Genomic DNA, 112,253 nt, shown 5'->3' on the forward strand with positions numbered 1-112,253 from the left:
CTTCTTCGCCGGGCGCGAGTTCACCGATGTGGCCGACCTGAACGCCCAGGCGCGCCGGTGGTGCGAGGGCAAGGCGTTCGATCGGCCCTGGCCCCAGGATGACTCGTTAACCGTGCGCCAGGCCTTCGCTGTCGAGCAGCCACGCCTGCTCGGGCTGCCCGCCACCGGCTACGCCCTGGGCCAGCGCCTGGATGTCGAGGTGGCCAAGACGCCTTACGTGCGCTTCGATCTGAACGACTACACGGTGCCGCATACCCACGTGCGGCGCACCCTGTCGGTGCTGGCCGATGAACAGCGCGTGCGCATCTTCGACGGCGTCACCGAACTGGCCAACCATCCCCGCAGCTTCGAGCGTCATCAGACGATCGAGGACCCAACCCATTTGCAGGCCCTGGTGCAGCACAAACGCAATGCGCGCTCGCACCGCGGCTGCGACGTGCTGGCCCAGGTCGCCCCCGCCAGCACCGAGCTGCTGCAAATGGCCGCCGAGCGCGGTCACAACTTGGGGTCAATCACCGCCGCGCTACTGCGACTGCTGGACCAGTACGGCGCGCCGTCGCTGCAGGCGGCCATCCTGGAGGCCATCGAGCGCAAGGTGCCCCATCCCAACGCCGTGCGCCTGGCGCTGGAGCGCGCGCGCGAGCGCACCGGGCGGCCTCCAACGCTGGCTCTCGCGCTGCCCGAGCACGTGGCGCGACGCGACGCGCCGATGGCCACGCATTCGCTCGCTTCCTACGACCGCCGCTACGACCCACCCAAGGACGCCAACGATGAATGAGCCAATCCCTCCTGTCCACCCAGGGGCCTCTCACGCCGAGTTGCGGGCGCAGGCCGCCGAGCTGCGCCTGCACGGCCTGCTGGCCCACTGGGACGAGTTGATGGGTCAGCCCGAGAGCGAACACCGCGTGCGCCAGTGGCTGGGCTGGGAGAGCGCCGAGCGAGCTCACCGCAGCCTCGAGCGGCGTCTGCGCGAGGCGCACATCGGCCGCTTCAAGCCTCTGGCCGACTTCGACTGGAGTTGGCCCAAGGAGTGCGACCGCACCGCCATCGAAGAGTTGATGAGCCTGCAGTTCCTCGCCGACGCCAGCAGCGTCGTGCTGTTCGGCCCCAACGGGGTGGGCAAGACGATGGTGGCGGCCAACATCGCGCACCAGGCGGTGCTCCAGGGGCATACGGCGCTGTTCACCACCGCCGGTCAGATGCTCAGCGAGCTCGCCTCGCTGGACAGCGATTCGGCCCTGCGCCGGCGGCTGCAACACTACGCCGCACCGGACCTGCTCCTGGTCGATGAGGTCGGCTACCTCTCGTACTCCAATCGTCATGCCGACATGCTCTTCGAGCTGGTCAGCCGACGCTACCTGCACAAGAGCACGATCGTGACAACGAACAGACGATTCGCTGACTGGGGCGAGGTCTTCCCCAACGCCGCCTGCGTGGTCTCCCTGGTCGACCGGCTGATGCACCGCGCCGAGGTCGTTCGCATCGAGGGCGAGTCGTACCGCCAGAAAGAAGCCGAGGAACGCGCCACGCAACGCATGGCCGCCCGCACCGCCGCGACGCGCTCGAAGCCAGCGTCCACGCGCAAGCCGCGTGCGTGACGCCCGCCAGGCCATGGCCGCCTCGATGAGAACGCCGCGGCGCAAGCGCCCCTCCCGAGCGACTGCCGCCTTCGCGCTGCCGTCGCACTGGTCGCCCAGGCAGGCCCTGGCCGTCTTCGAGTGCCTCGAGCTGATGCGCGAGCAGCTCTGGCTCGCCTACGGCCCCGAGATCCAACGCGCCTGGCGCGATCAACTCGTGCCCGATCGCACCCCACCCGACTTCGATCCCGACTCGCCGTTCTGACTGCACAGCGGCATCGCCCAACGAGCAGATGGCCCCTTGCGGGGCCATCTGCTCTTCGTCACGTCAATCCCAACCGGGGCAAACCAAACCCGCGTCCTCACCAGCGTATAGCAGCGGATCTATACCGTCGCCAACACACGCCCTGCGGGCGCGTCGTGCGCCTGGCCCGGTGACAGCGAGAACGTTACGGCCGTTCGAGCATCCGCGGCAACCATATGAATCTTGGTGGTCCACCCACCTCTGGACTTGCCGATGGACTGGGGGCCGTTTTTTTTAACGCTCCAGTGCCATCGGGATGTACCTTCACGATCGTGCTGTCCAGCGAAACCGCCTCGATCCTTATGCGCACAACCTGGGCTCGCTGAAGCTCTGCGAAGACGCGGTCCAGCACGCCGCTCTTGGACCAGCGGTTCATGCGCGTATAGATGGTGTGCCAGTTGCCAAATCGCTTGGGCAGGCCGCGCCATTTGCAACCGTGCTCGGCGACATACAGGATGGCGTTCAACACACTCAGATTCGACAGGCTGACATTGCCCCGCTGAAGGGGTAGGCAGTGCTCGATCTGAGCGAACTGGGCTTGAGTGATCTCCATGCATGAAGTGTCTCGCATTACCCAGGGTCAACTCAATTAGTGTTAACACGCCCTAGTCGATCTTGATGTTGGCTTCCTTCACCGCCTGGCCGATCTTTGACAGGTCTTCGCGGATCAGCTTCCTGAACTGTTCGGGATTTGCCTTCGCTGGGACGAAGGACAGCTCTGCGAACTTGGCCTTGAGCGCAGGCGTGTCGACAGCCTTGGCAATCTCGGCATTGAGCCGGTTCGTCACCGCCACGGGCATCTCCGCTGGTCCCCAGATGCCATACCAGGAGAGAAGCTCGAAACCAGGAATGCCGCTTTCGGCCACGGTGGGCACGTCCAGCATGTTGGCTACGCGGGTCTTGCTCGTGACAGCAAGCGCGCGCAACCGCCCTGCCTGGACGAACGAGCGAACGCCGGGCATGGGTGAGACAGCAGCTGACACGTGGCCGCCGACGACATCCGTCAGCTGCGGTACCGCACCCTTGTACGCGATGATCTCCATATTGAGCTTCAGTGCCCGATTGATCATCTCCTCGCTCAGGTGGCTGGTCGTTCCCAGACCGGATGTCGCCCAGGTGTACTTGCCGGGATTCGCCTTGACCAGCGTGGCGAATTCGCTCAGGCTTTTCGCCGGGACATCATTGTTCACCGCGACGACCAGCGGCACGTAGCCAATCTGTCCGACAGGCGTGAAGTCCTGCTCTGCGTCGTAGGTCTTCTTCGCAACGACAAGCGGCATATAGACCTGGCTCGAGGCATTGAACAGCAGGGTGTAGCCGTCGGCCTTCGCCTTCTTGACGTTGAGCGATCCCAGCACGCCCGAGGCACCGGGCAGGTTCTCGATGACGATAGGTTGGCCCAACTGTCTCTGCAACTGGTCTGCGACCATGCGCCCGACCGTGTCGATCGATCCGCCCGGGGTGTACGGGATGACCATCTTGATCGGCTTGTTCGGATAGTCGCTCGCCATGCACGGCTGGGCGCTTGCGAAGGTGATGCCCAGCAGGGCGAATCTCGCCAGCGAAATGGTTCTCTTCAACACGGGATGTCTCCTTGGATAGGTGGATAAGGCAGATGCCGGAAAGCCCCCCTCCGGAGGCCAACTGCCACCTGTCCCCAGCCGGATAGTGGGAAGCGAGAAGCGCTACTTGGAATACACCGCGCGCGCAAAGTCGGCGATTGCATCGCTCATGGCCTGCGGTTGCTCGGGAGCCATCGCGTGCCCTGCGTCACGGACGACCTGGACCGTGACCCGATCACCCAGGTACGGCTTCATGACATCGGGGATGACAACGGCGTCGTGTTCAGCCTGCAGATCGAGAATGGGCACGCTGTCGCCGCCGGAGAAGTAGTCATCGACGGGCGTCATCTCGCGCGCCCGACCTTGCGCCTCATGTGCCGCCGGAAACCAACCGTCGAGCCAGATGCTCGGGTCATGACCTGGGGCGAAGAAGGCCTTGCGCAGGCATTCCAGTCGTCGGCTTGTCGGAAGGGTCAGGTCGCCAGCGCCGTCAATCGCATCGCGCAGCCGGCTGTAAGGCTTCTCGGCCGACCCTGGAGGCAGCTTGCCTGCAGAAGCCGCGGCCATGACGATGCCGCGCACCAGGTCGGGACGATCCGCAGCCAGCGTACGCGCAGGCTGACTGCCCCATGCATGCCCGACGACCACGATCGGACCCGTCGCCTCATGGTCGAGGACTGCAGCCACATCGCGAGCAAAGTCGTGAAGATCCAGATTCTCCATGGGGCCGCGGCTCAAGCCCACGCCCCGTGGCTCCGGGCGCAGCACCAGAAACCCTGCGGCCACCAGCTTGGCGGCGACTTCGTCGTAGTCACGCCCGGACCGCGCCAGCGACGGCAGGACGCAGATGATCGGACCTGCTCCTTGAGCATCGAACTCGATCTGGACCGCTTCGCCCGAGTGCTTCGGGCGGTATGAAATGAGCTTGCTCGATGCGTGCAGCTGCCGGGTGGGATTCGTTTGGGCTTCGATGGGCATGGCTGCAAGTCTCTTCGGCGCTGCCGCCATCGGTAATGACACCAAGCCTATATCAGCTATGTCCGTCCGCTATGGTCCTGGCGCGCAGCATTGGCATCTCCCCTCACAGGCGATGGACCCGCCTGGCGACCCCCGTCGCCCTGTGTCCCCCCTCATCAGCTAGCGCTGGCGAAAGTCCAGCTCTTGCAGCAACTGCGCTGTCCCTCGGGTGAGACGGGTTCCCGGACGCGCCTTCGGGGTTGCGAGGACCAACGCGTTCCAGATGCTTGGTGGCCCAATCGGTGCGCGAGGCAGCAATTCGTCGCCGCTGGCACCCAAGGCGCTCTCCGGAAGCACCGTGCAGCCCACCCCAGTCTGTACGAGCGCAACCGCCGTTCGGACCGCGCCGACCTCAGCGAGCACCTTGAGCTGGATGCCGCGCGACCCAAGCACGGAATCGAGCAGATGCCGAATTGCGTTTGGCGCACTCGGCAGCACCATCGGATAGTTGGCAAGCGCCGCTAAGCTGACCCGCGGCGGCAGCTTGCTTTTTGGGGGCGCGACCAACAGGAGCTTCTCGCGCATCAGTGGCTGAAACGCAAGTTGCGGTGAGGCCGCGGGGTCGAAGAGAAGCGCCAGGTCGAGTTGGCCCGCGATCATCGACTCCCGCAGCGCGACGCTCAGTCCCTCCAGCACCGTGATTACCGCGCGCGGAAATCGCTCACGAAACCTCCGCACGAGCGGGGTGCTCAAATCCAGCGCCACCCGCGGCGGCATTCCCACCACGATCCTGCCCCCAGGGCTTTCATCCATTTCCTGCAGTTCGTCCCGGGCGCGTCGCGAGATGTCCAGCATTGCACGCGCATGGACAAGCAGAGCAGCACCCGCCTCAGTAGGCGTCACACCGCGCCCCGTTCTCACAAGCAAGCGCTGCCCGAGATCCTCCTCCAGCAGGGCGATCTGCCTGCTCAGGCTGGGCTGGGCGAGATGCAGCACCGCCGCTCCGCGGCTGAAACTGCCTGCGTCGACCACCGTCACAAAGTACTGCAATTGACGAAGCTCCATAGCCGCCAAGCATAGCGGGTATAGCAGCAATGTCCTTACGAAGCTTCGCTTCCGTCGCGACACTGGCGCAATGACTTTCCCCCTTCCTCCCGGAGCCTGCAATGCCCACTGCCACGTCTTTGGACCTGGTGCCCGCTTCCCCTACGCGCCCGATGCCAGTTTCCTTCCCAAGGAGGATGCACCGAAAGAGGCGCTGTTCGCGCTGAACGACGGACTCGGGCTCGAGCGCTGTGTGGTCGTGCAGTCGGCCTGCCACGGGTTTGACAACCGTGCAACCGAAGACGCTGTCGCCGCACGCCCTGACAGCTACCGCGGTATCGCATTGCTGCCGACCGATGTCGAGTACGCCGAACTGACAAGGCTCGACACAGCGGGATTTCGCGGCGTGCGATTCAACTTCATGGGACACCTCGGACGCCACGCGCCGATCGACGACGTGCTGTCGCTGGCAGCGCGCTTTGCGCCGCTCGGATGGCACCTTCAGGTTCACGGCGATCCCACCTTGCTCACCGATCTCGCGCCGGCATTTCGACGCTGTCCGACACCCGTGGTGATCGATCACATCGGCCGCATCGATTCGGCGCTCGGGATCAATCAGCCGAACTTCCAGGCCCTGCTGAAACTGATGGCCGATGAGCGCTTCTGGGTCAAGGTCAGCGGCATGGACCGCATCACACGCCTAGGCCCGCCCTACGCCGATGCGCAGCCGTTTGCCAGGATGCTGGTCACGGAGTTCGGCGATCGCGTGGTGTGGGGTAACGACTGGCCGCACCCCAATCACGCGGGTCCGATACCCAATGAGCGGCAGCTGGTCGACCTCATCGCCGATATCGCGCCCACGGCGTCCGCGCGCCATGCGCTGCTGGTGCGCAATCCCGAACGCCTTTATCAATTTGGAGACAACACATGAGCCTTCGCTTCGAAAACAAGGTCGCCATCGTCACCGGCGCCGGGTGCGTCGGTGCCGGCTGGGGGAACGGCCGGGCCATTGCGGTGCGCCTGGCAGAGGAAGGTGCCAAGGTCCTGGCAGTCGACCGCGACCGCGCCCGACTTGACGAGACCCTCGACCTGGCCGGCGACGCGCGCGCGTCGATCACGCCCTGGGTCTGCGACGTGACGAGCAGCGCAAGCGTGGCCGCCATGGCGGGCGCCTGCCTGGAGACCTACGGCACGATCGACATCCTGGTCAACAACGTGGGTGGCTCCGCCGCAGGCGGCCCCGTTGAGCTGGCCGAAGAGGTTTGGGACTCGCAGATCGACATCAACCTCAAGAGCGTCTTCCTGACCTGCAAGCACGTGCTGCCGACGATGCTCGCCAAGGGCGCCGGCTCGATCGTCAACATCGCCTCCACCTCGGGCCTGCGCTGGACGGGCAGTGCGCAGGTCGCCTACGCTGCCACCAAGGCGGGCGTCATCCATCTGTCCCGGGTCGTCGCCGTGCAACATGCCGCCCAAGGCGTGCGCGTCAACTGCGTGGTGCCAGGCCAGCTGCACACACCGATGGTGGAAACGCGCCTGGCCAAGCAGCGCGCGGGCGGTGACGTCGACGCTCTTCTCGCGCAGCGCCAAAAGCGCATTCCGATCGGCTTCATGGGCGACGGCCGGGACACCGCGAGCGCAGTGCTCTACCTCGCCAGCGACGAGGCCCGGTTCGTCACAGGCACCGAACTCGTCGTGGACGGCGGCATGACCGCACGCTGCGACTGAACGCTCACGCCACACAACGAAGAGAGACATTCATGGTCAAGCGCTACTTGCTCGCGGCGGCCCTCGCAGTTACCTTGACGGCCGCCGCTCATGCCCAGCCCAAGACGACTCGGATCGTGGTCTCGTTCACCTCCGGCGGCCCGGTCGACTCCGTCGCGCGCACCCTTTCCGAACAGCTCGGCAAGGAGCTGGGGCGCACCGTCATCGTCGACAACAAGCCGGGCGCCAATGGTGCGATCGGCGCGGTCGACGTCCTGAAGTCGGCGCCCGACGGCGGAACGCTCTGGTTCACCAGCGTCGGCGCGGCAGCGATCAACGCTTCGCTCTACGAGAAGCTTCCCTACGACATGCAGCGCGACTTTGCCCCGGTCTCGCTGGTGGTCAACAACGTCGAGTTGCTGGTGACCCAGCAGAGCAACCCGGTCCGGGACGCGGCCGAGTTCGTCGCGGCGACGAAGAAGAAGCCCGAACCGACGCCGATGGGCTCGTCGGGCACGGGAAGCATTCCCCATCTGGCCATCGAGCAGTTGGCAGACTCGACCGGGGCCAAGCTGCTCCACGTCCCCTACAAGGGCGCCGCGCCTGCGATCACCGATTTGATGGGCGGCCAGATCAGCGGCTTCTTCGGCGACGTACCCGGTCTGCTGGGACATCTTCAAGGCGGGCGGCTCAAGGCGCTCGGCGTTGCCTCGAGCAAGCGCCACCCTTCCCTTCCCGACGTGAAGACACTGGAAGAGCAAGGCATCCGTGGCGTCGACACGAACAACTGGTACGCGCTTTTCGCCCCGGCCAAGACGCCGCCGGAGGTCATCGCGGTGCTCAACAAGGCGGTGCGTAACACCTTGGCCAACCCGGCCGTGCGGGAGAAGTTGCTGAAGACGGGCACCGAGCCTGCCGGATCCACGCCCCTGGAACTGGCGACCATTCAGAAGCGGGACACCGAGAAGTGGGCGAAGCTGATCCGCGCGAAGAACATCAAGGCCGAATGATGACCAACACCCACATTCGCGTCCCCCTCGTCCAGCCGGGCACTCGGCCCGAGCTGGCTGAAGTCGAGGCCCGCATCATGGCGCAGCGCGGCCGCGTGTCGCTGCTCTACCAGGTCCTCCTCAACAGCGGGCCGATCGCATCGGGCTGGGAACGCATGCTCACCGCCGTGCGCAACCAGACCGGCGTACCCGCAGATCTGCGCGAACTGATGATCCTTCGCGTCGCGGTGCTCAATGGCGCCAGCTTCGAGTTCGATGCCCACGTGCCGCATGCACAGAATGCGGGGGTCAGCCTGGAGAAGGTCGACGCCGTGCGAGCCACCGTGATCGCGGACGTGTTCGAACCCCTTGAACGTCTCACCCTCGAACTGACCGATGCCATGACCCGCGACGTCAAGGTGCCGGACGCGCTCATGGCCAGGATTCAGCAGCACTTCGATCCAAAGGGAGTGGTCGAGATCGTGGCGACGATCGCGGCCTACAACATGGTGTCTCGCCTGCTGGTGGCGCTCAATGTCGCGCACTGAGGAACGCTGGACATGAAAGATCTCTGGCTTCTCAAGCATGACGCGTCGGTCGCGGCCGGCGCACTTCCTGAAAGCGTTCGCGAGGCCGCGGGCATGCAATCGTGGCGAGCCATGGAAGGGCCCCTGACCTACATCTACGCACCGACCGACTCCGCCTTTCCGAACAATGCCATGCCCGGCACGTCCTGGCATCGATTGCAGTGCCTTCAGATGCTCGACGGCGCGTCCGCCGGCCTGGTCGCGCCATATCACTACGTCGTCGAAACCGACGTGCTGGCCGAGCACGAAAACGATCTCAACGCCTGGTACACACAGGAGCATCTGCCCGGCCTGGCATCCGTTACCGGCACAGCGCGCGCAGCGCGCTACCTCGATCCAGCAGGCTTTCCGCGCTACTACGCCTGCTACGACCTCGCGAGTCTGGAGACCTTGGGCAGCCCGGCCTGGCTCGCCGTGCGAGGCACGGCCTGGAGCGCACGGGTCCGGCCGGCTTTCCGCAACACACGACGCACCCTGTTCCGACGAGGCTAACGCGACAAACCGCGTTCCATCACCATCATTCTCTTCACCCCAATGCAGGCCGAGCTCGAAACACAGGTCGGCATCGGCATCTCCCGTCTCAAATCGTGCGTAAGAGTGCCCCGCGCCGTCAGCCACTTGCCCGAAGAAATTGTGACTATCTGGTGGGCAAGGTCTTCGCGATTGCAGATGCCCATTGCGACACCATCGCGATGTGGCCAAGCGCTCATCGCATCGACACTGCAGCGTGGCCTCATCTCGAAGTTGGCTGGCAAGCCTGGCCTGCCCTTACCGCGGCCTGAGCCCCACCACCATCACTCCCACCGTTTCTGGGTCGCGATGATGCCCAACGGATACCCGCGCCGGTCCAGCGACTGGCGCAGGACGATCCGGCTGGCGAAGCGCTCGATGCCGATATCGTCATCCAGCATCTTTTCCATCAGCGCCTGAAAATGGCCGACGCCGGGCGCCACGATCTTCAGCAGGTAGTCGTAGCCGCCGCTGACGTTGTACCACTCGACGATCTCCTCGTACTTCGCGACGGCTTCCTCGAACTTGCGGAAATCATCCGGTCGGTGGCTGCTGATGGTGACCTCCGAGAACACGATGACGTGGTCCCCCAGCTTTTCCAGCGCGATGTCGGCGCTGTAGCCGCGGATCAGCCCGGTCTCCTGCAGCCGCTTGGTGCGCAAGAGGCACGGGCTGGCGCTGAGGCCGACCGACTCGGCCAGATCGACGTTCGAGCAGCGCCCCTCGCGCTGGAGATGAACCAGGATCTTGAGGTCGAACCGGTCGAACAAAACTGCTGGTTTCATGGGGCGATCGTACTGTCAGGTCGATCCCGGCGACTAGCGCTGCGCCTGGGTGAGCGATTCGTCGAGCGCCTCGACAACCATGCCGGCCTGCTCCGCCGAGAGCACCAGCGGCGGACGGATCTTGAGCACGTTGTGCCCCTGGGCGCAGGCGCTGAGCAGCACGCCTTTGTCGCGCATCAGGTTGACCACCCGGCTGGTAAGGCCGCGGTCCGGCGCCCGCGTCGACCGGTCCGTCACGAGCTCGACGCCGACGAAGAGCCCTGCCCCCCGTACGTCGCCGATGGCGTCGTGCTTTGCGGCGAGCCCTGCGATGCCGTCGAGCAGCACCTTGCCGATCTTGGCTGCGTGCGGCACCAGCCGATCCCGTTCAATGGTCTCCAGCACCGCCAGGGCCGCTGCGCATGAGACCGTGTTGCCGGCGAAGGTGTTGAAGTAGCGGGAGTTCTTGCCAAATTCCGCCAGGGCGTCGGCTGTCGCGAGGAGGCCCGCAATCGGCTGGCCGTTGCCCATCGGCTTGCCCAACGTAACGATGTCGGGAACGAGACCGTGGCGCTGGAAGCCCCACATGTGCTCGCCGGTGCGACCGAAGCCGGGCTGCACCTCGTCGGCGATGAACAGGCCACCAGCGCGCTTGATCGCCTCGACCGCTCCCTTCAGGAAGCCCGCAGGCTCGGGCAGGATGCCGTCGCTGGTGAAAAGCGAATCGACGATCAAAGCTGCCGGCTTGATGCCGTGGCGCTGCAGGTCGGCGATGGCCGCGTCAACGTCGCGCGTGAAGCGCTCGCCTAGGTCGGCTCCTTCGGCGTGGTACAGGCGCGGCGCCGACACCAGGCGAACGTGCGGACCGAGGTCGACGGTCACGCCCAGCGATGGCGAGAACTGCGACACGGCGTCGGTGATGCCATGGTAGGCCGTGTCGGTGACGATCACACCCGTGCCGCCAGTGCGCACCTTGGCGATGCGATAAGCCAGGTCATTGGCCTCGCTGCCGGTGCAAGTCAGCATCAGGTGGGCCAGGTCAGTGCCGGGCACGCTGGCGAGCAGGCGCTCGGCCAGCTCGAGGATGGTGTCGTGGAGGTATCGCGTGTTGGTCGCGAGCGTCTGCACCTGGCGGCAGATCGCCTCGGTCACCGCGGGATGGCAGTGACCGAGCGACGTGACGTTGTTGTAGACGTCAAGGTAGCGGCGGCCTTCCGGGTCTATCAGCCACACGCCGTCACCGCGCACGATGTGCAGCGGGTGTTCGTACATCAGCCGGTAGGCCGGGCCGAGCAGTGCATTGCGCCGCTCGATCATTGCCTCGGTGGCGGGCCCGACATTGGCGCGGCCGGGGATGTAGGCGTTGACCATGTTGAAGTCAGCGGTGGCTTTCATGAGGAGGCTCCGTTTCGTGTTGGGGTCAGTAAGCGGTCGCGCGCGTCGTGGCGGGAGAGGTCTGCCATCTGCGACAGCGCCTCCCAGGCCGCGGGGTTGTGACGCATGATGTAGGCGCGGTTTTCGGGATAGCGTAGGGCGCGCCACTCCGAGATCAACGCCGTGATGAGGTGGCGCGTCGCCATGAGGTCGGCGACGATGTCCTGCTCCAGCTCGGTCAGCGGCAGGACGGCCTGGTAGGCGCCGACGAACTGCGCCGGTCCCTCGAACGGGTCGGCGCTGCCGGTCATGTGGAAGGCGGCAGCCGTCGCCACCTCGCCGACCAGTGGCGCATGGAGCATGTCGCCGAAGTCGATGATGCCGGTGATGCGCGCCTCGTCGTCCGGCGCGACCAGCACGTTGTAGAGGTGATAGTCGTTGTGGATCACCTGCGCCCTCAACGATGCGAGGCGGGGCAGCACATGGTCGGTGAAGCGCTTCATGAACGACTGGGCCAGCGCGCGTCGTGGTCCTTCAACCAGGCTCTCGAGCTGGACGGTCAGACGGTGCGCGGCCGACACGTTCCACAGCAGGTCGTGCGTGGCCGCGGGGTGAGTGAAGCCTTGCAGGGCGAGGTCCAGTTCGGCCAATCCCTTGCCCATCGCCACGCGCTGAGCGGCGGTGCGCGCTGTCTCCCGGATCTGAATGCCTTCCAGGTAGGTGAGCATACGCACGGTGGTGCGGGCGCCGTCGGCGAGCTCCAGGGTGTCACGCGCGCGACCGTCCAGCGTCCGCACGACGCGGGGGACCGGCTGGCTGGGCGATGTTCGGGCGATGTGCTCAAGGGCGGCGATCTGGAAATCGACCAGCGACATCGGCTCGGAGGGGTTGCTGATCTTGAACACGTAGCGCGTGCCGTCGGCAGATTCCACGGCGCAATTCTGGTCGCGCTCGCCAGCCAGCGACTTCACACTGCCGTCGATGCCATAGAGGCGCGCCACCAGCGCCTGCACCTCGGCTGGCGCCAGGTCGGGCGCTGCGGTGCTCAGCGCAGCGGCCTCGCTCGGGTGGCCCTCAGGCATCGCCCCCTGAGGTTCAAGGTGGGGGTCAAGCATGAGCATCAGAGTCCGAGCAGTGCAGGAAGCTGACGAACATCTGTCAAGCGGCTCACGCCGTATTCGGTCGACGTAGGCTCGTGCCCCCGGTCGATGAAGGCCTTGGCCATGAAGCCAAGGTCGGACGCCGTCATCAGGTCATATCGGAAGCTCGACGAGACATGCATCATCTGATCGGGCCCGCAGCCGAGCTGGTCGAACATGTATTCGAAGGCTTGCATGCGTGGCTTGTACGCGCGCGCTTCCTCGGCGGTGTAGACCGCGTGGAAAGGGGCCTTGAGGTGCGCGACGCTGTGGGGGATGAGGTCGACCATCGAGTTCGACAGGATTACGAGCGGCACGTGCGGCGCGATCGCCTCCAGCACCTCGACCACGTTCGGGTGCGGCTGCCAGGTCGGCACTGCGTCGTACAGAGAGAGTGCATCCGATGCCAGGCATTCGATGCCATGCGCCTTGCAGGCACGCTGGATGGAGTTCTCCACCACGTCGAAGAATGGCTTCCAGTCGCCCAGTACCTCGTCGAGGCGATAGGCCCTGAAACTGTCCAGGAACGCCGGCATTCGGTCGGCCGGCACGCGGTCCTTGAACAGGACTTTTGCCGTCGGGCCCATCTCGAAGTTGATGAGCGTGCCGTAGCAATCGAAGCTGATAAATTTTGGTCGGAATATCATGGGTTCACCCGCTGCGTTGAGATGGAATAAGTCTAGGGTTACCCCCCTTACAGGAGATGCCATATCGCAACGGAACCCAAGCAGTTTCTTTGTCAATCCGGAGGGGGCTTGGCATTTTTGAGTGGTGAACCAAAGCGACCTCTGCCCCGCAGACCGTAGACTCGAGGGATGCACATCCTTGGCGCTGGACGCGCGGCATTTCTCGAATTCCTCAGAAATCTGACGCCGATGGTTCTCCTGACGTCGATCGCGTTTGTCACTTGGGCTCAGCTTGACTTCAGCCGTTGGGACCCGGGCAACTGGAAGACGACCGTGATCTTCGGGATCTGCTTGACCACCGCCGCGCTTTCCTTTGTGGCCAATCTATGGGGGTTCCTTGACAACGCGCTGGCGTTTCCTCTTGGACTTGAGCGTGCCATCCGCCGACTTCGGCTGCGTGGGCAATGCGGTCGCAGCCCCGCAACTTGCTGTCGATTCCCAGATTGAACAGGGCAAGCTCGCGCACTCGGCTTTCCATTTGAAGGCGGACCCGAAGCGCCCAGATGTCCTTGATCCTGAACGGAGCCTTCTGACCGACGATCTTGCCCTTGTTCCACGGCTCGCGATGAGGGGCGTTGAGATTGGATGCCATGATGGACTCCCATCAAGTTGAGGGCCACCTAGGATGCGCGATCAGGAGATTGAAGCGGTCCTCTCGGACGACAGCGGGTTGCCATGATGGGAAGACCGTCCAGTCGAAAGACCGCTTCCTGGATCAGCTGCGGACTCACGGTTCCGGCCATGACCCGTCAGTCGCGCGCCCGCCCGCTACGTCCGGTGAAGGACTGGAAGGTGACATCTCACGCAGCGAACTCTTCCTTTTTTGGTGTCATGTCGTCTCCTTGTTTGTGGCGTGTGCCATCCACGACAGGTCCACCGATGCTGAATATTTCGAATCAGGAAGGAATGGAGCGCGCTGCGCCACTTGGATGCCTCGGTTGGGGCCGTCGGCTTGGCAGGTCCGTCCGACCTGCCGTGTCGTCAAATGGAAAGCACGGGCTCTATCGGCCCGCTGCCCTCGTCACATCAGTCGGCGTATTCGCCAGCGTCCTTGATCACCTTCGACCACCGCGCTTTTTCGGCTTCAAGGTATTTCTTGTGGCCGGCAGGGTCGAGTCGGTCGTCATTGACGACTGTGAGGCCGAGCGCCTCCTCCCGCTTGATCAAATCAGGATCTTTCAATGCGGTGCGCAGTGCGGCGTTGAGCTTGGCGAGCACTGCGGAAGGCGTGCCACGCGGTGCGTACAAGCCGTGCCAGACTTGGACGTTGAAGTCTTTCAGTCCGGCTTCAGACAAGGTCGGCGTGTCCTTCAGCGCCGCGAGCGGTAGCCGCTGCAAGCTGGTGACGCCGTAGACCTTGACCTTCTTGCCCTCGATCTGCGGCACCGCGTTGGTCGCCTGTTCGCACATCACATCGACCTGGCCGCCGATGAGGTCCGTCATCGCCGGCGCGGTCCCTTTGTAGGGCACGGGCGTCATGCTCGTCTTCAGCGCGCTTTGGAACATCAGGCCGCACAGGTGCGATGCGGAACCGAGCCCCGCGTTGGCGAGGTTCACCTTGCCGCCATTCGACGCGATCCACTGGCGCAACTCAGCGAAGTTGCCGGCAGCGAGGCTCGGCTTGCCTATCAGCACCGAGGGCGCTTCGTTGATAAGACCCAGGGTTTCGAAATCCTCCGGCACCTTGTAGCTGAGCTTGCGGTACAGGGCCGGTGCGGTTGCCATGCCGATGTGATGCACCAGCAGCGTGTAGCCGTCCGGCGCGGCACGGGCAACCTTGGCCGAGCCGATCGTGCCGCCCGCGCCGGCGGCGTTGTCGACGATGACGGTCTGGCCGAGAGGCTTGCGAAGCGCCTCGGCCAGGTCCCGGGCGATCTTGTCGCTCGGGCCGCCGGCGGCAAAAGGCACGACCAGCGTGACGGGCTTATCGGGAAACTCTGCGCACGCCAACGAAGCGAATCCGAGCACGGCGAGGCCAGCGCCGCAGCGCCAAAGATTGATCATGATCTTGTCTCCTTGGGTTTGCGGGCGTCAGGCCGACAGCGCCTGCATCTCGCGATACAGATCGGCCTTGCCTTCGAAGCCGATGCCAGGCAGGTCAGGCAGCGTCACATAGCTGTTCTCTACCTTCACGCCATCCGGGAATCCGCCGAACGGTTGGAACAGGTCGGGGTAGGACTCGTTGCCGCCCAGTCCGAGCCCAGCGGCGATGTTCAGCGACATCTGGTGCCCGCCGTGAGGGATGCAGCGACTGGCCGACCAGCCGTGCTCCTTGAGCATCTCGAGCGTGCGCAGGTACTCCACCAGGCCGTAGCTCAGCGCGCAGTCGAACTGCAGCCAGTCGCGGTCGGGGCGCATGCCGCCGTAGCGGATCAGGTTGCGCGCATCCTGCATCGAGAAGAGATCTTCGCCCGTGGCCATCGGGTTTTTGTAGAAGTTGCGCAGCGCCGCCTGGAGTTCGAAGTCCAGCGGGTCGCCCGGCTCCTCGTACCAGAACAGGTCGTATTGCGAAAGCGCCTTGGCGTAGGCGATGGCGGTTTCAAGGCCGAAGCGCCCGTTCGCGTCGACGCAGAGCTTCTGGCCGTCCTGCAGCACTTCCATGATCGAATCGATGCGGCGAAGGTCTTCGTCGAGCGAGGCGCCGCCGATCTTTTTCTTGACGACCGTGTAGCCGCGGTCGATGTAGCTGCGCATCTCGTCCTGGAGCTTCCTGTGGTCCTGCCCAGGGTAGTAGTAGCCGCCCGCCGCGTAGACGAAGATCTTGCGGTTCGGCTTTCCGTCTCCGTAGCGGTCCGCCAGCAACTGGAAGAGGGGCTTGCCTTCGATCTTGGCCACGGCGTCCCACACCGCCATGTCGATCGTGCCGATCGCCACGGAGCGTTCACCATGGCCGCCCGGCTTCTCGTTGGTGAACATCGTGTTCCAGATCTTGTGCGGGTCGAGGTTGTCGCCCGTGTCGTCGACGAGCGAAGTCGGATCCGCTTCGAGGATGCGCGGGATGAACCGCTCGCGCATCAGCTTGCCCTGGCCATAGCGACCGTTCGAATTGAAACCGTAGCCGACGACCGGCTTGCCGTCGCGGATCACGTCAGTGATCACCGCGACAAGACTCAGCGTCATCTTGCTAAAGTCGATGTAGGCGTTGCGGATCGGCGAGCTGATGGGGATGGTTTTCTCGCGGATTTCGACGATCTTCATGGTTGGCTCCAGGGGGTGTTTGATTGAGAGCCTGTATGGTCCGCCGCACGGGCTCTTTGGGCCAATGCTCTTTTTCGCTGCTTCTATGCACCGGACGAACCGCACATGAATCTGATCTGGCTTGAAGACTTTGTGGCCCTGGCTGCCACGGGAAATTTTTCGCGCGCTGCGGAGGACCGCCACAGCTCCCAACCCGCGTTTAGCCGGCGCATTCGTGCCCTGGAGGAGTGGATCGGCGCCGAGCTTTTCGACAGGAGTTCGCAACCCGCCAAGCTGACCGAAATCGGCGAATGGTTCACCGGCGTGGCACAGGAATTGATCGCCAGGGTCGCGCGGGTGCCGGGTGACGCCAAGAAGGTCGCCGAGGCCAGTTCGGTCACCTTGCGCATCGCGTCCACGCATGCGCTCTCTTTTACTTTTCTGCCGCGATGGTTGCGAAGCCTCGAATCGAATACGACGCTCGGGCCGGTGCAACTGATGTCCGACGTGCTTCAGCGTTGCGAAGCACTGATGCTGCAAAGCAAGGTTCAGTTGTGTTGAGCCACGCGCACAGCAAGGCGCAAGGGGCGCTGGATGCAGAGCCGTACAGGTCGGCCCGGATCGGTGAGGATCTGCTGATCGCGGTGTCGGCGCCGGACGAGGAAGGTAACGCGCGTTATCAGCTCGCGCGTCAAGGCGGACCTGCAGTACCTGTGCTCCAGTACACCGAGGAATCAGGGCTGGGACGCATCATGCGCGCCGTGATCGGTCGCAGGCTGGAGTCAGTTCCTGCGCAGACCGTCTTCACGGCTCATCTCGCCTCTGTCCTCAGAACGATGGTGCTAGACGGTAGGGGGATCGCGTGGTTGCCGCAGACGCTGGTGGAGGACGATATTGACCAGGGTCGGCTTGTCGCCGCGGCGAGCAACGATTGGGAAGTTCCCTTGGAAATACGGCTCTATCGCGACAGCGAGCTTTTGGGGAAGGCCGCCAACGCGTTCTGGAACGCCGCGGTTGGAGTGTGATCGCATCTTGGTCGTGGTCGTGGTCGTGGTCGTGGTCGTGGTCGTGGTCGTGGTCGTGGTCGTGGTCACCGCAGGGTATGACCTCAACTGCGGCCAGTAGGACGAATCCACAATCTAAGACCGCACTGCATTGCGGACGTCCATCGCGACAACCCGTAAGGCAGCAGTGGGCCCTGAACTGCCTTCCGGGCGATCATGCCGAAGGTCCGGGTTCAGTCTGAAGTCGACTTTGCAGCGGCAGTGCCCGCCTTCAAGGACGACACGACGCTGGAGCGACTGTTACGCAGTCCACGCCGTTGCGCTTCAATGCCTCTTGCGCGAATCCCGTCAGGCACTCGCACGCAAGCACACGAGCGATACGTCCGCTCATGGCGTAAGCGAGCGGCGCTCACGTTGCTTTTTTCCCGAGCCCTGCTGCCGATGTGGGCGCATGGGAGTGCAGCAGCGTGCAGATCACACGCACCTGCTTCTGGATGATCTTTGCCACTTCAACGCGCCGCGAGGGTCCCAGACGGCTCGATATGGCTGCCACGCTGATAGCGGCGATGGGGTTCTTTGGCGGGAACGCGACGCCCACCGCTGCCGTGCCCGGCGTCGCGGCGCTGTCCAGAAACGAATAGCCCCGGGCCCGGCTTTCGATCACGGCCGCGCGTACGAAGCCAGGATCCAGGGAGCCGAACTTCGCATAGTGCGGGCCACTGGCCTCGACGATACGATCTGCTTCGGCTTCGGGCAGCGCGCTGAGGATCGCCAGCCCGCCTGCGCCCACCCCCATCGGCCGGCGGATGCCGACATCGAGCGTCAGGGCCTTGATGGGGTAGTCACCCAGCGCGCGGCTCGTGCAGATCGATTCGGAGCCGCGCCGCTCACTCAGGTACACCGTGTCCTGCGTCTGGTCGGCGATCACCTGAAGCGCTTCGTCACACAATTCGCTCAGGTGATAGCTCGGCTGTGCCAGCAATCCGAGTTCATAGAGCAGCGGACCGAGATGGTACTTGCGCGTCAGCGGGTTGCGATACACAAGTCCTTCCAGTTCTAGGCGCTGCAGCATGCGAAAACAGGTGGACATCGGCAAACCACTGACGCTGACGACGTCCGCGATGCGCATTCCCCGGCGTCCGCGCGATGCAATCACGCGCAGCATGCCCACCACCCGCTCGATGCTCTGGGTCCCGCTTCTCGCGTTCTGTTCCCGCGCTTCGAGTGGCGTGGAAGTGTCGTCCGCGCCGGTCGCGCGCTTGCTGGGTTGTTTGCTTTTAGTTTCCACGATGTGGCAGTAATTGGGGTTGCACCCGAACGGGATCGAAGGTGTCGCAAATATAGTCGTAGGCATCGAGAACTATCAACTGCCACATGGTGGAAGTCGAACGGAACTGCTCATGCCCCAAACGATGACTGAAAAGATACTGGCGCGCGCCGCCGGCAAGAAGAGCGTGAAGCCGGGGGAAGAGATCACGGCGCGCCCGGACTTCGTGATCACCTACGACTTTCCCGGATACACCGACGTGTTCTTCAAGGAGACGCGCGAGGACTTCGGCATCGAGAAAGTGTCCAGTCCGGAGCGTTTTGTCCTCTTCATCGATCACATGGTTCCGGCCACGGCGCCGAAGGAAGAGGAACTGCACAAGGTTACCCGTGCCTGGGGCAAGGAACAGGGCGTGCCCGTCTACGAGCGCGAAGGCATCGGCCACCAAGTGGCGGCCGAGTTGGGCTATGCCACGCCGGGCGCCTTTGTCGTGCACTTCGATGGCCACGTCAGCCAGTTGGGCGCCTTCGGCACCTTCGCGTTCGGGGCCCGCAAGGGCGTGATCGAGTCCTTCGTGACGGAGAACATCACGATGACCGTCCCCGCCACCGTGAAGGTGGAACTGGTCGGCACACTTCAGCCCGGCGTGATGGCGCGTGATGTGTTCCACCACATGGTGCGCGTGATGGGGCCGGCTTCCTGCTGCTTCAAGGCGGTTGAACTCTGCGGCCCCGTTATCGACCAATTGAGCATCGAAGGCCGGCAGACCATCTGCGGCCAGGCGATGTTCCTGGGCGCGACCACCATGCTCATAGCGCCCGATGCGAAGACCATGGCCTATGTGGCGGGGCGCTCGAAGGTGGATCTGGAGCCGGTGCATCCCGATTCCGACGCCGTCTACGAGCGCGTCGTGACCATCGACGTGTCCTCGCTCGAGCCCATCGTGGTGGTGCCACCCAGCCCGGCGAACACGCGCGACCTCAAGGACTACATCGGCGTGGAGGTTCACACGGGCTACCTCGGTTCGTGCGCCAGCGGCCGGCTGGAAGACCTGCGCGTGGCGGCCGAGGTGCTGCGCGGCCGCCGCATCCAGCCCGGCTTCCAGCTGCATGTAGTGCCGACCTCCAAGGCCATCATGGCGGCAGCGGCACGCGAAGGCCTGATCGAATGCCTGGTGGAAGCCGGCGCCTTCATAAGCTCACCCAGCTGCGACTACTGCTTCGGCCGGATCGCCACGATGAGCGATGGCCAGCGCGCCGTATCCACCGGCACGCTGAACACGCCGGGCCGCATGGGCAGTGTTGATTCGGAGATCTACATCTGCAACGCGGCCGTGGTGGCGGCGTCGGCGCTGGAAGGCCGCATCGCCGATCCGCGCCCCTACCTGGCCGAAGCAGCCACAGCCGCAGGAGCCGCCGTATGAGCCTCGCCAACCTGCGTGGCCGCGCGGCCTGGGTCTTTGAAGAAGACGACTACGACATCGACCTCATCATCGGTGTGCGCAACATCAAGATCACCGACGTGTCGGAACTCGCCGCATTGGCGATGTCCGACTACGCGCCCGACTTTGCCAGCACCGTGCAGAAGGGCGACGTGTTGATCGGCGGCCGCAACTTTGGCTATGGCCATCCGCACTATCCCGCCATGCGCGCCATGCGGCACTTGGGAATCTCTTGCGTGATCGCGGAGTCGTTCTCGCCGGGATTCTTCCGGGGCGAGATGAGCATGGGCTTTCCGCTGGTCACCTGCCCCGGAATCCGCGCCGCGGTCGTACGAGGAGACGAGCTGGAAGTGAACTGGGACACCAACGAAGTGAGCAACGTGCGCACTGGCCAGAAGTTGCCGCTGCAGCCCTTCTCCGCATCCGAGCGCGGCATGCTGGATGCGGGCGGCCTGATCCCCTATCTGAGGGCCCGCATCGCAGGAACGAACAACGCCGAGGCGCACGCGCCCTGACACGAGAGGCGCCTCGTGCGCCTCGCGAACTTCTCTCAATCATTTGTGCCGCAGCCCGCCTCGGGCAAGGGCACGCTTTTCTGGAGAACGAGATGACTTCAAACCGCCAGGCGCTGCGCCAGCGCATCAACAACGGGCCAACCTTCTGGTTTGGCGGCGCACAGGACGCCTTGTCGGCCCTGCTCGTCGACCAATCGGACTTCGATGGCGTCTTCAGCACGGGCTTCGGCATTTCCGCCTCATTGCTCGGCCAGCCGGACATGGAGTTGTACACGCTGAGCGAGAACGCGGCGACCGTCAATCGGATGGTCAATGTGGTGCGAAAGCCCGTCTTTGCCGATGCCGACACCGGCTACGGCAACGTGCTGAACGTCGGGCGTACCGTGCGCGAATTCGAGAAGGCCGGTGTAGCCGCGCTTTCGCTGGAAGACCAAGTCAGCCCCAAACGCTGCCCGGCCGCGGCGACACAGTCGATCGTCGTATCGATGCAGGCGGCGGTCACGCGCATCAAGGCCGCGGTGGACGCGCGTCAGGACGAGGACCTGCTCATCGTCGCGCGCACCGACGCGATGGATGCCGGCGAGGCCCTCGAGCGCGCGGCCCGCTATGCCGAGGCCGGCGCCGATTTGATCCAACCCATTTCGCGTACCTTCAACAGTTACGAGCAACTCGTCCAGCTGCGTGAGGTGTGCGGTCGCCGCCTGTCGCTGCAACTCATGGCGGGCACCTGGATGACGGATCTGAGTCGGGCGCAGATCGAGAATGTCGCGGCTTTCGCCACCTACCCCATCGCCAGCCTTCTAAGCATAGTGCACGCGGTGCGCGGCAACCTGCAGGAGCTGGCGCGCCGCCGCTCGGGCGACTTCGACGATCTGCCTTTCGAACAGACGACGATGGCGGCCTTCAAGGACATCATCGGCTGGCATGCCCTCGAGGAGCGGCAGGCCCACTACGAAGTCGGCGCGGGCCACTGACACCGCTTTTCTCCCTCCTGGCCCGACACATCCCTTTCCTTTCCTCTCTGCAAAAAATCAGGAGCAAATGTGCGTACTTTCAAACTGATGGGCCACCTCGTCGTGGCTGGATCTCTGGCGCTGGGCTTCGGCGCAGCGATGGCACAAGGCAGCGCCTATCCAACGAAGCCGATCCGACTCGTCGTGCCGTACCCGCCCGGCGGCGCCACCGATGTGGCGGCGCGCATGTTGGGCCCTCGCCTTCAGGAAGAGCTCGGCCAGACCATCGTGGTCGAGAACCGCCCTGGCGCCGGCGGCAACATCGCAATGACCTCCGTGGCGCAAAGCAGCCCCGATGGCCACACCCTGGCGATGACGCTGACAGGCATGCTGTCGATCAATCCGGTGATCTACAAGAAGGCCGGATTCGCCGCTTCTGACTTCGTGCCGGTCGCACAGGTTTCGCTCGCGCCGCTGCTGCTGGTCGTGCCGGAAAATTCGCGGTACAAGAACGTGCAGGAACTGCTGGCCGCCGGCAAGAAAGCCGGCAAGGACGGCCTGGCCTATGGTTCGGCCGGTGCGGGCGGTCTGTCGCACCTGGCCTCCGAATCGATCAACGCGCACGCGGACGGCAACTTCGTGCACGTGCCCTACAAGGGCGGCGCACCGCTGGTGCAGGCGCTGATGGCAAACGAAGTGGCGTGGGGCCTGCTGGGTACGGGCGATGCGCGCGGCTTCGTGCAATCGGGCAAGTTGCGCGCCATCGGCGTGTTGCGCAACGGGCGCTCCGAGCTGTGGCCGGGCATCCCCACGCTCACCGAGCAGGGCGTGCCTGGGGGCGTGGACTTCGACGTGTGGTTCGGCGTGGTTGCGCCGGCCAAGACGCCGGCACCCGTGGTGAAGCTCCTGAACGAGAAGATCGCGCAAATCGTCGCCGAACCGGCTTTCCGCAAGAGGCTGAACGAGCTCGGCGGCGTGGCGCCGGTCACCGGCAACACCACCGGAGATTTCGCGGAGGTGCTCAAGCGTGAACTGGCGGTGCTGCCCAAGGCAGCGCAGGCAGCGGGCCTGCAACTCGACTGAGGCCATGCCGGATGAAGGCTTACGTGCAGATCCCATCCGGACCCGTATGGTCCGGTGATTCCCATCCAAATCCGACTCACGGGGGCAACTTAACCTGCTGAGGTGGGTGGCTGGAGGATGGCGAAGAGCCGCGGCGGCCGCTCCCTTGAGAAAGCGGAGAGACCGTTTCGGCCCAGTCCTGCCTATCGCTCCCGACTGTTGGACGGCAGCTGTGCAGCGTTTGCCGTCCTTCCCCGCCGCCCGGCGAACTCACGCTGTAATGCCGGTTGCGGTCATTCAGGTGCGGCGAAGATCTCGGAATCGACGACTGGTCCCAGGGTAGTGCAGACATAGCCCGTCGCCGACGCTCGCGTTGCCGGCGCCATGCGATGTTGAAGGCCAATCGAGTGTCCGCTACCTACGCTGTCCGAGTAGCAGTCTGGGCCCTGAGCGGCTGTATGCGAGCCCGAAGTCGCCGCCAAAAAGCGGTCGATCAATAAGGCACGATTTCAACGCAGCTCAAGCGGGAGGGTGCCGTCGGGATACTCAACCTGCGGCCACGGCGTCCCCGGCTTCATTGCGCCTCCGCTCTCGCACGCGCGGTTAGAGAGCTTCGCCTTGGTGCGGGACTTTTCACATAGGCTCCGCCGAAAGCTGACATCGCCCGTATGGCCCGAAGGGTACTTGCGCACCGTGTTTCGCAATAGGCTCGTCGCGTGTGCGATCTCGCGTACTGATTCGCCTTGGCGGAACCGCGTCCGCCGGAGTTTGCCAATCACGGCCATTGTGATCACTCGTGCCCCCAGCCTGGAGCATCGGCGCCGACCGAAAATAGCCCCACTTTCGAGCGTTATGCCGATCCGGCGCCGCGGTTCAGTACTTGGAAATGAATGCGACGATGGCCTCACTGAACCCACCGGGGTTCTGGCGCGGCATGCCGTGACCCGCGTTGCGAATGAGGACACGCTCAGAGTTCCGGAGGCAAGACTGCATCGCGTCGAGGTACTTCCCGTATTGAGGGGGGCTCTTCTCGCCGCCGAGCAAGAGGACGGGCGAGGCAATGCGGCCCGCGTCGGCGCAGGAGTACGGATCGAATCTGTCGCTGGCCATCCCCTTGAGCGTCCAAGCGTTACCTCGAAGTGCCTGACGGCCCGGCTCGGCCAGTGCCTTCCAGCTGCCGGGACCGGCGATCTCGTCCAAATAGTAGGCGAGGCCGTCGTCGACTTTGCCCCGCTCAAACATGGCGACAGCATTGGCAAGCTGTTGTTGCGCCCTTTGTGCCGTGGCCGCGGCGGTGGGATCGGCAGATTCAAAAGCAGACATGCCGTTGCCTCCCTCCGCGATCGTGAGCGTGCGGAACAAGTCGGGATTCGCCGTTGCCGCATAGAGCGCGAGAGAGCCACCCCTGGAATGGCCAACGAGGTGAACGGGGCCGGCGCCGAGCGCGCGAACGAACGCGGCAACGTCAGACGCGTGCTGACGCATGGAGAAGGCTCCACCTTTGCCATCCCATGGTTCCGGGTAGTAGTGGCGAAGGCTCACGGAGATCACCCGGTACCTGCCGAAAGCGGCTCCATGATCCCGGCGAAGTAGCGATAGTCGAGAGGAGAGCCGTGCACAAGGACAATCGCCTGACCCGCGCCGCGCTCGACATAGGCCATGTCGTAGCCGTTGACCCGCAGGGCCTTCGCGCCTACAGGCAGCTCCCAGGTCCGCGGCGGAGTCTGTGCACACGAAGTAAGCAGCACAGTTGCGACGGTCATCACAGTTGCCAGAGATGCACGCCACATCATCTCGTTCTCCTTGGGTTCAGGTTGGAGTCACACGCGCGCGCTGCGGCTGGGAATCGCTGTCGTCACGCGCAAGTGGCGCCCTCACTGATCGACCAGGCGATTCGCCCTGCTCAGGACGGCCGGCGAAAGCGTCAGCCCGAGTTGTCGCGCCGCATTCGTGTTGATCACCAGTTCCGGCCTCTTGACGATTGCCACGGGTAAGTCGCCCGCCTTCGCCCCGCCAAGGATCTTGGCCACGTAGTCGGCCGCCTGCCGGGTCGATTCGGAGAAGGTCGTCCCGTAATTGAGCAGGCCGCCGCCATCCACATGGTCGATCGGCGAGAGCGTTGGCATCCCGTACTTGGTTGCCAATGCGGCAATCTGCTTGCGGTTTGGCGTGGTGACGGGCGTGGAGATCACAACAACAGCACCTGCGCCGGCTGCCTTGGCAGAGTGCAATTCCTTGTCGAAGTCCGGATTCGGGCCTCTCACCACCTTGAACGTCTGCACCTCCAGGCCAAGCGCGCGTGCGGCGTCTTCGTTCGCCCGGAACAGGTTGGGCGCGGCGCCGTCGTCGCCAAGCAGCGCAACGCGCGTGACGTTCGGCAACACCTCCTTGAGGATCTTCAGTTGTTCGCGGGCTTGCAGTGGATCGAAGGTCGTCAAGCCGGTCACGTTGCCGCCGGGCCGCTCTGCATTGGCCACGAGCCCGAAAGCCACCGGGTCCAGGACGATCTCGAACACGATCGGGATTTCCTTGGTCACGCCGGCCGCCGCGCGAGCTGCGCTGGCCCCGATTGCAACGATCACCTGCGAGTTGGTGTCTACCAGCTGCTTGGCGGATTGCGGCAACAGGTCGAGACGATTGTTCTCAGGCCATCGGCTCTCGATCACGACATTCCTGCCTTGCACGAAGCCGTGGCTCATCAGCGCCGCCGCAAACTCGTCCAGCAGCGAAGGCCCAGAAATTGACGAAGCGCTGGGGCCGAGAAAACCCACCCGGTGAACCGTGGCAAGCTGCTGCGCATCCGCGCGCGAGGGCAGCAGCAAGGCAAGCGCACATGCAATGACAACACCGAACAGCTTGGACATAGGTACCTCCGCCGGTCCCGTCGTGGGATGCGGATTGTACGACTGCGCACGGTGTTCAACCGAGCGTCGGTGGCTATTTCGAGCCCCGGCGTCGCGAGTTCCATGCGATCGCAGGTTAGCCGCCATTAAATACCAGCCCGACCGTAGCGTGAAAGGGAAGTCCGTGTGCAGAAGTCGAGCGCCTCAACCTCCCGATCGAGGCCCTACAACGCTCAGCTTGCACGTTGCTGGAGGGAAGACGAAATCTCGCTCCTCCAGACCAGCCGGTCGGGACGGACTCCTTGTGGCCGGCACCGCCATTCCGAGGTATCCCCAGCAAGCTGCCGTTCGACCGGCAACAGGGCAGCCCTTGGCAAGCCGGGCATACCGACCGATCGCTTCACCGAGTTCTGCGATCGACGGTATGCCCGATTGACCGCCCCCGAATCAAATCTCAGTTTGCTCGGAGATCTCCAAAGCGTCGTCCACCTCGATGCCGAGGTATCTCACCGTTGACTCCAGCTTGGCATGGCCAAGCAGCAACTGCACGGCGCGCAGGTTCTTGGTGCGGCGGTAGATCAACGTCGCCTTGGTTCGCCGCATCGAATGCGTGCCGTACTCAGCGGGATCAAGACCAAGTTCCTCGACCCAGCCCTCGAGAATTCGAGCGTACTGCCGTGTACCCAGTTGTGGTGAGGCGTGGACGCGGCTCGGGAACAAGAAATCCTCGGAGCTCAGCCCCGATTGCTTGATCCACTTCTGCACAGCTTCGCGCGTCACCGGCGTGATCTCGAACTGCACAGAGCGCTGGGTCTTGTGTTGCATCACTACGGCGCGAGTTGCCACCTGGTCGCCGTGGCAGACGTCCCGAACCTTGAGACTGATGAGGTCGCAGCCCCGCAACTTGATGGCGACATTCGCATGGCGAGGCTCAGCACAGACATGGCAGCGGTCAAGCAGATGCTGAAGACTGACTCAGAGGCCGAGCCTGCCACCTTGCGCTGCCGCATCTACGCGCGCGTCTTCGTATGGAATCCGTTGTTCGCCGGCCATGGCGACGCATCTGAGTACGAGCTTTGGTGCCGCAAATTTGGCTGCGCCATTCCAGCTATCGAGTTCCGGCCAAGGCTTGAAGGTTGACGCAACGCTGGTGACGCATTTCCTTGGCTGCCCGAGCGGGCACTACGAATTGATTCAGAGCGCACTCGACGCGGTTTGCCTTGAAGCAACGCGGCAATCGGTCGACCATCACTTCCCAGTAAAGCAAGTACGGAGACAGACGTGGAGACTCAAGTTGTCGACTACATCGTGGTCGGCGCCGGCTCGGCCGGATGTGTGATCGCGCACCGCCTCATCAAGGCGGGTCATTCGGTGCTTCTGCTCGAGGCAGGCCCGACCGATAGGATCAAGTTCGTGAAGATGCCAGCGACGTTCGTTCGTGTCATCGGGACCGAGCGTTCGTGGGTTTACGAAACCGTCGCTCAGCCGCACGCCAACGGCCGCAAGATGTACGTACCGCAGGGACGCATGAACGGTGGCGGCAGTTCGCTCAACGCGATGATCTACATCCGCGGCGCGGCCGCCGACTACGATGGATGGGCTGAGGCAGGCTGCAACGACTGGGCCTGGAAGGATGTTCTGCCCGCGTTCAAGCGCGCCGAGAACAACATGCGCTTCTCCGGCGAGATGCATGGTACCGACGGGCCACTGCATGTCAGCGACACGAAGTACCAGCACCCTCTGAGTCTGGCATTCGTGAAGGCCGCGCAGGAGGCGGGCCTTCCGTACAACGCTGATTTCAACAGCGGCGCCCAGGGGGGCGTGGGCTTCTACCAAACCACGACGATCGACGGCTCGCGCGGCAGCACGGCCGCGACGTACCTCGCCGCGGTTCTCGACGACGCAAAGCTCGCCGTGGTCAACGGCGCCCACGTGCTGCGCGTGACCATAGAGAGCGGCAATGCGACCGGTGTCGAGTACCGCCGCGATGGCGGCGGGACCGTGAAGGCGCTCGCCAACCGCGAGGTCGTGCTGAGCGCTGGTGCGCTCGCGTCGCCGAAGCTGCTGCAGGTGTCCGGTATCGGCCCCGGCGAACTGCTCCGACAGCTTGGCGTCCCGGTGCAAAGCGATCTGCCCGGCGTAGGCGAGAACTTCCAGGACCACTTGGAGATCATTGCGCACGGCCGCTGCAAGGAACCGATCAGCCTGCTCGGCCAGGACAAGGGCCTCACGGCGTTGAAGCACGGCGTGCAGTGGGAGCTGTTCAAGACAGGCCTTCTCACCTCCAACGTGGTGGAGAGCGGCGGCTTCGTCGACACAGCCGGTACCGGGCGCCCAGATGTGCAGTTCCATGTGCTGCCCGTGCTGGTGGGCGACGTGGACCGCCCGATGCCGGAGGTGCACGGCATTTCGATCGACCCCTGTTTCCTGCGCCCGAAGTCGCGCGGACGCGTGCGGGCCGTCAGCGCGAACGCCCTCGATCCGGCGCAGTTCGATGGAGGCTTCCTGTCGGAGCAGGAAGATGTGGATACGCTCGTGCGCGGCCTCAAATTGGCACGACGTATTCTGCGCATGCCCTCGCTGCGCAAGGTCGTCGCCGAAGAGCTCTACCCGGGCCCTCAGGAGCACATGCCCGACAGCGAGCTTGAGCAGTTCGTGCGCCAGTACGCCAAGACCGTCTACCACCCCGTGGGCACCTGCCGGATGGGGAATGATCCGATGGCTGTCGTCGATTCCCAACTCCGCGTGCGCGGCGTCGGCCGCCTGCGTGTGTGCGATGCGTCGGTGATGCCCACCATCTGCAGCGGCAACACCAATGCGCCCACCATCATGATCGCCGAGCGCGGTGCCGAGTTCATGCTCGGCCGCTAAAGCGGTGCGAACTTTCTTCTTCCCCCAACCAACCCGCACCATGAACCCCAAAGACCTTTCCCAACAGGAGCTGGCACGCATCGGCTTCCTCTCGCGGCGCAGCTTCGGCAATTTCATTGACGGCGAGTTCCGCGAATCCCGCAGCGGCAAGCGCATCGATGTCGTCGATCCAGCTTCGGAAATGATCGTGGCCGACACGCCCGACAGCGACCAGGGCGATGTGGATGCCGCTGTCGCCGCGGCGCGCAGGGCACTGGAGGACTCGGCCTGGTCACGCATGCGGCCGGCCGATCGCGAGCGCGCGCTGTTTCGCCTTTCGCAGCTGATCGAAGACCACGCGGACGAACTGAGCGCCATAGAGACCCTGCAAAGCGGCAAGCTGCAGGGCGTCGCGCGAATGATCGACGTGGGCTTTTCCGCCGAGTTCGTGCGCTACATGGCCGGCTGGGCCACCAAGCTCGAAGGCAGCACGTTGCAGCCTTCGATTGCGTTTCCTCCGGACGCTCGCTACCACACCTACACGCAGCGCGAACCGGTGGGCGTGGTCGGCGCGGTGGTGCCATGGAACTTCCCCCTGGCCATCGCCCTGTGGAAGATCGCTCCGGCGCTGGCGGCGGGTTGCACGGTGGTGCTCAAGCCATCGCCTGAAACGCCGTTGACCGCGCTGCGCCTGGCCGCACTCGCGCTGGAGGCAGGCATCCCCGCCGGTGCGCTGAACGTGGTCTGCGGCGGAAGCACGGCCGGCGCGGCCTTGTGCGCGCACCCCGGCGTCGACAAGATCAGCTTTACCGGCAGCACGCCGACCGGGCGCGCCATCGGTCACGCCGCGGTCGACCGCATGGCACGTTTCACGTTGGAGCTGGGCGGCAAGTCCCCCATGATCGTGTTGCCGGATGCCGATCCTGTCGCAGCTGCCGCAGGCGCCGCCATGGGCATCTTTTTCCACCAGGGTCAGGTCTGCGCCGCGAGTTCGCGGCTGTATGTTCACCGCACCCTGTTCGACCAGGTCGTGAACGAGGTGGCACGCCAGGCAGAGGGAATGCGCATCGGCTCCGGGTTCGATGCCACCGCACAGCTGGGGCCGGTCGTGTCGCGCCGGCACTTCGACCGGGTCATGGGTTTCATTGATGGCGCACGCCGCGACGGAGCCACGGCTCTGACCGGCGGTGAACGCGCGCGCGATGCGGGCTGCTTCATCCAGCCCACCGTGCTCGTGGACGTGAATCCCGGCATGCAGGTCGTGCGTGAAGAGATCTTTGGCCCTGTGCTCGTCGCCATGCCCTTCGACGACGTGGAGGACGCCATCCGCCAGGCCAATGACACCCCCTTCGGCTTGGCGGCCAGCGTGTGGTCGAACGACCTGTCGGCCGTGCACCGGATCGTCCCACGCATCAAGGCGGGAACGGTCTGGGTCAACACCCACAACCTGCTCGACGCCAACCTGCCCTTCGGTGGCTACAAGCAAAGCGGCTTCGGCCGCGACCTCGGTCGCGCTGCGGTCGAGTCCTATACCGAACAGAAAAGCGTCTGCATGGCGGTCTGACGCACCGACCCATCTACAACCAAGGGGACAACCATGAGGAAGACAGGAACGCGCCGTTCAAACCGGGGAGATCACATGAAGCAAACTTTTCAGCGAATCCTCGTTGCCGCGGCCTTCGTGGCAGGCAGCAGCGCAATGGCGCAAGGCAAGCCCGTTTGCGGGCTGAACAACGGCAAGGCTGCGACGGGCGAGCCGATCGCGATCGGCGCCGTGGTCGGCAAGACCGGGCCCGACGACTTCAGCGCCTCGGCGCTGGCGGCCCAGGCGTACTTCAAGTGCGTCAATGCCAACGGCGGCATCAACGGTCGTCCGATTGAGTTCACGATCGCCGATGACCAATGGAATCCCGAGGTGTCCGCCCAGGTCGCAGCCAAGCTCGTGAAGGACCGCAAGGTGGTCGCGATGGTGGGCAGCTCCAGCTTCGTCGAGTGCGGCGTCAACGCCAAGATGTACGCCCAGGAGGACGTCATGGTGATCGCCGGGGTCGGCGTGCCTCGCGAGTGCTTCTTTGCGAAGAACTACGTTCCGGTAAATACCGGACCACGCGTGTCCGCCACAGTGGTCGCGATGCACGCCGTGCAGCAATACAAAGCCAAGCGGATGGTTTGCGTCATTCCGAACATACCGAGCCTGGGCAACTGGGCCTGCGACGGCGCGAAGGATTGGGGCAAGGCCAACGGTGTCGAGGTCGACGTGATCACCATCGATCCAGGATCGCCTGACTCCACCTCCACGATGCTGCAGGCTGCCGCCAAGAAGCCGGAGGTCATCATCCTGAACGTGCCCAAGGGCATCATGGTGCCGATGCTCGCAGCGGCCGAGCAGCAGGGTCTCGCCAAGAAGATCCACTTCGTCAGCAGCACGCCCGCCTACAACTTCGACGTGCCGAAGACGATCGGCCCAGCGTGGAGTGGCAACTTCGACATCCACCTGGAGTTCATGCCCGTCGAATCCGCCGGCAAGGACAACATGAACTGGAAGGCGACCATGGAGACCTTCGGTGGCAGGAACGACCCGCGTGACTCCTTCGCGCAGGCGGGCTATCTGGCAGCCCGCATCGCGACCGAGGCCCTGCTCAAGCTCGATCCGAAAAAGATCGATCGCGCCTCTGCCAGTGCCGCGCTGCGCGATGTGAAGGGCTTCCAGAGCGACATCCTGTGTCGCCCGTTCTATGTCGGCGCGGGCGCACGCCACAACGCGAACAGCAGCGGTCCCATCGCCCAGGTGAGCGGCAGCGGCTTCAAGCAGGTGAGCAACGGCTGCCTGATGGCCGCGGACCCTGAACTGGCTGACGTGCGCGCGCAGGAAAAGCAGCTGGGCCTTTAACCCCCCGGGGCCGCTATGTCTGAAATGCTGCCATTCCTGGTCTCTGGCCTCGGCGTCGGCGCGGTGTACGCAATGTCCGGCGTGGGCCTTGTCGTCCTGTACCGCTCTTCGGGTGTGCTGAACTTCGCGTTCGGCGCACTCGGTGCGGTCGCAGCCTATGTGGCGTGGTCGGCATTGGATCGCGGGTGGCCGCTCGCGCTTGCCGCCCTTGCCGCCGTCTTCACCGCCATTGCGATCTCGTTCGCCTACGGACGCCTGCTCGCTCCGCGCCTGGCCACAAGCGACCCCACGGTGCGATCGATCGGCACGCTGGGCCTCGCGCTCGTGCTGCTCGGTTTCACCGAATGGTTTTGGGGAGAGCAGCCACGCAGGTTGGTGCTCCCGACGGACAGCCATGCCATCGAGCTGGCCGAAGTGCGCCTGACCTACACGCGCGTGGTCGGCTTGGCGCTGGCCGTCTCGATGATGACCGCCGTGGGCCTGCTGCTCGCGCGGACCCGCATCGGCCTGGCGATGCGTGCGTTGGCCGACCAGCGCGGACTGAGCGCCATCCTCGGCATTCGGGTGCTCCAAGTCGATACCGCGGCCTGGGTGATTTCAGGCGCTTTCGCAGGCGTGTGCGGCCTGCTGCTGGCCAACATCGTGCGGCTGCAGGCGACGGTGCTGACCTTTCTGGTGATCCCCGCGTTCGCCGCCGCCATCATCGGCCGCCTCTCTTCCCTACCTGCGACAGCCGCCGCTGGCCTGGCCATCGGAATCCTGGAGGCGGTCGCCGTCCTGCTGCCGGGATTCTCGCCATTCAGGGCGGCCACCCCCTTTCTCATCGCGCTCGCCGCCATCGTTCTGTGGCGCGACGCATCCCGCAAAGCATGACTCCTGACTCCGTCCGGCGTGAGCGGCGTGCCGCCCGCCTCAGCCTTGCACGCATGGTGCTTATCGTCCTGGCCTTGGGCGCGCTGCTGCCGTGGGTCGCGAACGCCTACTGGATCAAGACGCTGACCTCCTCCCTGGCACTGGCCATCGCCGCCGCAGGCGTTTCCTTGCTCTACGGCCAACTGGGATTGGTGAGCTTGTGCCAGTACGCCCTGCTGGGTGCGGGAGGCTGGGTGGCGCTGCGTGTCGGCCATGGGCTTCAGTGGCCGTTTGAAGCCTGCGTGCTTGCAGGCGGGCTGTCTGCCGGTGTCCTCGGAATGCTCGCCGGATTGCCGGCCCTGCGCTTGAAAGGCCTTTACCTGGCCTTGGTGACGCTGATGCTCGCAGGAGGGTTCCAGGTGGTGATCAGCGCGACGGGCTTTCCCGATGGCGGCCCAGGCTGGCTTGGACGCATCACTGGCAGCGAAAGGTTGGTAATGCCACGGCCTGCGTTGGCGCAGGACGAGGGCGCCTACCTGGCCTACGTCGCCGCGTGGCTGGCGGCGATGCTCGCCATCATCGAACTGCATCGCCGCACGCGCGCCGGCCGGTCCTGGGCGCTGATCCGCCGAGGCGAGGCGGCGGCCGAGGGTGCGGGAGTCAATGTGCTGCTCTACCAGACCTGGGCCTTCGGTCTCGCGGGCGTCTGCGCCGGCGTGGCCGGCGCCCTGCTGGCGGGCGCAGTGGGCCAGCTTGACGGCCGCGCATTCGCGGCCAGCGAGTCGGTGATGCTCTTCGCGCTCACGCTGATCGGCGGCGCCTATCACTGGGCCGGCGCGCTGGTCGCCGGGCTGCTCCTGCGAGCCGTACCGTCGCTGCTGGTCGACCTGGGAGTAAACGGCTACCTCGCCATGATCTTCTTTGGCGCGGCGCTTCTGCATGCGCTCATCACTGCGCCGCGCGGACTTGTCGGCCAATGGATGGCGGCAATCGCCCGCACGCGCGCACGATGGAGCGGCGCATGATCGACATTCGCGGCCTGACCGTCGCGTTCGGGGCCGTCACAGTCATCGATGGACTGGACGCCGTGTTGGAGGCGCCGGTGTGCGGTCTGATCGGCCCCAACGGCGCCGGAAAAACGACCTTGGTCAATGTTCTCAGCGGCTTTGTCCGTGCCAAGGCTGGTGAGGTGTGTATTGCCGGCACATCGCTTCTGGGTTTGGACACGGCGCGGCGCGTGCGGCTCGGCCTGCGTCGGTCGTTCCAGACCGAGCAGGTGGTGGAAGACCTCAGCACGTGGGACAACGTGCAGGCCATGCTCGATCACGTGCCGCACGCGCTCGGGGACGCCCAGCGGCAGGTCCACCGCGCTCTGGAGCACACAGGCCTGCTGGACTGCGCCGCCACGCTCGGGGGTGAGTTGGACCAGTTCCGGCGCCGCATGGTCGAAGTGGCGAAGGCGCTGGTGGGCAAGCCCCGACTCATTCTCTTCGACGAGCCAGGCGCGGGACTGGACGAGCGCGAATCGCGCGTGCTTCGCGATGCGATAGCCGCCATCCCCGAACAGTTCGGCGCCCAGGTACTTCTGATCGACCATGACGTGGACCTGATCGCCAACCTGTGCACGCAGACGCTGGTGCTCGACTTCGGCAAGAGGCTTGCGCTGGGACCGACGCGCGCCGTGCTTGACGACCCCGTGGTGCGCCAAGCCTATCTCGGAAGCTGACCCATGCTCGAAGTCCGTCAGCTCCACATTTCCCGCGGCGCCAAATCCGTCGTCCATGGTGTCGATCTCGACGTCGCACCCGGCGAGATCGTCGCGCTGCTCGGTCCCAACGGCGCTGGCAAGTCGAGCATCGTGCTCGCGCTGGCCGGCGCCATCGCGCGATCGCAGGGGCAGGTCCGCATGGGCGACGTGGCCCTGGACGGCCTTGCGCCCGACGCGGTGCGCCGGGCCGGGCTCGCCATCGTGCCCGAAGGCCATCACGTGCTCGGCAGCCTGTCCGTCCACGACAACCTGCGTGCGGCGGCCCTGGTGCTCCCCGCCAACGAAGTCGAGACGGCGATCGAGCGCGTGCTGATGACCTTTCCCGAGCTGGCGCCCAGGCTCGAACACCTCGGGCGTTCTCTTTCCGGAGGGCAGAAGCAGATGGTCTGCATGGCGCAGGCGCTCCTGGCGCGGCCTCGCGTCCTGGTGGTCGATGAACTGTCACTCGGTCTCGCCCCTTTGGTTGTGAAGCGACTGGCCGACGTCGTGCAGAGCGTCGCGGCGGACGGTGTTGGCGTACTGCTGATCGAGCAGTTCACCACACTGGCGCTGAGGCTCGCTCAACGCGCCGTCGTCCTGCAAAGGGGCAGAGTCGCTTGGCGCGGCCCGGCGCAAACGCTGCGCGAATCGCCTGAAATTCTGCAAGCGAGCTATCTGGCCTGAACGAGAGATCCGTTCTCGAGCCGCCCGGATCACCAACGACAACACACCAACCACCACGAGACCGAGAGATGCCTACACGCCGGAAATTCACAAGCCAGCTCGCCGGGATCGCAGCATTGACCGCTGCCCCGTTGCGCTACGCGCATTCGCAGAGCATTGAGCTCGCAAAGATACTGGTCGGCTTTCCGCCCGGCGGACCTACGGATACGGTTGCTCGGCGATTGGCCGAAAAGATGCGAGGCGACTACGCGAATACTGTTGTGGTGGACAACAAGCCGGGCGCGGCGATGCAGATCTCCATCTCAGCGCTTAAGGACAGTGCGCCGGATGGAAGAACCTTGCTGTTGTCGCCCACCGCGCCGTTTTCCATCTATCCCTTTACCTACCGCAAGCTCCCCTACGCCATAGAGGACGTGGCGCCGGTCTCATCAGTTTGCTCGTTCGCATTCGGGTTCGCCGTGGGGGCGGCGGTGCCTCCCAGCGTGCGCGGGATCAATGACTACATCGCGTGGTGCAAGGCAAATCCGGGCAACGCCAACTTTGGATCGCCAGCCGCGGGTTCCACGCCCCATCTGCTTGGCATCCTGCTGTCGAAGCTTTCAAACACGGAGTTGACCCACATCGGATATCGCGGAGACGCCCCGGGATTGCAGGATCTGATGGGTGGCCAAGTGTCCGCCTATTCATCGACGGTGGGGAGCTTCCTGCCGCACCTCAAAAGCGGCAGGCTTCGTCTCATTGCTGTCTCAGGGAACGGGCGAAACGCGTTCGTGCGTGACGTGCCGACATACCGTGAGCAGGGATATCCGATCACAGCAACGGAATCGTTTGGCTTGTTCCTTCCGGGAAGGACCCCGCAACATATCGTGCGCCGCGCAGCTGCCTACCTTCAACCAATCCTGGCGCAGGAAGAAGTGGTCGCTGCGCTGGGCGCCGTCGGCATGACTGCGAGATCCAGTACCCCACAGGACTTGGCAAACCTCATCAAGGCCGATACCGAAGAGTGGCGCCGATTGATCAAGATCATCGGCTTTACGGCGGAGTCCTGATGCATCGAGGCGGGATACGCAAAACGGCGGCTCAACGAACGCGCGCGGACGCTCACAGCCAGGCAGCTCAGTTGGCAGGGCGGACCGCATCCCAGCGCCGCGGTCGTTGTTGAAGGATCGTGCAAGGGCATCCTCGCCTACCGAGAGCCATTGCTTCACGCTCTGTTCCTTCGGCGCACGCTCTCAGATTGGTGCATCGCGCACGCTGCCTGCGCTTGATATCAGGCAAGCGTTACGCGCCGACCCTCAGGATCCAACAACCGTCACAACTAGAACAAATATTGTCATCCTGATGTCGAGTTAACTGCCTTGTGCGCGGGAATCTCGGTCACTTCCGACAAAGTGCGCTCACATTGGAGAGAAGAGATCGAATCGCAACTCCGGCACGCAGCGTGCGTATCGGTGTTGCTCCCGGTTCGGACAATTCGTCCTTCAATGCCGGGGCATCGACACAAAAACAACCTCATGAGAAAAATGAAGCAAACAAACCAGAGACTGCACCGTTCGCGCGCTGCGGGTGCTCTGTTGACATCGCTCCTGCTGGTGGCCTGCGGCGGCGGCGAGTCGGGCTCGCCATCGGTGGCCCAGGCGCCTGCACTGGCACCGGCACCGGCACCGGCGCCTCCATCTGCATCTGCGCCTGCACCAGCACCTGCATCTGCGCCAGCGCCAGCGCCAGCGCCAGCGCCCGCACCCGCACCCGCACCCGCACCCGCACCCGCACCCGCACCTGCACCTGCGCCTGCGCCTGCACCTGCACCTGCACCTGCACCTGCACCTGCACCTGCACCTGCACCTGCACCTGCACCTGCGCCGGCACCGGCGCCTGCTCCTGCTCCTGCTCCGGCACCTGCTCCTGCTCCTGCTCCTGCTCCTGCTCCTGCTCCGGCACCTGCTCCTGCTCCGGCACCTGCTCCTGCGCCTGCGCCTGCGCCGGCAGCGGCAGCGGCACCGGCCACGACCAGCGATAGCGGCGGCTTCGCCGGCCAGGTCACAGGCGGCGGCAACGTCGCGGCGGTGACGGTCTCGACCGCGGCGCAGATGCAGGCCGCCATCAACGCCTACACCGGCAACGGCGGGCTCGTGATCCGCTACAACGGAACGTTCGACTTCGCCAGCATCACCGACGCCTGCACGCAGTGGAAGTTGCCCGCTGGCGCCATCGTCGAGATCAAGGACAAGAGCAACGTCACCATCGAGGGCGTCGATGGCTCATCGGCCAACTTCGGGCTGGCCATCAAGGCGGATGCCACGAACATCGTCATCCGCAACATGACGATCGGCCTGCTGCCAGGTTCGATCGATGCGATTGGCATCGAGGGCCAGGGGGGCAAGTTCCCGGGCTACATCTGGATAGACCACAACACGCTGTTCAGCAGCCTGAAGGAGTGCTCGGGCGCGGGCGACCTGGAGTTCGACGGCCTGCTCGACAACAAGGCCGGCGCGCACCACCTCACCTACTCCTACAACTACATCCACGATCACCACAAGGTCGGCCTCATCGGCTCGAGCGACACCGATTCCAGCGATCGCTTCATCACCTTCCACCACAACGTCTACGAGAACCTCGGCTCGCGCCTACCGCTGCAGCGCGGCGGCTACACCCACCTCTACAACAACCTGTACAGCGGCGTGATCACGACGGGCGCCAACATCCGCATGGGCGGCTTCTCGCTGATCGAAAGCAACTACTTCGAGAATTCGCAGAACCCCGTGACCTCGCGCGACAGCTCGGCCATCGGCTACTGGGAACTGCGCAACAACAACATCAAAACCCCGGCCGACTTCAGCGTCTTCGGCATCACCTGGGTGGCCAGCGGGTCCTCTCCGTCGCGCGACGCCACCGACTGGATCACGACTGCCGCCTTCCCGGTTGGCATTCCCTATGCGTACACGGCGCAGGATCCGGCCTGCGTGAAGCAGAAGTTGCCCGCGGTGGCCGGCGCGGGTAAGGCGCTCGCCCGTCTCACCTGCACCTGACGACGGTCGCTGGCGATGGCGCAACCAGAGCCCGATGGCGGGCGGGTCACCATCCAAAACCGGCGTGTCGATGGTTCGATTCGCGGCGCGCTGCGGGAGCGTCGCTTACTGTAGAACCGCAGTGCGACGTGAAGCGAGGGCCAGGCGCTGGCATTCGCCCGGTGTCATGCCGTATTGCTGCTTGAAGAGGCGGCAGAAGTGGGCGCTGCTCTTGAACCCCCACGCGTAGGCGATTTGCGCAGCGGATCGGCCACCGTTGCACTCGTGCATGAGTGCTGCATGGCAGCGCTCGAGCCTCGCATTCCAGATTTGCCGCTCCAGGCCCATCGGATCGTCTTCGAAGACCCGGTGCAGGTAGCGCTTGGAACAACGCAACGCATCGGCGATGCCCTGGATGCTCAGGTCTGGCTCACAAAGGTGGGCGTGAATGTACTGCCGCGCACGCAGCTTCAGAACAGAAGGCAGGGGCACCGGCTCGCCGATCCGTCGGAAGCTCTCGGCCAGAGTTGAGCCGAGAAGCCCCATGACAGACTCGCTGATCGCCTGGCCGACGCCGTCTGGCAGGCCGGGCAATTGCTCACTCAGCGCGCGCAGGTAGGTGCCGAATACGCCATGCAGGCCTGCCACATTGTCGTGGCCAGTCTGGCCCGCCAGGGGGCCGGACAGCTTCAGCCCTGAAAGAAGCACACGCGGCACCTGAGTCACCAGCAGCGTGCAGCGCTCCCTGTTGGTGATCGAGTACGGCGCGCGGGGGTCGTAAAGGATCCACTGCCCCGGCGAAAGCTCCACGCGGCGCTGCTGTTGCTCGACGATGCCGCTGCCGGAGACCTGCAGCACCAGCTTGTAGAACTCGTCCGTCGGGAGCTCACCGCAAGTGTTGTCGCGCGCCACGTGGTGGGCCGGCGCGGTAATGCTGAACATGCGCAGGGCGCCGACTTCGTAACTATCGAGTGATGCATCGAGCGGCTCTTCATCCAGGCTGGACACCTTCAGACGCCCAAAGTACCGCGTGTTGATGCTGCTCCATGCGGCGGCACGCTCGCAGACGAACACGCGGTTTGTTGACCAATGGGTATTGTGCATGGTGACCCCCAGAAATTGAGGACGGGGCAGTCTATGTCGGCTGTTCTTACGTCGAGTCGGTAGAAACGAGTAAGGAGCGCCGTCATTATTCCATCACGCGGCTCAATAGATTGACTGACAGTGCACACGTGGAGCTCCGGTGCGGATACATCGGCTGCTTTTGCTCTGGCCTCGTCGGAACTGGGCGCTTTCGACATGCTGCTCTCCTGCGACGACGCGTTGTGCGAGAAGCCCGATGCGCGCTACTTCGCCTACGCCCGCAGCCGCCTGCGATGCTTGCGATATGCTTTCATGGTCCAACGTGTCGACCGCGAGATGCGCATCGACGAAATGCAGATGCTCCGTCGGTCGCGCTCGGATGCCTTCAGCAATGCGCTCGCACAGCTGGCCTCCATCGAGGAGCTCGCGCGCAAACTGCACGCAGGTGATCGTCAGGATGCCTCCTATGAGGATTTGGCCAACATGATGGTGGCCGTTCGCGAGACCTTGACTGGTGAGCGCTAAAAGAACGCAGATGGATGCCTGGGTTCGAACGCTTTTTTGGACGGCGGTTAACGAGGAGCAATTTCGGTCAGGGCCAGCTTAATGCCGAATCCGGCGAACATGACGCCCGCCAGGCGGTCCAGCCAATGCAGGCCGCGCTGCACGGCGCCGCAGTGGGCCATCCAGCCGGCAGCCAGCGCCCAGCCGCAGTTGAACGGGAGGGAGTTGAGTTTGAACAAGGTGCCCAACAGCACGAAGGTCCATGCCTTGTTGGGCGCATCCGGTGCAATGAATTGCGGCACAAAGGCCAGGAAAAAGATCGCCACCTTAGGGTTTAGCACGTTGGTCCAGAAGCCCCCGAGGAGCACACCCGCCAGGCTAGTGGCCGGCCGCGCCTGCGCCAGGGCGATCATCTCCGCAGTAGCCCGCGGTGCTCTGGCTAGCAGCAGTTTGGCGCCGACCCACAGCAGGTACGCTGCGCCAATCCACTTCAGCGTGGCGAAGGCGGTCGCGGACGTCGACAGCAGCGCACTCACGCCCAGCGCGGCCGCGAAGATGTGCACAAAGCCACCGGCTGTGATGCCAAGCCCCGCCACCAAACCGGCCTGAGTTCCGGACCTTAGCGAATTCGTGACGATGTACAGCACGTCCGGCCCGGGCGTGAGGTTCAACAGCCAGCCGGTGGCGATGAACAGCAACAGGTATTGGGTGTCAGGCATGAAAGTTCTCCCGAAGCGCGGTTTCGATCTCAATTAGCCGGATCAGATACGGACCGTATTGCTTATTGGCCGCGAACGCTGCAGCTGCTTGCTCAAGCGCGCGCATCGCGGCTAACATGGGCCAAGACTTATCCCTATGCGGGAGCGAAGCTTGAGACTGGGCCCTGCGCAGCACTGCTCTTCGCGCTCTGCGCAGGTCATGTCACAGGATGCAATACATCCGATGATCGATGCGGCCAGGGCCGTATTCGCCGTAGCCGACGGTGACCATTCCGGAAAGCCAGGAGTAGCGCTCGTCGGACGTCTCAAACCTAGGCGTTGGACGGATGTATGTTTCATCAAAGGACAGCCGCTCGCCCTTGGCCAGACGCTGACGGCCATCCGCCGGGTACCTGAGGAGGCCTTGCGAGTCATAGTGAATGAGAACGCCATCATGGGTGCGCAAGGTGGCGCGAACATCCATGCGGCTGATCCCGTCAGCACCGAGGTGGACCCAATCGCCGCCGCCCGGCAGCATTTCGCCTCGGAAGCGGGGGCCTTCGAAGCGTCCGCCCTTGACCACGAAGGTCAAGCGGGTGCCGAGATGGGTCTTGATCACCTGGCCGAGCTCCAGGTCGATGCTGAGATCGCATAGATGCTCGACCGGCAGCGCGTTGATCAATGGTCGATCGAACAGCGGTGTCACGGGAGCGGCGGTGGAGGTTTTTGCGTTCGTCATGTTTTTACCCTCATTTCGCTTCGAGTGCTGCTTTGACTTGAGCAAAATCGAAGAAGGTATCTTTCCTTGTGACAAGTCCAGCGCCATCCACTTCCACGACATCGAGCGCATGGAACTTTCTGGGCTCTTTTCCGGGCGGTTGGAACGTTAGATCCCAATCGAGTGTCCAGTGCTTGTCGCCAAGAAGAAGGCGGCGTATCTCGACGCCGAAATTGGGATAGAGCTCAAACACCCCGGCGAACTCTTTGAGCAGCGCAGCCTTGCCCTTGACCTCTCCGCTACGACCATGCGCCTGAAAGGTCGAGTCAGGCGCATGTAGCGCGACAATGGCTTGGGGATCGTGCGAGAGCCATGCCGCAGCGTAGCGGTCGGCGATTGCGGCAAGATTTAGCTTTGTAGCTTCAGACATATTGAAAACCTTTCTGTATCAGTAGCCTCTATTCGCGGTGCATCAGCTGATTCCGCGGCTCGCGACTGGTTGGTAGGCCCTCTCGCGAACACGACAACTATACCTATGATTATCATAGCCACATGAAATGTGAGGAAGAAAATGGCTAGAAGTGCGTCGCCATCGGTGGCACAGGACACCCTCTGCCCGGTCGCGTTGGCTCAGAAGATCGTCGGCGACCGCTGGACAGTTCTGGTGCTGCGCGAGTTGTTCCTCGGGAGCCATCGCTTCGAGGAGATTCAGGCGCAGATACAGGCCACGCCACAGATGCTGGCGGGTCGGCTGAAGAAACTCGAATCAGACGGAATGATCGAACGCCGGCCGTACAACACAAGGCCGCTGCGGAACGAGTACTACCTCACCGAGATGGGCATCGGGTTTTACCCCGTATTTCTGGCATTTCGCGCGTGGGGTGAGACTTGGTGCAAGTCCAGGAAGCAAGAGGTGGCCATTCGCTACACGCACGTTCCGTGCGGAAAGGATCCGGGATTGGGTCCGATGTGCCAGGAATGCGGGAAAGAGATGCGCAGGGAAGAACTTTCCGCGACGCTTAGCAAGTCGTTCGACGCTGAGCGACACGAGCGCAAGGAAGCATTCAAACGCAATCAAGTCTGACTCGCTTCCTCTAGGGACGGTCTGCAGAACACGCGCTGTGCTCACGATTGAATGAATAGGTCGATGCCAATGCATCCGAACATCTCGATGGAGCAGACTTGGCATCGGTTTGCTATGCGGCGTAGCCCTCGCGGAGGCCAGGCGAGCCCGATTCGGGCCTCGCAGACGCACTCACCCCTCGATTCCGATCAAACGCCGTCGGGCCATCCACAGGTTCGACAGCGCGAACAGCGTGACGATCTGCGCCGTGTTCTTGGCCAGCCCTCGGTAGCGCACCTTTGTGAAGCCGAACTGCTGCTTGATGACCCGGAACGGGTGCTCGACCTTGGCTCGAATGCTGGCCTTCATCTTCTCCACACGCTCGGCCACGAACTCTGGCTCGATGAACGGGTTGAGCATCCTGCGCTTGCCCGGACGCATCGCTACATGCCAGGTCGGCCCAGAAGCCTCTGTGCGGTTGTGCACGCCCTGGTAGCCCGCATCTCCGAAGGCAGCATGCTCCTCGCCATGCAGCAACGCGCCGGCGACGTTGATGTCACTCACATTGGCTGCGGTGCCCACCACCGTGTGGACCATGCCCGAGGTGGCATCCACGCCAATATGAGCTTTCATCCCTAATGTGGTGTCGGTTCATATGTGGCGCCCGGCGGCATCCCCCTCGGGAGGCCGGTCGCTGAGCACCACATAAATTCAACGGCGGCGTAGCGTCGGGTCCCCTCAGTTCACAAGGGGATCCGATCATGCTCGAGACTCTGTTTCGGTATTCGCGCGTTCTGGCCCGGCACCTCGATGGACCGGCAGCCGAGGAGCGAGACTGCTTTGTTGCACACTTCGCCGCGTCCGGTGCGACGAGGGACTCGGTTGCCAACCTGGCCAGCGAGCTCCTGGTCGTCGCGCAGCGCCTAGACGTCAGCGGTACGAGGAGCGTGGCGCCCGAGGAGGTCGCCTCGGTTGCCGATCGTTGGGTCCGGCATCACCGACGACGCGGCCGCAGCATCTCACCCGATAGGCGCCAGAGATTCGTGCAAGTGGCCACCGACTGGCTACGATTCATGGGGCGTCTGCAGTTACCGTCTTCGAAGCCGGGGGCGGGCACTGATTTCGTGGACGAGTTTGCGCTGCACATGCAGCGAGAGCGTGGCCTGTCGCCGAAGACTGTCAACAACCGCTGCTGGCATGTTCGGGCATTTCTGACGTGGCTCGATGACCAACACAGTGGCGCCAACATGGCTACCTTGGAGCATGTGGATGCGTTCCTGTCGATGCGGGGTGCACGGGGGTGGTGCCGGGCGTCCATCGCGACAGCAGCCACTGCATTGCGGTCCTTCTACGCGCACATGGCCGCAACGGGTCGTTGCGCAAAGAGCTTTGTCGCCGGGATCGAGGGCCCACGCCTGTTCAGGCAAGAGGCGCTGCCTGCCGGTCCGTGTTGGGACGACGTTCAGCGGCTGATCGCGAGCACCGACACGGATCGACCCAGGGATATCCGCGACCGAGCCGTCCTGATGCTCCTTGGAGTCTATGGCCTGCGGAGCAGTGAGGTCGTCGCGCTAACTTTGGATGACATCGACTGGGAGCGCGACATCCTTCACGTCACACGTCCCAAGCAGCGCTGCAAGCACGATTACCCGCTGGCCACTGAGGTCGGCAATGCGATCCTTCGCTATGTGCGCGAGGTGCGACCGCGGTGCGCATCGCGCAAGCTGTTCTTGACGCTCAGAGCACCGTTAGGGCCGCTAGCGCCACATAGCCTGCGCTACGCGGTGGCGCCACGCATTCAGGCGCTGGAGATCCGCTGTCCCCGACTGGGACCTCACGCTTTGCGCCATGCCTGTGCAGCTCACCTTGTGGCCGAAGGCCTGTCCCTCAAGCAGATTGGCGATCATCTCGGCCACCGCAGTTCCTCCGCCACGCGCACCTACGCCAAGGTGGATCTTGCTGGCCTGCGTCAGGTTGCCGAGTTCAGTCTGGAGGGACTGCTATGAAGACCGAGCAAGCCGTCGCGACCTACGTGGGCTACAAGCAATCTCTGGGGATGCGCTTCGTGACCCAGGCGCGCATGCTGAAGGCATTCAGCAAGAGTATGGGAGGCATCGAAGTCGACCGGATCGGGCCGACGTCGGTGCGCGCCTTCCTTGATGGCAACGGGCCGATGACGCGGTCCTGGCACTGCAAGTTCGGAACCCTTACCGGCTTCTACCGCTTCTGTCTCGCCCGCGGGTACGTCTCCAGCGTGCCGCTGCCCACCTCAGAGCCGAGGTGTCCCCAGACGTTTACTCCCTACATTTATTCGGAGGATGAGATCAGGCGACTCCTGCAGGCAGCCGCTGGCCGTGCTCACCGCAGAATCGATGCGCCCACCAGCCGAACTCTGCTCCTGTTGCTGTACGCAACAGGACTGCGCATCAGCGAAGCGCTGAACCTGAACCTGGCCGACGTCGACTTGGACGATTGTGTCCTTCACGTGCGCGGGTCCAAGTTCTACAAGACACGACTCGTGCCCATAGGCACCGACCTGACGCAGGTCTTGCGCGAGCACGTGAAGCGGCGTTACAAGCGTTCGCCGCTGGATCCCGACGCGCCATTCCTGCTGACATCTCGAGGTGATCGAGTCTCGCGGTCGGGCGCCGAGCAAGCCTTCAGTCAGATGCGATCGCAGGCCAAGGTGTGTCGACATGATGGCGCTCGATACCAACCCCGCTTGCATGACCTACGCCATACGGCGGCCGTGACGCGTCTTGTGCGGTGGTATCGCGAAGGAGTCGACGTGCAGCGCATGCTGCCTCAGTTGGCGACGTACCTGGGCCACGTGCACATCAGCGGCACGCAGTGCTATCTGAGCATGACCCCCGAGTTGCTGCAGCAGGCCAGCGCGCGCTTCGAGCAATTCTTCCTCGGGGAGACCAGCCATGCGTGAGACCAGCACGCTGGGTCCGTGGATTCGCCGATTCCTGCTGGAGCACCTGGTCAGCGAGCGCAATCTGGCTGCGAACACGCAGCTCAGCTACCGAGACACGATGTGCCAGCTGCTGCCCTTCGTGTCGGGGCGCCTGCATAAGGCCGTGGATCGACTGGCGGTGGTCGATGTGTCGCCGCAGTTGGTGCGGGAGTTCCTCAGTGACGTCGAGACTCACCGAGGCTGTGGTATCGCCACGCGCAATCAGCGCCTGGCGGCCATTCACGCCTTGGCCCGATTCGTCGGTGAACACAGCCCCGAACACATCGCCTGGTGTGCACAGGTTCGCTGCGTGCCCTACAAGAAGGGGACCCATGCCGCAGTGTCATACCTCGGCAAGGCGGAAATCGACGCGCTGCTGGCCTGTCCGAACCGGCGCACGGAACAAGGCCGTCGAGACTACGCGCTGCTCCTATTCCTCTACAACACGGGGGCGCGCGCCAGCGAGGCATCGGAGCTGATCGTCGGGGACCTGCATCTTGATCAGGCGAGCGTGGACATTCTCGGCAAGGGGCGTAAACGCCGCCAATGCCCACTGTGGCCAGCGACGGTGCGGGAGTTACGCGCGCTCGTGGGCGAACGCTCCCGGCAGGAGCACGTCTTCCTCAACCGGTGTGGCCAGCCGACGACGCGGTTCGGCGTTCACGCATTGGTCGAGCGCACCGCTGCGAGAGCCAAGGACCTCATGCCCTCTCTCGCGACGAAGAGAATCAGCCCGCACTCCATTCGCCACTCCACGGCCTCGCATCTGCTCAATGCGGGCGTCGACATCAATACCGTGCGAGCCTGGCTCGGACATGCATCACTCGACACGACCAACGTCTACGCCGAAATCGACCTCGAGGGCAAGGCGCGAGCGCTTGCGAAGTGCGAGATCTCTGCGGCGCAGAAGCCAAGCAAGCCGTGGCATTCCCAGCCGCACATCATGGAGTTCCTAAGATCGCTGTGACCGGAATTTATGTGGAGCTCAGCGACCGGCCTCCCGAGGGGGATGCCGCCGGGCGCCACATATGGACCAACGCCACATTAGGCATGAGATGTGGTCGACCACATCTCATCCCGAAGAACCACTGGTTGCCTTTCTTAACCTGATGCATTTCCAGATCGCGCTCACCTTCGGCGTTCTTGGTCGAGCTCGGCGCCGAGATCAACGTGGCGTCCACCACGGTCCCCGTGCGCAGCAGCAGGCCCTTGGCTTGCAGGATGTCGTTGACCACGCGCAGCATGTCGGTAGCCAGGTCGTGAGCCTCCAGCAGATGGCGAAACCGAAGGATGGTGGTCTCGTCGGGCAGGCGGCTCACGCCATCGCCCAGGCCCGCAAACTCCCGGTACAGCGGCACGTCGTGCAGCGCCTCTTCCATGGCTGGGTCGCTCAGACCGAACCACTGTTGAAGATAGTGAATGCGCAGCATCGTCTCGATCGCAAACGGCGGGCGTCCGGTCTTTGCTCGCGGCGCATGCGGCTCGACGACCTGTACCAACGCGCCCCAGGGCACCACCCGATCCATCTCCTCGAGAAACTCGCGCTTGCGCGTCTTCTTGGTGGACAGGTTCAGGCCGAGGCCGAGCTGATTTGGAGGCGTCACACGTTTGGAAATCATGGCTTCAGATCATGCAAGGCTTGGGCCCGTTTTGCAGACCTTCCCTAGGGCTTCTTTCAGGTGATCGCGCCCAGTTGCCAGGGCACGAACTCGTTCTGGCCATAGCCGTGCAGCTCGCTCTTGGTCTTCTCGCCCGACGCGATCCGCAGGATCTGCTGGAAGATCTGCTCGCCCATCGCATCCACCGACACCTCCCCATCGACGATGCCGCCGCAGTTGATGTCCATGTCGGCAGACTGGCGCTGCCAGAGCGCGGTGTTGGTCGCCAGCTTCATGGACGGCGCGGGTGCGCAGCCGTACGCCGAGCCACGGCCGGTGGTGAAGCAGATCAGGTTGGCGCCGCCGGCCACCTGGCCGGTCGCGCTCACCGGGTCGTAGCCGGGCGTATCCATGAAGACCAGGCCGCCCGCGGGCACGGGCTGCGCGTACTCCACCACGTCCACCAGGTTGCTGCTGCCGCCTTTGGCGACGGCGCCCAGCGACTTCTCGAGGATTGTCGTCAGCCCGCCGGCCTTGTTGCCGGCGGAGGGGTTGTTGTTCATGTCTGCGCCCATGCGCTCGCAGTAACGCTCCCACCAGCGGATGCGGTCCAGCAGCTTGCCGGCCACGGCGCGGCTTTGCGCGCGTCGCGTCAGCAGGTGCTCGGCGCCGTAGATCTCCGGCGTTTCCGACAGGATGGCGGTGCCGCCGTGGCGCACCAGCCGGTCCATCGCTGCGCCCAAGGCGGGGTTGGCGGTCATGCCGGAATAGCTGTCGGAGCCGCCGCATTGCAGCCCCACCATCAGGTGGCTGGCGGCCATCGGCTGCCGTTCGGCACGGTTGGCGTCGGGCAGCAGCCCGCGCACCGCGTCCACCCCGCGCTGCACGGCGAGCGCGGTCCCGCCGCTTTCCTGGATGGTGAAGGTCTTCAGGGACGCGCTCGGCTGCAAGCCCTGCGCCTCGATCCATCCGGCGATCTGATTCGTCTCACAGCCGAGGCCGATCACCAGCACCGCCGCGAAGTTGGGATGCAGCGCATAGCCCGCCAGTGTGCGGCGCAGCACGCGCAGGCCTTCGCCGTCGGCATCGACCGCGCAGCCAGCGCCGTGGGTCAGCGCTACCACGCCATCGATATTCGGGTAATCCGCCAGCGCCTGCGGCCGCACGTCGCGGCGAAACTGGTCGGCGATGGCACGCGCCACCGTGGCCGAGCAGTTCACAGAGGTCAGGATGCCGATGTAGTTGCGCGTGGCGACGCGTCCATCGGCGCGGACGATGCCCATGAACTGCGCCGGCTGCTCCGCCGGCACGATCGGCTTCGCGTCGAGGCAGGCCACCGCGGCCGCATCACGGTCGAACGAGCCCATCGCGAGGTTGTGCACGTGCACGTGCTGCCCCGCGCGGATCGCCTGCGAGGCGAAGCCGATGATCTGCCCATAGCGGCGCACCGGCTCGCCGATGGCGATGTCGCGTACGGCGAGCTTGTGCCCGGTCGGGATCATTCCCGAGACCGTCACGCCCTCTTCGGCCAGCCGCGTGCCGGAGATGAGCTGGCGCCGGGCAATGACGACGTTGTCATCGACATGCAAGCGGATGGTTTGCAGCGTCGCGACGGCGCGAGGCATGCCGGCGTTCGAAGCGGTGGCCATTTACAGCCTTCCCGTCGCCAGCAGACCGCGGCCTGAGAGGTTGGCGATGAGAGCGCGCAGGCCGAAGGTCCAGGGCGCAATATCCTCGCAGTGGCGCACCCGGTTGCACAACTCGCCGAGCCGCGCGCTGCGGATGCTGACGCGATCGCCCACCTTGTGCGTGAAGCCGCCGCCCGGATGGTCGCGGTCCTGCGTCGGGGCGAAGAGGGTGCCCAGGAACAACATGAAGCCGTCGGGATACTGGTGCGCGGCGATGGCCTGGTCGACGAGGTCCTGCGGCTCGCGGCTGATGAACTGCATGGAGTTGATGCCGTCCAGCGCGAAGCCTTCCGGGCCGTCGACCCGCAGGTTCACCACTTCCTTGCGGACGTCGGCCAGGCCGAAACTCCGGTCGAAGAGGCGGATGAAAGGGCCGATCGCGCACGATGCGTTGTTGTCCTTGGCCTTGCTCAGCAGCAGGGCACTGCGGCCCTCCAGATCACGCAGGTTCACGTCATTGCCCAGCGTTGCGCCGACGATGCGACCGCGGCTGTCGACCGCCAGCACCACCTCGGGTTCGGGGTTGTTCCAGGATGAGTCTGAGCGGACACCGATGTCGGCGCCCGTGCCCACGGCCGACAGCACCGGCGCCTTGCTGAACACTTCGGCATCGGGGCCGATGCCCACCTCCAGGTACTGCGACCAGAGGCCTTGCTGCTGCAGAACCTGCTTCAGCGCCGTGGCCTGCGGCGAGCCTGGCTTCACCGCTGACAGGTCGGTGCCTATCTGCGCCACCACGCGCGCGCGCACGGATTCGGCGCGTTGGGCGTCGCCGGCGGCCTGCTCCTCGATCACGCGCTCCAGCATGCTGCTGGCAAAGGTGACGCCGGCTGCCTTGACCACCTGCAGGTCGCAGGGGGCGAGCAGAAAGGGCCGGGCCGCATCGCGCGTCGACTCGTCGCCGTTGGCCAGCAGTTCATCGAGACTCGCGATGCGCTCGCCGGTGGCCTCGCGCACGGCGCGGGCCGGCTCGGGCAGATCGAGCAGGCTGCTCATGGTGGGGAACTCGGCGCTCAGGTCATGGATTCCGCCCTCGCGGATCGCCACCACGGAGGGGCCCGCGAGTTCGGGGCGCCAGACACGGCCCACGAGAATGCCGGTGTAGCCGTCGTCGGGGAGGCAGCGCTCGGCGCGCAGTGCGAGCGGGATGCTCATGGGGTACTCACTTTCGCAGGTTGGCACGGGTCACTGGCCCTTCAGGCCGAGCTTCTGGATCAGCGTGCGGTAGTAGGCGTGGTCGCCCCCTTGCAGCATCAAAGCTGCGGCAGGCGGGCTTCGCGCCAGCGCGCCCCCATGGCTTCGTCGTCGTAAGCCACCACGCTCTGGCGCTGCTCGCCCAGCAGGGGGTTGCCCAGCGCGACGCGGTCACCCGCCTTCAGGAACAGCGGCGGCTTGTGGCCCAGGCCCACGCCCGGCGGCGTGCCGGTGGCGATCACGTCGCCGGGGGCCAGGGCCATGAAGCGGCTCAGGTAGGACACGATGTGCGCGACGCCGAAGATCTGCGTGCGCGTGTTGCCGCTCTGGCGCTGAACGCCATTGACCTCCAGCCACAGGTCCATGTCCTGCGGGTCGGGGACTTCGTCGGCGGTTACCAGCCATGGGCCCAGGGGCGCATAGCCGTAGTAGCTCTTGCCCTTGGTCCACTGGCCTTCGTACTCGAGCTGCCAGGCGCGCTCCGAAACGTCGTTGCACAGGCAGTATCCCGCGACGTGTCGCAAGGCATCCTCTTCGCGCACGTGCCACGCCGGCGTGCCGATCACCACCGCCAGCTCCACCTCCCAGTCCAGCTTGACCGAACCCGGCGCGAGGATCAGCGCGTCGTTGGGGCCGGCCGCAGCGCCGGTGTGCTTGTTGAACACGACGGGCTGTGAAGGGATGGGGGTGTTGGTTTCGGCCGCGTGGTCGGAGTAGTTGAGGCCGATGCAAACCAGGTTGGGGATGCTGCCCACACACGCGCCCAGCCGGACGCCCTCGGGTGCGGCCGGCAGTGTGGCGAGGTCGATCTCGCGCAGGCGCGCCAGCGCCGCCGGTGACAGCGTACGGGCATCGATGTCCGGCACCACGCCCGAGAGGTCGCGCACGACACCTTGAGCGTCGATCACCCCGGGTTTCTCGCTGCCGCGAGCACCGAATCGGACGAGTTTCATTTCTTGTGTTCCTTTCAGGTTCAGTGCACCGGCTCGAGCCGCTCGCCCGAGTCCGCACGGAACAGATGCAAATGCGCGCTGTCAGCACCCAGGCGCACTTGGTCGCCGGGGCGCACGCTGACCCGTTCGCGCAGCACGCAGGTGAGCTTGGTTCCACCCGCATCAACGACGAGGTGCGTCTCCGAGCCGGTGGACTCCACCACTACCACGCGCGCCTCCACGCCCGCGCCGTCCAGCCGCAGGTGCTCGGGCCGCACGCCCAGCGTGAGCGCCTGGCCGCTTGTGGCCGGCACGCCAGGCACGGCCCAGTGGTTGCCCGCGTTGTCCACAACGCCCTGGTCGTTGACCTTGACGGGCAGCAGGTTCATCGACGGCGAGCCGATGAAGGCCGCGACGAAGACGTTGCGCGGGCGGTCGAACAGCTCCAGCGGCGTGCCCACCTGTTCCACCACGCCGTCGTGCATGGCGACGATCTTGTCCGCCATCGTCATGGCCTCGATCTGGTCGTGCGTGACGTAGATGGTGGTGGCCTTCAGACGCTGGTGCAGCTCGCGGATCTCGGCGCGCATTGCCACGCGCAGCTTGGCGTCCAGGTTGGACAGCGGCTCGTCGAACAGGAAGACCTGGGGGTCGCGCACGATGGCGCGGCCCATGGCGACGCGTTGGCGCTGGCCGCCGGAGAGCTGCTTGGGCAGCCGCGCCAGCAGCGGCTCCAGCCCCAGGATCTTGGCCGCGCGCGCCACGCGCTGCTCGATCTCTTGCTGCGGCGCATGGCGCAGCTTCAGCGAGAACGCGAGGTTATCGGCCACGGTGAGGTGCGGGTACAGCGCGTAGTTCTGGAACACCATGGCGATGTCGCGCTCCTTGGGCAGCAGGCCGTTCACGCGGCGCCCGCCGATGCGGATCTCGCCGGCGTCGATGCCCTCCAGCCCTGCGATCATGCGTAGCAGGGTGGACTTGCCACAGCCCGAGGGGCCGACCAGCACCACGAATTCACCGTCGCGGATGTCGATGCTCACGCCGCGGATCACCCGCGTGCTGCCGAAGGACTTGGTTGCGTCCTGGATATCAACGGTTGCCATTTGGGTACCTCGTTCAAAAGGGATGTTGTTGCCGCGCGAAGTCGGTCGCGTGCCGCTGCGCCGCCGCAGCCGCGCGCGCCTCCGGGTCCAGGGGCGAGTTGTGATCGCTCATCCCGCTTGCCAGGCGGTCTTTAGCCGCGTGTGTTCATGCAGGTAGCGGCCCACGGCAGCCTCGCGCAGTTCGGTGAACTGTTGCAGCAGCGTGAGGGCCGCCCCAAAGGCGTCGACATCGCAGCCCTCCAGCAACACCACCCAGCGAGCCGGCGCCAACAGGTCCTTGCGATCCTTGCTTTCGGCGGTGGACTGGCCCGACACGCCGGCATCGGAGCGCAGCAGGTGCGCACTGCTGATGCGCGGCAACCGTGCAGCGGCTTCCAGCGCCGAGGTGAGACGCGGCACCATGTCGTGCACAGCGTCGTCCGCGATGTCGAAGCGCATGGCCAGCATCGCGCCACCCGAGCCCACGCCGTGACTGGCCACCACGCGCGTGAGTGAGCGCGTGGTCGTCTGGAAATGTGCGGTGGTCGCACGCGTCCATTCCGTCGGCTCGTTCAAGCGCGAGAGATAGTCGCTGCCCTGGATAACCTGGAAGCTCGAGGTTTCGTACAGGGTGAAGAACTCCGGCTGCGTGGCTTCATCGGCAGCGCGATAGCGCCGCCCCCGCACAAAGCCGGGAATGCCCACGCGCTCGGGCATGTGCTCGTGCAGATGCCAGGCGTAAAACTCCGCGCGCCCGGCCTCGGCGATGTCGTTCCAGATAGCCACTGCACCTTCACCTGCCAGCATGGTTTTGCTCCTTGAATGTTGGGGGTGGCTCGGCCTCGCGCAGGTTGAGCGCGACTTGTCCGACCCCTTCGAAAACACAGCGCAGCCGCTCGCCGGGCCGCGCACGGTGGACGCCGGTATGGGAACCGGCCAGCACAAAAGTCCCCGCCGCGAGGGTCTGGCCGCGCAGCGCCAGGTGGTTGGCGAGCAAGGCGACCGCGAGTAGCGGGTCTCCAAAAGGATTGCCGCCCGGTTTGTCGACCACGGGCACGTCGTCGGCCCACAGCGTCACGCGCAGCTTGTCGAACTCCAGCGGGCGCCAGTCGCTGCACGGCGCACCGAGCACCACCGCGCCATGGCCCATGCCATCCGCCACGATGTGTTCGCGCGGCGAGGCGAACCTGGCCGGCAACCGGCTGCACAGCAGTTCGAGGGCCGGCATGACAACGCCCACGGCCGCCATCACGTCGTCGCGCGTGCATCCGCCCAAGGGCAGGGGGCGGTCGATGCGCAAGGCCAGTTCGCATTCGACACCGTCGCGAAGCAGCGCGGTGTCGGCGAGGACGGCATCGGACGCCATGCACCCGATGTCGAACAGGGGCGCCGAGATCAACTCGGCGGCGGGCGGCGCCGCGAGCTTCCAGCCCACGACCGTGGCGCCGAGTTCGGCGCGCACGCTCTCCTGCAGGCGATAGGCGCCCTCGAAGTCATCCAGGTTCTCCAGAGCGTGAGCCGTCATGAAGCCATTGGTGCGGCGCGCGACAGCGAGCTCGCGCGCCAAGCGTTCGTCGCTCATGGTGCTGTCAGCCATTGGCCACTTTCAGCGGCGTCTGCCCCATCATGGCCTCCATCACCTTGCGGCTGGGCCACAGGTCGGCGATCTCCGCTGCGGTGGCCTGCACGTCGGGCGCAATGGCGGCGATGCGCTCCGGCGGGAGTCGCGCCACGGGACCGGCCACGCTGACGGTACCGATCGCGCGGCGGGTTTGCGGGTCCACGATGGCGCAGCCCACCGCGCACGTGCCTGGCTCCCCTTCCTCGATGGAGGTGCCATAGCCGCGCTTGCGCGTCAGTGCGAGTTCGGCACGCAGGCTGGCCTCGTCGCGCACGACGGGACGGCCGAACCGGGAAGGCACGACGAAGCCGCGCGCCTTGACCAAGGCCACGGCCTGCGCCTCGTCCAGGGTTGCGAGCCAGGCTTTGCCGGTCGACGTGGCGTGCAGCACCACGGGTTGGCCCATATCCGGGTCGTAACGCAGGCCGGAGAGCGCGCCCTGGGCCTTGGCGATCCAGATCAGCGCATCGTCTTCCACCAATGCGAGGCGCACCAGTTCTCCGGTGCGCGCGGCCAGCCGGTCCAGGGAGGGCTGGCAAATCTCCGTGATGCCGGAGGCGGCGAGGAAGCGAAAGCCGATGGCGGCCAGCTTCACCGTCATGCGGTAGCGCTGGCTGTACTCGTCCTGCACCGCCAGTCCCCGCCTCACCAAGACGGACAGCAGCCGGTGCACGGCGCTCTTGGGCAGGTCCAGCCGCCGCGAGACATCGCTGATCGGCAGGCCTTGGGGGTGATCGGCCAGCAGCGTGAGGATGTCCAGCACGCGCTCGATCATGTCGCCAGTGGCCACGGAGTCTCCATGTATTTAGAACAGGGTTCCAATGTATCACTCACGTTCGGCACGAAATCAAGGGATTTCCCGGGTGGCGAGGTGACTTTAAGCAAATACAGTGGAACAACGTTCTAAGCGAGGTCGTTTTTTTATGAATGCCATTCCCTACACGGAGGCCGCGACTGCGCTGCAGGCCGACCCTCGGCCGCCGGGCTTCTGGGCGCGTTTTGCCTGGTTCGCGCCGGCCGTTGCCGTATTGCTGGCCGTCACGCTCTACCCCACGGCCGTGGTGCTGTGGCTGAGCGTCCACCGCACGCGCCTCTATGAAGTGGTGGAGGGCGTGGGCCTGGCGAACTACGTTTCGGTGCTCACTTCTCCGGCCTTCCTCGAACTCAGCCTCAACTCCCTGCTGTACGTGTTTGGCGCGCTGGCGGTGGTGCTGCCCATAGGTCTGGCGTGCGCCCTTGCGCTGCAGAACATTGCGCGCGGCGCTGCATACGTACGCACCCTGCTGTTGCTGCCCTGGACGTTGTCCATGGGCGTGGTGGGCTGCTTCTGGCTGTGGCTGCTCAATCCCTCGTACGGGCCCATGAGCTATCTGATGCGGTCCCTGGGCATGGAGCCCGGCCTGCTGCTGGGTGAACCTTCGCTGGCGCTCCTTCTCGTCATCCTGGTCACCGCGTGGTGGTCCTTTCCCTACGTGATGGTGATGATGAGCGCCTCGCTGCAAAGCATCCCGGCGGAGTTGTATGAGGCGATCGACATTGACGGGGGCGGCCTGCGCGCGCGACTGCGCCACGCGGTGTGGCCGCACATCGCGCCCACGCTGGGCAGCACCGCCCTGGCGCTGGGCATCCTCTATCTCACGCTCATCACGCTGATCCTGGTGCTCACTGGCGGCGGGCCGCTGGGCTCGACCGCCACCTGGAGCTTCGAGGTGTTCTCCAGCGCTTTCCGCTCCGTGGACCTGTCGCCCTCGTCGGTCATCTCCGTCGTGGTGCTGGGGGTCAACCTCTTCCTTGGTTACCTTTACACGCGGCTCACCGGCCGCGTATCGGGCTGAACACCATGCATATCCGCCGTTCCGAAAAAATGCTGTCCTGGGCCGTGTTGACCGCCGTGGTACTGATCGTGCTGATCCCGCTGTCCTGGGCGGTGCTCACCTCGCTCAAGAGCGAGGCCAACGTCATGGCCTACCCGCCTACCTTTTTCCCCACGGAGCCGAGCCTATCTGCTTACAAGGCGGTGTTCCGGAACCAGACTTTCGGCTCCGACCTGTTCAACTCGGTGCTCTATGCGGTCGGCGCGGTCGCGCTGGCGGTACTGCTGTCCGCGCCCGCCGGCTACGCGGCTTCACGCTTTGAGTTCCGCGGCAAGCGCGCCGTGATGCTGCTGATCCTGTCCACGTCCATGATCCCCGGCGTTGCGCTGCTGGTGCCAACGTACTTCCTGCTGGACGCGCTGGGCCTCTTGAACAACGCTGCGGTCATCATCGTGGTGCAGGCCGCACGCCTGGTGCCGCAGACGGTGTGGTTCATGCAGAACTTCGTGGACGCCGTGCCGCGCGAACTGGACGAGGCCACCCAGGTGGACGGCGCCAACCACTGGCAAACCTTCACACGGGTCATCCTGCCGCTGGTGCGACCCGGCATCGCCGCAAGCGCCGTGATCGGCATGATCACTACCTGGAACGACTACATCACCGTGGCCGCGTTCGCGCCCGAGGTAGCGCACCGCACGCTGCAAGTGGCCCTGGTCAACCAGGTGTTCGACAGCATCGGCATCACCTGGTCGTACGTCATGGCCTACGCCGTGGTGTCCTCCCTTCCCATCGTCGCCATCTTTGTGCTCGCGCAGCGATGGTTCATCAGCGGCCTGACCGCCGGCGCCGTCAAAGGCTAGCCCGCCACATGCGAACTTAAACCAGGAGACAAACATGACCGAGCAGAAACCCGCAAACATGAACGAACAGAAGCCAGTGCCCCGTACGAACCGGCGCATCTTCCTGGGTGGCATGGCCGCCATGCTGGGCGCACCCACGGGCCGGGCCTTCGCGCAGACCACCGAGACCATCGCCTACGACACCTTTCTCGACCCGGCCAACACCAACGACCCGCGCGCGGCGGCGCAGTCGCAGATGATCGCAGCCTTCGAGGCCAGCCAGCCGCGTGTGAAGGTGCGCGTGGTGGTGGACCCCGCCGGGCAAAACGGCGTACGCGCGGCGCGCGCCAAGTCGGACAGCCCCGACGTGATCCGCGTGAACAACTTCCAGATGCCCGAATTCGTGGCCACCGGCTCGGTGCTGGCCATCGATGAGCTGATCGCGCGCGACAAGGTGGACACCACGGACTGGCTGATCGGCCTGGACCAGACGCGCGTCAACGGCAAGATCTGGGGCCTGCAGCAGGACTATCGCATCCCGATCTACGTCTACCGCAAGAGCAAGTTCGACGAGGCGAAGATTGCCACGCCGCCGCGCACTTACGAGGAAGTGGGCGCGCTCGGCCCGCTGCTGACCAAGCAGAACCAGATGGCCTACGGCGTTCCTATCGGCTTGAGCGGCGGGATCGGCGGTGCGCAGGCCTTCATGGAGTTCATCGTGAGCTCCATCGTGGCGGGCAACAGCGACCCCTTCTTCGCGCCCAGCGGCCGCGAGATCGGCTTTAGCGAGAAGCGGCTGCTGCTGGCCGCCAGCATCGTCAAGGACCTGTTCCAGAAGAAGGCTGCGACACCCGTGAGCCTGCAGTTCGCCTACAACGAGCTGCAGGATGGAATGCGCGCGGGCACGGTCGCCTCCGCCACCTTCGGGCTGTACCGCTACCGAGGCCTGAAGGCGGCCGTGGCCAACGACCTGGCCTGGGCACCGGCGCCTTCGGTGGCGCCTGACGACAAGCACGCGGTGTACGGCTTCCAGATGTGCATCAACCGCCATTCGCCACGTCAGGGCGGCGCATGGGAGTTCGTCAAGTTCATGGCCAGCCCGGCAGCTCAGGCGATCGCCGCGCGAGGCGGGGAAGTGGTGGCGCGCGCCAGCGCCTACAAAGACCCCTACTTCAAGACGCCGGAAGCCGAGGACCAGCTGGGCTGGAAGGCGCTGGTGGAAAAACGCGGCCGCATGGTGAACTACTCCATCATCCAGTCAACCTTCAACCAGATCTGCGGCGAAGCCTTCCAGCGCATGATCCTGCGTGACCTGGCGCCTGCAGCCGTGGCGCTCGAGGTGCGCACCCGCTACACCGAAGCGCTGGCCAAAGCATGATGCCGCATGTCACGGGAACAACCCGACTCTATGGGTTGGTGGGCGATCCGCTGACGACAGCCAAGTCGCCCGAATTATTGAACCGGCTCTTTATCGAACAGCGCGCAGACGCGGTTTGCATCCCATTTGTGGTCAAGGACGATGATCTGCCCGCATTCGTCACCGGCGCACGAGCGTTGGGGAATCTCTCCGGCGTGCTGGTCACGATGCCTCATAAGCAACGGATGCTGGCTTTTGTAGACGAACTACATCCGACTGCTCGTCAGGTCGGCGCACTCAACGTCATCCGTTGCGATAAAGATGGGCGTTGGGTCGGTGCCATATTCGATGGCCTCGGTTGCGTGCTTGGCATGCAGTGGGAAGGTAACCACCCGGCGAACAAGTCCGTTCTTCTCGTTGGCTCCGGAGGTGCAGGAAGAGCTATCGCATTTGCAGTCGCTTCCGCGGGCGCCCGGACGTTGACCATCTTCGATGTCGAAGAGCGTCGCGCTGACGACCTCGCCAAATCCGTCGCCGCCGCGACCGGTTGCACCACACATTCTGGCTCAGCCGATCCACTCGGATTCGAGATCGTCATCAATGCCACGCCGCTGGGCATGAACACGAATGATCCCATGCCCGTGAATCCCGAGCGGCTGGATCCCGGCAGCATCGTCGTAGACATCATCAACGCGCCCGAGCCGACGCCGCTTTGCCGCGCCGCCCATGCGCGCGGTTGTCGCACCCAAGGCGGACGCCCGATGCATGAAGGGCAGGCATTGCATGCCCTGCGATTTCTTGGATTCGATTACCGCCCCGATGGGAAGTCAATACCGGACGATGGCTTGCTGTCCATGGCTAAGGATGCAACCCATTGATGCCTAAATTCTAAGGGCCCGTGCCCGAACTCAACTGGTTGTCACGCTTCTCTGAATGAAAGGAAGATGTCATGAATAGGCTTTATCGGGTTGCCACAGCATTCTGTGCGGCTGGCGTCATTGCGCGCACCGCGCAAGCACAGCGTCGGCTTGTGCACCTTGCGAGGGGAGAACACGCATGAAAGTCGCATTGTTGGAGGCCAGCCATTGGCATGTCCCACTCTATCTCGATGCGCTCGAGGCGCCCGGGATCGAGGTGGTTGCCGTTTCCGATTCGGAGCAAGTGAAGGGGCAAGCAATTGCAACGCGATTCGGGAGTACGCTGTACTCGTCGGCCTATGAGCTGCTCGAGCGCGAGGAAGTCGATTTCGCGTTTGTGTTCGGTCGGCATTCCGAAATGCCGACGCTCGCGGAAGCGGTGATCGCGCGGCGAATTCCATTTGCGCTGGAGAAGCCCTGCGGTGTCAACATGTCGCAGGTTACCCGGCTGCGGAAACTGACCGAGGAAGCCAATCTCTATTGCGCGGTACCGCTCATCTTTCGCATGAGCGACCTGCTCAGCGCGCTCAACGGTGCCGAGGGCCGTGTCCCGTCGGACTTCAACTACATGTCCTTTCGTTTCATCGTAGGTCCGCCCGGCCGTTATGAAGCCGCGGGCTCAGCCTGGGCGCTGGATCCCGCGTTTTCAGGTGGCGGGTCCACGATCAATGTCGCGACGCACTTCATAGACTTCTTTAGACTGCTGACCGGCAAGGAGATCACGCGCGTCTCTGCCACCATGAACTCTCGGACGCACCGGGGCGCGGTTGAGGACTACTCGTTGCTGACGATGCAAACTGAGGATGGCGTGATCGGACTGGTAGAGACCGGATACAGCTTCCCCAGCACTTCAGACGAACAGCGCGAATTCTCGTTCACCCTTTCGTCCGATCGCATGTACGCGAAATCGGGCCCCGACCGGATCGAGATCCGGGACCGAACCAATATTGCCGCCGGCACCCGGAGTCTGCGTCTTGAGCTTGAAACGGACGCTTACTACCCCTTGTTCGTCAAGCGGGTCCTTGCTGAATGTCGCACGGGTGGAAAGCCAATCGCGTCATTGCGCGACGCCGAGGCAATGATGCAGGTCATGGACGCGGCCTACGCTTCGGCTCGGCAAGGGGGTGCGCTTCAGACTCTTGCGCCGATTGCCGTGTGATCCGGGCGCTCCACGCGCTGGATGCTTGACTGCCGAGGGGGCGTCATGAATCCCGGGAAAGTTTCTTCCGGTTCTTGGTGTCACCGACTTTTGAAATTGTGACCAACCAACCGCATAGCGCCATCTACGCCAGCGCCGCGCATCTCTGTCGCACTCGCTGGCCAATAAATTGAAAGGGAATCCAATGAGCAAGTCTGCGCGATACAAGGGTCCATTGCCGCTTGACCAAGCGAAATCCAAGTTTGTTCTCACTCCTCTCGAGGACAGCCGTTTTCATCGAGCTGGCCCTCGCGCCAATGTTGAGTATCGGGATCTCGGAATGGCGGAGGCTTCGGATGGCCGCATTAGCGCCAAGCACATCCGCGCTGTTCAGCCGTTCGGCGAGGAGACCGGTTGGCATTGGCACGACATGACAGCGCATTTCGTGTACGTGCTGAAAGGCTGGGTCGAATTCAGGTTCGACGGCATGCCCGAATCGGTGACCGTCGTTGCCGGCTCCTGCCTCAGTCAGCCCGCCGGTGTGGCGCACAACGTCATCCGGCAGTCTGACGACCTCGAGTTGATAGAGATCAACACGCCCGCTGACTATGTGACGGTCGAATGCTCTCTCTGAGCGGCAGTGGCGCGGCCGAAGGCAGGTGGGCTTTCGAGGGCCAAGGCGCGAACGCCCGCGTGCAAACGTGAAGGGATCGAATCGCTTGCTGGCCAAGTGTTCATCGTTGCAGCGCGCGACCAAGGCTGGCGTGACGTGCCAGCTGCCGCCCGAGAACGATGCGGCGCTGGTTGAGGGCGGCATCAAGGTCAAGCCCGGCGCGCCGGCGCTGAACACGCTGATGCACCGGATCTCGGTTCTCTCAATGGCTCACCACTTGCCAAGCAGCCCAACGCCTGCACCGACTCCGCGGTCAAAGCGCTCCTGGCCACGCCTCACAAGGAGCCTGCGCTGACCAAGGAGCCGCTCGAGGCAGTTCTGGACACCTGCGACGACTCGCTAAATGGCAAGCGCGACCACGCCCCTCCTCCTGTTTCGCGTGGTCATCTGGCGGCCGTCGACGATCCGAGGTTTCGAAGGCGGTGTTCGAGAACCTGCGCCGTTCCGACGAAGGCGGCTATCTCTACACGCTGGCCAAGCCCGAGACGAACCACAGCGGCAAGGTGGCGATCGGCGAGAAAGAAGCGGATGCTGCCGAACGCGACGTCGGCCGCGAGCCCCTCGACGTGAAAGGCAGCGAATCCGTCGCGTTCGCCCTTGACGAAGCGCAGCTCGCCGCCGTCGAGCGCGATCCGGTCGCCCTGGGCTTCAGCGCCGAGGGCGGCTGCCCACGTGCGCGCCAGCTTCGTCGGCTCGCGCGCTGTCAAAGTCGCGCCGGTCACGCGGCCCGGACCGATCTGGGCCGGCGCCTTCGCAATCCAGGCCGGACCGGCCCAGCGCCACGACGCCGGCTGGTCCATGCGGTCGAGCGCGACGATCGCGCCCGGGACGTCCGCGGGGTGAAGATGAATGTCGGTGTCGCCACCGCGGTCCAAAATGCGGCCCAGCCAAACGCGAGAACGCGTCTCGCCACCCGCCACATGGTCCACAAAGCCAATGCGCAGGGCCTCCCGTGCGTCGAATCGTTCGGCGCCGAAGAGAATGCGCTTGGCCTGCGACAGGCCGACGAGCGACAGCAGCTTTTGCGTGCCGCGCACGCCATCAATGATGGACAGCCGCGCGGCAGGGATGCCGAACTTCGCTTCCGCTGAGGCATATCCGAAGTCGCAGGACATGGCCAGGTGGGCACCGCCGCCCAGGCAGTAGCCGTTCACCACCGCAATCGTCGGCTTCGACACCCCTGCTATGGCGTCGCAACGGTTCTGTCGCAGTAACGTCGTGGAGCCCAGTGAAGCCAGTCTGGTGCGTGCCACTCAAAATGCGAGCGAGTAGAACTTCGACGCCGCGGACGAAGCTGGGTCTTCAGGGCAGTCGAGCTGCCCCTTCTTGATCATGTGGGCTGTCTCGATGCCGGCAATGAGGATGCGAGCGCAGCGGAAAGACTTGAATCCAAGCATCGGCCGCACGATTCGCTTGATCGCCCGGTGGTCCTGCTCCACGATGTTGTTCAGGTATTTACACTGACGCAATTCGATGTCCGCCCCGGAATCATCATTGACGCTCTGGATGGCAGCCGTGTTGGCGCCGCTCTTGTCAATGGTGATCTTCTCGGGCACACCATGCAGATCAATGGCTCGCTCCAGAAAGTGCCGAGAAGCAGCGCGGTCGCGCTTTGCACGCAGCAGAAAATCGATGGTGTCGCCGTCGCGATCGACCGCCCGATACAGATATTTCCACTGGCCGGCGACCTTGACATAGGTCTCGTCCATGCGCCAGCTCGTACCCACCGGGCGTTTGCTTCTTCGAAACACTGCCGCCAGTACCGGCAAGATCTTTATCGCCCAGCGATGGACCGTGGCGTGATCGACGTGCACGCCGCGCTCCGCCATCATCTCCTCAATGTGGCGAAGGCTCAGCGGATAGGCCGCGTACCAGCGCACGCAGGTGAGCATCACCTCCAGCGGGTAATGCATCCGCCTGATCACCTTGCGCAGCGCCTCGATCACGTCTTCGTCCCTTCCTCAGTCCCACCTCAGCTTATCAGCATGGGCTTGCTGCGACAGAACCGGTTGCGCTCATTCGGCGCTCAAAGTTCGGCCTAGCGCAGGATCGAATGCCGGCGGACGTGCGGCGCGACTTCGAGGCCGTCGCTCCCCGACGCCGACGCCCGCCCACCTACTGCATCGTCACGCGCGAGGGGCCGCGCATGATCGCCGAGACCTACCGCCGCGGCATGCTGATGGAAACATCCGCTGCCGGAGCCTGACGCACCGGCAGCACGCTGAGTCCGCGGTACACCGCATTGCCGCTCCAGCGCGGTTGCGCATCGACCAGCCGCAGCCGCGGAAATCGCCGCAGCAGGCGGCCGAAGACGATCTCGGCCTCCATCAGCGTCAGGCTCGCGCCGATGCACACATGCGGGCCGGCGCCGAAGGACAGCAGGCCGCCGGGGCGGCGCGCGACGTCCAGGCGATCGGCTTCTGCGTGGCGCGCCGGGTCTCGGTTGGCGGAGGCGATGAGCGCGACCACCAGATCGCCGCGGCGCAGCTGCTGGCCATGCAGCACGAGATCGGCCGCGACACGACGGCCGGTGTACTGCACCGGGCTGTCGAAGCGAAGCAGCTCGCGCACGGCGCCCGGCAACAAGGCGGGCTCATGCTGCAGGCGCTGCCACTGATCGGGATCGGCCAGCAGTGCCTGCAGGCCGTTGCCCAGCAGGTTGCGCGTGGTCTCGTGGCCGGCGAACAGCAGCATCGCGCATTGGGCGAGCAACTCGGCACCGGGCTGGATGTCGCCTGCCGCCTCGGCCCGCAGCAGCCGGCTCACGAGGTCGTCGCCCGGTGCGTGCCGGCGCTGCGGCACGAGCTGCTCGAAGTAGCCGCTCATCGCCAGCAGGCTGGTGCGTGCGCGCCGCGCCTGATCGAGCGAAGGCAGGGGCGCGCCGATGAAGGCCGCCAGATCGTCGGACCAGGCGATGAAGTCGCCGCGATCGGCCGCGGGAATGCCCATCAGCATCGCCATCACCTCGGCCGGCAGCGGCCGCGCCAGCGCCTGCATGAAGTCGAAGCCCGCGTCGGCGTCCACCGCGTCGAGCAAGGCATCGACACGCTGCTCGATGGCCGGCACGAACTGCTGCAGCACGTCGCTGCGAAATCCCGCATTGAGCACGCTGCGGATGCGCGTGTGGTCCGGCGCATCGACGAACAGCATCGCCCGCGCGAAGAGCTGCTGGAAGTCCCGCAGCTCGCTGCGGGCGGCTTGGCTTTGCATCACCCAGCCTCCGGTGCGCTGCGCCGAGAAGCGCACCAGATCGCGAAGCACCGCCTCGACATCGGCATGGCGGGTCAGGAGCCACGCACCACCGAAGAACTCCTCGCTCCAGTGGATCGGCCCGGCCTCGCGCAGCGCGGCGTAGGTCGGATAGGGATCGGCGCGGAACGCCGCATCGATGATCGGGCGGCCGAGCGGGTTCGGCGCCGGCGCCAGCATCGCACTCATGGCTTGCGCTGCGCCTTCAGGCCGAGCCGCTCGAACAGCGCGCGGTCGCCCTCGGCCTGCGGGTTGCTCGTGGTCAGCAGCTTGTCGCCATAGAAGATCGAATTGGCGCCAGCGGCGAAGCACAACGCCTGCAGCGCCTCGTCCATCTGCTCGCGTCCGGCCGACAAGCGCACCATCGTCGTCGGCATCGTGATGCGCGCGACCGCGATGGTGCGTACGAACTCGAAGGGATCGAGCGGCGGAGTGTCCGCCAGAGGCGTGCCTTCCACGGCGACCAGGTTGTTGATCGGCACCGATTCCGGGTAGGGATCGAGGTTGGCCAGCTGCGCGATCAGCCCGGCGCGCTGCGTGCGGCTCTCGCCCATGCCAACGATGCCGCCGCAGCAGACGTTGATGCCGGCATCGCGCACATGGCCCAGCGTGTCGAGGCGGTCCTGGTAGGTGCGCGTGCTGATGATCTTGCCGTAGAACCCGGGGTCGCTGTCGAGGTTGTGGTTGTAGTAGTCCAAGCCGGCGTCCTTCAGCGCCTGCGCCTGCTGCGCTTCGAGCATGCCGAGCGTCATGCAGGTTTCCAGTCCCAGGGCGCGAACCTCGCGCACCATGTCGGTCACCTTTTCCATGTCGCGTTCCTTGGGGCTGCGCCACGCGGCGCCCATGCAGAAGCGCGTGGCGCCCTGGGCCTTCGCGGCCTGCGCCGCCTCGACGACTTCCTGCAGCGGCATCAGCTTGCTGGCCTCGACGCCGGTGTCGAAGTGCGCGGACTGCGGGCAGTAGCCGCAGTCCTCCGCACAGCCGCCGGTCTTGATCGACAACAGCGCGGACAGCTGCACCTCGTTGGCATCGAAGTGCTCGCGGTGCACCTGCTGCGCACGGAACAGCAAGTCCATGAACGGCAATGCGTACAGGGCTTCGACGTCAGCAACGCGCCAGCGCGCGCCTTGAGCCAACTCACGGCGCGACGCAGGTGCGCGCAAAGCAGACAGAGAAATGGTCGCAGTTGTAGTCATGCCGTCTTACCGAGGTATTTGGAATGGGAGGTTATGTGTGGGATTCGGCGCCGCGCCGAGGACTCGCAATGGCGGCGGCGGCGCCATCTTCTCCTCGACGGGAGCATAAACGCGAAGCTGCTCCGCCTCGGAGTAGTCGCCGTGCGGCACCGCAGTCATCCGTCCTTGCTCTGGCGGGTAAGCGGCACGAAGCTGCTGCAAACACTGGCGAAGAAATGCCACCTTTACCTCCTTGCCGTCGCGGGTTGCCTCGACGGCGAACATCATGCCGTTCCATCGCATGGAGCCGCGCGTGTTTTTCGTCCGCGCAGGCCCATGCGGGCAAGATAGCGAAGAGGACAGAACGAGTCTTGTGCAGACTGGCTGAATCGGCATTGGCCTTGAATCGGTCGTCCTTCGTGCGGATGGTCCACCTGAATCAGAATAGCCTGCCGTCGGGCACAAGGGCGGTCAACACCGTTGCAGATTGCGCCCTGCTGATGCGGGTCTCAGAACAAGCCGAACAGCCCCCGCAGCGCCGCATCGTCGAGGTGGGTTGCGACAGCTGCCGGGTCGGGGCGGGCCAGTCGGGGCACCACGCCCAGGCAAGGCGCCTGGTGGCGCCGGCCCAGTTCATCGCGCAGGGTGGCGAGGTTGTCGTCGCGATGCAGCATTCTCGTGTCGACGGTGTTCGCGACCCAGCCCGCGAGCCGCAGGCCGCGCGCGCGGATCGCCTCGGCACTCAGCAGCGCATGGTTGATGCAGCCCAGGCGCAGCCCGACCACCAGCACCACCGGCAACTGCAGGTCCACGGCGAAGTCGGCGCTGTCGAAGTCCGCGCCGAGCGGCACGCAGAACCCGCCGACGCCTTCGACGATCAGGTACTCGGCGCGCGCCGCGAGCGTCCGGGCTCCTTGCAGCAGGACGGCACGCTCGATGCTGCGGCCTTCGAGCGCTGCCGCGATGTGCGGCGCGCAGGCAGCTTCGAACTGACAGGGGCCGACCTCGGCATCGGTCATCACCACCGAGCTCGCGTCGCGCAGTGCGCGCACATCCTCGTTGACATTCTCGCCATCGATCGTCTCGATGCCGGCCGCCACCGGCTTGTAGCCGGCGCAACGCACACCCCGCTCGCCGAGCCAGTGCAGCAAGGCGGCGCTGACGCGCGTCTTGCCGACCTCGGTGTCGGTGCCGGTGACGAAGCAGCCGTGCATCGCTGCGGCCCTCATCGCAAGTTCCCGGCGGCCCGCGCCAGGCCATCGATCAGGGTCTGCACGTCCTGCGGCGTGTGCGCTGCGCTCAGCGTGATGCGCAGCCGCGCGGTGCCCGCCGGCACCGTCGGCGGACGGATCGCCGGCGCCCACAGGCCTTGCGCATCGAGGGCCGCCGCCAGCGCGAGCGCGGCGGCGTTGTCACCGATGATCAAGGGCTGGATCGCCGTGACGGAATCGACCAGGCGCCAGCCGAGTTGGGGCTTCTGCTGGATCAACGTGGCCAGCCGATCGCGCAGCATGCCGATCAACGCTCCCAGCCGCGCACGCCGCGCATCGCCCTCCCCGCCGGCGATCAGGCGCAGGCTGGCGCACAAGGCATGCGCAATCGCGGGCGGCGCCGCGGTGGTGTAGATGTAGCTGCGCGCCGACTGCACCAGCCACTCGATCACGCTCGGGTGGGCGGCCACGAAGGCGCCGCCCAGGCCCGCGGCCTTGCCGAGCGTGCCCATGTAGATCAGGCGCTCGCTGCGCAGGCTGAAGTGCGACAGGCTGCCGCGGCCGTGTTCGCCGAGCACGCCGAAGCCGTGGGCGTCGTCAACCACCAGCCAGGCGTCGTGCGCCTCGGCCAGCGCCAGCAAGGCCGGCAGGTCGGCCAGGTCGCCGTCCATGCTGAAGACGGCATCGCTCACGATCAGCTTGATCGGTGTGCTGCAGCGCCCGATCTGGCTCGCCAGCACGTCGAGTCGTCCATGCGGGTAGCGCTGCAGCGGCGCCTTGGCCAGCAGCGCGCCGTCGACCAGCGATGCATGGTTGAGCTTGTCGGCGAAGATCGTCGCGCTGGCGTCGCCCAGTGCGGTGAGCAGGGCCAGGTTGGCCATGTAGCCGGTGCAGAAGCTCAGCGCACGTGCCTCGGGAATGCAGGGCGACAGCCAGTGCGCGAGCTCGTCCTCGAGCAGCGCATGGGCGCGCGAATGGCCGCTGATCAGGTGCGAGGCGCCGCTGCCGGCACCGAAGCGGCGCGCACCTTCCGCCAGCGCCTCGACCAGCGCCGGATGGTTGGCGAGCCCCAGGTAGTCGTTGCTGCAGAAGGCCAGCATGTCGCGCCCGGAGACCTGCTGGTGCGGCGCGCAGGGCGTCTCGGCGGTGCGCCGCTGCCGGCGCAGCGCCTGCGCCTCGAGCTCACGCAGTCGGCGGTTCAGGTGTTCGATCAGCATGGGCGTTCTCGGTGGAGACTACGGCATCCAGCGTTTGCATCACGCGCTGCGCGAGCCAGGCCGCCAGCCCGTCGTCCAGCACATAGGGCGGCATCAGGTAGACGGTGCGCCCGATCGGGCGCATGAGCAGCTCGCGCTCGCGCCCGGCGAGATGGAAGCGTTCGGCGAAGCGCTCGCCCACGAAGGCCGCGCGCACGTCGAAGGCCCAGATCATGCCGCGCTGGCGGAAGTGCTCGATGCGCGGGTCGGCCTGCAATGGCGCGAGCGCCGCGCTCAGTGCGGCGGCGCGCTGCCGGTTGCGCTGCAGCACGTCGTCCTCGTCGAAGCGGTCCAGCACCGCGAGCGCCGCGCGGCAGGCCAGCGCATTGCCGGTGTAGGAGTGCGAATGCAGGAAGCCACGCGCCACGTCGTCGTCGAGAAAGGCTTCATAGACTTCCTCGCGCGTCATCACCAGCGACAGCGGCAGCGTGCCGCCGCTGATGCCCTTGGACAGGCACACGAGGTCCGGCCAGATCCCGGCCTGCTCGCAGGCGAAGAAGGTGCCGGTGCGCCCGCAGCCGACTGCGATCTCGTCGGCGATCAGGCTCACCTCGTAGCGCTCGCACAGCGCCCGCGCTGCGCGCAGGTAGGCCGCGTCGTGCATCGCCATGCCGGCGGCGCCCTGCACCAGCGGTTCGATGATCAGCGCGGCGATGTGTTCATGGCGCGATTCGAACAGCGCCTGCAGCTCGGCCGCGGCCCGCGCGGCGACATCCACCGCGGTCTCGCCGGGCGCGGCTTGGCGCGCGTCGGGCGACATCACCTGGTGCGCACGCATGAGCAGCGGGTCGTAGGCGTCGCGGAACACCGCCACGTCGGTGACCGCCAGGGCGCCCAGCGTCTCGCCGTGGTAGCCCTGGCGCAGGCAGACGAATTCGCGCTTGTCCGGTCGATCGCGGTTGCGCCAGTGGTGGAAGCTCATCTTCAGCGCGATCTCGACCGCCGAGGCGCCGTCACTCGCGAAGAAGCAGTGGCCGAGCACGCCGCCGGTCAAGGCCGACAGGCGTTCGGCCAGCTCCACCGCCGGTGCGTGGGTGCAGCCAGCCAGCATCACGTGCGGCAGGCGATCGAGCTGGTCCTTCAGGGCCGCGTTGATGCGCGCGTCGGCATGGCCGAACAGGTTGACCCACCAGGAACTGGTGGCGTCGAAATAGCGCTGGCCCTCGTGGTCGATGAGCCACGGGCCCTCGCCGCGCGCGATCGGCAGCGGCGGCACGGTGGCCGCGCGCTGCATCTGCGTGCAGGGGTGCCAGACGCTGCGCAGGCTGCGCTGCTGCCAGGATTGGTTGGCGCCGACGGGTGTATGCATACGATGGATGAGATAAGTGCTGCGCGGCGCCTCGACTCGGGCCTCGAGGCATAAACGCGCGACTGAGATCGATCGATCAGGCCGCAGCCGACCAGAGCGGAACTGGAACTGCCAGCGGTCAGGCTGCAACGGCTTCGCCCGAAGCGGCCTGTACCGGGATGTGGGCGCGTTCTTCCTTGATGCGATTGGCGCCGTCCACGAACACCAGCTTGGGCCGGTAGCCCGCCACCTGGTCTTCCGGCACCAGGCCGAAGGCGGCAATGATGATCAGGTCGCCCACCGACGCCCGGCGTGCGGCCGAACCGTTGACCGAAATGATCCCGGTCCCGCGCTGGCCGCGGATCGCATAGGTCACGAAGCGCTCGCCATTGTTGATGTTCCAGATGTGGACCTGCTCGTTCTCCGCCAGGTTTGCGGCATCCAGCAGATCTTCGTCGATGGCGCAGGAGCCCTCGTAGTGCAGTTCGCAGTCGGTGACGGTGGCGCGGTGGATCTTGGACTTGAGCAGCGTGCGGAACATGGTGTGAAATCTTTCTGATGCCGGTACCGAACGTCGCCAACTCTGACGGCGCAAGGGTTGCGTGCCGGCCTTGGGCAATGGCAGGGTCACCCCTGCCCTTCAGGAAACCGCGGCCAAGCCTGCCGCTTCGAGCGCGGGTTTGACGCTTTCGAGCGCCCCGCCGCCATCGCAGGGTATCAACGCGCCCGAGATGTAGCTCGCGTAGGGAGAAGCGAGAAACAGTGCCAGGTTCGCAATGTCGTCCAGAGTCCCGAATCGCTTCAGTGGCACGTTGGTCGCCGCCGCCTGCCGCTGCGCGTCACTTTGTGCCACCAAGCGTTGGAAGCCTTCGGTTCCCTCGATGGGCCCGGGCGAGATCGAGTTGACGCGTACGCCTGCGCTCCCCCACTCGAGGGCGAGCACGCGAGTGAGCTGGTCGACCCCCGCCTTTGCCGCGCAGGCATGCGCCTGGAAGCGCATCGGAATGAAGGACTGCGGCGCGGTGATATTGATGACCGAAGCGCCCGGCTTCCTGAGGTGGGAAAAGGCCTGCCGCAGCACATGAAAAGTGCCGACCAGATCGATGTCCACGACCACGCGAAAGCCGTTGGCCGACATGTCCTTGGCCTCACACAAGAAGTTCCCTGCCGCGCCGGAGATCAGCACGTCGATCTCGCCGAACTGCTGCTCGGACTCGGTCAGGGCGCGGCCGACCGCATCGAAATCGCGCACGTCGGCGGTGACTCCATGTACCTTGCCGCCGTACCTGCGCAGCTCAGATGCTGCCGATTCGACGTTCTCTATCTTCCTGCTCACGACGGCCACGTTGGCCCCCTGCCGTGCGAACGCGTGCGCAATGCCGAAATTGATCCCCGTCGTTCCGCCGAAGACGACGACGTGCCGTTGCTTGAAGTCGAAATCTACATGCATGTCACGCAAACCCGTAGCGTGGCGATGCGGCAGCGCCGCTTCCGTACAGCGCCAGCTTTCGGCAGCCGGCGAAGATCGACTTCGGCGTCAATCCGTACACCTGCCTGACCGAGTGGCTGAAGTGGGTCGAATCCGGGTAGCCCACATCCAGCGCGATGTTCGCGAGATTGGAGCTTTGGGTGACGTAGTAGAGAACGCTGCGCGCACGCTGCCAGGTCCTGAAGTTGCGAAACGGCGTGCCGACCTCGGTCTTGAACAGATGCAGGAACCTCGAGACGGACAGGTGCGAGATAAGGGCACAGTCCTCCGCCGACGTATGGCTGTTGGGATCCTGCTTGATCTTGGCGAGCACGCCCCGAATCCTGCGATCCACCTTTCGTTCGGGGAGCTCGCCGCCGAAGAAGCTGTCGTCGAAATCTTCCGTCTTCGGAAACTGCTTGCTGTCACATCTCTTGAACCGCTCCAGCGCGTCGCGCATGGTTTGACGCGCCTCGGGCGCGCAAACAGCGCCTCGGCCATCCCGGATGAACGGGGGCAGCCCCTTGAGCTCCACCGTCTCCGATTCGATCAACACATTGCAGATCATCCGCTCGCCGGAAACGATCCGGTGCGGGACATAGGGTGGAACGACAGACATTTCAGCCTCCTCCCAGGCGCCGTCATGGACACAAATCTTGTGCGGCTTGTTCAACGACATGTAGATGGAGAAAGCACCAAAGTTCCTGACGGAAGGCTCGCCGAGCAATCCGACGTAGAGCACCCTGTCTGCGTTGAGCCACATCAGTCGCTCAGCCTTGGCTGAGGTTCCGGCACTTTCAAAGTGAATCTGCATGTTTGTCTCCTGCTTGCCTTTGGAAGGGAAAAAATGATCTCCGCCCCATGGGCGGCTGCGCGTCGTTGCACGCTACTGGTACTTCCTGAGCTCCATTTTCCCGATCTGGTTCCTGTGCACTTCATCGGGGCCGTCCGCCAATCGCAGCAAGCGCGCGGTAGCGTAAGCCGAGGCGACCCCGAAATCATTGTTGGTGCCGCCGCCGCCGAACGCCTGGATCGTCCAATCGATCACCTGGCAAGCCATCTTTGGCGCGGCCACCTTGATCATCGCGATCTCGGCCTTGGCCACCTTGTTCCCGACAGTGTCCATCCGATGCGCCGCATTAAGCGTCAGCAAACGCGCCTGCTCGATCAGGATGCGCGATTCGGCGATTCGCTCGACCGTGACGCCCTGCTGGGCGACCGTCTTGCCGAAGGCCACGCGCGAAAGGCTTCTCTTGCACATCAACTCGAGCATCTTCTCGGCCAGCCCGACAAGCCGCATGCAATGATGAATACGGCCGGGGCCGAGGCGACCTTGCGCAATCTCGAAGCCGCGCCCTTCGCCCAGCAGCATGTTGGAGACCGGCACGCGCACGTTCTCGAACGTGACCTCGGAAGCGCGGTCCGGTACGCCGTAGAAGCCGAACACTGCGATCGGCCGCACCACGGTAACGCCCGGCGTGTCCAGCGGAACGAGGATCATCGACTGCTGCTTGTGGCGGTCCGGGTTGTCCGGGTCGGACTTGCCCATGAAGATGCAGATCTTGCAACGCGGGTCGGTGGCGTTGGTGGTGTACCACTTGTGGCCGTTGATCACGTACTCGTCGCCATCGCGCACGATGCTCGACTCGATGTTGGTGGCGTCGCTGGAAGCCACGTCGGGCTCGGTCATCGCGAAGCACGAACGGATCTGCCCCGCGAGCAGCGGCTTGAGCCACCGTTCCTGGTGCTCCGGCGTGCCATAGCGTGCCAGCACTTCCATGTTCCCCGTGTCGGGCGCGGAGCAGTTGAAAACCTCCGGCGCCAGGTGGGAGCGGCCCATGATCTCGCACAGCGGCGCGTACTCGAAATTGCTGAGGCCGGCACCGTGCTCCGATTCGGGCAGGAACAGGTTCCAGAGGCCCGCGTCCCGCGCCTTCGGCTTCAGCTCTTCAAGGACAGGCGCTACTTTCCATGGGCCCAGTTCTTCAGCTTCGCGGTAGTACCGCTTCTCGTTGGGATAGATGTGCTCCTCCATGAAGGCGTTGAGACGCCGCTGGAGAGCCTGGACCTTGGGGGAAAATTCGAACACTGGGGCCTTTCTGCTCGACGTCGTGAAATTCGGCACGCGAAGCGTTGGATGAAATGAAGGGATGCCCGCTATCGCGCACTCTTTGGAAAGTGCGCCACCACCTGTTGCCAGGCGGCTTCTGCGATCGGTCGAGCGCGCGCGCCGGTCTCCCGCGCCTGGGCACTCGATGCCGTGCCGTCCAGCGAACGCTTCAGGATGCCCTGCAGGATCGCCCCCAGCCGGAACATGCTGTAGGCCAGATAGAACTCCCAGTGCGACGGGTCGATCGGCTCGCGTCCCGTGCGCCGGCAGTAGCGGTGCATGTACTCCGTTTCGCTGGGAATTCCCAGCGCGGCGTGGTCGGCGCCCGCCATGCCGCGAAACTGCTCGGCGGTCAGGCGCCATGGCAGCGCGTGGTAGGCGAAGTCGGCCAGCGGATGACCCAGGGTGGAGAGCTCCCAGTCGAGCACGGCCAATACGCGCGGCTGCGTCGGATGGAAGATCAGGTTGTCCAGCCGGAGGTCGCCGTGGAAGATGCATGTCTCGTCCAGCGCCGGGACGTTGGCAGGCAGCCACTCGATAAGTCGGTCCATGGCCTCGATCGGATCCGTCACCGAAGCCTGGTATTGACGGGTCCAGCGGCCGATCTGGCGGTCGAAGAAATTGCCGCGACGGCCGTAGCTCTCGAGTCCGACCGCACGGTAGTCGACGCGATGCAGCGCCGCGACGACGCGGTTCATGTCGTCGTAGATGGCCCCTCGCTCCGCCCTGTCCATGCCCGGAAGCGACGGATCCCACAGCACACGCCCGTCGACGTACTCCATGACGTAGAAGGGCGTACCGATGATCTCGACGTCGTCGCAATAGCAATGGGTGCGCGCGACCGGCACGCCGGTGTCGCGCAACGCCTCGATGACGCGGTATTCGCGGTCCACCGCGTGGGCGGACGGCAGCAGTTCACCGCCCGGCTTCTTGCGAAGCACGTACCGCATCCCGTCGGCGGCGCTCACAAGAAAGGTCGGATTGGACTGGCCGCCCTTGAATTGCTCGACCCGCAAAGGAGCGCGGAGCCCTTCGATGCGCGTTCTCAGGTAGCCCTCGAGGCGGGCGACGTCGAAGGGGTCGTTTCCGCTTGCCGTCGTCATTACGCATGTCCTTGCATGCACAAATTCTAGCCAAGATCGTCGGACAATGCATAGGTATTTGTCCGACATCTTTTTAGGGCAGATGCGCTTCTGGATCGGTTCAATCCTTGAACACCGGCGGGCGCCGCTCGCGGGACGCGCGCGTGGCTTCCTCGAGGTCGTCCGAATACAGCATGGCCGCGTTCCACGTGGCGATGTAGTTCAGGCCATCGGCCACCGGCCTGTCGCGTACGTGGCTGATCATCTCCTTGGTGCCGCGCAGGCACAGCGGCGACTTGGCAGCCAGCGTTGCTGCGAGCTCGTCGACGCCGGCAGCAAGGGCAGCCCGCGACTCGTAGCAGCGGTTGACCAACCGCATCTGTGCGGCTTCGCTGCCGGAAAACCGTCGTGCCGTGTAGGCCAGCTCGCGCGCCATGCCCTCCCCGATCAAGCGCGGAAGACGCTGCAGCGTTCCCACGTCGGCGACGAGGCCGACATCGATCTCCTTGACCGAGAACCACGCCTCTTCGCTGCAATAGCGAAGGTCGCACGCGGTGATGATGTCGATCCCGCCTCCCACGCAAGCGGCATGCACCGCCGCGATCACCGGCTTGCGGCAGCGCTCGATCGAGGTCACCGTGTCCTGCAGATCGAGGATGCTCTGGCGCGTTTTCTCGCGCGCACGCCCATCGCAGGCATCGACCGTCTGCGACCGAAGCTCATCCAGCATTTCGAGGTCGAGCCCTGCCGAAAAGTGCGCCCCGATGGCGGACAGAATGCCGACCCGCGCCTGCGGCGTGCGGTCCAGCCATTGCATCGCTTCGCGTAGTTCCTGCCACATCGCCGCGTTGATCGCGTTGGCCTTGTGCGGCCGGTTGAACTCGATGCGTGCCACGCCGGCAGCGAGAGAAACCTTCAGCGTTTCGAAGTCAGGAACCGGCGCGGCACTCATGCCTGCTCCTCGTAGTGGTGCAGATGGCTTCGCCGCAACTCGAACTTCTGTACTTTTCCGGTCGAGGTGACCGGGAGCGCGGGCAACTGCACGAATTCCTTGGGCACTTCGAATCTGCCGAGATGCTGGCGGCAATGCGCGTGCAGCTCCGCGCTCGTGACCTGCTGGCCGGCGTCCACCAGGAGAAAGGCCGTGATCGCCTCGCCCCAGCGCTCATGCGGCAGGCCGATCACCGCGGCGTTGCGCACCGCCGGATGGCGCAGCAGCACATCCTCGACCTTGATCGACGGCACGTTCTCGCCGCCGGTCTTGATCATGTCCTTGATGCGGTCGAGAAACAGCAGCTCACCGTCTTCGTCCCACTGACCGAGATCGCCGGAGTGATGCCAGCCGAAGCGCCATGCATGCGCGGTGGCCTCGGGGTCCTTGTAGTAGCCCAGCATCAGGTTGGGACCGCGGTAGACGATCTCGCCCACCTCGCCCGGGCCGAGCAGGCGGCCGTCCTCGGCCATCACGCCGAGTTCGTTGACCAGCGTTGCCACGCCCCAGTAGGCGCCGAAGCGCTTGAGCTGCTGCTCAGGACGGAAGATGGTGGCGGCCGTGTACATCTCGGTCTGACCCGAGCACAGCGCGAAACGCGGGCAGATCGAATCGAGCAGGCGCATCAGCAACGGCTTCGACATCGGCGCCATCGCATAGATGCAGAGCCTGAGGCTGGACAGGTCGGTCGAGGCGCGCCGGGGGTGGTCGAGCAGTGCGCGGTACATCATCGGCAAGCCGACCACCAGGTTGATGCGATGCCGCGCGATCGCCTTCAGGAGCTCCCCGGCATCGAAACCGCGCATCAGCACTGAGGCCGCGCCGCCAAGCAGCGCCGACAAGAGCACCACGTGCTGGCCGACGTGGAACAGCGGCAGATGGCAGCTGTAGACGTCGCCGTCGGGCCCGGTGCCGAACTCGACCAGGTTGGACATCAGCACCGAATGGATGGAGGCGTGCGAATGCATGACCCCCTTCTGGGGTCCGGTGGTGCCGCTGGTGTACATGATCTGCACCAGGTCGCGCCCGTCGATCGGCACCTCGGGCGGCGTGTCCGGCTGCCCTGCCCCGAGCTCGGCTTCGCCACCGCAGAACGTCAATGGCACACCCAGCGATCGCACCAGATCGTGCACCAGCTCGCGCGCCAGCAACTGTGCATCGATGATCAGGTGGCGCGCTTCGGCGTGGTCCAGGATGAAGCGAATCGCGTCGACGGCGAGAGCCGTGTTGATCGGCACCCACACCAGCCCCGCCTTGTAGACGCCGAACATCGCGATCACCATCTGCGCCGAGTTCTCGCACAACATTGCAACGCGGTCGCCGGCAGACATGCCCTGCGCGAGCAAGGCATGGGCGAAGCGGTTCGACGCCGAATCGAGTGCCTTGAAAGTGAGCCTCAGGTCGCCTTCGATCACCGCGGCGCGATCGCCGAAGCGCCGCGCCGCACGGTGCAGCACGTCGCCGAGCGCGATCCGGCTGATGCGCTGGTAGCCGGGACTCTCCGGGACCGAACCGTTGCCCATCGCGAATCTCACTTTGCCACGGCCACCGGCTCGAGGTACTCGCTGATCAGCGTCCACTTGCCATTGACGATCTGCGTCATGCGCACCTTCTGGTTGCTGAGCCGGTTGTCCCTGGACACGTTGAACCCTGGATTGCCCAGCGCATCGGGGCCGAGCTTGGTAACTTCCATCGCTGTATTGAAGGTCTCGGCGCTCAGCTTCTTTCCAGCCTTGTCGGCCACCTTGGCAAAGGTCGTCATCGCGTAGTAGGCGTACATCGAATAGAGACCCGGGTCGTCGCCGAAGCGCTTCTTGTAGGAAGCGACCCAGTCGCGCACCGCCGGGTTGGCATCGTCCGCATACGGCAGCGGAATAAAGGTCGCGCCGTAGACGCCTTCCATGGCCGCACCGCCCAGCGTCGGCACCTGCTGCGAATAGTTGGCAGCGGTGCCAAGGAAGTCGGGGTTGAAGCCGATCTTGCGTGCCTCGGCGACCGAGCCGATGTACTCGCGCAAGGTGGAGGCATTGAAGACCAGGTCGCAGTTGGCGGACTTGAGCTTCGCGATCTGCGACGAGAAGTCCGTGGCGCCACGCTTGTAGCTGGTTTTCTCGACCACAGGCACGCCCTTGGCCTTGAGGTAGGCCTCGACGCCCTCGAATGCCTCCCGGCCGTAGTCGTCGTCCTGGTACAGCACGCCGACGCGCTTGTAGGCTTTCTTCTTCAGCATGAAGTCCATGGTCGACGCCGACATCGAGACATAGGACGGTGCCAGCGCGACCTTGTACGGACTCGGCGGGTCGTAGAGCTCCTTCGACGCGCCTTGCGGCATGAAGTTGAACACCTTGTTTTCGATCAGGAACGGAAGCGCCGCCATGTTGGTGGCCGTGCCCAGGTGACCGAGGATTGCGAACACCCCATCCTGCGTGATCAGTTTCTGCGCAGCCAGCACGGCCCGCTTGGGTTCGTAGCCGTGATCTTCGACCTGCAGGCGGATCTTGCGCCCCTGGATGCCGCCCTTCGCGTTGATCTCCTCCACTGCCATGTTCATGCCGTTGCGGGATTCCTTGCCGTAGTTGGCGATCGGCCCCGACAGGTCGGTGATCGTTCCCAACACGATCTCCGTGTCGGTCACGCCCTTGCCCTGCGCCATGGCGAGCGTGGCGGCTGCCAGCAACAACGCCGTCATTGAAATCTTCAGCACCATCGATGTCTCCTTGGTTGAAATGGATGAGGAACCGCTTTCGCGGCCCCGGCTGCAGTCAGCCCGCATTGCGGACGAATTCCGGCGATCGCTTCTGCGCAAAGGCGGTGACGCCTTCGATTGCATCCGCGCTGTTGCCCGACTCGACCATGAAGCGATGTTCGAGCGCGAGGTGGGCCTCCAGCGAGCGTTCGGCGGCGCCGTCGACCAGCACCTTGATGCGCGCCAGCGAAGCCGTCGCCGAGCGCGCCAGCGACGCAACGAGGTCCAGCGCACGCGCCTCGAGCTGGTCGTCCGAATGGACCTGCGAGACCACGCCGAGCGCCAGGCACTGCTGCGCCGACAAGAGTTCGTTGCCGAAGAAGATTTCCTTGGCGCGCGCCGCGCCCACACGGCGCGCGAGCAGCCACGACGAGCCGGCATCGGGCGTCAAGCCGATGGCCGAATAGCCGCCGCGCAGTTTCATCGACTCCGCCGCCAGCACGATGTCCGCGCTGAGCGCCAGGCCGATGCCACCACCGCCGATCGGGCCGTTCAGCGCGCTGACGACGGGAATGGGCAGCGTCGCCAGCCGATGGATGGCACGGTGGATCGGCGGGATGTGACGGTCCAGCAGCGCGCCGAGGTCGGGCAGCGACGCCACGAAGTCCCCGATGTCCCCGCCGGCGCAGAAATGCCTGCCCCGCGCCCGTATCAGCAGCGCCCGGACCGACGGGTCATCCGCGACGGCGTCGATCGCGGCGATCAACGCCGCCGCCGTCTCGAGATCGAGCACGTTCGCCCGCTCGGGACGGTTCAGCGTCATCAGCGCAATGCCGTCGCGGCGGTCCAGAAGCACGGGGGAAGACATCGGCAGGCCCTTCGAATGACGCAGCAACTCGGTAGGCCGCAGCGTAGGCGCGCCCCGAGCGCGCGTCTTGTGTCGACTCGCTGTTCCGCCGCGGCTTCAGATCGGCGAGATCCCGTGGGGCTTGTCGGGCCAGGTGCGCTGCTTCTTGCGTGGCGCGCAGTGCTCCAGCGCCGCCAGGACGACCGACCGCGTATCGCGCGGATCGATCACATCGTCGATGCCGAAGTGCTCCGCCGCATGCAGGGCGCCAAGCTGCTGCCGGAACCTGTCGATCAGCTCGGCACGTTTCGCAGCAGGGTCGGCCGCGGCCCTTACCTGCTTCTGGTAGGCCACGTCGACCGCGCCCTCGACCGACATGGCGCAGATCTCGGCCGTCGGCCACGCCACGCAGAGATCGGCATCGAAACTGCGCCCCCCGCACATCGCGATGTAGCCGAGTCCGTAGCCCTTGCGCAGCACCACCGATACCCGGGGCACCGTGGCCTGTCCCAGTTCGAACAGCAGCCGGGCACTGCGCCGAGCCAGCGCGGTGTCCTCAGCCTGGCTGCCGAGCAGAAAGCCCGGCAGATCGATCAGGTAGAGCAGCGGCAGGCCGAAGCTGTCGCAGACCGAAACGAAATGCGCGCCCTTCTCGCAGGCCTTGGCGTCCAGCGCGCCGGCCAGGTGCAGCGGCTGGTTCGCCACGATGCCGACCGGACGCCCGTTCAGGCGCGCGAAGCCGGTCACCAGGTTGGGTGCAAAGCCCGGCTTGATCTGGAACAGCGAGTCCTCGTCCACGACACCGCGCACCACGTCGCAGACGTCGTAGGTCTTGCGCGGGCTGTCGGGCATCACGGTGAGCAGCCCAGCCTCGAATTCGGCGTCGGGCTCGCGCGCCGGTGCCGTCGGCAGAGGAACGCGTGCATTCGACGGCATGTAGCCCAGGTAGGTCCGCACCAGCCCGATGGCCTCGGCATCGTCGTTGGCTGCGATGTCGGCCAGTCCGTTGAGATCCGCCTGCACGGCGGCGCCGCCCAGCGCTTCCTTCTCCGTCGCTTCACCCGTCGCCGCCGCGACCAGCGCGGGCCCGGCGATGCCCATGGTCGAGGTGCCGCGAACCATCACCACGAAATCGCACAGGGCGGCAAAGTTGGACGGCCCGGCAAAACCCGGGCCCATGACGACAGCGATGGTCGGCACCCAGCCCGACAGCGCGACGGCAGTCTGGAAATAGTGCGACCCTTGCGCGAAGTGGCGACTGTCCAGGCCCTCCTGGATGCGGTGGCCGCCGCCATCGAGCAGCAGGAGCAACGGACAGCCGTGATCGAGGGCATGCGCAGCCATGCGCTCGACCTTGTATTCGCCGATGCGGCCGTTGGAGCCGCCGAGCACCGTGAAATCGAAGGCGCACAGGCACACCGGCCGGCCATCGACCCTGGCGAAGCCGACCAGCACGCCATCCGACGGCGCCTGCAGCGTCTCGGTGTCGAAGGTGTCGCGCTTCGGCTCGACGAGCGCGCCGATCTCGTGGAAAGTGCCATGATCGACCAGCAGTGCGATCCGCTCCCTGGCGGACAGCTTGCCCAACGCGTGTTGCCGCGCGATCGCCGAGGACCGTGCCGCATCGCTCAGCCTGCTGCGCTTGTCGACGAACTGTTCGAACGCCAGCCGGGTTGCGCCCGCCGCGGTGGGGGCCATCAGGGGCCCCGTGGAATCTGCGATGCTCATTTTTTCCTTTTCGGTGCGGCCGGATCGCTCGTCCGGTCATAGGTCTGCGCATTGACGCCAAGATCGCGAAGCGCCTGCTTGCGGATCTTTGCGGTCGGTGTCTTGGGAAGCTCGACCATGAACTCGACATAGCGCGGCACCATGAAGTACGGCAAACGCTCATCGAGAAAGGCGAGCAGCGCTGCAGCTCCGAGCCTCGAAGCTTCGCGCAGCACCACGCAGGCCTTGATCTCGTCCTCGCTCGCGTCGCTGGCCACCGCGATGACGGCGCACTCCAGCACCGCGGGATGCTCGTTGATTTCCTTTTCGACCTCGAAGCTCGACACGTTCTCGCCGCGGCGCCGCATCGAATCCTTGATGCGGTCCAGGAACACGAACTGCCCGTCGGGCTCGCGCCGGAACGCGTCGCCGGTGTGCAGCCACTGGTTGCGCCAGACCTTCACGGTGGCCTCGGGCATCTCGTGATAGCCGTCCATCACGGTCCAGGGGTCGCGCGTGCGAATCACGAGTTCACCCATCTGCCCGTCCGGCACGGGCATGTCGTGCTCGTCCACCAGGCGGACGTCGAAGTCCGGCCGGGGCCAGCCGACCTTGCCCGCCTGCGCCTGGCCCACCGGCGCGCGCAGCACGGTCGAGCCTTCGGTCAGGCCATAGGCCGTGCACACGGCCTCGATGCCGAAACGCTGCTTGAACTCGTCGAGCTGCGCCATCACAGGCACCATCATCACGCGGCGCAAAGGGTGGCTGGCATCGTCGGCCCCCGCGGGCTGGCGAAACAGGAAGTTGGCCATGGCGCCCAGCAGCATCGTGTAGGTGCATCCGTATCGGCGGACGTCGTCCCAGAACGTGGTGGCCGAGAAGCGCGGCAGCAACACGCTGCTGCCACCCGCGATCAGGTTGTTGTAGATCGCCGCCCACTGCCCGCCGATGTGGAACAGCGGCAGCGTGCAAAGCGACACGTCGCTCGCATCGGCGAGGCCCAGCACCGCTGGCGCGGCGTAGCCATACGCATGCGCATGCGTCACCCGCACGCCCTTGGACGGACCGGTGGTGCCCGAGGTGTACATGATGCCGATGAGGTCCCAGGGGTTCAGTCGGGCGGGCGCTGCCCGTGGTCCGCGAAGCGCCTCCCACGGCGTCGGCTTGAATCGCGCCAGAAGACGCGCGCCGCTTTCCGCGCCGCGCACCACCACGTGCACAAGCCGCTCGAGGCGGTCCGCCACCTCGATCAGCAAAGGCAGGTAGTGCGACTCGATGACGATGAGCGTGGCGCCGGAATTGTTGATGACGTGCGCGAGGATCGAGCCCTTGTAGGCGGTGTTCACCGGCACCTCGACCCTCGCCGTCAAGGACAGCGCCCACCACGCAACGACATAGTCGAGATGGTTGTCGAGCATCAGGAGCGCAGCGTCCTGCGTGCTGACGCCGAGCGCGGCGAAACCGGCGGCGACGGCGAGCGACTCCTCGTAAAGCGCCGCGTAGCTCAGCGCGCGCTCCGGATCGCGCACGGCCAGCTTGTCGGGTGCCACGCGCAAGTGAGCTTCGAGCACTGCGCCAAGGGTGCGTGCTTCGAGTGGCGGCAGGGCGAGGTTCGTATCAACGGTTGGGTGCACAGGTAGGCTCATCAGAGAAAAGGCGGTCTCGCAAGGCCACGCCTGGCAGGGTCAACCCCGTGGCGCTTCGCGGCAGTGTCTGCCAATATTGCCGGACAATCACAACTTTGCATACCATGGTTCTTCGCATGCGACCCCCCTTCCGGAAAACGATGGCGATGCGGCGGCCCCTAGAATCCGCGGCGGCACCCTGCCAGACTCTTTTCTGTTCAATGCGCGAGTTCAAATGAACGACACAAAGAAAGCACCCGCGTTGAAAACTGCCTCCCGGGCAGCAGCGCAAACCGCGTCGGCTCATCCGCGAAGCACGCCCGACCGCGTGGCCGATGCGATCGGCAAGGGCATCCTGATGCGGCGATTCACCGTCGGCCAGCGCCTGATCGAAGCGGACCTGACACGCGACCTCGGGGTCAGCCGCAGCACCGTGCGCGAGGCGCTGCGCATCCTGGCCTCCAGCGGCGTGGTCGACCTCACGCCCCATCGCGGCGCCGTCATTCGCTCGCTGACCCGCGCGGATGCGGCCAGCCTGCTCGAAGTGCTGGAGGTGCTTACAGGTCTGGCTGCACGCCTGGCTGCCGCCAACATCCACGTGGGCGATAACGCCAAGCGCTTCAAGGCAGCGGCCCAGAAATTGATCGAGGCGAAGACGCCCGAAGCCCTGGACCGCGTGCTCGACGAACGCGCCAACTATTACAGGGTGATGTTCGAGATCGCCGACAGCGCGGAACTCAATCGCGTGCTGCCGCAGACGCGCGCCCACCTGTTCCGCGCGCAGTTCTACCAATACCTCACGACCGCGGACTTGCGTGCGATGGTGGCGGAATACCGCGCCATCACCGAGGCGATCCTCGAAGGCGATCAGGCCAAGGCGGAAAGTCGCACGCGCCGCCACTTGCAGAAATCCGGAGAGCGCTCGCTGCCGCGGATGGCGGCGTTTTCGTTGAGCTGATGGCGCTGCGAGACGGCTGACCGGCTCGGCGCGTGGGACGCACGCCGGGGGTCTGCGAAGCGCGTGGGCTTCTTGGAGGCCCGGTGCCCTCACCCCCGCCCTCTCCCAGGGGGAGTGGGAGCAAGACAACAGTGTGTCTACGGCGCCCACCGCCGCACCACAGACACGATGCACCTCGCACTCCGCACCCGTCCTTCGCACTTTCGTTCGTGAATACACAGGCCTAGCGACCTTGCCAGACGGCCTTGCGCTTCTCCGAAAAAGCCGTCGCCCCTTCGATCGCATCGGCCGATGCGTTGACGGCCCGCGCGATCGGGCGTTGCAGCTCGAACATCTCCGCGTCGCTCCATGTGCGCGAACTGGCCAGGATGCGCTTGCTCGCCGCCACGGCCAGCGGCGCGTTCGCGTCGATCTGTTCGGCCAGCCGCAGCGCGGCGTCGAGAGCCTCGCCTGCTTCGACCAGCCGGTTCACCAGCCCGTAGGCATGGGCCTGCGCAGCCGATATCGGTTCACCGGTGATCGCCATTTCCATGGCCACTGCGTAAGGCACCCGATGCGGCAGGCGCATCAGCCCGCCGGACGAAGCCACCAGGCCGCGCTTCACTTCAGGCAGGCCGAAGCTGGCACTGCGGCCGGCCACGATCAGGTCGCAGGCCATCGCGATCTCGCAGCCGCCGGCCACGGCATGGCCCTCGACTGCGGCGATCAGCGGCTTCTTCGGCGGCGCCTCGCACAGGCCCGCGAAGCCGAAGCCTTCGACCACGGGTTCGCTGCCGCCCTGGGCGAATGCATTGAGATCCATGCCGGCGCAGAAATTGCCCCCGGCGCCGGTGATGATGCCGACGTGCAGGTCCGCCTGCGCATCGAGCTGCGCCAGCGCGTTCGCCAACCCGACCGCGACCGCCTTGTTGACCGCATTGCGCACCGCGGGCCGGTTGATCGTGACGATCTGGATGCTGCCCTCGATGCGAACCAGTACGGCGTCTTCGCTCACAAGACTTCCTTGGTGGATGAGCGCAGCTTGCCGACGATGCCGCTCGGGAAGAAATAAACCGACAGCACGAAGACGGTGCCGAACCAGAGCAGCCAGCGGTCGGGGTGAAAGAGCTTGGCGAGCAGCGGCACGGACACGAGCGAAGTGCTCATGCTTCCCATCCAGCTTTGCAGGTAGTTCTCGGCCACCACGAACAGCGCCACGCCGACGATCGCCCCATAGACCGTCCCGAGCCCGCCGATCACGGCCATCAGCAGGATGTTGAGCATCACGTTGAAGCCGACCGTCGTCTGCGGCCCGACGTAGCGCAGCCAGAGGGCCATCAGGATCCCGGCGCAGGTGGCCAGCGCGGCGGCCAGGCAGTTCACCGCGACGCGATAGAACAGCGTGCGGTATCCGATGGCTTCGGCGCGAAACTCGTTCTCGCGGATCGCTTCGAGCACGCGGCCGAAGCGCGAGTTGACCACGCGCAGCATCAACAGGAACAGCAGTGCCGCGGTGAAGAAGATCAGGTAGTAGGTCAGAACCTTGCCATTGATGGTGGTGCCGAAGACCTGGGACTCGAAGACGCGGAAGCCGGGCGTCAGCGCCTCCGGCAAGCGGAAGGTGCGGCCATCGTCTCCTCCGGTCAGACCGCTCATGCGCGTGACCAGCGCGCCGAAGGCCGCGGCGACGGCCAGCGTCATCATCGTGTAGAAGATCGCCTTCACGCGCAGGGAGACCAGGGCAATGACGAGCGACAGGACCAGCGAGACTGCCAGCCCCGCCACGGCGCCGACCAGCATCGCGCCCCAGGTCGGCCCCAGCTTGTGCATGGCGATCGCGACGCCGTACGCGCCGATGCCGTAGAACATCGCATGCGCGAAGGACACGACGCCGCAATACCCCAGCAGCAGATCGAAGGAAGCGACCAGCACCAGGAACACGCAGATCGTCGCAGCCACGTTGAGCGAGCGCGCCCCCGAAAAGAGGAAGGGCGCGGTCGCAAGGTAAGCCACGACGAGCACCAGCAGCGCGCTCAGCAGCCGGCTGCGCGGCAGGTCGCCCGAAAGGAGTTGATTGAGCATGGCGTCCTCGGCTAGTGCTTGTTCACGGGATAGAGGCCCTGTGGCCGCCACAGCAGCACCGCCACCATCACGAGGATGTTGGAGACAAGCGCCAGGTCCGGCAGCAGGAAGCTCACGTAGTTGGTGGTCAGCGCGATGAGCATGGCGCCGGCGAAGCAGCCGGCCACCGACCCGAGGCCGCCGATGATTACGATGATCAGCATCTGCACCAGCACCTCGGCGCCGATGGCGACCGTGAACTGTTCGCGATAGAAGCCCCACATCACGCCGCCCAGGCCTGCAAGCGCCGAGCCGCCGACGAACACGGCAACGAAGATGCCCCGGATGCGATAGCCCAGCGCCTCCACCATCGACCGGTTCTCGACACCCGCGCGGATCAGGAGGCCGACCCGGGTGCGGTTGAGCAGCAGCGTGAGGCCGACGAAGACGACCAGGCCGACGCCCACGGCGACCAGCCGATAGCGCTCGATCGCGACGTCGCCCATGAAGATGGAGCCGCGCACGGCCTCGGGCAGCGGCAGCAGCATCTGGTTGGCGCCGAACAGCACCAGCACGATCTGCTCGATGATGATCATCGCCCCGATGGTGATCAGGATCTGCTTAAGATGGTCGCCGTAGACGGGCTTCACGAACAGCCGCTCGTACACCCAGCCGAGCGCAGCCGTCACGACCATCGACAGCAGCATCACCGCGGAGATCGCGACCAGGCTGGCCCAGACCGACTCCGACTCGATCAGACCCTTCAAGGGGCCGACCAGCAGCGTCGCCGTGTAGGCACCGACCGCGACGAAGGCCGCGTGCCCGAGGTTCATCACGTCCATCAGGCCGAAGACCAGCGTCAGGCCGCTGGCCATGATGAACAGCATCATGCCCATCGCGAGCGCCGCCACAGTCAAGGTGATCCATGTCGGCACGCTGCCGACAGTCGGCAGCGCGAGCGCCATGAAGACGAGGATCAGAAAGCCGGGCACCAGGTCGCGCGAACGGCCGGGCAGCGCCTGCAGCGCGTCGCCGGCCGCATCGGGGCCTAGTATCTCGACGGAGGTGGCGGCGAGTTTGGATTCGAGGACAGCCATGGGCGCTCCGGAAGAGGAAGTCGTGGCGACGGTGCTCAGTGCACGGCGCCCGCGCGCAGACTGAGCAGGCGCGCCTGCAGGTCTTCATCGGCCGACAGGGCGTCCATGCTGCCGGTGTGCACGATGCGGCCGTCGTCCATCACCGCCACCGAGTCGCCGAGCGAGCGCACGAAGTTGAAGTTCTGCTCGACCAGCAGGATCGTCGTGTCGCGCGCCTTCAGTTCAACGAAGGCCTGCGCGAGGTTGTCGACGATGGAAGGCGCAAGGCCCTTGGTCGGCTCGTCGATCAGCAGCAGCTTGCGCGGCTCGATGATCGCCCGTGCGATGGCGACCATCTGCTTCTGCCCGCCCGACAGCGTACCGCCAGGACGCAGCCAGAAGCGCTTGAGTGCCGGGAACAGCCCGAAGATCCATTCGAGCCGTTCTTCGTCGAAGCGGCCGCTGATCGCCGCGAGCCGCAGGTTTTCCTGCACCGTCAGGCCCGAGAAGATGCCCATGTCCTCGGGGACGAAGGCGATGCCGCGCCGCGAGATGTCGGGTGTGGCCTCCGCCGTGATGTCCTCGCCGTCGAAGACGAGCTTGCCGGCGCTCGCCTGCCACAAGCCCATGATCGTGCGCAGCGTCGTGCTCTTGCCCGCGCCGTTGCGCCCGAGCAGCACGGTCAGGCCTGAACGCGGAACGCTCAGCTCGACGCCCTGGAGGATGTGGTACTCGCCGATGTGCGTGTGCACCCCGCTGAGGCTCAGCAGGGGCAACGCCTGGTTGTTCGCCGGTTCAGACATGGGCCGCTGCTCGCGCCGTTTGCGCCCGCGCCGCGGGACGCTTGATGCCCAGATAGGCTTCCTGGACGATCCGCGACGCCATCACCTCGGTGGGCAGGCCGTCGGCGACCATCTGGCCGTTGTGAAGCACCACGATGCGGTCGGCCAGCGAATGGATGACGTCCATCTTGTGCTCGACCAGCAGGATGGTTTTGTCTCCCCGCTCCTTCAGCCGCCGGATCAGTTCCAGGATCACAGGGACCTCGGCGACGCTCATGCCCGCGGTCGGCTCATCGAACATCAGGATCTCGGGCTCGAGCGCCATCAGAATGGCCACCTCCAGCTTTCGCTTGTCTCCGTGCGGCAGCTTGGCGGCCTGGTCGGCACGGCGCGCGGCGAGGCCCACCTGCGCCAGGTAGTGCTCGGCCTGCTCGATCAGGTCGGTTCGGCTGCGCCATACCGACAACATGTTGAAGCCCGCGTGGTGGCGGCTCTGCACCGCGAGGCGCACGTTCTCCAGCACCGACAGCTTGGGAAACAGGTTGGTCAGCTGGAATGCGCGGCCGATGCCCTTCTGCGTGCGTTGCGGCGCGTTGAGCCGCGTGATGTCCTCGCCCTTGAAGTGCACCTGGCCGGACGTGGACCGCAGCTGGCCCGACAGCAGATTGAAGAAGGTGGTCTTACCCGCACCATTGGGTCCGACGATGGCGGTGAGTGTCCCGGCCTCGAACTGCGTCGTGACCGCGTTGACGGCAACATGGCCACCGAAATGAATGCTCAGTGCGGTGCTCGACAACACGGGGGCAGCCCCGTCCCCGCCCTGGCCTCCGCGTTGCATGCCGGACATGGCACTCAGCGCTTGGCCGTGACGGGCACCGGCATCTCGGACGCCGGAATCTCGCGCACCAGCTCCAGCAGGTCCCACTCGCCGGCGGGCGCCTTCTTCATCTTGAACTGGTACTGCGCCTGCATCGCCTGATGGTCCTCCTTGCGGAAAGTCATCTTGCCCTTGGGCGTGTCGAATTCCATGCCCTCCATCGCTGCGATCAGTTTCTCGGAGTCGGCCGAGTTGGCCTTCTTGAGGCCCGCGATGATCGCGCTGGCGGTGACGAACCCGCCCGCGGTAAAGAGGTCCGGCGGCATCTTGAAGCGCTTCTGGTGCTCGGCGACCAGCCAGTCGTTCATCGCGTTCTTGGGGAAGCCGTAGTAGTAGTAGGTGCCGCCGGACACGTCCAGCCCTTTCCAGGGCTTGGTGTTCTCGAGATTGGCGCCGCCGATGGACAGGAACTCGATGCCGTAGCGGCCGGGGTTCAGCTCGGAGATCTTCCGGATCGGATTCGGGGCACCCCAGATCACGACCAGGTACTTGCGTCCGTTCACGTTCTTCATGCCATCGAAGATGCGCTGCATCGGCGCGGTGAAGTCCGTGGTCGCCAGCGGGATGAACTCCTCGTGCACGATCTTGGCCTTGCTCTTCGTCGATGCCATGGCATCCTTGAAGGCCTTCACGCCGTCTTTTCCATAAACGTAGTCAGGCGCAAGAAACGCGATGTTGTCGCCCTCTTTCAACCCCGCAGCGCTGGCCAGCGCGTCCTGGAAGGAATTGCGACTGGCGCGGAACAGGTAGCGGTTCCAGCTGGCGCCCGTCAGCGAGTCGGCGATCGCGGGCTCGACCATCAGCACCTTCTTGTATTCCTCGGCCACCGGTGCCATCGACAGTGCACCGCCCGACCACGAGGTGCCGACCGCGATGTCGGCGTTGTCGTCTGCGAAGGCTTCGGTGAGCATGGCCTTCGACAACTCGGGCTTCATCTGGTCGTCCTTGACGATGACTTCGATCTTGCGCCCCAGCACGGTCATCGTGCCCTGCGTCAGGTATTCCAGGCCCAGGCGCAATCCGCGTTCGGTGTCGCGCGCATAAGCCTCCGAGGGCCCCGTCTTGCTCGCGATCAACGCCACCTTGATGGGCTTGTCCCGCGCCATCGCCGGCGCTGTCGCCCCCATGAGGACGAGGGCGGCGGAGGCCGCGACGATCAGGTTTCTCAACATTCTTGTCTCCTTGGCATTCACGGTTACGAGCTCATTGCGGTAGCTCTTGGGCATTATTGTCTTCCCATATTGTCAGACAATCATTAGGTGATAACCCGCTCGGAAAGACCGGGTTGCGGGGCTCGCGCTATCCGACCGCCCTGCTCTGGCCGCGCCAGTAAGGCTCGCGAAGGACGCGCTTGAGAATTTTTCCGCTCGGGTTGCGCGGCAACGCGTCGACGATGTCCACGCTCTTCGGGCACTTGAAGTGCGCCAGATTGGCGCGCATGAAATCGATGACGTCGCGCTCGGTCGCTTGCGCGCCGGGTCGCAGCACCACGCACGCCTTGACGGCCTCGCCCCAGGTCGGGTCGGGCACGCCGATGATCGCGCCGTCGGCCACGGCGGGATGCCGCATCAGCACGTTCTCGACTTCGGCCGGATAGATGTTCTCGCCGCCCGACACGATCATGTCCTTGATGCGGTCGTTGATGTAGAGATAGCCGTTCTTGAGGTAGCCGCCATCGCCCGAGCGAAACCAGCCGCCGTTCGCATTGCGTCCCTCGGGGTAAGCGGCCGCAGTGGCCTCCGGGTTGCGCCAGTACTCCTTGAGGTTCCGGTCGGACTCGATCCAGATTTCGCCGACCTGGCCGTCAGGCAGGTCCTCCAGCGTCACGGGGTCCACGATGCGCAGGCGCGCGCCGCCGATGGGCCGCCCCGCCGATCGCAGAAGCTCCGGATCGCCGCAGGCGTGGTCGGACGGAAACAGGAAGGTCGCCGGGCCGGACACCTCGGTGAGGCCGTAGACCTGAAGGAACTTGCAATGGAAGATCTCGAAGGCCTGCTTGATGACCGTTTCGCTGACCGGCGAGCCGCCGTAAGCCATCAGCTGCAGGCTGTTGTAGTCGCCCGATCGTGCCTCGGGCACCTGGAGCATGAACAGGATCATTGCCGGCACCACGAAGGTGTGCGTGATGCGGTGCAGTGCAATGCTGCGCAGGTAGGCGGCCGGATCGAACTCCGAATAGGCGGAGGTCTGCCCTCCCGTGTACAGCGTGAGCAGCAGCATGGTCATGCCGGCGACATGGAACACCGGCAGCGGATTGCCCAACACGTGGCGATGGTCGAACTCCCATTCCTTCGCAACCACCCTCGAAGTCGAGAGCAGGCCGGCGTGGGTCAGCACGATGCCTTTCGGCAGCCCCGTGGTGCCTGACGAATACAGCTGCAGCGCGGCGTCATGCGCCCCCATGGCGACGGAGGTGAACTCGGTGGCCTGGCCGCTGTACCACTGTGCCAGCGAGGGCGCGCCCTCGTGCGCCTGCTCAGTGCAAACCAGCCTCTTCACGCCAGGCAGCCGGGCGCTTTGCACCGTCGGCATGAAGGCCGCATCGGCCATCAGGAACGGCGCTTCCCCGTTGTTCACGATGTACTCGATCTCCGAGGCCGAGAGGCGCCAATTGACGGGCATGCACACCGCGCCGAGCTTGCATGCCGCGAGCGTCGTCAGGATGCATTCCGTGTGGTGCTTCGTCAGCACCGCGACGCGGCCGTCCCGTCCGACGCCCATGGCGGCCAGCGCGTTTGCGATCTGGTTGGTGGCGCGGTCGACCTCGCGAAACGTCAAGGTCCGGTCGCCGGTGCGGTACGCAACGTCATCGGGCCTGCTCGCGACTTGTCGCAACAGGCTGTCCACCAGGGTTTGGTCTTCCACCGTATCGTCTCCTCTTGTGCCTGAGGTGCTCGCTTTGCTTCAGGCGACCTCGAACAGCGCCGCCGCGCCCATGCCGCCGCCGACGCACATGGTGGCGACGACGTACTTCACCCCGCGTCGCTTGCCCTCGATCAATGCGTGGCCCACCACCCGCGCGCCGGTCATGCCGTAGGGGTGACCGATCGAGATGCCGCCGCCGTCGACGTTGTACTTTTCAGGATCGATGCCGAGGTGGTCACGGCAATAGATGGCCTGGCAGGCGAAGGCTTCATTGAGTTCCCACAGGCCGATGTCGGCGACCTTCAGGCCGTGCTGCTTCAGCAGCTTGGGAATGGCGTAGATCGGACCGATGCCCATCTCTTCGGGTGCGCATCCGGCCACGGCCATGCCGCGGTAGATGCCCAGCGGCGCCAGGCCGCGGCGCTGCGCGAGGCCGCGCTCCATCAGCACGCAGGCGGACGCGCCGTCCGACAACTGGCTCGCGTTGCCGGGCGTCACCACGCCGCCTTCGATCACGGGCTTCAGCGAGGCAAGCCCTTCGAGCGTGGTCTCGGGCCGATTGCCCTCGTCGGCGTGGAGCGTCACTTCGCTGTAAGAGACCTCCTTGGTGTTCTTGTCGACGACCGCCATCGTGGTCGTGAAGCGAACGATCTCCGCATCGAAGCGACCCGCGGCCTGCGCGGCGGCGGTGCGTTGCTGAGAAGCGAGCGAGTAGCGATCCTGCGCCTCGCGCGAAATGCCGTACTTCTTCGCCACGAACTCGGCCGTCTGCAGCATCGGCATGTAGGCATGCGGCGCGTGTTCGATCACCCTCGGATCCTTCTCCTTCGCAACCCATCCCATATAGGCGTCCTGCACGGCAGTGATGTTCTCGTGGCCACCGGCAATCACGATGTCCATGCCGTCGACCATCACCTGCTTGGCCGCGGTCGCGATCGCCATCAGGCCCGATGCGCACTGGCGGTCCATGGTCTGCCCCGACACCGTTGCAGGCAGGCCGGCGGCCAGCACTGCGTTGCGTGCGAGGTTCATGCCGGCGGTGCCGGAGGACAACACGCAGCCGATCACCGCGTCCTCGATCTCGCCACCCTCGACGCCGGCACGCTGCACGGCGTGTGCGATCGCATGGGCCAGCATCGTTGGCGACTTCGTGTTGTTGAGCGAGCCCTTGTATGCGCGCCCGATGCCGGTGCGCGCGGTCGAGACGATGACGGCTTCTTTCATGATGTCTTCCTGTGAATGCGGAGCAAGAGGTGGGATGGCGAGGTGTCCGAAGCGCCTACGCCGCTGTCCAGTCGGAAAGCTTCCGGCCCTGGCTGGCCAGGTCGGTCAGCAAGGAGGACGCGGTCCAGTAGCCGTAGGGGTTGCCCCGGACGCTGGCGTAGTGCGCGATTCGTTCGGCGACCACCGGCAGCCCGATCTGATCGGCCATGAAGATCGGCCCGCCGCGGTGATCGGGAAAGCCGTAGCCGGAGGTCCACACCATGTCGATGTCGCCCGGGCGGTAGGCAATCCCCTCCTCCAGGATCTTCGCGCCTTCGTTGATCATGGGAACCAGCAGGCGCTCGACGATCTCCTGCGCGCCGATGTCACTGCGCCGGGCGATGCCATGGGCATTCGCGAGTTCTTCGGCCACGCGGGCCGTCTCGGGATCGGTCACGGGCTTGCGGCCGTCGTAGCGGTAATAGCCCACCCCGGTCTTCTGGCCGAAGCGACCCAGCTCGAACATCCTGCGCACCACGGCGCGGTAGCTGTCGTCGGGCGGCAGCCCGCCGGCCTTGCCGTACTCGATGACGGTCTTCGCGCCCACGTCGATGCCCGCCATGTCCAGCATGCGGCAGGGCCCCATGGCCATGCCGAGTGCCTCCACAGCGCCGTCGATCTCGGCGGGGCTCGCGCCCTCCATCATCAGGAACTCCGCTTCGCGCATGTAGACCTCGGCCATGCGGTTGCCGATGAAGCCATAGCAGACGCCGGAGACGACCGCGATCTTCTTGATCGTGCGCGCCAGCTGCATCACCGTCGCCAGCACGTCGGGCGCGGTCGTCGCACCGCGCACCACTTCCAGCAGCCGCATCACGTTGGCCGGACTGAAGAAGTGCGTGCCGACCACGTCCGCCGGCCGTCCGGTCGCCTCGGCCAGAACATCGACGTCCAGGGTCGAGGTGTTGGTCGCGATGATGGCGCCCGGCTTGCACACCTGGCCGAGCCGCGCGCAGACCTGCTTCTTCAGGTCCATGTTCTCGAACACGGCCTCGATCACGAGATCGCAGCCCGCGAGCGAGGCATCGTCGAGGGTTCCGCTGAGCAAGCCCAGGCGCTCGGCGACCTGCGCGGTGGTGAGCCTGCCCTTGGCAGCGCTCGCTTCGTAGTTGCCGCGAATAGCCTTCAGGCCGCGGTCGAGCGCCTCCTGCGAGGTCTCGACCAGCACGGTCGGGATGCCGGCGTTGGCGAAGTTCATCGCAATGCCGCCGCCCATGGTGCCGGCGCCGACGATGCCGACCGAGCGCACGGGGCGCAGGCTCAGGTCCTTGGGGAGGCCCGGGATCTTCGACGCCTGCCGCTCCGCAAAGAAGAGGTGGCGCAGGGCCTGGGACTGGGGCGAGGTGCGCAGTTCCTCGAACAGGCGCGCCTCGACGGCTTCGCCCTCGGCGAAAGGCAGGGTCGACGCCTGCACCGCCAGCACGATGTTGCGGGCGGCCGGGTAGAAGGCCTTGCGGCGCGATGCTTCGTCGAGCGCCTTGTCGAAGAAGTCCGCGGGCAGGCCCTCGAGCGACACCGAGCGTTCGCTGAGCCGTCGCGGCGGCGCGCTGCGGGCGATCAATGCTTCCACGAACGCGAGCCCGACCTGAAGCGGCTCGCCCTCGCGGACTTCGTCGACGATGCCGGCCTTCAGCGCCGCGGCGGCATCGATGCTTCGGCCGGTCCCGATCAAGTCCAGCGTCAGCTCCGCGCCGGCCACCCGCGGCAGGCGCTGGGTTCCGAGCGAACCGGGCAGGATGCCGAGCTTGACTTCCGGGAAGCCGAACACGGCGGTGGGCACGCTCACGCGGTAATGACAGGCCAGCGCCAGTTCCAGTCCGCCGCCGAGCACGGTCCCATGCAGCGCGGCGGCGACCGGCCGGTCCAACGCTTCGATGCGGGCCAGGGTGCCGTTGTAGAGCTTCGCGGAGAAATGCGGGTCGTCGAAGGAGTTGATGTCGCCGCCGGCCACGAAGGTCCGCCCCTCTCCATGGACCAGCAAGGCCTTGAAGGAGCGGTCGGCCTCGAAGGCATCGACCGCCGACGCGAGGCCGGCGACCACGCCCGGCGACAAGGCGTTGACCGGCGGATTGTCGATGCGCAGCAGCGCGATGTCGCCGTGGCGTGTCAGGGTGACGGGTGCGGTCATGGGCAGGGTCCAAACAGGGAGCGATGGGCAGTTGTGCCGAGGCTAACGAAGGCCGGCCAAAGTCTCTTGCGTCAAGTCGCTGACCGTCGGGTCAACTCGCGCCTCCCGGCCGGACCAGCAGCTTGATCTGCATAGTGGGACGCCGCAGCGCCTCGAAGGCCTCCGGCAGCGCCTCCAGCCTCACCGTGTCCGTGACCATGGCCCCGGGTTCGACGCGGCCGGCATCGAGCAGGTCGAGCACGCGCTGCCAATCGGTCTTGCCATAGCCCATCACGAACCGGAGATTGATCTCCTTCGCCATCGCCCGTTGCGGCATCACGCGGTCCTCGGTCGGACACACGCCGACCACGACGATCCGCCCGCGCGGCTTCGACATCTCGATGCACTGCTGGATCAGTCCGGCGATGCCGACGCATTCGAAGATGACGTCGGGCGGCGCGCCCGCAGCCTTGGCGAATGCAGCGCCGACGTCGTCGACCGAAGGGTCGATCAATGCCGTGGCGCCGAAACGCCCGGCGATGGCGCGGCGGCCGCTCGCGAACTCGCTCACCACCACATGCGCAGCCCCCGCCTGCCGCGCGAAGGCGGTGACCGCCAGGCCGATCGGTCCGGCGCCGATCACGAGCACGCGCGCACCGAGCCCGATCTGGCCGGCTTCCACCGCATGCAGGCCCACCGCCAGCGGCTCGATCATCGCGCCCTCGCGCTCGCCGACCGCCGTGGGCAGGCGGATGGCCTGGCCGGCGGGCACCTTCACGTATTCCGCCAGGCCTCCGGGCCGGTTTGGACTGAAGCCGGTCAGGCGGTTGTGTGGGCAGATCATGCCGAGCCCTTCGCGGCATTCCTGAAAACCCTGTGCCACGCAACCGCTGCAGGCGTTGTTCGGCAAGGCCGTCACGCGCTCGCCGACCTTCCAGTCGCTGGCGCCGCTCTCGACGATCTCGCCGGAGAACTCGTGGCCCAGCACAGTTCCGTCCTTCACGACGAACAGGCCCGGGTGCGTGGAGTGCAGGTCCGATCCGCACACCCCGCAGTAATGGACCCGCAGCACCAGTTCGCCCGGCCCGGCCTGCGGCAAGGGCACATCCTCGATCGACAGCAGTCGGTCGACTCCGCGAAAAACAGCAGCCTTCATCGTCGGTCCCAGGGGTCGTGGCAGTCCCTCGGAGGCTATTCCAGCGGCCCGCAACTTTCTTGCGCGCAGTCGCTGTCATGCGCCGCGGCGGCCGCTCGGGCAGCGACTCGGCGCAAGACACGGGCCCCGGGCCTGCCTACGCTCGGGCGAGAGACATCGGGGAGCCTGCATGCAACTCAAGGACAAGGTCATCGTCGTCACCGGCGCTGCGAGCGGCATCGGCGCCGCCATGGCGCGGCGGTTTGCGGAGGAAGGCGCGCGCGCCGTCGTGGTCGCCGACCGCGATGCCGCGCGGGCGCACGCAGTCGCGCTGGACATCGGCGGCCATGCGGCGCTCGTCGACGTGGCCGTCGAGGCCGAACTCCAGCGGCTCATCGAAGAGACCGAGTCGCGCCACGGCCCGATCGATCTGTTCTGCTCCAACGCAGGCACCACGGCTGCCGGTGGCCCCGAACTGCCGGATGCCGATTGGCGCCGCGTGATGGACGTCAATCTGATGGCGCATGTCCACGCCGCCCGGGCCCTGCTGCCGCGGATGCTGTCGCGCGGCCAGGGCTACCTGCTGCAGACGGCTTCCGCGGCCGGCCTGCTCTCGCAATTCGATGCGCCTTATGCCGTGAGCAAGCACGCGGCCGTGGCCTTCGCCGAATGGCTGTCCATCACCTACGGGGGGCAAGGCATCCGGGTGAGCTGCCTCTGCCCGGCCGGCGTCGACACGCCGCTGCTCGGCGCCGAGCCGAAGGCGCGCCGCGACCTCCTCTCGCACGGTCTCATGAGCACCGCCGAGGTGGCGCAAGTGGTCGTCCAGGCGCTGGCCGAGGAGCGCTTCCTGATTCTGCCGCAGCCCTTCATCCACACGCAGATGCGCCACAAGGCGGACGACACCGACCGCTGGATCCGCGGCATGCGCCGCCTGCACGCTTCGGTCGACTGAGCGCGGCCGCGCTTCAAGCCGCTTTGTCGGCGTACATCGAGTCGATCAGGGCGGCGTACTTGCGGTTCACCAGCGAGCGCTTGAGCTTCATCGTCGGTGTCAGTTCCTCGTCCTCCGCGCTGAGGCGGGTTTCGATCAGGCGGAACTCCTTGATCTGCTCGACCCGCGCGAAATGCCGGTTGACCTTCTCGATCTCCTCGGCGATCAGCTCGATCACCTCGCGGCTGCGTGCAAGCGACTTGTAGTCCGAGAAGGCGACGGAGCGCTCCTGTGCCCACTGCTCGACGTTGTCCTGGTCGATCATCACCAGGCAGCTCAGGTAGGCCCGCCTGTCACCGATGACCACCGCGTCGGTCACGTAGGGGCTGAACTTGATCTGGTTCTCCCATTCCGAAGGCGTGATGTTCTTGCCGCCTGCCGTGATGATGATGTCCTTCATGCGGTCCGTGATGAAGAAGTACCCCTCCTCGTCCACGCGCCCCACGTCGCCGGTCTTCAGCCAGCCGTCCTCGAAGGCCTCGGCGGTCTTTTCGGGCATGTTCAGGTAGCCCATGAAGACCTGGGCACCGCGCACCATCAGCTCGCCCTGCTGCGACACCCTCACCTCCGAACCCGGCAGTGCGACGCCGATGCTTCCGGGCTTGCTGCGCCCACGCGGGTTGCAGGTGGCGGCGCCGGTGAGTTCGGTCATCCCCCAGAGTTCGTTCAGGGAAATGCCCAGCGCCATGAACCAGCGGATCAGTTCGGCAGAGATCGGCGCGGCGCCGGTGATCGCGACCTCCACACGCCCCAGGCCCATCATGCGGCGCAGGTTGTCGAGCACCAGTTTGCGGGCCAGCCAGAAGCGCAGGCGCAACCCGCGAGGCACGGGCATCCCCTGTTCCTGGCAGCGCGCCATCTGCTCGCCGACCGCCAGTGCCTTGCGGTACGCCCACTGCTCGAGCCGGGTGGCTTCGCGCATCGCGGTGGTCACGCTCGAGTAGAGCTTCTCCCAGACCCGCGGCACCGCCATGAAGACGTCCGGCTGGATCTCACGGATGTTGTCGAAGATCGTGTCCGGGTCCTCGACGAAGTTCAGGGTCTGGCCGACGAGCAGCGCGTAGTACTCGCCGAAGATGCGCTCCGACACGTGGCACAGGGGCAGGAACGCGGCGCGCTCGCGCAGCCTGGTGGGCGGCAAAAAGGCTTCGAGCGTGCGGCACGCCGCCATCACATTGGCGTGCGAGATCATCGCGCCCTTGGGCCTGCCGGTCGTGCCCGATGTGTAGACCAGCACGGCCAGGTCACCCGGTCGCCGACTCGCGATGCGTTCTTCGACCAGCGAAGGCTGCGCCTTGCGCCGCTCGCGGCCCAGTTCGGCCAGGCGGTCGAGCGAGATCACTCGCGGATCGTCGAGATTCGCAAGCCCCTCCATGTCGAACACGATCACCTGGCGGACCTGCGTGAGGCGCTCGCCCACCTCGAGGAACTTGTCGAGCTGCTCCTCGTTCTCGACGAACAGCAAAGTGGTTCCTGAATCCGTGCACAGGTACTCCAGCTGGGAGGCCGAATCGGTGGGGTAGATACCGTTCACCACGCCACCGGCCGTGAGGCCGGCCAGATCGACCCACAGCCATTCCCGGCAAGTGTTGGACAGCACCGAGACGACGTCGCCGGGCGCCAGGCCCAGCGACACCAGGCCGCAGGCCAGATCGGCCACGATCTCGCCGACCTCGGCATACGTGTAGGACCGCCAGACGCCCAGCTCCTTCTGGCGCAGCATCACGGCATCGGCGCACGTCTGCACGGCATGGCGGAACAGCGCAGGCACCGTCCGGATGTCGGCCGGGACGGCCGGCGGTCGAGTGGGATTTCGCATAGGTAGCACGCGTTCAGCGCCAGGTTTTCTTCTTCTTCCAGCGGCGCTCGCTGCGCGCGCCGGCGCCTTTCGCACCGAGGTAGAACTCCTTGATGTCGTCCTTCTCGCGCAGCGCGCTGCAGCGGTCTTCCATCACGATGCGACCGTTCTCCAGCACATAGCCGAAGTCGGCGGCATTGAGCGCCATGTTGGCGTTCTGCTCGACCAGCAGGATGGTGGTGCCGCGCTCGCGGTTGATGCGCACGATGATCTCGAAAATTTCCTTGGTCAGCCGCGGGCTGAGCCCCAGGCTCGGCTCGTCGAGCAGGATCAGTTCCGGCTGCGCCATCAGCGCGCGTGAGATCGACAGCATCTGCTGCTGCCCGCCCGACAGGAGCCCGGCATCCTGCGCGGCTTTTTCCCTGAGGATCGGAAAGTAGCCGAACACCGTCTCGAGGTCGCGCGCCACGCCGTCGCGGTCCTTCCGGGTGTAGGCGCCCATCATGAGGTTGTCGCGCACCGACAGCAGCGGAAACACCTCGCGACCCTCAGGCACATGGCTGAGGCCGGCGCGCACCACCTCCGCCGGGTCGTGCGCCGTGATGTCCCGGCCCTTGAACTCGATGCTGCCCTTGGCCGGATCGAGCACGCCCGAGATGGTCTTCAGGATCGTGCTCTTGCCGGCGCCGTTGGAACCCAGCACGGTCGCGATCTCGCCCTTGCGCACCTTCAGGCTCACGCCGCGGATCGCCTTCACGGGGCCGTAGGAACTCTCGACGTTCGAGAGCTTCAGCATGCTCGACTGTTCAACGTTCATGCTTCCGGCCTCCGCAGGCTGGACACGTCGTCGATGCTGCCGAGGTAGGCCTCGATGACGCCTTCGTGCGCCTGGACTTCGGCGGGCGACCCCAGCGCCAGCACCTCGCCCTGGTTCATCGCAAGCACGCGGTCGGAGACGCGCGACACCAGGCTCATGTCGTGCTCGACCATCAGCACGGTGATGCCGAGCTCGCGCTGGATGTCCTGGATCCACCAGGCCATGTCCTCGGTCTCCTCGGCATTGAGTCCGGAGGACGGCTCGTCCAGCAGCAGGAGCTTCGGGTCGCTGCACAATGCGCGCGCCAGTTCGACCACCTTGCGCACGCCGTAGGCCAGGCCCGCGACCTTGTGATCGCGGTAGCGCATCAGCCGCAGCAGCTCGATCACCTGCTCCGCCTTGCGCCGCGCCGCGAGTTCGTTGCGCCTGGCCGAAGGCGCAAAGAAAAGATCGCTCCAGAAGCCGGCCGCGCGATGAGTGTGGAATCCGATCAGCAGGTTCTGCAGCACCGTCGCCTGCTCGAACAGCTCGATGTTCTGGAAGGTGCGCGCAATGCCGAGGGCGGCGATGCCATGAGGCGGCGTCTGGTCGAGCGCCACGCCGTTGAAAGTGATGCTGCCCTCGGTCGGCATGTAGATGCGGCTGATGAGATTGAAGACGGTCGTCTTGCCGGCGCCGTTCGGCCCGATCAACGTGAACACCTCGCCGCGATGCACGTCGAAGCTGACCTTGTTGACGGCCAGCACGCCGCCGAAGCGAACCGACAGATCGCGCGCCGAAAGAAGGCTGTCCATCAGCGCACCCTCTCCGATTTCTGGAACGACTTCTGGCGCCTGAACATGCCGCGTCGGTAGGTCGGGAACAGTTCGAGGTAGGTACGCAGCTTGACCCACCGGCCGTGCAGCCCCGTCGGTTCGAACAGCACAAAGACCATCAGCACCGCGCCGAAGACGACGGCCTGGAGCCCCGCCGCCTGGCCAATGGCCGGCGGAAGCCAATCCTTGGCGATGGCGATCGCCTGCGGCATGGTGATCAGGAAGATCGCGCCGAAGAACGCGCCATGAACGGAACCCAGCCCGCCCACGACCACCAGCAGCAACAGATCGATCGACTGCGCGATCCCGAACTGCTCGGGCGAGATGAAGCGCAGCTTGTGGGCGTAGAGCGCACCTGCGATGCCGACGATCGCGGCCGACAAGGCGAACGAAACAGTCTTGTAGCGTGCCAGGTGGATGCCCATGCTTTGCGCCGAGATCTCCGAGTCGCGGATGGCGATGAAAGCGCGCCCGGTCGAAGTGCGCAGGAGATTGAGCACGCCCACCGTCACGAGCACGCAGGTCAGCAGCACCACGAGGTAGAAGGATTCGGCGCCGCTGGCCGTCCAGCCGAACAGCGCGGGCGGTTTCACCGCCAGGCCGGCGTTGCCGCCGGTGATGCTCTCCCAGCGCGCCATCACCTCCTCGACGATGAAGCCGAAGGCCAGCGTGGCGACCGCGAGGTAGATGCCCTTGACCCGCAACGCCGGCAGTCCCACCACCACGCCGACCGAGGCCGACAGGCCGGCGGAGGCGGCCAGCGCCAGCGGAAAGGGCCACCCATGCCCGGTGAGCACGGCCTGCGTATAGGCCCCGACGCCCAGAAAGGCAGCATGCCCGATGGACAACAACCCGGTGAAGCCGGCCAGCACCATCAATCCCAGGCCTGCGATGGAATAGATGAGGACGAAGGTGAGTTGCGAAGTCCAGTACGGCCCCACCACCCAGGGCGCGAGCACAAGCGCGATCAGCAACAGGCCGTACCAGAACGCCTCGCCCGCATGCTTGGCGAGCCGATGGTCCTGCTCGTAGGAAGTCTTGAAGAGGAATCTCATACCTTCTTGCGCAGCTTTTCTCCGAACAGTCCGTTCGGCTTGACCATCAGCATCAGCAGGACCACCACGTACGCGGCGACGTCCTTGAAGCCCTCCGGCAGATAGAAGCCCGCGAAGGACTCGACGATGCCGATCACCAGCCCGCCGACCACCGCGCCCGGCAGGCTGCCGAAGCCGCCCACCACCGCCGCGGGAAAGGCCTTGAGACCGATGAAGCCCATGTTGACGTGGACGAAGGTGATCGGCGCGAGCAGCAGGCCGGCGATGGTCGCCACGCCCGCCGACAGGCCCCACACCAGGCCGTTGAGGCGCTTGACCGGGATGCCCATGTAGTACGCCGCCAGCTGGTTCTGCGAAGACGCCTGCATCGCGACACCGAGCTTGCTGTACTTGAACATCAGGAACAGCAGCGCACACAGCAGCAGCGTGGTTCCGATCACCACGCCCTGCTCGGCGCTGAGGATCAGGCCGCCGAGGTTCCACACCGCGCCCTTGTAGGGAATGTCCATGACGTGGGTGTCGGTGCCGATGCCCGGCAGCATGGTCACCAGGCCGCGCGTGATGTAGCCGAGCCCGATGGTGAGCATGACCACGGTGAATTGAGGCTGGCCCAGAATCGGCCGGATGACCGAACGTTCGAGCAGGATCCCGAAGCCGCCCATCCCGGCGACACTGACCAGCGCGGCCCAGAAGAACGGCAGCTTGAACCACGCCATCAGCAGGTAGCCGGTGCAGGCACCGAGCATCATCAGCTCGCCCTGCGCGAAGTTGACGGTCTCGGTGGCCTTGTAGATAAGCACGAAGCCCAGCGCGATCAGCGCGTAGATGCAACCCAGCGCCGAGCCGGAGATCAGCAGTTGAACGAATTCCAAGAACGCTCCTTCGCGCTGTGGCTTGCGGGGGCGGTCGGCGCGGGCCGCGCCGCGTCAGGGCTGCAGGTAGTCCGTGATCGGCACCCAGCGGCCGTTCACGATGTGCGAGATCCGCACGGCCTCGGAACCGAGGCGCTTGGTCTTGGTGAAGCTCATGGTGTCGAAGCCCAGCTTGTCGCGCGGGAAGGTCGAGATCTCCATCGTCTCCACGAAGCGCTGGGCGGTGAGATTCGGACCGACCTTCTCGAGCGTCTTGATGGTCCAGTCCATCGTGGCGTAGCCGAAGACGGCGTACTGGCCCGGGTCTTCGTTGTACTTGGCCTTGTAGGCGGCATACCAGTCGCGCAGCGCTTTCGACGGATCGTCCGGATAGGGCTGCGAACTCGCGTGCGAGGACAGGAAGCCCTCGGTCACCGCGCCGCCGAGCTTGGGCACGAGGTGCGAGTAGGAAGCCGAGGTCCCGATGAACTGCGGCGCGAAGCCGACTTTCTTCGCCTCGTTCAGCGTACCGATCGTCTCGCGCAAGGTCGTCCCCATCACGACCGTGTCGCAGCCGACGCTCTTTAGCTTGGCGACCTGCGACGAGAAGTCGGTCGCGCCGCGCTTGTAGGTGGTCTTCTCGACCACCGACTTGTTGAGTTCCTTCATCTGCGACTCGACGCCCTTCATGAGCTCCGAGCCGAGTTCGTCGTCCTGGATCAGCGAGCACCATTTGCGCTCCGGCTTGGTCTGGTTCAATGCCTTGACGATCACGCGGCCCTGCTGGTAGTAGGGCACGGCGAAAGCGAAGGCGAGCGGGGTCGGCGGGTCGTAGAGACCGCGCGCGGACGCCAGCGGAAAGGCGTGGATGACCCCGGCCTCGGTGAAGATCGGCATCGTGGTGAGCGCAAGGGCGGTGCCGATGTTGGCCACCGTGATGAAGATCTTGTCGTTCTGCACCAGCTTCTGCGCCGCCAGCACGGCCTTCTTGGTGTCGTAGCCGGAGTCTTCGACGATCAACCGGATCTTGCGGCCGGCCGGGCCGCCTGCGGCATTGGCCTCCTCGATCCGCATGTTCATGCCGTTGACCGTCTCCTTGCCGAAGGCGGCGATCGGGCCGGACAGGTCCTGGATGGTGCCGACCAGCACTTCGTTCTTGGTGACCCCTTGCGTCGCCTGCGCCTGGGCCAGCAAGGGGGCGGCGATGGCGGCAGCGACAAACCATGGGGCTGTGCGGCCAGCAGATCTCGTCATCTCGTCGACTCCTTCGAACTGTCGGAGCACCGGGAATCGGGTCTCCGCTGATGCAGTTTCGCTAGAGCACGGACACGCGTCTTGCGCCGAGACGCTGCACTGCGCGACACGAGGGATATCCCTATCCGGGCTGCCGCGGGGACGCGCGGCCGAGCTCGGTCGTCAGCATGATCTTTCCCGTTGCGCGCCGATCAGCGACGACGCGCAACGCTTCGGCCGCCCGCTCCAGCGGATAGCGCGCGGTGATGGCGGGCCGGATGCGTCCTTGCTGGAGCCATCCCAGCAGTTCCTGCATGAGGCTGTCGTAGCGCCGCGGCTCGGCCTGGGAGAAGCCGCCGTAGAACACCCCGACGATCGCACAGCCCTTGAGCAATACGAGGTTGAGCGCGGGCCGAGGGATCTCGCCGGCGGTGAAGCCGATCACCAGGTAGCGGCCCTTCCAGGCCATGCTGCGCAGCGCCGGCTCGGTGTAGCTTCCGCCGACCGGGTCGTAGACCACGTCGACGCCGCGCCCGCCGGTGAGGGCCTTGACGCGTTCACGCAGATCTTCCGTGGCGTAGTTGATGGTCTCGTCGGCCCCCAGGGCCTTGCACAAGGCGAGCTTCTCGTCGGTCGATGCGGCGGCAATGACCTTCGCGCCCATGAGCTTGCCGAGCTCGATGGCCGACAGGCCCGTGCCGCCGGCCGCGCCCAGCACCAGCAGGGTCTCGCCGGGCTGGATGGCGGCGCGGTCCTTCAGCGCGTAATGCGAGGTGCCGTAGGTGATGACCAGGGCCGCGGCGGCCTCCATGTCCACACCGCCAGGCAAGCGCACGAGCTTGCTCGCGTCGGTCAGCACTTCCTCGGCAAAGCCGCCCCAGCCGCAGACGGCAATGACGCGATCGCCGGGTGCATGGCCCTTGACGCCCTCGCCCACCTGCTTGACGGTACCCGCCACTTCGCCGCCGGGCGAGAACGGCAGTTCGGGCTTGAACTGGTACTTGTTCTCGATGATCAGCGTGTCGGGAAAGTTGACGGCACTCGCGTGGACCGACACGAGCACCTGCCCCGGACCCGGCACGGGGGAAGCGACCTCTTCGAGCACGAGCGATTCGGGAGGGCCGTGGCGTTTGGCAAGGACTGCTTTCATGGGGGACCTCAGATCATGGAAATCGACATGCCACCGTCCACCGCCAGGCTCGCGCCGGAGACGAAGGCGCCGGCCGGCGAACTCAGGTAGAGCACCGCATAGCCGATCTCTTCGGGTTGCCCGAGACGATGCACGGGCGTCTTCTTCAGGATGCGCTCGCGTGCCTCTCCGTCGAAGGCCTTTGCCAGGCGTGTCTCGATCACGCCGGGCAATACCGTGTTCGCCCGGATGCCGAACTCCCCGTACTCCAGCGCGAACACGCGGCTCATGCCGATCAGCGCCGTTTTCAGGGTGCCGTACAGACTCAGCATTTTTTCCGGGTGCCAGGCCGACAGGGACGAGATGTTGACGATGCTGCCCCCGCCGCGCGGCTTCATGAGCTTCGCGGCTTCGACCGAGAGGAACCAGTAGCCGCGCAGGTTGACGTCGATGGCCTTGGTGAAGAGGCCGACGTCGATGTCCTCGATGGTGCGCCACGGACTCATCACGGCGTTGTTGACCAGGATGTCCAGTCCGCCGTGCGTCGCCTGGAGATGCGCGGCCATCTCGGCGATGTCTTCCATGCGTCCGATGTGACAGGCGCGGGCTTCGGCGCGAAGGCCTTCGTCGCGCAAGGTCTGCGCCACGTGCTCGCAATCGTCCGCCTTGCGACTGCTGATGACCACGCGCGCGCCAGCCTGCGCCAGCACGCGGGCAGTCGCCGCGCCGATGCCCTGCGTAGAGCCCGTGATCAAGGCTACCTTGCCGCTGAGGTCGAAAGGATTGTGGGGTGTCATGGGGTTGATTCCAAAGTGTTCAGGCCCGTACGCGCGAACACGTCCATCGTGTTGCCGAACAGGAGCGCGCTTTCGGCGACCGCCGTGCCCAGCGCGGCACGGCGGCGCAGTCCCGCCGACATGGCGGCCTGGCGAAACATCGCGAAGGCCTTGTAGAAGCGCATGTCGGTGCGCGGGTCCATTTGCATGGCGCGCAGGTAGCGGTCGGCCATCCAGGCCGAATCCGGCAAGCCCGCGGCCGCACGATCGATGCCGGCTAGGCCCGGCAGCAGATAGTCGGCCGGCAGCTCCTGAACACCCAGGAATTGCCCGAGATCGGCCAGCGGATGACCCAGGGTCGACAGCTCCCAGTCGAGCACGGCCACCACGCGGTCGCCGTCGCGCTCGAACATCAGGTTGTCCAGCCGCGAGTCGCCGTGCAGAAGGACGGTCGGGTGCTCGGCCCGCGGCAGCGCGGTTTGCAGGCGGCCAATGAGCTCATCCATTTCTGCCACGCCCTCGGGCATGGCGGTGCGGTATTGCTGCGTCCAGCGGTGCAGCTGGCGCTCGAAATAGTTGCCCGCGCGGCCGAAGTCGCGCAGGCCGAGCGCATCGATGTCGGTGCGGTGGATCGCAATCAGGTTGTCGATGGCCGCGGCATAGATGTCTGCGCGGCGCTCGCGCGGCAGCTCCGGCAGCCCGACGTGACGATGCACCACGCCATCGACGAAATCCATCAGGTAGAACTGCACGCCGACCACGTCGAGCTCGTTGCAGAGGACGTGCAGCTTCGGGACCGGCACTGCGCTGCCGTACAGCGCCGAGAGGATGCGGAACTCGCGGTCGAGCGCATGCGCCGATTTCAGCAGCTGCCCGGCCGGCTGCGTGCGCAGGATGTATTGGCCGCTGTCGGCGGTGAGCCGCCAGATCGGATTGGAGTTGCCGCCCACCAGGCGCTCGGCCTGCCGCAGGCCGCGGAAGCCCGCCGCGTGCACCTGCAGGTAGGTGCCGAGCCGACCCAGGTCCAGGGGCGGCGTGCTGACCACGCGGTCCGGCGCGATCGAAGACACCGATGCGTTCATCGTCGCCGGCCCTCAGGCCACCGACGCCGCATGGCGCTTGAGCAACTGCTGGCCGACGGCCGACAGATGGACCTGGTCCGGCCCATCGCCGATGCGGATGAAGCGCGCGTAGACATAGGCGCGCGGCAGGAAGGTGTCCTGCGACACGCCGGCGCCGCCGTGGACCTGGATGCTCCGGTCGATCACGCGCGCGGCCATGCTGGGCACCACGATCTTGGCCGCGGCGATCAGGTCCCTGGCGGCCTTGTTGCCTTCGCGGTCCATCTTGTCCGCGGCGCGCAGCGTGAGCAGGCGCGCCTGCTCGATTTCGCAGAACGAATGCGCGATATCTTCCCGCACCGAGCCCTGTTCGCCCAGGGCCTTGCCGAAGGCCACGCGCGCGTTGGCGCGCCGGCACATCAGCTCGAGCGCGCGCTGCGCACAGCCGATCAGGCGCATGCAATGGTGGATGCGCCCCGGACCGAGGCGCCCCTGGGCGATCTCGAAGCCGCGGCCCTCGCCCAGCAGGATGTTGCCGGCGGGGACCCGCACGTTGTCATAGACGATCTCGGGATGTCCCACCGGCGCATCGTCATAGCCGAAGGCTGTGATGTCGCGCACGATGCGCACGCCGGGCGTGTTCTTCGGCACCAGGATCATCGACTGCTGCCTGTGGCGTTCAGGATGGTCGGGGTCGGTCTTGCCCATCACGATCAGCAGCGTGCAGTCTTCGTTCAGCGCGCCGGAGGTGAACCACTTGCGTCCGTTGATGACGTAGTGGTCGCCGTCGCGACGGATCTCGCACTGGATGTTGGTGGCGTCGCTGGACGCCACGGCCGGCTCGGTCATCGAAAAGGCCGATCGGATGGTGCCCGCCAGCAGGGGCTCGAGCCATTCGGACTGCTGCGCCGGGGTGCCGTAGTTCGCCAGCACTTCCATGTTGCCGGTGTCGGGCGCCGAGCAGTTGAAGATCTCCGGCGCCCACAGGACCCTTCCCATGGACTCCTTGACCGGCGCGTACTCGAGGTTGCTCAGGCCGCTGCCGTGAGCGCCCGAGAGGAACAGGTTCCACAAGCCCTCGGCACGTGCGCGCGCCTTCAGCGCCTGCAGCACCGGCGGGGTTCGGTAGGGATGAGGGCTTTGGCGAACCTGCTCGTAGTACAGATGCTCGACCGGATAGACGTGTTCGTCCATGAAGTCGCCGACACGCTTCTGCAGTGCCAGCGATCGCTCGGAGTGGTTGAAGTCCATGCTGTTGCTCAGGAGCTGGCGCCCGGATCGCGCAGGCGTGCCTTCTGCACCTTGCCGGTCGGATTGCGCGGCAGCGCATCGACCAGCCGCAGCTCCCTCGGCAGCTTGTAGCGCGCCAGGCGGGATTCGGCGAAGGCTTGCAGCGCCTCCAGCGTGATCGACTTGCCGGGCTTGGGTGCCACGACCGCCACGACGCGTTCACCCCAGCGCTCGTCGGGCGCGCCGATCACAGCCACCTCGGCGATGTCCGGGTGGTCGTACAGCACACTCTCCACCTCGGCCGGGTAGATGTTCTCGCCGCCGCTGATCACCATGTCCTTGAGCCTGTCGCAGATGTAGAGGAAGCCCTCGGCATCCCGGTAGCCCACGTCGCCGCTTCGAAACCAGCCGTCGCGCGTGAAGCAGGCCTCGGTGGCCTCGGGCCGGTTCCAGTAGCCCCTCATCACGTTGGCGCCGCGAACGCAGATCTCGCCCGGCTTGCCGGCCTCGGTGATGGGGACGCCGACGTCGTCGACGAGGCGGATCTCCGTCAGCAGCGGCGGCGTGCCGCTGGACCCCAGCTTGTCCACCGCGCGGTCCGGGTTCAGGAAGGTGATCATCGACGCCGTCTCCGTCATGCCGTAGCCCTGATGGACCGGGATGCCGCGCGCGTTGTAGAGCCGAAGCAGCGGTTCGGGCATCGGAGCGCCGCCGACCGATACCAGCCGGAGCGAGCCCAGGTCGGCCTGCTTGAAGTCGGGATGCTGGCTGATGAAGAGCAACATGGCGGGTACGGCGAAGGTCACCGTCACGCGGTACTGCTCGATCGCTTGCATCACCGCCGCGGCATCGAAGCCGCGCTGCAGCACCAGGTGGCCGCCGACGAGCAGCGTGGTCAGGGTGCCGCACAGCAGGCCGCCCACATGGAACATCGGTGCGAAGTTCAGCGTGACGTCGGTCGAGACCATGTCCCACAGCAACAGCTCGTTGAGGTCGTTGGCCCAGAAGTTCCCATGGGTCAGCATCGCGCCCTTGGGATGGCCGGTGGTGCCGGAGGTGTACATGATCACGGCCACGTCGTCGGCCGCGACCGGGACGGCGTCGGGCACGGCGAGGGGTCCGGCCATCAGCGCGTCGGCCGACTCCCAGCCGGGTGCACCGCCTGTGCGGTGGATGAAGCGCAGGCTGCCCAGCGTGTCGCGCACGGCATCGATGACCGCGATGTGTTCCTCGCCGACGACGAGGGTGTGCAGGCCGGCGTCGCCGATGATGAAGGCGAGCTCCGGCCCGCTCAGGCGGAAGTTCAGCGGCACGCAGATGGCGCCGAGGCGTGCCGTGGCGAACAGCACGACCACGAACATCGGGTCGTTGAAGCCGAGGTAGCCGACGCGCACGCCCGCCTTTGCGCCGCGTGCTGCCAGCACCGCCGACATGCGCTCGATGCGCTCGGCGAGCTCGCCGTAGGTCCAGGTGATTCCGTCGCAGGTCAGCGCGGGCCGGCGCGGCACGCGCGCGGCGCGGCGGGAGAGCCACTCGGCCAGGCCGACCGCATGGGCGCCGCCGGCCATGGCCGAAGCGGCCGTGAGGCCGGCGCTCAGCGTCCGGTCCATACGGGCGTCCTCTTTTCGTTGAAGGAGGCGAGGCCTTCTTTTGCGTCCTCGGTCATCGCCAGCAGCGCGATCTGGCTCTCGGTGTAGGCGATGCCTTCGTCGAAGGACATCGATGCCAGAGCACGCATCGCATACTTGCCGCGGCGCAGCGCCGTGGGCGACTTGGTGGCGAGCCGATCGACCAGCCATTGCGTCTTCGCGTCCAGCTCGGCGGCCGGCACCACGTAGTTGAGCAGGCCGCCCTCCTTCGCCTCCGCGGCGCTGAAAGGCTCGCCCGTCAGGCACCACTCGCGCACCAGGCGGCGCGGTGCCATCGCCTGCAACAGGCTCAGCACCTGCATCGGGAACAGGCCGATCTTGACTTCGGGCAGTCCGAACAAGGCGTTGTCGGCCGCGATCGCCATGTCGGTCATGCACAGCAGGCCGAGGCCGCCGGCCATGCAGACGCCGTTGATGCGCGCGATGCTCGGCAAGGTGGCGTTCTGCGCCTCGCGCAGCATGTCGGCGTAGTCGATGTTGGGCTGCGACAGGTCGAACGCGAAGCCCGCGCCCGGCTGCATGTCGCCGCCGGCGCAGAAGGCCTTCTCGCCCGCCGCGGTGAGCACGATCACGCGCACGTCGGCGTCGGCATGGGCCTGGCGGTAGCCCTCCCGGATGCCGGCCACGACGTCCTTGTTGATTGCGTTGCGCTTGTCCGGTCGGTTGATGGTGATCCACATCGCGCGGTCACGCTTTTCCAGAACAACGGCGGGGGGTGTGGTGCTTGCGTCGGTCATCTCTTTGCTCGCTTTCCTATGCAGCGGTCGCCGCCGCCGGCGGGGCCTCCGCCGCCGCTTCGATTTCCGCCACCACGCGGCTCGCGCCCACCTGGTCCCCGGTCTTGACGTGCAGCGCCGTGACCTTGCCCGCCAAGGGCGCCGCATGGATGTGCTCCATCTTCATCGCCTCCAGCGTGACGATCGGCTGCCCGGCCTCGACCGCATCGCCGACGGCGACCATGACTGCGACCACCCGCCCGTTCATCGACGCGCGCAGCTTGCCGTCGCCGGCGGCATCGCCTTGCCGTGCCGATGCCGCGCGCGTCTTGTCTTCCACGCGCACGGGCACGCCGCGGTAGTGCAACAGCAGCATCGCCCCATCGCGATGGAACACCGCACTTTCCAGCACCTCGTCGCAGACGAAACGCACCGAGGCCTCGGCCAGGTCGACCAGGTCGACCTCGAAGTCGTGCTCGACGATGGTCACGTGGAAGCGGCGTTCGCGCGTGACGACGATGCTGGCATTCACCAGGCGTCCGCCGATGTCGAAGCGCAATGAGATCGGCAGGCTGTGCGTGAAGCGCCGGCCCTTCGGCCTTTGCCGGCGATCGCCGGTGGTCTCGTACAGGAGCACCGCGGCGAGGGCCGCGGCGCGGCCCTGCAGATCGGTGTCAGGCGCCAGCAGCTCGTCCTGATGCCGGGCGATGAAGGCCGTGGTCGCGCCCCCTTCGGCAAACACCGGATGCGCGAGACAGCGCTCGAGAAAAGACTGGTTGGTCGTCACGCCCAGCGCCACCGCATCTTCGAGGCCCGCAACAAGCTTCCGGCGCGCCTCGTCGCGCGTCCGGCCATGGCTGATGATCTTCGCGATCATCGAGTCGTAGAACGGCGGGATCTCGCCGCCCGACCACAAGGCATCTTCCACCCGCAAGTGAGCAGGCATCTTCCACAGGGCCATCGTGCCGCTCTGCGGCATGAAGCCCCTGTCGGCATCCTCGGCGCAGAGCCGCACCTCGATCGCATGGCCGCTGAACTGGACTTGCTCCTGCGTCAGCGGCAGCGGCTCGCCCGCGGCGACCCGCAGCTGCAGCTCCACGAGGTCCAGCCCGGTGATCGCCTCGGTCACCGGATGCTCGACCTGCAGCCGCGTGTTCATCTCCATGAAATAGAAGCTGCCGTCCTTGTCGAGCAGGAACTCGAGCGTGCCCGCGCCTTCGTACCGGATGGCCTTGACCGCGGCGACCGCGGTCGCACCCATGCGTGCGCGCAGCTCCGCGCTCACGGCCGGCGACGGCGCCTCCTCGATCAGCTTCTGGTGCCGGCGCTGCACCGAGCAGTCGCGCTCGCCCAGGTGGATGGCGTTGCCGTGGCGATCGGCGAACACCTGGATCTCGATGTGGCGAGGCTCGACGATCGCGCGTTCGAGGATGACCTCGGGATTGCCGAACGCACTTTGCGCTTCGGAGCGTGCGCTTCGCAGCAGTTCGGGAAATTCGCTGGCCGAGCGCACCAGCCGCATGCCGCGCCCTCCGCCGCCGGCGGTCGCCTTGATCATCACCGGGAAGCCGGTTCGCTCGGCTTCGGCGGCCAGGCGCGCTTCGCTCTGGTCGTCGCCCTGGTAGCCGGGGATGCAGGGAACGCCCGCCGCCTGCATCAAGGTCTTGGCACCGGCCTTGTTGCCCATCGCAACGATGGCCTCGGGCGATGGGCCGATGAAGACCAGCCCCGCATCCTTGCAAGCCTGGGCGAAGTCCTCGTTCTCGGCCAGGAAGCCGTAGCCCGGATGTACGGCGTCCGCGCCGCTCAGTTGGGCCGCCTCGATGATGCCCGGGATGCGCAGGTACGACTGTGCGGGCAATGGCTCCCCGATGCAGACGGCCTGGTCGGCCTCCTGGACATGGCGCGCATTCGCGTCGGCCGTGGAGTACACCGCCACCGTGCGGTAGCCAAGGGCGCGCGCGCTGCGGATGACCCGCAGGGCAATCTCGCCGCGATTGGCGATCAGGATCTTGCGGAAGGGCGTTGGAGTGGGGGTCGAGACGGTCATGAAATGGGGTCCAAGAGTTGAGTTCAGGAGGCCTTCGGAAAGGTGCCCATGAACTTGCTGAGAATCTGAAGCATTACTTCGTCGGCGCCGCCGCCAATGGACGTCAGGCGGCCGTCTCGGAAGATGCGCGAGATGTGGCTTTCATCCATGAAGCCCATGCCGCCCCAGAACTGCAGGCACCCGTCGGCCACTTCCCTGATCACCCTGCCCGCCTTGAGCTTCGCCATGGTGGCCGTGCGGGTCGCATCATGGCCGGCCACGACCTCTTCCACGCCTTGCCAGCAGAGCGCGCGCAGGCTGGCGACCTCGGTCTGCAGTTCGGCCAGCTTGTAGTGGACCCATTGGTTGTCGAGGATGGAGCGGCCGAAGGCCTTGCGCTCGCGCGTGTAGTCGATCGTGATGTCGATCGCCCTTTGCGCCATGCCGGCGTTGTTGAGCGCGCCCCACAGACGCTCGATCTGGAACTGCTCCATCTGGTAGATGAAGCCCATCCCCTCCTCGCCGATCCGGTAGCGCTGCGGCACCCGGACGCCGTCGAAATACAGTTGAGCGGTGTCTGAGGCATGCATGCCCATCTTCTTGAGCTTGCGGGCGACCGACACCCCCTTCGTCTTCATCGGAACGATGATCAGCGACTTGTTGCGGTGAGGCGCGCCCTCGGAGGTGTTGGCCAGCACGCAGCAGAAATCGGCCTGCGTGCCGTTGGTCGTCCACATCTTGCCGCCGTCGATCAGATAGTCGTCGCCGTCCTTGCGCGCCGTGGTCTTGACCGACGCGACGTCGGAGCCGCTGCCGACCTCGGAAACCCCCAGGCAAGCCACGTACTCGCCGGAGATCGCCGGTGCGAGGAACTCGTCGCGAAGCGCCCTGCTGCCGCGGTGCGCGAGCGCCGGCGTCGCCATGTCGGTCTGCACGCCGATGGCCATCGGCACGCCGCCGCAGTTCATCAGCGCCAGGCTTTCGGCCATCACGGCGCCATAGGAATAGTCGAGGCCGGATCCGCCGTTCTCGACCGGCTTGGTGAGGCCGAGCAGGCCCAGCTGGCCCAAGCGCTTGAAGATCTCGTGGGCCGGAAACACCTCGGCTTCCTCCCAGGCGTCGACATCGGGGTTGACCTCGTTGTCGATGAAGCGCTTGAGCGTGTCGCGCAAGGCCTCGTGTTCGGGTGTCAGTTGCATTGACAATCCTTTGTGCGTCGGATCAGGGCCGGGCGACCGAGAACTGCATGGCCTGCGGTTGGCGCAGTTCGGCATCGCGGCAGATCGCCAGCACCTTGGCGAGCACGGCACGCGTGTCGCGCGGATCGATGACGCCATCGTCGAGCACATGCGCGCTGGTCGTGAACACGCTCATCTGGCTGTCGAAGCGATCGATGATGCGGCGCTCCAGGTCGTCGAGCTTGGCCTGGTCGACTTCGCCCTTTCGCTTCATCGCGGCCTCGGTCACGATGACCATGGTCTTCGCGGCCTGCTCGCCGCCCATCACCGCGGTCTTGGCGTTGGGCCATGAAAAGCAGAAGCGCGGATGGAAGCCCCGGCCGCACATGCCGTAGTTGCCGGCACCGAAGGAGGCACCGCAGTAGATCGTGATCTGCGGCACGGTGGCGTTGGTCACGGCCTGAATCATCTTGGAGCCGTGCTTGATGATGCCGGCCTCCTCGTAGTCCTTGCCCACCATGAAGCCGGTGGTGTTGTTGAGGTAGAGGATCGGCGTCTTCGCCTGGCAGCAGGCCTGGATGAAATGGGTGGCCTTGGTGGCGCCGGCCGGGTCGATCGGGCCGTTGTTGGTGACGATGCCCACCGGCAGGCCCTCGATCTTGATGTGGCCGACCACGGTGGCGCCGCCGTAGTTTTCTCCGAACTCGAGGAACTCGGAGTCATCGGCGATGCGCGCGATCACCTGCTTCATGTCGACCGGGCGCTTGTGGTCCATGGGCATGATGCCCAGCAATTCCTCGGCGTCATGGCGCGGCGGCTTGAACTCGTGCGGCCGCCCGGGCGGGATGTCGCGGTTCCAGTTGATGTTGGCGAGAATCTCGCGCGCGATGCGGATGGCGTCGCGGTCGTCCTCGGCCAGGTAGTCGCCGAGGCCCGAGATCGAGGTGTGCATGAGGGCGCCGCCCAGCTCTTCCTCGGTCGCGATCTCGCCGGTCGCGGCCTGCAGCAGCGGTGGTCCCGCCAGGAAGGCCCGCGAGCGGCCCCGCACCATCACGATGTAGTCCGAGAGACCCGTCTGGTACGCGCCGCCCGCGGTGGACGAACCGTGCGTGACGGTGATCACGGGCAGCCCCGCCGCCGAGAGGCGAGCGATATTGCGGAACAGGTTGCCGCCGGTGACGAACTCCTCGACCTTGTAGGTCATCAGGTTGGCGCCCGCGCTTTCGACCAGCTGGATGTAGGGAAGCTTGTTCTCCAGCGCCAGCTCCTGCATGCGCAGCTGCTTGGGAATGCCCATGGGCTGCAGGGCGCCGGCGTCGATGCCGGAGTCGGATGCGTTGATCATGACTCGCACCCCCGACACCCAGCCGATGCCGCCGATGACGCCGCCGCCCGGAACGCTTTTTTCAAGGTCGGGGTTGTCCAGGCCCAGTCCCGCCAGCGAACAGATCGGAAGAAAGGGCGTACCGGGGTCGAGCAACAGCGACAGGCGCTCGCGCGGCAGCAATTGCCCCCGCTTCTCGAAGCGCTCGCGCGACTTGGCCGAGGTCGCGACGCTGCGCTGTTCGTAGCCTCGTACGCGCTCGATCAGGGCCAGCATGCCGTCCCTGTTCGCCTGGAAGGCCTCGCCGCTGGTGGAGATGTTCGACTCGATGAATGCCATGTGCTGCCTGCCTTGCCTGCGTCCGCGTTGTGGATTGCTTGATGGGTGAGCCAGATTAGGTAGAAATCCGCACGCCGTCTTGCGCGTACT

At 65.5% G+C, this 112,253-nt stretch carries 107 protein-coding genes and 6 pseudogenes (2 of these 113 running past the window's edge); 38 read left to right on the forward strand and 75 right to left on the reverse strand.

From position 1 onward, the window contains the following. The 3 genes in view from istA to ACSQ89_RS36185 are tightly spaced (each overlapping or abutting the next) and all read left to right on the forward strand, a layout consistent with a single transcriptional unit that may run on beyond the window. Positions 1-778, forward strand: partial view of an IS21 family transposase gene (istA, locus tag ACSQ89_RS36175; protein WP_436296159.1) — the 3' portion only. Its footprint begins 728 nt before the window's first position; the window shows 778 of its 1,506 coding nt (coding positions 729-1,506); the start codon falls outside the window, past its left edge; the stop codon is at positions 776-778. Continuing rightward, positions 771-1,598, forward strand: a complete 828-nt coding sequence (gene istB / locus ACSQ89_RS36180; RefSeq protein ID WP_436296158.1) for an IS21-like element helper ATPase IstB — start codon at positions 771-773, stop codon at positions 1,596-1,598. The genes istA and istB overlap by 8 nt, the downstream gene beginning before the upstream one ends. After that, on the forward strand, positions 1,591-1,842 hold the full coding sequence (locus tag ACSQ89_RS36185) for a hypothetical protein (RefSeq protein WP_436296157.1): 252 nt from the start codon (positions 1,591-1,593) through the stop codon (positions 1,840-1,842). Before istB ends, ACSQ89_RS36185 begins: the two co-directional genes overlap by 8 nt. 131 nt (positions 1,843-1,973) lie before the next feature. Here ACSQ89_RS36185 and ACSQ89_RS36190 read toward each other — a convergent pair. From ACSQ89_RS36190 to ACSQ89_RS36205, 4 genes and pseudogenes are all read right to left on the reverse strand, one after another. After that, positions 1,974-2,434, reverse strand: a pseudogene (locus tag ACSQ89_RS36190) (IS5 family transposase); the annotation flags it as partial. 52 nt (positions 2,435-2,486) lie between these two features. Then, positions 2,487-3,392: a Bug family tripartite tricarboxylate transporter substrate binding protein gene (locus ACSQ89_RS36195; protein WP_436296966.1), complete on the reverse strand. Its 906-nt coding sequence runs from the start codon at positions 3,390-3,392 to the stop codon at positions 2,487-2,489. A gap of 174 nt (positions 3,393-3,566) precedes the next feature. Next, entirely contained in the window at positions 3,567-4,421 is an 855-nt protein-coding gene (locus tag ACSQ89_RS36200; protein ID WP_436296967.1) for an alpha/beta fold hydrolase, read from the reverse strand. 159 nt (positions 4,422-4,580) lie between these two features. Next, entirely contained in the window at positions 4,581-5,465 is an 885-nt protein-coding gene (locus tag ACSQ89_RS36205) for a LysR substrate-binding domain-containing protein (protein WP_436296968.1), read from the reverse strand. Positions 5,466-5,535: 70 nt separating this feature from the next. Between ACSQ89_RS36205 and ACSQ89_RS36210 the strand changes: the two genes are divergently transcribed. The 5 genes from ACSQ89_RS36210 to ACSQ89_RS36230 are packed head-to-tail and all read left to right on the forward strand — an operon-like array spanning position 5,536 to position 9,219. Continuing rightward, positions 5,536-6,375 carry an amidohydrolase family protein gene (locus tag ACSQ89_RS36210; RefSeq protein WP_436296969.1) on the forward strand — a complete coding sequence of 280 codons (840 nt, stop codon included), beginning with the start codon at positions 5,536-5,538 and terminating at the stop codon, positions 6,373-6,375. Beyond that, positions 6,372-7,172 (forward strand): SDR family NAD(P)-dependent oxidoreductase, encoded by an 801-nt coding sequence (locus ACSQ89_RS36215; RefSeq protein ID WP_436296970.1) that lies wholly within the window; start codon positions 6,372-6,374, stop codon positions 7,170-7,172. Before ACSQ89_RS36210 ends, ACSQ89_RS36215 begins: the two co-directional genes overlap by 4 nt. A gap of 32 nt (positions 7,173-7,204) precedes the next feature. Next, on the forward strand, positions 7,205-8,161 hold the full coding sequence (locus tag ACSQ89_RS36220) for a Bug family tripartite tricarboxylate transporter substrate binding protein (protein ID WP_436296971.1): 957 nt from the start codon (positions 7,205-7,207) through the stop codon (positions 8,159-8,161). After that, the gene (locus ACSQ89_RS36225; protein WP_436296972.1) at positions 8,161-8,688 is read left to right on the forward strand and encodes a carboxymuconolactone decarboxylase family protein; all 528 of its coding nucleotides are present in this window, start codon (positions 8,161-8,163) and stop codon (positions 8,686-8,688) included. The genes ACSQ89_RS36220 and ACSQ89_RS36225 overlap by 1 nt, the downstream gene beginning before the upstream one ends. Positions 8,689-8,700: 12 nt before the next feature. Next, on the forward strand, positions 8,701-9,219 hold the full coding sequence (locus tag ACSQ89_RS36230; RefSeq protein WP_436296973.1) for a hypothetical protein: 519 nt from the start codon (positions 8,701-8,703) through the stop codon (positions 9,217-9,219). Between the two features lie 302 nt (positions 9,220-9,521). On the opposite strand, the gene ACSQ89_RS36235 is transcribed toward ACSQ89_RS36230, so the two are convergent. The 7 genes and pseudogenes from ACSQ89_RS36235 to ACSQ89_RS36265 form a co-directional block, all read right to left on the reverse strand. Then, positions 9,522-10,022 carry an Lrp/AsnC family transcriptional regulator gene (locus ACSQ89_RS36235; protein ID WP_436296974.1) on the reverse strand — a complete coding sequence of 167 codons (501 nt, stop codon included), beginning with the start codon at positions 10,020-10,022 and terminating at the stop codon, positions 9,522-9,524. 33 nt (positions 10,023-10,055) lie between these two features. Continuing rightward, positions 10,056-11,396 carry an aspartate aminotransferase family protein gene (locus tag ACSQ89_RS36240; RefSeq protein WP_436296975.1) on the reverse strand — a complete coding sequence of 447 codons (1,341 nt, stop codon included), beginning with the start codon at positions 11,394-11,396 and terminating at the stop codon, positions 10,056-10,058. Then, positions 11,393-12,490, reverse strand: coding sequence for a phosphotransferase (locus tag ACSQ89_RS36245; RefSeq protein WP_436296976.1), 1,098 nt, complete (start codon positions 12,488-12,490; stop codon positions 11,393-11,395). The genes ACSQ89_RS36240 and ACSQ89_RS36245 overlap by 4 nt, the downstream gene beginning before the upstream one ends. Before the next feature lie 5 nt (positions 12,491-12,495). Continuing rightward, entirely contained in the window at positions 12,496-13,161 is a 666-nt protein-coding gene (locus ACSQ89_RS36250) for a haloacid dehalogenase type II (protein ID WP_436296977.1), read from the reverse strand. 439 nt (positions 13,162-13,600) lie between these two features. Further along, positions 13,601-13,792: pseudogene (locus ACSQ89_RS36255) on the reverse strand (integrase); the annotation flags it as partial. 434 nt (positions 13,793-14,226) lie between these two features. After that, positions 14,227-15,204 (reverse strand): tripartite tricarboxylate transporter substrate-binding protein, encoded by a 978-nt coding sequence (locus ACSQ89_RS36260; protein WP_436293113.1) that lies wholly within the window; start codon positions 15,202-15,204, stop codon positions 14,227-14,229. A gap of 27 nt (positions 15,205-15,231) precedes the next feature. After that, a complete protein-coding gene (locus ACSQ89_RS36265; protein ID WP_436293114.1) occupies positions 15,232-16,398 on the reverse strand; it encodes a mandelate racemase/muconate lactonizing enzyme family protein in 1,167 nt (388 codons plus the stop codon). Positions 16,399-16,503: 105 nt separating this feature from the next. Here ACSQ89_RS36265 and ACSQ89_RS36270 point away from each other — a divergent pair, with 105 nt between their 5' ends. Together ACSQ89_RS36270 and ACSQ89_RS36275 are read left to right on the forward strand one after the other, a co-directional pair. Continuing rightward, positions 16,504-16,938, forward strand: a complete 435-nt coding sequence (locus ACSQ89_RS36270) for a LysR family transcriptional regulator (RefSeq protein WP_436293115.1) — start codon at positions 16,504-16,506, stop codon at positions 16,936-16,938. Further along, positions 16,935-17,402: a LysR substrate-binding domain-containing protein gene (locus ACSQ89_RS36275; RefSeq protein WP_436296978.1), complete on the forward strand. Its 468-nt coding sequence runs from the start codon at positions 16,935-16,937 to the stop codon at positions 17,400-17,402. The genes ACSQ89_RS36270 and ACSQ89_RS36275 overlap by 4 nt, the downstream gene beginning before the upstream one ends. A gap of 388 nt (positions 17,403-17,790) precedes the next feature. Here the strand turns inward: ACSQ89_RS36275 and ACSQ89_RS36280 are convergent, their stop codons facing one another. Beyond that, complete coding sequence (locus ACSQ89_RS36280; protein WP_436296979.1) at positions 17,791-18,669, reverse strand: IclR family transcriptional regulator; 879 nt, start codon at positions 18,667-18,669, stop codon at positions 17,791-17,793. Between the two features lie 124 nt (positions 18,670-18,793). Between ACSQ89_RS36280 and ACSQ89_RS36285 the strand changes: the two genes are divergently transcribed. The 4 genes from ACSQ89_RS36285 to ACSQ89_RS36300 all read left to right on the forward strand — a co-directional run bounded on the left by ACSQ89_RS36285 (position 18,794) and on the right by ACSQ89_RS36300 (position 22,640). Next, complete coding sequence (locus tag ACSQ89_RS36285; RefSeq protein ID WP_436296980.1) at positions 18,794-20,071, forward strand: 3-isopropylmalate dehydratase large subunit; 1,278 nt, start codon at positions 18,794-18,796, stop codon at positions 20,069-20,071. Continuing rightward, the gene (locus ACSQ89_RS36290) at positions 20,068-20,604 is read left to right on the forward strand and encodes a 3-isopropylmalate dehydratase (RefSeq protein ID WP_436296981.1); all 537 of its coding nucleotides are present in this window, start codon (positions 20,068-20,070) and stop codon (positions 20,602-20,604) included. The genes ACSQ89_RS36285 and ACSQ89_RS36290 overlap by 4 nt, the downstream gene beginning before the upstream one ends. A gap of 92 nt (positions 20,605-20,696) precedes the next feature. Then, the gene (locus ACSQ89_RS36295; RefSeq protein WP_436296982.1) at positions 20,697-21,578 is read left to right on the forward strand and encodes an isocitrate lyase/PEP mutase family protein; all 882 of its coding nucleotides are present in this window, start codon (positions 20,697-20,699) and stop codon (positions 21,576-21,578) included. 69 nt (positions 21,579-21,647) lie between these two features. Next, positions 21,648-22,640: a Bug family tripartite tricarboxylate transporter substrate binding protein gene (locus ACSQ89_RS36300; protein ID WP_436296983.1), complete on the forward strand. Its 993-nt coding sequence runs from the start codon at positions 21,648-21,650 to the stop codon at positions 22,638-22,640. Positions 22,641-23,492: 852 nt separating this feature from the next. Here ACSQ89_RS36300 and ACSQ89_RS36305 read toward each other — a convergent pair. From ACSQ89_RS36305 to ACSQ89_RS36320, 4 genes and pseudogenes are all read right to left on the reverse strand, one after another. Further along, positions 23,493-24,170: an alpha/beta fold hydrolase gene (locus ACSQ89_RS36305; protein WP_436296984.1), complete on the reverse strand. Its 678-nt coding sequence runs from the start codon at positions 24,168-24,170 to the stop codon at positions 23,493-23,495. After that, positions 24,167-24,412, reverse strand: coding sequence for an alpha/beta fold hydrolase (locus ACSQ89_RS36310; RefSeq protein ID WP_436296985.1), 246 nt, complete (start codon positions 24,410-24,412; stop codon positions 24,167-24,169). The genes ACSQ89_RS36305 and ACSQ89_RS36310 overlap by 4 nt, the downstream gene beginning before the upstream one ends. Before the next feature lie 81 nt (positions 24,413-24,493). Beyond that, complete coding sequence (locus tag ACSQ89_RS36315) at positions 24,494-25,483, reverse strand: ABC transporter substrate-binding protein (protein WP_436296986.1); 990 nt, start codon at positions 25,481-25,483, stop codon at positions 24,494-24,496. A 426-nt stretch (positions 25,484-25,909) separates the two neighbouring features. Further along, positions 25,910-26,368, reverse strand: a pseudogene (locus ACSQ89_RS36320) (tyrosine-type recombinase/integrase); the annotation flags it as partial. Between ACSQ89_RS36320 and ACSQ89_RS36325 the strand changes: the two are divergent. The 9 genes from ACSQ89_RS36325 (at position 26,279) to ACSQ89_RS36365 (ending at position 35,534) form a co-directional block, all read left to right on the forward strand. Then, positions 26,279-26,602 (forward strand): hypothetical protein, encoded by a 324-nt coding sequence (locus ACSQ89_RS36325; RefSeq protein ID WP_436296987.1) that lies wholly within the window; start codon positions 26,279-26,281, stop codon positions 26,600-26,602. The pseudogene ACSQ89_RS36320 and the gene ACSQ89_RS36325 sit on opposite strands and share 90 nt — an antisense overlap. Positions 26,603-26,743: 141 nt before the next feature. Further along, positions 26,744-28,333, forward strand: coding sequence for a GMC family oxidoreductase (locus tag ACSQ89_RS36330; RefSeq protein WP_436296988.1), 1,590 nt, complete (start codon positions 26,744-26,746; stop codon positions 28,331-28,333). A gap of 40 nt (positions 28,334-28,373) precedes the next feature. Beyond that, positions 28,374-29,876 (forward strand): aldehyde dehydrogenase family protein, encoded by a 1,503-nt coding sequence (locus ACSQ89_RS36335; protein ID WP_436296989.1) that lies wholly within the window; start codon positions 28,374-28,376, stop codon positions 29,874-29,876. 75 nt (positions 29,877-29,951) lie between these two features. After that, positions 29,952-31,202, forward strand: a complete 1,251-nt coding sequence (locus tag ACSQ89_RS36340; protein WP_436296990.1) for an ABC transporter substrate-binding protein — start codon at positions 29,952-29,954, stop codon at positions 31,200-31,202. A 15-nt stretch (positions 31,203-31,217) separates the two neighbouring features. Then, on the forward strand, positions 31,218-32,075 hold the full coding sequence (locus ACSQ89_RS36345; protein WP_436296991.1) for a branched-chain amino acid ABC transporter permease: 858 nt from the start codon (positions 31,218-31,220) through the stop codon (positions 32,073-32,075). After that, positions 32,072-33,079 carry a branched-chain amino acid ABC transporter permease gene (locus ACSQ89_RS36350; protein WP_436297282.1) on the forward strand — a complete coding sequence of 336 codons (1,008 nt, stop codon included), beginning with the start codon at positions 32,072-32,074 and terminating at the stop codon, positions 33,077-33,079. The genes ACSQ89_RS36345 and ACSQ89_RS36350 overlap by 4 nt, the downstream gene beginning before the upstream one ends. Then, a complete protein-coding gene (locus ACSQ89_RS36355) occupies positions 33,076-33,780 on the forward strand; it encodes an ABC transporter ATP-binding protein (RefSeq protein WP_436296992.1) in 705 nt (234 codons plus the stop codon). Before ACSQ89_RS36350 ends, ACSQ89_RS36355 begins: the two co-directional genes overlap by 4 nt. A gap of 3 nt (positions 33,781-33,783) precedes the next feature. Next, positions 33,784-34,485, forward strand: coding sequence for an ABC transporter ATP-binding protein (locus ACSQ89_RS36360; RefSeq protein ID WP_436296993.1), 702 nt, complete (start codon positions 33,784-33,786; stop codon positions 34,483-34,485). Between the two features lie 68 nt (positions 34,486-34,553). Further along, positions 34,554-35,534 carry a tripartite tricarboxylate transporter substrate-binding protein gene (locus tag ACSQ89_RS36365; RefSeq protein WP_436296994.1) on the forward strand — a complete coding sequence of 327 codons (981 nt, stop codon included), beginning with the start codon at positions 34,554-34,556 and terminating at the stop codon, positions 35,532-35,534. 463 nt (positions 35,535-35,997) lie between these two features. Here the strand turns inward: ACSQ89_RS36365 and ACSQ89_RS36370 are convergent, their stop codons facing one another. Beyond that, complete coding sequence (locus ACSQ89_RS36370; RefSeq protein WP_436296995.1) at positions 35,998-36,486, reverse strand: hypothetical protein; 489 nt, start codon at positions 36,484-36,486, stop codon at positions 35,998-36,000. 65 nt (positions 36,487-36,551) lie between these two features. On the opposite strand from ACSQ89_RS36370, the gene ACSQ89_RS36375 reads away from it, so the two are divergent. Then, on the forward strand, positions 36,552-37,514 hold the full coding sequence (locus ACSQ89_RS36375) for a pectate lyase family protein (protein ID WP_436296996.1): 963 nt from the start codon (positions 36,552-36,554) through the stop codon (positions 37,512-37,514). A gap of 105 nt (positions 37,515-37,619) precedes the next feature. Here the strand turns inward: ACSQ89_RS36375 and ACSQ89_RS36380 are convergent, their stop codons facing one another. Next, complete coding sequence (locus ACSQ89_RS36380; protein WP_436296997.1) at positions 37,620-38,597, reverse strand: helix-turn-helix domain-containing protein; 978 nt, start codon at positions 38,595-38,597, stop codon at positions 37,620-37,622. 180 nt (positions 38,598-38,777) lie between these two features. On the opposite strand from ACSQ89_RS36380, the pseudogene ACSQ89_RS36385 reads away from it, so the two are divergent. Further along, positions 38,778-38,864 (forward strand): annotated as a pseudogene (locus tag ACSQ89_RS36385) (HAD family hydrolase); the annotation flags it as partial. 284 nt (positions 38,865-39,148) lie between these two features. On the opposite strand, the gene ACSQ89_RS36390 reads toward ACSQ89_RS36385, so the two are convergent. The 3 genes from ACSQ89_RS36390 to ACSQ89_RS36400 form a co-directional block, all read right to left on the reverse strand. Further along, positions 39,149-39,799, reverse strand: coding sequence for a LysE family translocator (locus tag ACSQ89_RS36390; protein ID WP_436296998.1), 651 nt, complete (start codon positions 39,797-39,799; stop codon positions 39,149-39,151). Positions 39,800-40,001: 202 nt separating this feature from the next. After that, positions 40,002-40,517 carry a DUF3237 domain-containing protein gene (locus ACSQ89_RS36395; RefSeq protein ID WP_436296999.1) on the reverse strand — a complete coding sequence of 172 codons (516 nt, stop codon included), beginning with the start codon at positions 40,515-40,517 and terminating at the stop codon, positions 40,002-40,004. A 10-nt stretch (positions 40,518-40,527) separates the two neighbouring features. Further along, positions 40,528-40,926: a nuclear transport factor 2 family protein gene (locus ACSQ89_RS36400; protein WP_436297000.1), complete on the reverse strand. Its 399-nt coding sequence runs from the start codon at positions 40,924-40,926 to the stop codon at positions 40,528-40,530. Between the two features lie 195 nt (positions 40,927-41,121). Between ACSQ89_RS36400 and ACSQ89_RS36405 the strand changes: the two genes are divergently transcribed. Then, a complete protein-coding gene (locus ACSQ89_RS36405; RefSeq protein ID WP_436297001.1) occupies positions 41,122-41,580 on the forward strand; it encodes a winged helix-turn-helix transcriptional regulator in 459 nt (152 codons plus the stop codon). A gap of 171 nt (positions 41,581-41,751) precedes the next feature. On the opposite strand, the pseudogene ACSQ89_RS36410 reads toward ACSQ89_RS36405, so the two are convergent. After that, positions 41,752-42,195, reverse strand: a pseudogene (locus tag ACSQ89_RS36410) (IS5 family transposase); the annotation flags it as partial. A gap of 125 nt (positions 42,196-42,320) precedes the next feature. On the opposite strand from ACSQ89_RS36410, the gene ACSQ89_RS36415 reads away from it, so the two are divergent. From ACSQ89_RS36415 to ACSQ89_RS36425, 3 genes are read left to right on the forward strand one after another with little or no spacing between them, the layout of a single operon-like run. Then, the gene (locus ACSQ89_RS36415) at positions 42,321-43,565 is read left to right on the forward strand and encodes a tyrosine-type recombinase/integrase (RefSeq protein WP_436296949.1); all 1,245 of its coding nucleotides are present in this window, start codon (positions 42,321-42,323) and stop codon (positions 43,563-43,565) included. Beyond that, positions 43,562-44,497, forward strand: coding sequence for a tyrosine-type recombinase/integrase (locus ACSQ89_RS36420; RefSeq protein WP_436296948.1), 936 nt, complete (start codon positions 43,562-43,564; stop codon positions 44,495-44,497). The genes ACSQ89_RS36415 and ACSQ89_RS36420 overlap by 4 nt, the downstream gene beginning before the upstream one ends. Then, on the forward strand, positions 44,490-45,485 hold the full coding sequence (locus ACSQ89_RS36425; RefSeq protein ID WP_436296947.1) for a tyrosine-type recombinase/integrase: 996 nt from the start codon (positions 44,490-44,492) through the stop codon (positions 45,483-45,485). The genes ACSQ89_RS36420 and ACSQ89_RS36425 overlap by 8 nt, the downstream gene beginning before the upstream one ends. 103 nt (positions 45,486-45,588) lie before the next feature. Here ACSQ89_RS36425 and ACSQ89_RS36430 read toward each other — a convergent pair. The 8 genes and pseudogenes from ACSQ89_RS36430 to ACSQ89_RS36465 form a co-directional block, all read right to left on the reverse strand. Continuing rightward, positions 45,589-46,137 (reverse strand): annotated as a pseudogene (locus ACSQ89_RS36430) (IS5 family transposase); the annotation flags it as partial. Positions 46,138-46,193: 56 nt separating this feature from the next. Further along, the gene (locus tag ACSQ89_RS36435) at positions 46,194-47,765 is read right to left on the reverse strand and encodes a UxaA family hydrolase (protein ID WP_436297002.1); all 1,572 of its coding nucleotides are present in this window, start codon (positions 47,763-47,765) and stop codon (positions 46,194-46,196) included. Beyond that, positions 47,766-48,959 carry a fumarylacetoacetate hydrolase family protein gene (locus tag ACSQ89_RS36440; protein ID WP_436297003.1) on the reverse strand — a complete coding sequence of 398 codons (1,194 nt, stop codon included), beginning with the start codon at positions 48,957-48,959 and terminating at the stop codon, positions 47,766-47,768. A gap of 98 nt (positions 48,960-49,057) precedes the next feature. Next, positions 49,058-49,951: a fumarylacetoacetate hydrolase family protein gene (locus ACSQ89_RS36445; RefSeq protein ID WP_436297004.1), complete on the reverse strand. Its 894-nt coding sequence runs from the start codon at positions 49,949-49,951 to the stop codon at positions 49,058-49,060. Positions 49,952-49,971: 20 nt separating this feature from the next. Beyond that, on the reverse strand, positions 49,972-51,033 hold the full coding sequence (locus ACSQ89_RS36450; protein WP_436295360.1) for an ABC transporter ATP-binding protein: 1,062 nt from the start codon (positions 51,031-51,033) through the stop codon (positions 49,972-49,974). 108 nt (positions 51,034-51,141) lie between these two features. After that, entirely contained in the window at positions 51,142-51,819 is a 678-nt protein-coding gene (locus tag ACSQ89_RS36455; protein WP_436297005.1) for a hypothetical protein, read from the reverse strand. Then, positions 51,806-52,594 carry a 2-keto-4-pentenoate hydratase gene (locus ACSQ89_RS36460; protein ID WP_436297006.1) on the reverse strand — a complete coding sequence of 263 codons (789 nt, stop codon included), beginning with the start codon at positions 52,592-52,594 and terminating at the stop codon, positions 51,806-51,808. Before ACSQ89_RS36460 ends, ACSQ89_RS36455 begins: the two co-directional genes overlap by 14 nt. Before the next feature lie 7 nt (positions 52,595-52,601). After that, complete coding sequence (locus ACSQ89_RS36465; RefSeq protein WP_436297007.1) at positions 52,602-53,423, reverse strand: IclR family transcriptional regulator; 822 nt, start codon at positions 53,421-53,423, stop codon at positions 52,602-52,604. A 133-nt stretch (positions 53,424-53,556) separates the two neighbouring features. Here ACSQ89_RS36465 and ACSQ89_RS36470 point away from each other — a divergent pair, with 133 nt between their 5' ends. The 7 genes from ACSQ89_RS36470 to ACSQ89_RS36500 all read left to right on the forward strand — a co-directional run bounded on the left by ACSQ89_RS36470 (position 53,557) and on the right by ACSQ89_RS36500 (position 59,666). After that, positions 53,557-54,468 (forward strand): carbohydrate ABC transporter permease, encoded by a 912-nt coding sequence (locus ACSQ89_RS36470; protein WP_436297008.1) that lies wholly within the window; start codon positions 53,557-53,559, stop codon positions 54,466-54,468. Positions 54,469-54,473: 5 nt separating this feature from the next. Further along, positions 54,474-55,307 (forward strand): carbohydrate ABC transporter permease, encoded by an 834-nt coding sequence (locus tag ACSQ89_RS36475; protein ID WP_436295355.1) that lies wholly within the window; start codon positions 54,474-54,476, stop codon positions 55,305-55,307. Positions 55,308-55,341: 34 nt separating this feature from the next. Then, entirely contained in the window at positions 55,342-56,664 is a 1,323-nt protein-coding gene (locus ACSQ89_RS36480) for an ABC transporter substrate-binding protein (protein ID WP_436297009.1), read from the forward strand. Then, entirely contained in the window at positions 56,661-57,521 is an 861-nt protein-coding gene (locus tag ACSQ89_RS36485; protein WP_436297010.1) for a shikimate dehydrogenase family protein, read from the forward strand. Before ACSQ89_RS36480 ends, ACSQ89_RS36485 begins: the two co-directional genes overlap by 4 nt. Positions 57,522-57,699: 178 nt before the next feature. After that, complete coding sequence (locus ACSQ89_RS36490; RefSeq protein ID WP_436297011.1) at positions 57,700-58,719, forward strand: Gfo/Idh/MocA family protein; 1,020 nt, start codon at positions 57,700-57,702, stop codon at positions 58,717-58,719. A 184-nt stretch (positions 58,720-58,903) separates the two neighbouring features. Next, a complete protein-coding gene (locus ACSQ89_RS36495; protein ID WP_436297012.1) occupies positions 58,904-59,332 on the forward strand; it encodes a cupin domain-containing protein in 429 nt (142 codons plus the stop codon). Between the two features lie 67 nt (positions 59,333-59,399). After that, the gene (locus ACSQ89_RS36500; protein ID WP_436297013.1) at positions 59,400-59,666 is read left to right on the forward strand and encodes a hypothetical protein; all 267 of its coding nucleotides are present in this window, start codon (positions 59,400-59,402) and stop codon (positions 59,664-59,666) included. An 88-nt stretch (positions 59,667-59,754) separates the two neighbouring features. Here the strand turns inward: ACSQ89_RS36500 and ACSQ89_RS36505 are convergent, their stop codons facing one another. The 19 genes from ACSQ89_RS36505 to ACSQ89_RS36595 form a co-directional block, all read right to left on the reverse strand. After that, positions 59,755-60,624: an enoyl-CoA hydratase/isomerase family protein gene (locus ACSQ89_RS36505; protein WP_436297014.1), complete on the reverse strand. Its 870-nt coding sequence runs from the start codon at positions 60,622-60,624 to the stop codon at positions 59,755-59,757. Further along, on the reverse strand, positions 60,625-61,284 hold the full coding sequence (locus ACSQ89_RS36510) for an IS6 family transposase (RefSeq protein ID WP_436297283.1): 660 nt from the start codon (positions 61,282-61,284) through the stop codon (positions 60,625-60,627). 247 nt (positions 61,285-61,531) lie between these two features. Beyond that, positions 61,532-62,809 carry a cytochrome P450 gene (locus tag ACSQ89_RS36515; protein ID WP_436297015.1) on the reverse strand — a complete coding sequence of 426 codons (1,278 nt, stop codon included), beginning with the start codon at positions 62,807-62,809 and terminating at the stop codon, positions 61,532-61,534. Then, complete coding sequence (gene bioB / locus ACSQ89_RS36520; protein WP_436297016.1) at positions 62,806-63,816, reverse strand: biotin synthase BioB; 1,011 nt, start codon at positions 63,814-63,816, stop codon at positions 62,806-62,808. Before bioB ends, ACSQ89_RS36515 begins: the two co-directional genes overlap by 4 nt. Positions 63,817-63,822: 6 nt before the next feature. Beyond that, complete coding sequence (locus ACSQ89_RS36525) at positions 63,823-64,083, reverse strand: hypothetical protein (RefSeq protein ID WP_436297018.1); 261 nt, start codon at positions 64,081-64,083, stop codon at positions 63,823-63,825. 221 nt (positions 64,084-64,304) lie between these two features. Further along, entirely contained in the window at positions 64,305-65,024 is a 720-nt protein-coding gene (gene bioD, locus ACSQ89_RS36530) for a dethiobiotin synthase (RefSeq protein ID WP_436297019.1), read from the reverse strand. After that, positions 65,021-66,223, reverse strand: coding sequence for an 8-amino-7-oxononanoate synthase (gene bioF, locus ACSQ89_RS36535; RefSeq protein ID WP_436297020.1), 1,203 nt, complete (start codon positions 66,221-66,223; stop codon positions 65,021-65,023). The genes bioD and bioF overlap by 4 nt, the downstream gene beginning before the upstream one ends. Then, the gene (gene bioA / locus ACSQ89_RS36540) at positions 66,189-67,571 is read right to left on the reverse strand and encodes an adenosylmethionine--8-amino-7-oxononanoate transaminase (RefSeq protein ID WP_436297021.1); all 1,383 of its coding nucleotides are present in this window, start codon (positions 67,569-67,571) and stop codon (positions 66,189-66,191) included. The genes bioF and bioA overlap by 35 nt, the downstream gene beginning before the upstream one ends. 118 nt (positions 67,572-67,689) lie before the next feature. After that, positions 67,690-68,091: an aspartate 1-decarboxylase gene (panD, locus tag ACSQ89_RS36545; protein ID WP_436297022.1), complete on the reverse strand. Its 402-nt coding sequence runs from the start codon at positions 68,089-68,091 to the stop codon at positions 67,690-67,692. Positions 68,092-68,190: 99 nt separating this feature from the next. After that, complete coding sequence (locus ACSQ89_RS36550; protein WP_436297023.1) at positions 68,191-69,000, reverse strand: SDR family oxidoreductase; 810 nt, start codon at positions 68,998-69,000, stop codon at positions 68,191-68,193. A gap of 1 nt (position 69,001) precedes the next feature. After that, positions 69,002-69,832, reverse strand: a complete 831-nt coding sequence (locus ACSQ89_RS36555) for a helix-turn-helix domain-containing protein (protein WP_436297024.1) — start codon at positions 69,830-69,832, stop codon at positions 69,002-69,004. A gap of 72 nt (positions 69,833-69,904) precedes the next feature. Continuing rightward, positions 69,905-71,107 (reverse strand): acyl-CoA dehydrogenase family protein, encoded by a 1,203-nt coding sequence (locus ACSQ89_RS36560; protein ID WP_436297025.1) that lies wholly within the window; start codon positions 71,105-71,107, stop codon positions 69,905-69,907. A gap of 68 nt (positions 71,108-71,175) precedes the next feature. Next, positions 71,176-72,231 carry a phosphotransferase gene (locus ACSQ89_RS36565; protein WP_436297026.1) on the reverse strand — a complete coding sequence of 352 codons (1,056 nt, stop codon included), beginning with the start codon at positions 72,229-72,231 and terminating at the stop codon, positions 71,176-71,178. A 100-nt stretch (positions 72,232-72,331) separates the two neighbouring features. Beyond that, positions 72,332-73,162: a crotonase/enoyl-CoA hydratase family protein gene (locus ACSQ89_RS36570; protein ID WP_436297027.1), complete on the reverse strand. Its 831-nt coding sequence runs from the start codon at positions 73,160-73,162 to the stop codon at positions 72,332-72,334. Next, on the reverse strand, positions 73,159-74,724 hold the full coding sequence (locus tag ACSQ89_RS36575) for a class I adenylate-forming enzyme family protein (protein ID WP_436297028.1): 1,566 nt from the start codon (positions 74,722-74,724) through the stop codon (positions 73,159-73,161). The genes ACSQ89_RS36570 and ACSQ89_RS36575 overlap by 4 nt, the downstream gene beginning before the upstream one ends. Positions 74,725-74,732: 8 nt before the next feature. After that, positions 74,733-75,908 (reverse strand): ABC transporter substrate-binding protein, encoded by a 1,176-nt coding sequence (locus ACSQ89_RS36580; RefSeq protein WP_436297029.1) that lies wholly within the window; start codon positions 75,906-75,908, stop codon positions 74,733-74,735. A 55-nt stretch (positions 75,909-75,963) separates the two neighbouring features. Beyond that, positions 75,964-76,755 (reverse strand): enoyl-CoA hydratase/isomerase family protein, encoded by a 792-nt coding sequence (locus ACSQ89_RS36585; protein WP_436297030.1) that lies wholly within the window; start codon positions 76,753-76,755, stop codon positions 75,964-75,966. Positions 76,756-76,851: 96 nt separating this feature from the next. Further along, positions 76,852-78,462, reverse strand: coding sequence for an acyl-CoA carboxylase subunit beta (locus ACSQ89_RS36590; protein ID WP_436297031.1), 1,611 nt, complete (start codon positions 78,460-78,462; stop codon positions 76,852-76,854). Further along, complete coding sequence (locus ACSQ89_RS36595) at positions 78,459-80,075, reverse strand: AMP-binding protein (protein ID WP_436297032.1); 1,617 nt, start codon at positions 80,073-80,075, stop codon at positions 78,459-78,461. The genes ACSQ89_RS36590 and ACSQ89_RS36595 overlap by 4 nt, the downstream gene beginning before the upstream one ends. 253 nt (positions 80,076-80,328) lie before the next feature. Here ACSQ89_RS36595 and ACSQ89_RS36600 point away from each other — a divergent pair, with 253 nt between their 5' ends. Then, complete coding sequence (locus ACSQ89_RS36600; protein WP_436297033.1) at positions 80,329-81,024, forward strand: GntR family transcriptional regulator; 696 nt, start codon at positions 80,329-80,331, stop codon at positions 81,022-81,024. Between the two features lie 223 nt (positions 81,025-81,247). Here the strand turns inward: ACSQ89_RS36600 and ACSQ89_RS36605 are convergent, their stop codons facing one another. The 10 genes from ACSQ89_RS36605 to ACSQ89_RS36650 all read right to left on the reverse strand — a co-directional run bounded on the left by ACSQ89_RS36605 (position 81,248) and on the right by ACSQ89_RS36650 (position 93,190). Further along, positions 81,248-82,018 carry a crotonase/enoyl-CoA hydratase family protein gene (locus ACSQ89_RS36605; RefSeq protein ID WP_436297034.1) on the reverse strand — a complete coding sequence of 257 codons (771 nt, stop codon included), beginning with the start codon at positions 82,016-82,018 and terminating at the stop codon, positions 81,248-81,250. Further along, entirely contained in the window at positions 82,015-83,085 is a 1,071-nt protein-coding gene (locus tag ACSQ89_RS36610; protein ID WP_436297035.1) for a branched-chain amino acid ABC transporter permease, read from the reverse strand. The genes ACSQ89_RS36605 and ACSQ89_RS36610 overlap by 4 nt, the downstream gene beginning before the upstream one ends. 11 nt (positions 83,086-83,096) lie before the next feature. Further along, on the reverse strand, positions 83,097-84,161 hold the full coding sequence (locus ACSQ89_RS36615; protein ID WP_436297036.1) for a branched-chain amino acid ABC transporter permease: 1,065 nt from the start codon (positions 84,159-84,161) through the stop codon (positions 83,097-83,099). Between the two features lie 35 nt (positions 84,162-84,196). Then, entirely contained in the window at positions 84,197-84,943 is a 747-nt protein-coding gene (locus ACSQ89_RS36620) for an ABC transporter ATP-binding protein (protein ID WP_436297037.1), read from the reverse strand. After that, entirely contained in the window at positions 84,936-85,769 is an 834-nt protein-coding gene (locus tag ACSQ89_RS36625) for an ABC transporter ATP-binding protein (RefSeq protein ID WP_436297038.1), read from the reverse strand. Before ACSQ89_RS36625 ends, ACSQ89_RS36620 begins: the two co-directional genes overlap by 8 nt. A gap of 5 nt (positions 85,770-85,774) precedes the next feature. After that, complete coding sequence (locus tag ACSQ89_RS36630; protein ID WP_436297039.1) at positions 85,775-86,971, reverse strand: substrate-binding domain-containing protein; 1,197 nt, start codon at positions 86,969-86,971, stop codon at positions 85,775-85,777. Between the two features lie 127 nt (positions 86,972-87,098). Further along, entirely contained in the window at positions 87,099-88,664 is a 1,566-nt protein-coding gene (locus tag ACSQ89_RS36635) for a long-chain-fatty-acid--CoA ligase (protein WP_436297040.1), read from the reverse strand. Between the two features lie 39 nt (positions 88,665-88,703). Next, the gene (locus tag ACSQ89_RS36640; protein WP_436297041.1) at positions 88,704-89,888 is read right to left on the reverse strand and encodes an acetyl-CoA C-acyltransferase; all 1,185 of its coding nucleotides are present in this window, start codon (positions 89,886-89,888) and stop codon (positions 88,704-88,706) included. A 55-nt stretch (positions 89,889-89,943) separates the two neighbouring features. Further along, on the reverse strand, positions 89,944-92,055 hold the full coding sequence (locus tag ACSQ89_RS36645) for a 3-hydroxyacyl-CoA dehydrogenase NAD-binding domain-containing protein (protein WP_436297042.1): 2,112 nt from the start codon (positions 92,053-92,055) through the stop codon (positions 89,944-89,946). A gap of 91 nt (positions 92,056-92,146) precedes the next feature. Further along, positions 92,147-93,190, reverse strand: a complete 1,044-nt coding sequence (locus ACSQ89_RS36650; RefSeq protein ID WP_436297043.1) for a zinc-binding dehydrogenase — start codon at positions 93,188-93,190, stop codon at positions 92,147-92,149. A 169-nt stretch (positions 93,191-93,359) separates the two neighbouring features. On the opposite strand from ACSQ89_RS36650, the gene ACSQ89_RS36655 reads away from it, so the two are divergent. Continuing rightward, a complete protein-coding gene (locus ACSQ89_RS36655; protein ID WP_436297044.1) occupies positions 93,360-94,124 on the forward strand; it encodes an SDR family oxidoreductase in 765 nt (254 codons plus the stop codon). A gap of 13 nt (positions 94,125-94,137) precedes the next feature. Here the strand turns inward: ACSQ89_RS36655 and ACSQ89_RS36660 are convergent, their stop codons facing one another. From ACSQ89_RS36660 to ACSQ89_RS36735, 16 genes are all read right to left on the reverse strand, one after another. Further along, the gene (locus ACSQ89_RS36660) at positions 94,138-95,982 is read right to left on the reverse strand and encodes an AMP-dependent synthetase/ligase (protein WP_436297045.1); all 1,845 of its coding nucleotides are present in this window, start codon (positions 95,980-95,982) and stop codon (positions 94,138-94,140) included. A gap of 13 nt (positions 95,983-95,995) precedes the next feature. Further along, entirely contained in the window at positions 95,996-96,778 is a 783-nt protein-coding gene (locus tag ACSQ89_RS36665; RefSeq protein ID WP_436297046.1) for an ABC transporter ATP-binding protein, read from the reverse strand. Beyond that, positions 96,775-97,572: an ABC transporter ATP-binding protein gene (locus ACSQ89_RS36670; protein WP_436297047.1), complete on the reverse strand. Its 798-nt coding sequence runs from the start codon at positions 97,570-97,572 to the stop codon at positions 96,775-96,777. Before ACSQ89_RS36670 ends, ACSQ89_RS36665 begins: the two co-directional genes overlap by 4 nt. Beyond that, positions 97,572-98,648: a branched-chain amino acid ABC transporter permease gene (locus ACSQ89_RS36675; protein ID WP_436297048.1), complete on the reverse strand. Its 1,077-nt coding sequence runs from the start codon at positions 98,646-98,648 to the stop codon at positions 97,572-97,574. The genes ACSQ89_RS36670 and ACSQ89_RS36675 overlap by 1 nt, the downstream gene beginning before the upstream one ends. Then, entirely contained in the window at positions 98,645-99,520 is an 876-nt protein-coding gene (locus tag ACSQ89_RS36680) for a branched-chain amino acid ABC transporter permease (RefSeq protein ID WP_436297049.1), read from the reverse strand. Before ACSQ89_RS36680 ends, ACSQ89_RS36675 begins: the two co-directional genes overlap by 4 nt. Positions 99,521-99,574: 54 nt before the next feature. Beyond that, on the reverse strand, positions 99,575-100,753 hold the full coding sequence (locus ACSQ89_RS36685) for an ABC transporter substrate-binding protein (RefSeq protein ID WP_436297050.1): 1,179 nt from the start codon (positions 100,751-100,753) through the stop codon (positions 99,575-99,577). Positions 100,754-100,874: 121 nt separating this feature from the next. Then, positions 100,875-101,882: an NADPH:quinone oxidoreductase family protein gene (locus tag ACSQ89_RS36690; RefSeq protein ID WP_436297051.1), complete on the reverse strand. Its 1,008-nt coding sequence runs from the start codon at positions 101,880-101,882 to the stop codon at positions 100,875-100,877. Positions 101,883-101,890: 8 nt separating this feature from the next. Continuing rightward, positions 101,891-102,658, reverse strand: a complete 768-nt coding sequence (locus ACSQ89_RS36695; RefSeq protein WP_436297052.1) for a glucose 1-dehydrogenase — start codon at positions 102,656-102,658, stop codon at positions 101,891-101,893. After that, positions 102,655-103,719: a phosphotransferase family protein gene (locus ACSQ89_RS36700; RefSeq protein WP_436297053.1), complete on the reverse strand. Its 1,065-nt coding sequence runs from the start codon at positions 103,717-103,719 to the stop codon at positions 102,655-102,657. Before ACSQ89_RS36700 ends, ACSQ89_RS36695 begins: the two co-directional genes overlap by 4 nt. Positions 103,720-103,731: 12 nt before the next feature. Continuing rightward, positions 103,732-104,949, reverse strand: coding sequence for an acyl-CoA dehydrogenase family protein (locus tag ACSQ89_RS36705; protein WP_436297054.1), 1,218 nt, complete (start codon positions 104,947-104,949; stop codon positions 103,732-103,734). An 8-nt stretch (positions 104,950-104,957) separates the two neighbouring features. Then, a complete protein-coding gene (locus tag ACSQ89_RS36710) occupies positions 104,958-106,538 on the reverse strand; it encodes an acyl-CoA synthetase (RefSeq protein ID WP_436297055.1) in 1,581 nt (526 codons plus the stop codon). Beyond that, positions 106,523-107,314 (reverse strand): enoyl-CoA hydratase/isomerase family protein, encoded by a 792-nt coding sequence (locus tag ACSQ89_RS36715; protein ID WP_436297056.1) that lies wholly within the window; start codon positions 107,312-107,314, stop codon positions 106,523-106,525. Before ACSQ89_RS36715 ends, ACSQ89_RS36710 begins: the two co-directional genes overlap by 16 nt. A gap of 16 nt (positions 107,315-107,330) precedes the next feature. Next, positions 107,331-109,343: an acetyl/propionyl/methylcrotonyl-CoA carboxylase subunit alpha gene (locus ACSQ89_RS36720; protein WP_436297057.1), complete on the reverse strand. Its 2,013-nt coding sequence runs from the start codon at positions 109,341-109,343 to the stop codon at positions 107,331-107,333. Between the two features lie 23 nt (positions 109,344-109,366). Further along, positions 109,367-110,521, reverse strand: a complete 1,155-nt coding sequence (locus ACSQ89_RS36725; RefSeq protein ID WP_436297058.1) for an acyl-CoA dehydrogenase family protein — start codon at positions 110,519-110,521, stop codon at positions 109,367-109,369. 22 nt (positions 110,522-110,543) lie between these two features. Continuing rightward, a complete protein-coding gene (locus ACSQ89_RS36730; protein ID WP_436297059.1) occupies positions 110,544-112,163 on the reverse strand; it encodes an acyl-CoA carboxylase subunit beta in 1,620 nt (539 codons plus the stop codon). Positions 112,164-112,218: 55 nt separating this feature from the next. Next, on the reverse strand, positions 112,219-112,253 hold the final stretch of the coding sequence (locus ACSQ89_RS36735) for a phosphatidylglycerol lysyltransferase domain-containing protein (protein WP_436297060.1). Its footprint extends 892 nt past the window's final position; 35 of the gene's 927 nt are visible here — the last part of the coding sequence; the start codon falls outside the window, past its right edge — the gene reads right to left on this strand; it ends in the stop codon at positions 112,219-112,221.

This window comes from Variovorax sp. LjRoot175 (genome assembly GCF_964253805.1).
In the GTDB taxonomy this organism is placed as follows: Bacteria; Pseudomonadota; Gammaproteobacteria; order Burkholderiales; family Burkholderiaceae_C; genus Variovorax.

What these genes read in the sequence shown, in the direction of transcription:
- istB (WP_436296158.1), top strand. Translation starts at nt 771, where the DNA reads ATGAATGAGCCAATCCCTCCTGTCCACCCAGGGGCCTCTCACGCCGAG.
- ACSQ89_RS36195 (WP_436296966.1), bottom strand. Translation starts at nt 3,392, where the DNA reads ATGGCGAGCGACTATCCGAACAAGCCGATCAAGATGGTCATCCCGTAC.
- ACSQ89_RS36200 (WP_436296967.1), bottom strand. Translation starts at nt 4,421, where the DNA reads ATGCCCATCGAAGCCCAAACGAATCCCACCCGGCAGCTGCACGCATCG.
- ACSQ89_RS36205 (WP_436296968.1), bottom strand. Translation starts at nt 5,465, where the DNA reads ATGGAGCTTCGTCAATTGCAGTACTTTGTGACGGTGGTCGACGCAGGC.
- ACSQ89_RS36210 (WP_436296969.1), top strand. Translation starts at nt 5,536, where the DNA reads ATGACTTTCCCCCTTCCTCCCGGAGCCTGCAATGCCCACTGCCACGTC.
- ACSQ89_RS36215 (WP_436296970.1), top strand. Translation starts at nt 6,372, where the DNA reads ATGAGCCTTCGCTTCGAAAACAAGGTCGCCATCGTCACCGGCGCCGGG.
- ACSQ89_RS36220 (WP_436296971.1), top strand. Translation starts at nt 7,205, where the DNA reads ATGGTCAAGCGCTACTTGCTCGCGGCGGCCCTCGCAGTTACCTTGACG.
- ACSQ89_RS36225 (WP_436296972.1), top strand. Translation starts at nt 8,161, where the DNA reads ATGACCAACACCCACATTCGCGTCCCCCTCGTCCAGCCGGGCACTCGG.
- ACSQ89_RS36230 (WP_436296973.1), top strand. Translation starts at nt 8,701, where the DNA reads ATGAAAGATCTCTGGCTTCTCAAGCATGACGCGTCGGTCGCGGCCGGC.
- ACSQ89_RS36235 (WP_436296974.1), bottom strand. Translation starts at nt 10,022, where the DNA reads ATGAAACCAGCAGTTTTGTTCGACCGGTTCGACCTCAAGATCCTGGTT.
- ACSQ89_RS36240 (WP_436296975.1), bottom strand. Translation starts at nt 11,396, where the DNA reads ATGAAAGCCACCGCTGACTTCAACATGGTCAACGCCTACATCCCCGGC.
- ACSQ89_RS36245 (WP_436296976.1), bottom strand. Translation starts at nt 12,490, where the DNA reads ATGCTTGACCCCCACCTTGAACCTCAGGGGGCGATGCCTGAGGGCCAC.
- ACSQ89_RS36250 (WP_436296977.1), bottom strand. Translation starts at nt 13,161, where the DNA reads ATGATATTCCGACCAAAATTTATCAGCTTCGATTGCTACGGCACGCTC.
- ACSQ89_RS36260 (WP_436293113.1), bottom strand. Translation starts at nt 15,204, where the DNA reads ATGATCAATCTTTGGCGCTGCGGCGCTGGCCTCGCCGTGCTCGGATTC.
- ACSQ89_RS36265 (WP_436293114.1), bottom strand. Translation starts at nt 16,398, where the DNA reads ATGAAGATCGTCGAAATCCGCGAGAAAACCATCCCCATCAGCTCGCCG.
- ACSQ89_RS36270 (WP_436293115.1), top strand. Translation starts at nt 16,504, where the DNA reads ATGAATCTGATCTGGCTTGAAGACTTTGTGGCCCTGGCTGCCACGGGA.
- ACSQ89_RS36285 (WP_436296980.1), top strand. Translation starts at nt 18,794, where the DNA reads ATGACTGAAAAGATACTGGCGCGCGCCGCCGGCAAGAAGAGCGTGAAG.
- ACSQ89_RS36290 (WP_436296981.1), top strand. Translation starts at nt 20,068, where the DNA reads ATGAGCCTCGCCAACCTGCGTGGCCGCGCGGCCTGGGTCTTTGAAGAA.
- ACSQ89_RS36295 (WP_436296982.1), top strand. Translation starts at nt 20,697, where the DNA reads ATGACTTCAAACCGCCAGGCGCTGCGCCAGCGCATCAACAACGGGCCA.
- ACSQ89_RS36310 (WP_436296985.1), bottom strand. Translation starts at nt 24,412, where the DNA reads ATGATGTGGCGTGCATCTCTGGCAACTGTGATGACCGTCGCAACTGTG.
- ACSQ89_RS36315 (WP_436296986.1), bottom strand. Translation starts at nt 25,483, where the DNA reads ATGTCCAAGCTGTTCGGTGTTGTCATTGCATGTGCGCTTGCCTTGCTG.
- ACSQ89_RS36335 (WP_436296989.1), top strand. Translation starts at nt 28,374, where the DNA reads ATGAACCCCAAAGACCTTTCCCAACAGGAGCTGGCACGCATCGGCTTC.
- ACSQ89_RS36340 (WP_436296990.1), top strand. Translation starts at nt 29,952, where the DNA reads ATGAAGCAAACTTTTCAGCGAATCCTCGTTGCCGCGGCCTTCGTGGCA.
- ACSQ89_RS36345 (WP_436296991.1), top strand. Translation starts at nt 31,218, where the DNA reads ATGTCTGAAATGCTGCCATTCCTGGTCTCTGGCCTCGGCGTCGGCGCG.
- ACSQ89_RS36350 (WP_436297282.1), top strand. Translation starts at nt 32,072, where the DNA reads ATGACTCCTGACTCCGTCCGGCGTGAGCGGCGTGCCGCCCGCCTCAGC.
- ACSQ89_RS36355 (WP_436296992.1), top strand. Translation starts at nt 33,076, where the DNA reads ATGATCGACATTCGCGGCCTGACCGTCGCGTTCGGGGCCGTCACAGTC.
- ACSQ89_RS36360 (WP_436296993.1), top strand. Translation starts at nt 33,784, where the DNA reads ATGCTCGAAGTCCGTCAGCTCCACATTTCCCGCGGCGCCAAATCCGTC.
- ACSQ89_RS36365 (WP_436296994.1), top strand. Translation starts at nt 34,554, where the DNA reads ATGCCTACACGCCGGAAATTCACAAGCCAGCTCGCCGGGATCGCAGCA.
- ACSQ89_RS36380 (WP_436296997.1), bottom strand. Translation starts at nt 38,597, where the DNA reads ATGCACAATACCCATTGGTCAACAAACCGCGTGTTCGTCTGCGAGCGT.
- ACSQ89_RS36390 (WP_436296998.1), bottom strand. Translation starts at nt 39,799, where the DNA reads ATGCCTGACACCCAATACCTGTTGCTGTTCATCGCCACCGGCTGGCTG.
- ACSQ89_RS36395 (WP_436296999.1), bottom strand. Translation starts at nt 40,517, where the DNA reads ATGACGAACGCAAAAACCTCCACCGCCGCTCCCGTGACACCGCTGTTC.
- ACSQ89_RS36400 (WP_436297000.1), bottom strand. Translation starts at nt 40,926, where the DNA reads ATGTCTGAAGCTACAAAGCTAAATCTTGCCGCAATCGCCGACCGCTAC.
- ACSQ89_RS36415 (WP_436296949.1), top strand. Translation starts at nt 42,321, where the DNA reads ATGCTCGAGACTCTGTTTCGGTATTCGCGCGTTCTGGCCCGGCACCTC.
- ACSQ89_RS36420 (WP_436296948.1), top strand. Translation starts at nt 43,562, where the DNA reads ATGAAGACCGAGCAAGCCGTCGCGACCTACGTGGGCTACAAGCAATCT.
- ACSQ89_RS36425 (WP_436296947.1), top strand. Translation starts at nt 44,490, where the DNA reads ATGCGTGAGACCAGCACGCTGGGTCCGTGGATTCGCCGATTCCTGCTG.
- ACSQ89_RS36435 (WP_436297002.1), bottom strand. Translation starts at nt 47,765, where the DNA reads ATGGCCACCGCTTCGAACGCCGGCATGCCTCGCGCCGTCGCGACGCTG.
- ACSQ89_RS36440 (WP_436297003.1), bottom strand. Translation starts at nt 48,959, where the DNA reads ATGAGCATCCCGCTCGCACTGCGCGCCGAGCGCTGCCTCCCCGACGAC.
- ACSQ89_RS36445 (WP_436297004.1), bottom strand. Translation starts at nt 49,951, where the DNA reads ATGAAACTCGTCCGATTCGGTGCTCGCGGCAGCGAGAAACCCGGGGTG.
- ACSQ89_RS36450 (WP_436295360.1), bottom strand. Translation starts at nt 51,033, where the DNA reads ATGGCAACCGTTGATATCCAGGACGCAACCAAGTCCTTCGGCAGCACG.
- ACSQ89_RS36455 (WP_436297005.1), bottom strand. Translation starts at nt 51,819, where the DNA reads ATGCTGGCAGGTGAAGGTGCAGTGGCTATCTGGAACGACATCGCCGAG.
- ACSQ89_RS36460 (WP_436297006.1), bottom strand. Translation starts at nt 52,594, where the DNA reads ATGAGCGACGAACGCTTGGCGCGCGAGCTCGCTGTCGCGCGCCGCACC.
- ACSQ89_RS36470 (WP_436297008.1), top strand. Translation starts at nt 53,557, where the DNA reads ATGAATGCCATTCCCTACACGGAGGCCGCGACTGCGCTGCAGGCCGAC.
- ACSQ89_RS36475 (WP_436295355.1), top strand. Translation starts at nt 54,474, where the DNA reads ATGCATATCCGCCGTTCCGAAAAAATGCTGTCCTGGGCCGTGTTGACC.
- ACSQ89_RS36480 (WP_436297009.1), top strand. Translation starts at nt 55,342, where the DNA reads ATGACCGAGCAGAAACCCGCAAACATGAACGAACAGAAGCCAGTGCCC.
- ACSQ89_RS36485 (WP_436297010.1), top strand. Translation starts at nt 56,661, where the DNA reads ATGATGCCGCATGTCACGGGAACAACCCGACTCTATGGGTTGGTGGGC.
- ACSQ89_RS36490 (WP_436297011.1), top strand. Translation starts at nt 57,700, where the DNA reads ATGAAAGTCGCATTGTTGGAGGCCAGCCATTGGCATGTCCCACTCTAT.
- ACSQ89_RS36495 (WP_436297012.1), top strand. Translation starts at nt 58,904, where the DNA reads ATGAGCAAGTCTGCGCGATACAAGGGTCCATTGCCGCTTGACCAAGCG.
- ACSQ89_RS36510 (WP_436297283.1), bottom strand. Translation starts at nt 61,284, where the DNA reads ATGCATTACCCGCTGGAGGTGATGCTCACCTGCGTGCGCTGGTACGCG.
- ACSQ89_RS36515 (WP_436297015.1), bottom strand. Translation starts at nt 62,809, where the DNA reads ATGAGTGCGATGCTGGCGCCGGCGCCGAACCCGCTCGGCCGCCCGATC.
- bioB (WP_436297016.1), bottom strand. Translation starts at nt 63,816, where the DNA reads ATGACTACAACTGCGACCATTTCTCTGTCTGCTTTGCGCGCACCTGCG.
- ACSQ89_RS36525 (WP_436297018.1), bottom strand. Translation starts at nt 64,083, where the DNA reads ATGATGTTCGCCGTCGAGGCAACCCGCGACGGCAAGGAGGTAAAGGTG.
- bioD (WP_436297019.1), bottom strand. Translation starts at nt 65,024, where the DNA reads ATGAGGGCCGCAGCGATGCACGGCTGCTTCGTCACCGGCACCGACACC.
- bioF (WP_436297020.1), bottom strand. Translation starts at nt 66,223, where the DNA reads ATGCTGATCGAACACCTGAACCGCCGACTGCGTGAGCTCGAGGCGCAG.
- bioA (WP_436297021.1), bottom strand. Translation starts at nt 67,571, where the DNA reads ATGCATACACCCGTCGGCGCCAACCAATCCTGGCAGCAGCGCAGCCTG.
- panD (WP_436297022.1), bottom strand. Translation starts at nt 68,091, where the DNA reads ATGTTCCGCACGCTGCTCAAGTCCAAGATCCACCGCGCCACCGTCACC.
- ACSQ89_RS36550 (WP_436297023.1), bottom strand. Translation starts at nt 69,000, where the DNA reads ATGCATGTAGATTTCGACTTCAAGCAACGGCACGTCGTCGTCTTCGGC.
- ACSQ89_RS36555 (WP_436297024.1), bottom strand. Translation starts at nt 69,832, where the DNA reads ATGCAGATTCACTTTGAAAGTGCCGGAACCTCAGCCAAGGCTGAGCGA.
- ACSQ89_RS36565 (WP_436297026.1), bottom strand. Translation starts at nt 72,231, where the DNA reads ATGACGACGGCAAGCGGAAACGACCCCTTCGACGTCGCCCGCCTCGAG.
- ACSQ89_RS36570 (WP_436297027.1), bottom strand. Translation starts at nt 73,162, where the DNA reads ATGAGTGCCGCGCCGGTTCCTGACTTCGAAACGCTGAAGGTTTCTCTC.
- ACSQ89_RS36575 (WP_436297028.1), bottom strand. Translation starts at nt 74,724, where the DNA reads ATGGGCAACGGTTCGGTCCCGGAGAGTCCCGGCTACCAGCGCATCAGC.
- ACSQ89_RS36580 (WP_436297029.1), bottom strand. Translation starts at nt 75,908, where the DNA reads ATGGTGCTGAAGATTTCAATGACGGCGTTGTTGCTGGCAGCCGCCACG.
- ACSQ89_RS36585 (WP_436297030.1), bottom strand. Translation starts at nt 76,755, where the DNA reads ATGTCTTCCCCCGTGCTTCTGGACCGCCGCGACGGCATTGCGCTGATG.
- ACSQ89_RS36590 (WP_436297031.1), bottom strand. Translation starts at nt 78,462, where the DNA reads ATGAGCATCGCAGATTCCACGGGGCCCCTGATGGCCCCCACCGCGGCG.
- ACSQ89_RS36610 (WP_436297035.1), bottom strand. Translation starts at nt 83,085, where the DNA reads ATGCTCAATCAACTCCTTTCGGGCGACCTGCCGCGCAGCCGGCTGCTG.
- ACSQ89_RS36615 (WP_436297036.1), bottom strand. Translation starts at nt 84,161, where the DNA reads ATGGCTGTCCTCGAATCCAAACTCGCCGCCACCTCCGTCGAGATACTA.
- ACSQ89_RS36620 (WP_436297037.1), bottom strand. Translation starts at nt 84,943, where the DNA reads ATGTCTGAACCGGCGAACAACCAGGCGTTGCCCCTGCTGAGCCTCAGC.
- ACSQ89_RS36625 (WP_436297038.1), bottom strand. Translation starts at nt 85,769, where the DNA reads ATGTCCGGCATGCAACGCGGAGGCCAGGGCGGGGACGGGGCTGCCCCC.
- ACSQ89_RS36630 (WP_436297039.1), bottom strand. Translation starts at nt 86,971, where the DNA reads ATGTTGAGAAACCTGATCGTCGCGGCCTCCGCCGCCCTCGTCCTCATG.
- ACSQ89_RS36640 (WP_436297041.1), bottom strand. Translation starts at nt 89,888, where the DNA reads ATGAAAGAAGCCGTCATCGTCTCGACCGCGCGCACCGGCATCGGGCGC.
- ACSQ89_RS36645 (WP_436297042.1), bottom strand. Translation starts at nt 92,055, where the DNA reads ATGACCGCACCCGTCACCCTGACACGCCACGGCGACATCGCGCTGCTG.
- ACSQ89_RS36650 (WP_436297043.1), bottom strand. Translation starts at nt 93,190, where the DNA reads ATGAAGGCTGCTGTTTTTCGCGGAGTCGACCGACTGCTGTCGATCGAG.
- ACSQ89_RS36655 (WP_436297044.1), top strand. Translation starts at nt 93,360, where the DNA reads ATGCAACTCAAGGACAAGGTCATCGTCGTCACCGGCGCTGCGAGCGGC.
- ACSQ89_RS36660 (WP_436297045.1), bottom strand. Translation starts at nt 95,982, where the DNA reads ATGCGAAATCCCACTCGACCGCCGGCCGTCCCGGCCGACATCCGGACG.
- ACSQ89_RS36665 (WP_436297046.1), bottom strand. Translation starts at nt 96,778, where the DNA reads ATGAACGTTGAACAGTCGAGCATGCTGAAGCTCTCGAACGTCGAGAGT.
- ACSQ89_RS36670 (WP_436297047.1), bottom strand. Translation starts at nt 97,572, where the DNA reads ATGGACAGCCTTCTTTCGGCGCGCGATCTGTCGGTTCGCTTCGGCGGC.
- ACSQ89_RS36675 (WP_436297048.1), bottom strand. Translation starts at nt 98,648, where the DNA reads ATGAGATTCCTCTTCAAGACTTCCTACGAGCAGGACCATCGGCTCGCC.
- ACSQ89_RS36685 (WP_436297050.1), bottom strand. Translation starts at nt 100,753, where the DNA reads ATGACGAGATCTGCTGGCCGCACAGCCCCATGGTTTGTCGCTGCCGCC.
- ACSQ89_RS36690 (WP_436297051.1), bottom strand. Translation starts at nt 101,882, where the DNA reads ATGAAAGCAGTCCTTGCCAAACGCCACGGCCCTCCCGAATCGCTCGTG.
- ACSQ89_RS36695 (WP_436297052.1), bottom strand. Translation starts at nt 102,658, where the DNA reads ATGACACCCCACAATCCTTTCGACCTCAGCGGCAAGGTAGCCTTGATC.
- ACSQ89_RS36700 (WP_436297053.1), bottom strand. Translation starts at nt 103,719, where the DNA reads ATGAACGCATCGGTGTCTTCGATCGCGCCGGACCGCGTGGTCAGCACG.
- ACSQ89_RS36705 (WP_436297054.1), bottom strand. Translation starts at nt 104,949, where the DNA reads ATGGACTTCAACCACTCCGAGCGATCGCTGGCACTGCAGAAGCGTGTC.
- ACSQ89_RS36710 (WP_436297055.1), bottom strand. Translation starts at nt 106,538, where the DNA reads ATGGACCGGACGCTGAGCGCCGGCCTCACGGCCGCTTCGGCCATGGCC.
- ACSQ89_RS36715 (WP_436297056.1), bottom strand. Translation starts at nt 107,314, where the DNA reads ATGACCGACGCAAGCACCACACCCCCCGCCGTTGTTCTGGAAAAGCGT.
- ACSQ89_RS36720 (WP_436297057.1), bottom strand. Translation starts at nt 109,343, where the DNA reads ATGACCGTCTCGACCCCCACTCCAACGCCCTTCCGCAAGATCCTGATC.
- ACSQ89_RS36725 (WP_436297058.1), bottom strand. Translation starts at nt 110,521, where the DNA reads ATGCAACTGACACCCGAACACGAGGCCTTGCGCGACACGCTCAAGCGC.
- ACSQ89_RS36730 (WP_436297059.1), bottom strand. Translation starts at nt 112,163, where the DNA reads ATGGCATTCATCGAGTCGAACATCTCCACCAGCGGCGAGGCCTTCCAG.